Here is a 114174-nt window from a genome sequence, read left to right on the forward strand (position 1 = left end):
TACTGCCCCTTTACACTGTCCAGGTACTGCCGCAGAATCGTTTCCCGGCTCATAGCGTTTACCAGCGATACCTCCATGCCAGACAGCTGAATATCCGCTGGCATCAGATCCACGCCCTCCGGGTGGCGAAGAATCCCCTCGCCGGGGCGAACCGGCTGATCGGTCAGGATGCGGCCCATTGCGTCAGAGAGGGTAAAGGGCAGCTTATCCGGCTGGGAATTGCCCAGGCTGATGGTCAGGCTCCCTTGCGGGTCCCCGTCAATGAGCAGCACTTTCTTTCCCGCCTGTGCCAGCCCAATCCCTAAGTTGGCACAGGTTGTGGTCTTGCCCACACCGCCTTTCTGGTTTGCGATGGCGATGATTTGCGTGTTCAAGATAATCACCTCATTTCTTGGTATGAAAAAAGGGAGAATGTGACCGGAATCAACATTCTCCCTTAGAAACGATATGTGATTGTGCAATGATCTGTCTTTTGTGAGGTTAGCTTTTGAGAGCCATCTCGCCGCAAACCCGCATGAATACTGGGTTTTTGCCTGTTTGCTTTCCCTTTCCCCAATAACCTGTGTTCAACGAGGCTTACTGCCGGGATACATCTATCAAAATTCGGAGCCAGCTTGAAATCAAACGCCAGCGCGGGGATTTCATCGGCTCCTTTGCTGTTTTCGGCTACAAAAAGAACCCCAGCGACCACCACAAACTGGTGATTGACGAATATGCCGCCGATGTGGTGCGGGACATTTACAACTGGAAACTGAACGGTATAAGCGCCATCGACATTGCTGCCCGGCTGACCGTCAGCGGAATCCCCACGCCCATGGATTATAAACTGTCCCAGGGTATGCGCTACACCACCGCTTTCCGTGTCAAGGAGCGTTCCGAGTGGAGCGCCGGGATGGTGCTGCGGATTCTCAAAAACCCGGTCTATACCGGCGTGTTGGAACAGGGCAGAGTAACGACCCCCAGCTACCGGGTCAAGCGCCTGGTGCATAAACCTCGCAATCAGTGGGCCGTGGTGGAGGACTGTCACACCCCTATTATTGATAAGTTCGATTTTGAAACGGCCCAGCGCGTCCTCGCCATGGACACCCGCACAGCCGAGGCAGGCCAGCCGGTGGAATTGTTCTCCGGCATGGTCTACTGCGGCGAGTGCGGCGGGCCAATGATTCGCAAAACTGTACCATCCGGCAAGAAAAAGTATGTCTACTTCGTCTGTGCCGCGCACAAGGACAGAAAGGAGTGCCACCCTCATGCTCTACGGGTGGAGGCTCTGGACGATATTGTTTTAGAGGCTTTGCAAGGGCATATCCGGGAGGTGATCGACCTCTCTGAGCTGATGGAACTGACTGATATTGCCAAGCTCCAGCAGGCAAATGTTGAGAAAATCCAGGCACGGCTTACTCAAAAGCAGGAGGAAATTGAGCGCTGCCAGAAACTTTTGCGCTCCCTCTATGAAAATTTAGCTGACGGTATCATTGACAAGAGCGAGTACCAGGAGCTGAAAAGCACCTACCAGGACCGGCGCTCCCAGGCTGAGGAGCAGGCCGAATTTCTGCGGGATGAAATGGGCCGGGAGTTGGACAACTCGGCCAACAATCATTGGATAGAACAGTTCATCAAGCACAGAAATATCACTTCCCTCGACCGGCGAATAGTAGTCAGCCTGATAGAGCGGGTACTGATTTTCCGCGACCGGCGGGTGGAGATCGTCTACCGCTGGTACAATGAGTTTGAGTGGCAGGCAGAGTTAGTGGCACAGGCCCAAAAGCTGCTCCCTGAAAAGGAGGCGGTTTGAGTGGCGAGGACAAAGCGCAAGGTGAACCCGCTGGTTTCCGTGCCCAATGAGTTCACGATTCCGCAGAGGATTTACAAAACCGGAGCCTATATCCGGCTCTCCGTGGAGGACAGCGGCAAGCCGGGGGCAGATACCATCAAGGCCCAAAAAGAGCTGGTGTTGGACTACATTGACGCTCAAACGGATATGCAGTTTTGCGGTCTCTACTGTGACAACGGACGGACCGGCACGAACTTCCAGCGCCCGGAGTTCGACCGGCTGATGGACGACGTGCGCGCCGGGAAAATCGACTGCATTGTGGTAAAAGACCTGTCCCGGTTTGGCCGGAACTACAAAGAAACCGGCAACTATTTAGAGCGGATTTTCCCGTATCTGGACGTGCGCTTTGTGGCGGTCAACGACAATTTTGACACCCTGACCGCCGAGCGCACCAACGACGGGTACATCGTCCCGCTAAAGAATCTCATAAACGAAATTTACAGCCGGGATATTTCCAAAAAATCAAGCTCCGCACTGGCAATCAAGCAGCAGCGCGGGGAGTTTATCGGCTCCTGGGCTCCCTACGGCTACCAAAAAAGTGAGGCAGACCGGCATAAGCTGGAAATCAACGAAGAAACCGCGCCGGTAGTGAGAGATATTTTCGCTTGGCGGCGTTCTGGCATCAGTTTTGTACAAATCACGCGCCGCCTTAACAACATGGGAATCCCCGCACCGGCAAAATATCACTATATGCGCGGAGAAATCAAAGCGGAACGGTTTGCCAATTCTATCTGGCACGTTCCTACTATCAAGGCTATCCTTTTCAGCCCCATGTACTTAGGCCATATGGTACAAGGGAAACGCCGCAACGATATCGCCGCAGGCAAAAAAGACTGCCGCGTTCCTCAGTCTGAGTGGGTCATTGTTCCCAATACCCATGAGGCTATTGTTGACGAGGAAACCTTTCGTATCGTCCAGGAAATGCGAGAGAATTGCCGCACAGAGTATCAGAAAAAAAGCGGTAAATATGCCAGTTTGGGCACTACCCCGAACATTCTGAAAGGGCTCATTTTTTGCGCCGATTGCAGGAAACCGATGATCCGCTACAAAAATGTTTCTGCTAACTGCGGACACAGATACTATGCTTATATATGCCGGAGCCACTATGAGAATCCAGAATCATGTCCCCCAAAATATCTCCTTGAGGATAAACTGTTCAAAATCCTGTGGGACTGCCTGCAGCAGCAAATCATTCTAGCAGGGGATTTGTCCAAGCAGGCAAAAAAATATGTCCGTTCCCCTGCGGTTATTGACCGAAAAAGTGAATTGGAGCGCAGTCTTTTATCTGCAAAACAGGCCCTCTCCCGCTATAAGCGGCTTCACGACAGCCTCTACCAGAACTATGTGGACGGCCTCATGGATGAGCTGGAATACGCCGAAATGAAACGGCAGTATCAGGCCGAGGCAGAGCGGGCGCAGGCCCAGGTGGAACAGTTAGAGCGACAGATAGCCGACATATCAGCACATACTTCTTCCAATCCTTGGCTGCAAAATTTCACTCAGTTTTTCGGGGAGACTGAACTGTCGGAGGAAATGGCCCATGCGCTGATCCAGCGGATAGAGGTGGACAAAAATGAGAATATTACGATTCACCTGAAATACCGGGATGAGTACTCTGAACTCGCCGCTCTGCTCGATACTGAGGCCGCAGTATGACGGTGGCAAAGTACCTGCGGCTGTCATCTGAGGACAGCGATTTGCGGCAGTCTGGCAGAGAGGAATCCAACAGCATTGTTAATCAACGGAACCTTTTGGACGCTTTTATCGACCGTACTCCCGACCTGTCCGGCTCAAAAGTTTTAGAGTTTTGTGACGATGGATGGAGTGGAAAAAGCTTTGAGCGCCCTGCCATCAAGGAACTGCTGGAACAGACAAGGCAGGGGATGATCCACTGCATCATTGTGAAAGATATGTCCCGTTTTGGCCGGGATTATCTCACAGTCGGCAACTACATATCCAAGGTGTTCCCCTTCTTGGGAGTACGCTTTATTGCCGTGAATGATGGCATTGACAGCATCCGGCCCAGGGACATTGACAGCCTGGATACCTCGTTCAAGGCGCTGCTTTATGACCTCTACAGCCGCGACCTCTCCCGCAAGACGCGCAGTGCCAGACGGTTCCGGGCGCAGAAAGGCGAGTACCTGGGGGCGCGTCCTCTGTACGGATATGTGAAAGACTCGGAGCGGAAGAATCACTTGATTATTGACCCGCCCGCCGCTGAAATCGTTCGACATATCTTCTCCATGGTAGGCGGCGGGATGTCCATAGCGCAAACTGCAAAGACGCTAAATCAGCAGCAAATTCCCACCCCTATGCAATACAAAATCTCCGCAGGGGCTTTCGTTAATTGGCACTGCGTTTCAAAAGAGAATTTCTGGACGGAGGCGGCGGTTCTGCGGGTTATCCGCGATGAGCAGTATACCGGTTCAACTGTGTACGGCAGGCGGTACTATGACATTATAGGCCAAAGTCACAGTGTGAAGGTCAGCAAAAAGGACTGGATTATTGTGCCGGATGTCCATGAACCTATCGTTTCCCGAGAAGAATTTGACCAGGCGCAGGCCGCTTTGAAAGAGTATAAGGAGCGGGATGTAGCAACCGGGACGAAAACAAAAATCCGGTGTGGGGTTTGCGGTCATGCCATGGAGCGGCACAACACAAAACAGCCCTACTATGACTGCCGGACCCTGCGGGTAACAGATAGGTTTCCGTGCCCACCGGAGAAAATACCGGAGCAGGAAATCCATGCGGCCTTGCTCGACAGTTTGCGCTCAATGGCGCAGATGGCGGTTGATATGGACAAGCTACTTAGAGAACAGCAGAAAGAGAAAGTGCATGACGTTGCCGCTATGCGCCGGACGCTCACAGCTTTGCAGGAGCAAGTTGCCCAGCTCAAACAACAGACGAAAAGCCAATATGAGGCGTTTGCGCTGGGAGAAATCGGCAAGGAGGCGTATTTGGCAGTTAAAGCGATGGCACGGCAGAAAGAGGAAATTTTGTCCGAGCAGATTTCAAAGCTGGAACTGTCTATGGAGCAGGCCCAGCTCACGGACAGTAATGAGGACGGGCTTGCAGGCAAACTTCGGCCTTATCTGGATGTGGAACAGCTCACTGAGGATATTCTTGATGATCTGCTGGAGCAAGTGCTGGTGTTTTCTGGCGGTAGGATTGAAATTCAATGGAAGTTTCGAGATGAACTTGAGAAATTGCGGCAGATGGTAAATTCTGAACGATAGGAAAACTTCAAAAAAGTTCAGCTTTTTGTTAGTCTGGGCTTGACATTAGCAAATGAACGGTATATGGGCGATGCGCTCCTGCAAAAGAAGTTTACCACGGACACCCTGCCCTTCAAAAAGAAAAAGAATCGTGGCGAGAAACCGCAATATTATGTTGAGAATAGCAATCCGCCCATTGTCAGCAAAGAGGTGTATCAGGCGGCGCAGGAACTCCAAAAAGCCCGGAATGTTAGCCATAAGCATGAAGGTGACTACCCTTTGACAGGTGTCCTCCACTGCCCAGAATGCGGCAGGACGTTCCGCAGACTGCTCCTGAACGGCACCGCCTACTGGCTATGCAGCGGCAAGGCTGCAGGGGCTACAGATTGTCAGAGCAGACGTGTGCGAGAAAATGCCATCTTCGACACCTTCTGCTTGATGGTGGACAAGTTGGCCTCCCACCGGCAAGACCTGCTGGGCACACTCATCCACCAGCTGGAGATGATGCAGAATCATGGTAGCGAGAGCCAGGAAAAGATACGGCAGATAGATAAGCAGATAGCTGACTTGAGCGCGCAAAATCTTGTGGTCGCCCGGCTCCACACTAACGGCGTTCTGAACGCTACCGACTTCGCCGCTCAGTCCTCGGTTATCAGCAATAAGATCAACGGATTACGACTGGATCGTAAAAAGTCGCTGGAAGAGGATGAGAACGACGAACTGATATACACGCTGAAATCGCTGGATGACACCCTGGCGGGATATGTGTTAGGGGTACCATTCAGCCAAGCATTATTCGAGGAAATCGTCCAGAGTATCACGGTCGTGGATAACTCCCGGCTGACCTTTCATCTCATTGGCGGGCTGGCCTTTACGGAGCAAATCCCCGAGAATGTGAGGTGTCGCACAGCATGAAAAAGAGAAATATCCCCTTCGGGTATCAGTATCAGAACGGCGTAATAACTATCCATCCGCAAGAGGCGGCTGTGCTGAATCGCATTTTTAGCGAGTATCAAAAAGGTATGTCCTTGTTGGAAATCGCCAGCCGCCTGAACGATGAAAATATCGAGTATCAGACTGGTGTTACCGGCTGGAATAAATCCCGCATTATGCGGCTGATAGAAGATGAGCGATACACCGGCAAAGGTGGCTTTCCAGTGATTAGTGATGAAAGAACGCACCAGGCCATGGTCGAGATAAAAGCCCAAAAGAACACCCAGCACGGTACCGACCGCCGCTCTGAAATTTTCAATATAGATGTGCCAGTAATCTGCCCCACTTGTGGCGGCGAAATGGTTCGACGGCATGACAGCCGATTCAAGAAGTGCCAGCAACGATGGATATGTTCCAATGCGGAGTGCCACACGGTGATTCACAAGGCCGACAGCGACCTGCTCCACGATATAACTGTACTGCTAAACCGGGCGATTGTCAATCCTGGGTTGGTGCAAATCCCTGCCAAAGATGAATCCGCTCCAACTGTGCGAGTCCTTAAAACTGAAAATGAGATTGCCAGGACATTGGACACCCTCGATTATGATAAAAACACCTTGAGAAAAAAGATGTTGGAGTGTGCCTCCCTTAGATATGCGGACATCGGTTCCGCTCCATATATAGCCCACAGGTTGAAAGCGACTCTCGCAGATGCGGAACCGCTTTCAACTTTTTCACTGACGCTTTTTAAGAGAGTGGTACAAGAAATCCAGCTTACTAAAGACAGCACAGTAAGTATCAATTTATTAAATGGACAGACAGTCAGGAAGGATGATGAAAATGCAACAGACCATGGAAATGCCGAAAAAAGTGGTGCGGAAAATTCCTGCCAAGATTGACATCGCTGAAGAAATCAAGCAGGCACACCGGCAGCTCCGGGTAGCCGCCTACTGCCGCGTTTCTACGGCCCAGGAGGAGCAATTAAACAGTTATGACGTGCAAGTAAGGTACTACACCGAAAAAATTAGAAGCGAGCCAAAATGGGCCTTTGTGGGCATCTTTGCGGATCGGGGACTCTCCGGCACCAGCACTAAAAAGCGCGATGAGTTTAACAAGATGATCAAGCAGTGCAGGCGCGGCAAAATCGACATGATTATTACGAAATCAATCAGCCGGTTTGCCCGGAATACGGCTGACGTGTTAAAGTATGTGCGTATGCTCAAAGATATCGGCGTGGACATTTTCTTTGAGGAACAGAACATTCACAGCACCCAGCCTGGGGCGGAGTTTTATATCACGATTTACGGCAGCATCGCTCAAAGCGAATCCGAAAATATCAGTGCCAATGTTATCTGGGGTAAAAACCAGAGTGCCAAAGAGGGCAAAGTGCCGTTCCACTATAAAAACTTCCTCGGCTATCGGCGCGGTGAAGATGGAAAACCTGAAATCGACCCGGAAGAAGCTGAAATCGTCAAAATGATTTATGCGCGGTTTTTGGCCGGGGACAGTATGAGGGGGATTGTAGAAATGTTGGACAATATAGGCGCTCCTACCCCCGGCGGTCAAGGAAAATGGCACCGCTCTACGGTATGCTCGATCTTGCAAAATGAACGATACAAAGGCGATGCAATTATCAATAAAACCTACGTTGTGGATTGCTTGAGCAAGAAAGTCAAAGCAGCATGAGCAGGGACGAGGGAAACAGGTCTGCCCCAATTGCGGGGTAGAATTTGAACTGGACTGGAACTGTCTGTTCATAGCGTCCAGCCGCATTTTGTAGGCAAAAGCCTTTTCGCTGGGCAGGATTTGTGAACGCTGGAAGTTGCTCTCCACCATGAGGATCGTGGCTTCATCTCTCGTAAGCTCAACGACCTCACAGCGCAGGGTATCCATACCAGCAAGCTCACACGCCCTTTTTCGCCGGTGTCCTGAGACAAGCTCATAGCGTCCATCGTCCTTTGGTCTGACCGTAGCGGGAGTAATCACCCCTCGCTCCTTGATGCTCTCCACAAGCTGGGTCATGTCCTCATCGTCCCGCACCTTGAAGGGGTGGTCGGGGAAGCTGTCGATCAGCTCGATGGGAATGTCCCGTATTCTGGCGAGCTTCTGCTCGTCCCGCATTTCCTGCGTGGAAAACAGGTCATCGAGCGTCGGCAGAACGAAGTCGCTCTTTCTGCCTGCCACTGGCTAACACCTCCCTTGTGAAGTCGGTATAAGCCTTTGACGCTGGGCTGCTGGGTTCATAGGCAAAAATGCTTTTGCCCTTAGAACTCACCTCGGCGGCTTTTACGGCGCTGGGAATGGATGCCTTATAAATCCGCATGATGCTCCCAAAGTTCGCTCTAAGGGCTTCTACGGTGCTTCTGGCGAGATTTGTTCGCCCGTCCACCAGTGTCAGCAGGATTCCGTCTATCTTCAGGCTGGGGTTGATGTGCTTCTTGACCTTTGAAACGGTCTGTAAAAGCTGGGTCATTCCCTTTGCCGGAAGATACTGTGCCTGAACAGGGATAATTACGCTGTCCGCTGCTGCAAGGGCGTTAAGCGTTATCATACCAAGCGAGGGCATACAGTCGATCAGGATATAGTCGTAATGGTCTTTTACCTGTTCGAGATATGTCCGTAGGGTGGTCTCTCTGCTCATTACCGTCACAAGGCTCATTTCCAGCGCTGACAGCTCCAGATTGGCGGGCAGGACATCGACCTTTTCTTCATGGTGCAAAATGCCGCTCATGGGGTCGCTGGGTTCCTCCCGCATTACCTCTGCCAGCTTTGTCGCCAGCGTGATGGAGAGTGCGTCCGTATCCTGCCAGCCAAGACATTTTGGAGTGTTTTTAACCCCTTCACTTGTTCCCGCTGGGAAACGCCTTTTGGGGACTCAGATTTGAAACTTTTTCAAAAATTTTTTAAAAACGCAAAAAAGCCCCTGCTTCTCAAATGAGAAACAAGCGGCTTGACTTGCCCTATTCAAATGTAATGCAAAATAAAAATAGGATTCCAACCATAATGGCTGAAATCCTATCAGGCTTTATTCAATTTACCTCCAAACCGGTTGCAACAACTTCATCTGTTGCAAAATGCTTTTGCTTGCAGCGTGTTGCAAAAGTGTTGCAAAATCGGTTTGGCAATTTAGGTGATGTCCGCAGACCCGCATAAATACTGGTTTTTTCGGCACATCACAACCCGTATAATCTACTCCCACTCGACAACTACTAATCAATTTTGTTTAGAGATTATTATTTGTTGTGTATACAGTTCTTTCGATTATTTGATGTATCCATATTATCCTGCCTATACGGGCTAATGTTATCATTTTGTTATCGGCATTGATAACACTCGCTCTGCAACTGCGGATAATACTTTTGAAATTCTGCACATTTATTATAATCGATGAGATCTCTAATTGCAATAGTAAATCTTTATTTTTACGCACAAATTCGAAAATTTGTGCGTATTTTGGCTTGTAAAAACAAAATTGATATGTTATAATAAATACGCACACAGAAATGGTAATGCTGTGCTTGAATTATTTGATTAAAGCAGGTGAACGAATGGACAATCAAAAACTTGCCAAAGAAGTGATTACAACAAAAGGCGGAATCGCAAAATCGGCTGATTTTGTTGCTGCCGGTATGCGGTCTGCGCATGTTGTAAATTTGTGTAATAGCGGTTTTCTTGAACGTGTACGACACGGTTATTACCGTCTTGCAGATATACAGGAAATATCAGAAGCCCGGCTCATCTCTACACTCATTCCAAAAGGAATTGTCTGTGTAGAGTCAGCTTTGTTTCACTATGGATATAGTGACTTTACCCCAAGAAAATGGTCGATAGCCGTTCCACGTTCCATGTCAAGAACGAAACTTGAAGTAGATGATCTATCGCTTCAAGCCTATTATGTGCCGCCGGAGCTTTATGAGTTGGGTAAAACAACAGATGATTTTGACGGTGTTACTCTATCTGTTTACGACCGTGAACGCACAATTTGCGATTGCTTTAAATACCGTTCCAGACTTGATAATGAAATGTTCAGCAAGGCGCTTAATGCCTATACGAATGATACAAATAAAAATCTGCAAAATCTTTCTGCGTATGCTAAAAAACTCAGGGTTTATAAAAAAGTTACAGAACTGATGGAGGTACTGCTCAATGGCTGATATTGCTGCATCCGTGCTCGCAAGATTGAAAAATAAAGCAAAAGAAAGCGGACGAAGCTATCAGCTTTGCCTGCAACTCTTCTGCCAAGAAGAATTCTTGCGTCGATTGGAAAAATCACAATATGCGGAAAATCTTGTACTGAAAGGCGGATTGTTCATCTATTCTATTACCGATTTTGATAGCCGTGTGACGGTAGATGTTGACTTTCTTCTTCGGAAAGTTCCCAATACTCCTGAGCAGTTGCGGGCAGTAATAGAAACAATCATTTCCACGCCTACAGATAACGATTTTGTATCCTTTGAAATTAAAGACATTGCTCCTATTGCCGTTGCAAAAAAGTACGCCGGCATCGGAGTTTCTCTTGTGGCTCGAATTAAAAATACAAAAACGCCGTTCAGTATTGATTTTGGCGTGGGTGATGTCATAGTACCAAAGCAGGAAAAACGAAAAATCCCCACTCAGCTTGATGATTTTACATCACCGACAGTAAATACCTATTCTCTTGAAACGACGATAGCCGAAAAGATTGACGCTATCCTAAGTCTCATGGAATTTTCGAGCAGAATGAAAGACTATTACGATATTTATTATCTTGCTAATAAATTTAATTTTGACGGCACAGTGCTGACCGAAGCACTGAGAAAAACATTTGAAAACCGTGGACATACCTTTACGACAGATCAGTTCGAGCAGGTTATGGCCTTTGACAGCGATGACGCCATGCAGAAGAAGTGGAAAGCATTTTGCCGAAAGATTGATACAAAGACCGATGATTACGGTACTGTATTAAAAACCATAAAGACATTTTTAACAAAGCCGTTTACATCGGCAGTAGAAGGCAAAAAATTCATTAAACAATGGTCTGCTGCCAATAGCGAGTGGATGTAATTCAGGAGGATATTATGAACAGGTTTGAAATTATAAATAGAATCGGTGACAGATACCATATCGGTAATACTGAAAGTGGCGAATTTAGTTATGCTCAAGCTTTAAAATCTGTTGGGAAAGATATTAAGGATTATCAAAAAGGAACCTCTGGAACACAACATCAGTATCTTGATCTTCGTTTTGAAAATGAGCGTTTAGCTGTTTTAATAGAAACAAAAAACAGGTTTAGCAAATGGGATAAAGCAAAAATACAGACTCAATTACAAGATTATGTGCGCTTTGAGAAGGCATATTCAGACAAAAAGATTGTAGCTATTCTTGCCGAAATCGATGGTGACGAAGTATGGGTTTGGTATGGCCAATCAGTTATTATTGATGATGAACACCGAATGGAAGAAGAAACTGTACTTCGATCGTTTGAAGAATATGAGAATCTATGCTTTGGTAGAGTAAATGACAAAATTAAGGTTGTTGACTCTATCAAGACGCTTAATGAAAAACTTCATTCTGATGGTATTAACGAGAAATTACGTAGCCAATTTGTTGGCACTTGCCTTCTCGCACTAAAAAATGGACTCGTATACCAAGATGTTAAAGAAACGCTTAATCCTAAAACTGGAAAGAAAATATCACCAGAAAAGGTTATTCTAAAAAATATCAAAGATGTCTTAGAGGGGTTGCTTACTCGTGGCGGTGACTTAAATAAGGCAGGTAAACTTGCGGTTTTAAACAATAAAGTTCTTGGGGATCAAGATGTTACAAGTCTTACTTATGCAGAACTTAAGGATATTTTAAAATTTATTGACGATAATGTTGTGCCATATATAAATGACAAAAGTACTGCGGGACAAGATTTGCTGAACTTGTTCTTTACTACATTTAATAAATATGTTGGAAAGTCTGATAAAAATCAAGCATTTACACCTGACCACATTTGCGATTTTATGAGCAAGGCCGTTGGCGTTAATAAGAATTCTCGTGTTTTGGATCCTTGTTGCGGAAGTGGTGCATTTCTTGTTAGGGCAATGACCGACGCTATGGATGATTGCGATACTGAGGAAGAACGTGAAGAAGTAAAGAAGAATCAAATTTTCGGCATAGAATATGAAGAGGGTGCATATGGCCTCTCCTCTACCAATATGCTAATTCACGGAGACGGAAACTCAAATGTCGTTCAAGACTCAATGTTTAAGCGTGCGAAATGGATTGCCGATAACAACATAAACATTGTTTTGATGAATCCTCCTTATAACGCCACCAAGAAATGTTGTGATCCTGATTACACAAAGAATTGGGATGCCAAGAAAAAGGAAGATCCCTCCAAAGGTTTGCATTTTGTAGAGTGGGTAGCTCGCCATGTTCCGTCCACCTGCCAAATGGCAGTATTACTCCCTATGCAAGCTGCTATTGGTAATAGTGGTGATGTGAAAACATTCAAAAAGAAAATGCCTGACAACTATACTCTTGATGCTGTTTTTTCGCTTCCGACAGAGATGTTTTATCCTGGTGCTGCAGCAGTTGCTTGTTGTATGATTTTTGATCTTTCTCAAAAACACGAAAAAGCAAACAAAGATACTTTTTTCGGTTATTTTAAAGATGATAAATTCATCAAGCGTAAAGGGTTAGGCCGCATTGAAAGAACAGATATAGACGGCAATAGTTTATGGGCAAAAACGAAAGAACAATGGTTGACATTATATAAAAACAAGCGGGAGGTTCCCGGTCTTTCAGTAATGCATAAAGTGACTTGGCAAGATGAATGGCTTGCGGAAGCCTATATGGAAACAGATTACAGTACATTGTCATCAAATGATTTCCAAAAGGTTCTAAATGATTATTTATCCTATCTTGTCAAGGAGGGAGAAGTATATGAATCTTGATACTGCTAAATGGAAATTGTTTAATTTTGTAAAGATTTTTGACATAAAAAAAGGGTTCTATAATAAGAAACCCGAATCGTCCGGCGTTGGAACAATTCCTTTTTTAGGTGCAACAGATAGCAACAATGGCGTTACCGAACATTATACATACGAAGAAATAGAATCATCATCAAAAACAGGAGATGGTTCTAATGAATCAATAGAACGCAAAATATTTCCTGCCAACGCAGTATGTGTTACAAATAATGGTTCTGTTGCGTATGCATATTATCAAAATAAGCCATTTACCTGTAGTCACGATGTAAATCCTTTATATTTGTTAAACGGAGAATTTAATGAATATACAGGAATGTTTGTTGCTGCTGTTATTATGTACGATAGATATCGCTGGGGATATGGAAGGAAATGGCGTCCTGAAAGAATGATAAATTCTCAGTCGCGATTGCCGATTGTGTGTGACGAGCAGGGGCTTCCGATAATTGACGCTACATATAAATATTCAAGAGAAGGATTTACACCCGATTGGGAGTGGATGGAAAATTATATAAAAACATTACACCACAAACCGCTAACGACACAAGTAATCACTCAATCAGATGTTAATTTGAATACAACTGATTGGAAAGAATTTCTATTGCATCGTATTATGAAAGCAGGTATGGGAAATGGCATAGATGCTGTTTTAACTACGAGCGATAATCCTAAATATAACTATGTATCTCGTGACAGCAATGGTAATGGTGTTGTTGGTTTTGTTGATGAAATAGAGGGAGAAGAACCATTTCCTGCAGGGACAATGTCATTAGCATTAGGTGGCAGTTTCTTGGGTTCTTGTTTTATTTAAAAGAAACCTTTCTATACCGCACAAAATGTTGCTGTTTTACAAGAAAAAGTCCCACTATCGAACCACACCAAACTATTCATCGCCACTTTAATTAGAAACGAATGTAAAATAAAATACCAAGCTTTTGGGAGAGAACTTAATGCTCATTTTCGCAAGGATTTTACCATCAAATTACCCGTTAAACACGATGCGAATGGTGTTGTATATGATGAAACACACGAGTTTTCTGATGAAGGATTCATCCCCGATTGGGAGTGGATGGATAACTATATGAAATCCTTGCCGTATAGTGATAGAATATAAAAAGAGGTATCGTATGTGGAAAAAATTCAAATGGGATATGTTTGTTACTTCTTTTATTCCCCTATGGATATCAATCGTTATTGTTGATGTTTGGACTATTGTCTGTTTTATCTTAGAGAACTGGAATAGGAAGGGAGCGCTTTCTGACAATTTGATAAACGTATTGTATGGTAATTGTATTCAACTCGTGAGCATTGCTGTAATATCCATTTTGGTTCTCGTCAGTATTATTGGGATAAACTCTTTCCTGACAAGAAATTGGTTAAGAATAAAAAGCATCTTCCTGAAGGCAAGATTGAAAAAGCAACGAAAGCTAACAAACTGTCCTCTGAGTTTTTACTTGCATATATTTTGCCGATGATAGCTTTTGACTTTGGCAATCCGCAAAACTTAGTATTATTTATAATCTATTTTTCGGTATTGGCTTATCTTTGTATCAGAAACAACAATATCTATACGAATATTCTCTTGGAATTCAAAGGATATCGTATATATACCTGCGATTTGACTTGCAAAGTTTTAGATGATCACACCTACCACGACAGTATTGTCATCAGCAAAAGCGACCTAACGCAAGAAGAAGGTAACGATGTGCCTTACTGGGATTTTGAAAACTATATTTATATCACAGCAAATAGGGGTGGAAAATAATGAGCAAGGAAGTATTAAAAAGTATTTGCACATCAGCACAGAAAGATAGCTATAGCTGGGCTCTATATTTTTTCAAAATCGACAAAAGGGCAAAGCAACCGTTCAAGGTAAATAAAGTTAGGTTCAAAAACGATACCTATCTTTTGCAGTATGCAAAAAATCTTTTAAGTACCACTGAAACTTTTCAGATTGACCAGATCAGCGAGGTACAGGATTATGACGGCGAAAACAGTAAAGTATCTTGTGATAAGCTGCTATTAACGAACGAGCTTATTTCGGAACAATGGGAACTATTTTCGCAAGCAGTTGCAGCATCATCTGATCAGAAAATTGACGGTAAAATAAACGGTTACATATTGTGTGGACAACCTTCGGGACACGGAGACAAAGCTGTAACTTTCGTTAAAGTAGCAAATCCGATTACAAAATTAACAAATAAAAAGTCGGTCGTTTTTTCATCGACTGCTAACGATGAATTGGATTTAATAACTGATGATGTTTGCAGACTATATTTGACAGTTGATTTTATTGCCTACAATGATGTTATGTACATTTTTAACCATACGTTTGAGACGGTTTTTAATCTTGAAAAAACAATGGCAAAAGTTAAGCAGCATGCAATAGAAGAAATAGCTGGTACAAATGTGTTTAGCGATATTGGTATTTTCAAGTCTTTGGCCTCGAAATATAAATCATCTCGCACATTTATTACGCTCAAACCGGAAAGAATTAACCGAGTCAAGAACAAGCGAAGCAGAAAAGCAGTTGCTGATATGCTACATTTACCTCTTGATGCCAACGGTAACTTTGCTATTACAACGGCAGAAGAAGCGTCCATTCTGATACGCTACCTATGTTTCAAGATATTCCAAGACAACGAAACAAAAGATGTATTGGAAGCCAATACTGTGACAAAACTTAGCATTGAGCATTCTTCTCCCCAATAAACTCATTAAAAATGAGCTTGACTTGAAATGTACAGTTTTTTCTGTGAACGTTATTAACGAACTTTTAGCTAATCAAACCGAAAACGGCGGCAGAGAGTTTTATATCTCCCTGCCGCCGTTTTCGATTAGTTATAAATCAAATCAGTATTTACAATCTCCATTGCCATGCTACGGATATTATTCATTCTCTGCACCCATTCAAACTGATTATCTGCCTTTAGCTGTTCCGTCACACCCTCACGCTCTGTCATCTGCTTTACCAACCGAGAGAACATTTCCTCTGCCTGCTTGTCAATGTCAGCAAGGTAACTATTCAGCTTACCGCTTGTGAGCAGAGTTAGCTCTACTAATCAATCTGCCCAGCGGCAGAAAAGAAAAAAACCGCTGCTGGGCAGGCCGATTTTCTATGCCTGTTTGCTCCATGTGGCGGTTTTAAGAGATTAAAGCCGCCGTTCTTTTTTCTCCATAGAGAGCGACGCGGTAACGCTGACAGATACGGCGGCTGATAGGAGGCAGCCGCCATGAGGCGCATACCCATTCGACAAAATCTGACGAGGCTTGACCCGTCAAAAAAAGCCCGTCCTCCGCCTGGGGACATTCTGGCTTCGAGAATGAACTATACACAGCTACAAAGTGCAATTTTGTTCTGATTTTTCGCCCGGTAGGTCTGCGACCTGCCGGGCGATTTTTGTCGTTTCCTACGGTCTGCGCCGATCAGGAAAAATTATTTTCGCAAAGGGGGCTTTTAGCGGGTAGCAGACGGCGTTGCCGGTGTCATGTTAGCGGAAAGGGAGAGAACCACCACCATCCCCAACGAAAGGGGGTGAGAAGATGGAAGCTATCCCCCGCAGCTATGACGAGTGCCGGTTTGATGCCTTTTGCAAGTCGGTACTGCGGAACGAGGCCCATAACTATCGGCGCGGCTTAAAGCGCCAGCGTGACCGGCAGGTGTCGATCAGCGCTTTGTCGCAGGCAGATATGGACAAGCTCTCTACGGTAGATCACTACCCCAGCGAGCTATGAACTATGGCAGTTTTCAGAGTGGAACGGAACAAGGGCTACACCGTAATGAGCAACCACCACCTACGCAACAAGGAGCTTTCCCTAAAGGCAAAGGGGCTGTTGTCGCAAATGCTGTCACTCCCCGAAGATTGGGACTACACCTTGAAAGGCTTATCCCTTATCAACCGGGAGAAGATAGACGCTATCCGCGAAGCCATTAAGGAGCTTGAACGCGCCGGGTATATCGTCCGTTCAAGGGAACGCGACGAGAAAGGACGCTTGCGGGGCGCGGACTATGTGATATTCGAGCAGCCGCAGCCGCCGGATTTACCTACATTGGAAAATCCAACATTCTCTGCCTGTTCTTCCTGTTGGTTAATTTCCTCATTCAGTTGCAACAGCTTTTCCCGCAGTTCTTCCTGCTCCTGTTCGTAATCGTCAGAGAGCATTTGAAATCTGCTGTCAGAAAGTTTACCATTTGCGTTATCTTCAGAGAGCTTTTGTCAAGGGTAAATTATCACAAGAAATACTTGAAAATTTTGCAAAATAAGCACGGAAAAATCCAAGTACTTTTACGCTATATTTCAAGAGGCGTACTGTCTTTTTAGGGCTGAAATTTTATATAGCTACTGTAATTACAATAAAAATTAGGGCAGCCATAACAGTGTGCTGTTTCCAAGTTAGGCTCAAATACCCAATAAACTCACGAATCAAAGCGTTCAATGTGAAATACCATTTTGTCTTTGCCCCAAACCCCACACATTTCAGTCCCTGTTGTTTTGCCAGGAGCAGCGCCCGAAACACATGATACGATGTTGTTACGACTACGACCTTGGGCCGGTCTTTTTCCATTAGCCCACTCGAAAACAGCAAATTTTCCTCGGTTGATTTTGATCTACCTTCTACGATAATCTTCTCTATACCCACTCCCTTTTCTTCTGCATACCTCGCCATAGCCTCACCCTCGGCAATGTCCTCACCCGGGCCTTGTCCGCCGGACATAATCAGTACCGCGCCAGGATTGCTGTGCAGCAATTCAATTCCTCTTTCAATCCGGGCGGCAAGCAGCGGCGTGACCCTGGTGCCGATCACTCCGGCTCCCAAGACAACAATATAGTCCGCTTCCCGACGCTTTTTCCAATGGATTAGATTTAATGCCGCGGAGAGCAAATAAATGGCCATCAGGGACAGCATATAAGCCGCGGAGAGACTGATAAACAGATAGAGATTGGTACCAGGCCGCCCCTTCTCCAGACCGCCGGCCACAGGCCAGACGGTCAGATACAGGTACAGCAAAACAGAAAACAACATGGTCAAAAAATTGGCCGGTCTTAGACCCTCATGCCGGATCACCTTGATCCCCTCAACAAAAAGTGTGACAATCAAAATGACCGGAAACATGAAAACACAGCCTGCCGTCAGTAACAGCAGGGCCACCAGAATATTCATCAGAATTTCGTGTTCCGCCAACCAATTTGCGTACTCCGACAGAAGAAAAAACATCGTAACCGCCGAACAGAGCAGCATCCCCAGCATTGAAACGCCGCTCCATAATGTCCTTGGGTCATGTATCATAATCCAGGCAAAAACGCAGATCGAAATGCTCAGCAGAAAAAATGCGATTTGCAGCATATCAGCGTTCTCCCTCCTTTTGTCACATCTCTGGCTCTGTGCAGCATTTACCGCAACCCACGGGGACAGTAAAACCGTGCTGTACGGCGGCTTGGTTACACCGCCGCACAGCCGGTATTTTTTCAAAGCCGGTGGTCATAGCTCGTTTATGGTCTCCGTCACCGCCATATTCCGCATCCGTTTTGCTGGGGCATGAATCGCGACAATCGCGGCAACGCTGGAAAATGCAATAATAATGGCAAGCAGCTTTATTGGCAAATTCCACAGGGTTCCAAAATACCGCGTAAGCAGCTTGATATACAGGAAACGACTGAGAGCAACTCCTATGCCTCCACCGATTACAAGACCGGAAACAGAATAAATGAAGGCTTCTGCGGCAATCATCTGTGTAAGCTGATCGCCGTCCATACCAACCGCCCGCATAGCACCATACTGTTTTGTCCGGGCTGTTACGCTCATGGAAATGCAGTTCACAATGTTGAACAGGGTAATCATGGCAATAATCGCCAGGAAACTATATACAATAAAAACGGATGCCAAATAGGTTGCACGGTCTTGCCGGTTGCTTTCACGTTGATCCGTAAAAATAACATTGCTTTCAGCAAGGTCACTGATTTGCTTTACAGTATCATCCGCAGCATCTTTGCCCAACTGCACTCCGATCATGCTGTAATTCTGTTCTCCTGTAAGCCGGGAGAGGGTTTCCTGTGAACAAATAACGCTATATTCGCTGGGATACAATCCACCAGATAAGGCACAGACAATTTCAACCTCCTGCCCCGCGATCTGAATGGTATCTCCAACCTTGAGCGGATTATCCTTATTTGAAACCGTCATGACTTTATTGCTATCTCCGTAAATTCCTGATAAATCCCCTTGCACAAGGCTATCCTTTGCATTGTCCAACAAATAGTCACTGTATGATGTTATATTCACATGGTCAATTCCCTGCCGTGAAGAAGAAGCAGAAACATTCCCTATATATGTGCTGCCAAAGATATGGTCTACACCAGAAACAGAGCGAACGGTATCGCTTAAACTTTGACTTAACACAGGTTCGTTTGCATAGCCTGTCAGAGTAATATCTGGCTGCCATGACCGCAGCGACGGCATCAGCGCGTGTCCAAAATCCAGCCCTACCGTGAAGCAAAGGAACAGGATTATACTAAGAGAAAAGCTGGCTGTCATCAAAAACCAGTTTTTCTTGGATGCGATTGCGTGGTGAACCCCTAAAGCCTTTTCAACCCTGCCAAAATTCAGCCGCATCGTATGCCGTATAGAGGGTGTCGTATCTGAGCTGCCGGAAACTGCCGCCATGGGAGAAACTTTAGCCGCGCGTTTCGCCGGAGATTGCGCCGCCAGAAGGACCGTAACAATTCCAACCAATGCTCCGCTCATCAAGCCCACCGGACTCAGGGCAAGCACAGACATTGTTTGAAATTCACCGCCGATTCCATAGCGCAGTACCGCGCAAATACTCCAACTGATTGCCGTACCTAAGAGCAATCCAACAGGCACAGCCGTTTTGCACCAGTTTAATGCCTCCAGACGCACATAGCGGATGATCTGCCTACGGCTTGCACCAATGCAGCGCATCATACCAAAAAATTTTGTCCGTTGGGCCACATTGCTGCTCATGCTTCCGGAAATCATCAACACACCGGCCAGCAGCACCAAAACAAACAAAATTGCTGCCAGACCATAAATGTTGCTTACAGAATCATTATTGCTTTGCCCTGCCATACCCATGATTGCGGTATTTTCAGAAACGCTTCCCTCTGGCAGATCATATTGTTCTTTTATTTCCGTAATTGCTCTGGAAGCCTTTGACGCATTTTGAAACTGAATATAACAGGTTGGGTTAAGCGAAATACCGTTTTGTTCCATGAGCGAAGCGAACGCTGTCCGCGTCATATACACAGCAACCAGATACGTCTGTCCCTGATAATATTCCCGGTCATCCGACCCAAAACCCGCTATGGTAAAGCCGGCAGTCCCCGCAGGGGTCTTGATTGTTACGCTGTCCCCGATCTGCACATCCAAAGCGAGCTTTGCGTTGGAGCTAATGATGCTGGTTTCCGTATCGGAGGCGGTAAGGAAAATAATGGGGACCTGGGAGGTCTGCCGGACCTTTTTGCAGAACTCGAACCCGGAACCGTCCGGGAGGGAAACATCCAGGACCAGCAGATCATATTTTCCCTCTTGCCAGAGGGCTTCGGCCTCCCGGAGTGTGCGGGCGATGTCCAGCTCGTGGCCCGCCTTTTGAAAGGCAAAGGAAAGCCCATTGATTAGGCTCAAATCATCTTCTAACAGCAGTAGCTTGCTCATATGAAACCTTCTTTTTATTCAACGCTTGGTATTTCTGTCAGCCATAGTATAATTCAAGCAGCTTTATAATGCAAGTCCGGTTTAATGAAAGCTGAGGCTGCCCAGCAGTGGCCAGCAATGTTTTAGGAATATCCTTTTGGATATTCCTAAAACGCTGGTTGGGGTTCCCCCAAGCCCCTGACTGGCCGCTCTGCGTCCAGTCGAACACGCCTGACGGCGTGGCTTTTCCGCTCCCTTCGGTCGCTCATTCCTGCACATCCGCGCAGGAAGATCGGGGCACAGTTGCGCCCCATCAGGAGTGTGTCGGTTCCGGCACAGGATTACTATGGGAAATCAACCGGGTAGCGGGGTCAATCGTAATGATCTCCCGGCCCATCTTCTGCGCATAACGCATGGTCGCCGCCGTTCCGCCGCGCCGTTCTCCGTTGTAGACGGCCAGCAGAGCGGCGGCGTGATCGACAAGAAATCGGTTGCGCTCCAGCATACAATTTTTGTGGTAGGCTCTGCTGACGTAGACGATGGAATCCGCTCTGTCCAGAATAGAATAATAGAGGTTGATAATGTCATTAAACAGGTTATCCAGCATGGCCTCCGGTGTGTCAAGCTGTTCCGCTCCCGCCGCGCCGGGTTCGTCAACCACGATCCAGACGTAGCCGATTTTCTTAGAGTAAACAATGTCAAAATAGTTCTGGTCATCAATATAATTCTCAAAGGCTTTGAGAATGGCATCCAGTTTTTTCTTCTGCTCAGTTGTGTAAATCATAATTCATCGTCCTTTCTTTTGGCCCTCCGCACAGAGCAAGTATAACGCCGAAAGTCAAATATTACAATACTGGTATTTTTATAATCTGCCCGTTTGCCCCATAATCTTATTTTGAGAGGGGGCGAGGGCGATTATGTTTGCAATCCGCTTGAAAAATCTGCGTCAGTCAAGGGAGTTGAATCAAGTTCAGCTTGCGGAGAAGCTGGGGGTTAAAAAGCAGAGCATCAGTAATTGGGAAAACGACAATATCATGCCGTCCATAGATATGCTGATAAGAATTGCGGATTTCTTCCACGTCAGCACCGACTATCTGCTGGGCCGGGAAGTGCAGGAGGCAAGCGCCCCGCAGATGTTGGATATAACCGGTCTCACTCCCCGTCAGATAGAACACATCCAATTCATTGTACCGTAAAGATACGGTCTTTCTTTTTTAAGCCATAGAGCATACCGAGATATTCCTGCATTTCCTCACAGAGAAAATGTGGCATTTTAATCGTGCGGTTGCTTTTCTTTGTTTTCGGTGTTGTAATCACATCTTCGCCGTGTAAACGCTGATAGGATTTGTTAATCGTTACTGTTTCCTTATCAAAATTAAAATCGGCGGCGGTTAAGGCTAATAATTCGCCCTCACGGATACCGCACCAGTAGAGCATTTCAAAAGCGTAAAAGGAAACAGGTTTGTCCATCATTTCATAAGAAAATTTCTTGTATTCCTCTTTTGTCCAGAACAGCATTTCCTTGTGTTCCTCACTTCCCATATTTCCGACCTTTGCGGCGGGATTGGAGCGTAGCTCATAATAGCGCACAGCGTGATTGAATATAGCTGATAATTGATTATGCAGCGTTTTCAGATAGGTCTGTGAATACGGCTTTTTCTTTTCGTCACGGTAGGCAAGCATTTCATTCTGCCAAGTGATAATTATTTACTCTCCTTTCCTGCTCCGTAGAGCCTTTCATAAAAATACTGGCGGTTTACACGCCCTGCAATCGTAATAAATCCCTGTGCTTTCAGTTCCTCGTTCAGCTTTCTGATGAGCTTATAGGCATAGGGCTTTGATACGCTTAGCTCCTGTGCCACATCATCGGCACGGATAAATTTGTTTTCCATATCGTCAGTCCTTTCATAAAATTATTAAGTTGCCGTTTTTCCCGAATGTCATTTTTCTATGCCTGCCCCTTTCTCAGCGGCGTTGCTTTGCTCGCTCTCCAAAGGAGAGAGGTTATCGCAAAGTCATATCCCATTCGGACGGTCATTCAGTTGTAAGTATTAAGCGTATTTGCTTAATACTCTTTAATTATACTAAGCATATTTGCTTTTGTCAAGCGGTTTTCGAGAAAATATTAAACTTTTTTGTTTTATTTCCTCTTGACAATCCCTAAACATATATGCTATACTGGGTGCATAATGAGATTGCACCCAGTACAAGGTTCTGTCAAGCAGGAAAGGGTGGAGATTTTCACAGAAAATACTACCCGTGGCTTGACAGGTTCTTATACTGATTACACATACATAGACAAGGAGTGAAAAACACTATGGCAATCGGTGAAAGAATACATTTTTTTAGACTTCTGCGTGGAATGACGCAGAAATATCTCGGTACGGCTGTCGGCTTTCCCGAACGGAGCGCCGATGTACGATTGGCTCAATACGAAACAGGCTCACGCAAGCCGAAAGCGGACTTAACCGCCGCATTGGCGCAGGTACTTGATGTTGCGCCACAGGCTCTTGATGTTCCCGACATTGACAGCTATATCGGTCTTATGCACACCTTATTTACCCTTGAAGATGTTTACGGTCTGACCGTCAGTGAAGCAGACGGAGAAATCTGTCTGAAAGTCAACAAGGACAATAGTAAGGACGCTGCCGAACTCTCAAAAATGCTTTGTGCTTGGAAAGAACAGGCGGACAAGCTATCTTCCGAGGAAATCAGCAGGGAAGATTACAATAACTGGCGTTATCACTATCCGAAGTTCGATACCACGCAAATCTGGGCGCAAGTTCCCTCGCAGGAATTAAGCGATGCATTGGTCGAGCAATTCAAGGACAAGCTGAAAGATATGTAAAAACAGTGAGGAACAATACTATGACTATTTTTAAAATATTAACTTCTATCATATTGCTTGTTTTCTATGCTTGCTACTATGCAAAGAAAATAGAGCAAACGAAAAAAGGAATCCGTACCACACAGATCGGAAAAGGAAAGCAAGGCGTTCCTCTATATATTGAAATTACAATGGGTATTGCAACATTCTGCGTTGTGGTTGTAGAGGTCATAAGTATTGTGTTAGACTGGTCTATTTCTCCTGTGTGGGTTAGAATTGCAGGACTAATTATCTCTGCATTTGGAGTCGCACTTTTTATAACAGCTATGCTTACAATGCGTGATAGTTGGCGTGCAGGCGTATCGAAAGATAAAACAGAGCTTGTCACATCAGGAGTATTCAAGATAAGCCGTAACCCAGCCTTTCTTGGCTTTGATCTTATGTATTTAGGCGTTTTAATGGTATTTTTTAATTGGGTGCTTCTCATATTTTCAGCCTTTGCAGCTCTTACGCTCCATTTGCAGATTGTAAACAACGAAGAAGACGCAATGTTATTGGCGTTCGGTGATGAATATCTGAATTACAAGAAAAAGGTAAACAGATATTTAGGAAGGAAATAAATAGGCGAACGACAAAAGCCCTTAGCTATGAGTTACTACCCACAGCTAAGGGCTTTATAATATGGATTGTTATATCAGAAAACCATTCTCTTTCATTCTCTAACCCTAAAACCACTGAATTACAAGAATAATCGCTCTGATATAACTGTTATCAATTTGTTATCAAAAGACCTCTTGAAGTATCGCAAACCCGCATAAACACTGGGTTTTTGCGACCTCTCAGTTTATTCCCACTCAAGTCTTGGGCTTTGATTTAGGGTTATAAAATGCACTCTCGATACGCATTTTGTCCAAATAATCCACGTATTTCGGGCTGTGCATAGGTTTCTTACGAATTTTGTAGCCGTTTTGTAGCCAGCTATTTTATACGTACTAACCGTTCGCAACGACTTATTTTGAATGATTTGCAGCGGGTTTCGGTATGATTCCTGCCAATAATCACCCGGAATTGACCGCCTGATTCACCTCAAAAAACATCTTGGAGGTATGACCATGAGCAAACTTATATCCTATCAATTCAACATCGACACAGCCTGCGTAGAATTGGTTTTTGACGATAGAAGCCAGATTTCCATTGACTTCACCGCCGTTGAAAACGAAGTTGCCGATAACCGCTTCCAGCGGTCAGAGCTGGATTATCTGATCTACAACGCCCCGCTTGCTTATGCCGATCTGATTCTGAACAGCAAGCTGAACGTCCTGTTTGAACAAACCGACATACATGGTGTATCCCTCCTTTCTGAGAAGATAAATTCGTTTGTCAGCCCATATCGGCGGCAAGAGCCTGGTCGATGAGCTTTTGCAGCGTCTCCGCCTGCTTCTTTTCCGTGATGGCGCCTACGATGGGGTCACCCACGATATTGCCGTTGCGGTCAACCACATAGGTGGTGGGGTAGGCAAAAATGTTTGTAGTGAACTTTCCCGCCTCGCCGTCGGAAGCGAAATACACATTCTGGTAGGTCACGCCCTTCTTGGCCAGTACATCTTTTGCTTCGGAAATTGCCGCTTCATCGCCATCCAATGTGAAGGTGTTGACACCGATGAGTGCGCCGCCCTTCTTCGCAAGCTCCTTGTTCAGTGCGTCCAGCTCGGAAAGCTCGCCCACGCAGGGATTGCAGGTGGTGAACCAGAAATTCACCACGGTGACGGCGTTGGCGGAGAACAGCTCGTCGCTCTTCACCGTGTTGCCATCCAGGTCCTTGCCCTCAAAGGCGGGGAATTTCTGCATGCTGCCGTCATCAGGCGGCGTGGTCATGTCGCTGCCCGCGGGCACGCTCATAGCGCCATCCGTAGATTGCTGTGCCGCCTCGGGGTACTTTTTCTCTATCATGGTCAGCTTGTTTTCAATCTCGCGGATCTTCTCCGCCGCCTCCTTGAGCAGCTTCAGCTCATCCTCCGTAAACTGATCTTTGGAACCTTCGATGGTGTCCAACAAGAACTCACCATAGTTTTTGCCGTCCTCCTGCATGGTCATGCCCTTGTCGGCCGCCATGAAAACCTTTTCCCAAAGCGCTGTGTCCTCCGAGAGAATGGCATTTTCCTGCGCCATCAGCTCCTTGTGCATGGCAACCGCTTCCTCGGCATTCTTCGGTTCGCTGCTCATTTCGTCCATTTTGTCTCCGCCCTTTGTGCCGCAGGCTGCCAGAGAGAGCACCATCAGTGCAGTAAGCAGCAGCGCCAGAATTCTGCCGGCAGTATTCGTCCTATTCATCTTCATTCGTTTTATTCCTCCCTGTTATTGTTGTTTGTCTGTAGCGTTTCCGCTGCTTTTGCCTTATCTTTACCGTCTCCGAAGCCGTAGCGGAAGCACACGGCTTTCGTCGGACAGGCGCGGATGCACATTCCGCAGCGGATGCACTCGGTATGGTTGGGCGTTTTCGTCACATCCACATCCATCTTGCAGGCTCTGGCGCATTTCCCGCAGGAGACGCACTTATTCTTATCCACCTTCATCTGGAAGAGGGACACCCGGTTGAACAGTGCGTAGAACGCGCCAAGCGGGCAGAACCACTTGCAGAACGGTCGGTAGAACAGTACGCTCAGCGCAATCACCGACAGCAGGATGCTGAATTTCCATGTAAACAGCTTGCCCAGCGCCGCCCGGATGCCGGAATTTGCAAGGGACAGCGGGATGGCTCCCTCCAGCACGCCTTGGGGGCAGAGGTATTTGCAGAAGAACGGGTCTCCCATGCCAACATCGTTCACAAGGAACGCCGGTAGCAGGAAAACCATCACCAGCAGGACAGCGTATTTCAGGTATGTCAGCGGCTTCAGCCTCTTTGTGGAAAGCTTCTTAGTGGGGATTTTGTGCAGCAGCTCCTGAAACCAGCCGAAGGGGCATAGAAAGCCGCAGATAAAGCGCCCCAGCAGCACGCCCAGCAGAATGAGGAAGCCTGTGATATAGTAGGAGAAGCTGAACTTGGAAGACCCCACCACCGCCTGAAACGCCCCGATGGGGCAGGCCCCGGACGCCGCCGGACAGGAGTAGCAGTTCAGCCCCGGCACGCAGACGGTCTTCCCCGTCCCCTGATACAGTCCGCCCTTGAGAAAGTTCGGCAGATGCAGGTTGGTCAGCAGCGTCGCCCCCGCCTGAATCCAGCCCCGGAAGCGGGACATGGTCTGTGAAACGCCTGAAAACTTTTTACCCAATGCCCACACACTCCAGACATAATTTGATTGCTTTGCTCAGCACTGTCGCCGCCTCGCCCCGCCAGACACCAAAGCACAGCATGGCGGCTCCGGCCATCAGCAGCACGATCTGCGCCGCGGCCTTTTTCCCGCAGCTCATTTTTCATCACCCTTTCCGATTTTCTGCCCCCATCATAGCGCGGGAGAGTTAAAGTCTCTGTTAAGAACGAAAACTTAACGCAAACTTTATCTGTTTTTGCTATAATGAAAGCAACACAAATACGAAGAAATAAAAAGGAGGGCTCTCATGCACCTTTTAGTAATTGAAGATGAACGCGCCCTGTGCGAGACCATCGTTCGCAGCCTGCGGCGGCTGGCCTACAGTGTGGACTACTGCTATGACGGCGAAAAGGCGCTGGCGTTTCTGGGCGTGGAACGATACGATCTGGTGCTTCTTGATCTGAATCTGCCGAAAAAGGACGGCATGACGGTGCTGCGCACCCTGCGGCAGACCGACCGGGAGACGCGGGTGCTGATCCTCTCCGCCCGCAGCGAAGTGGAGGACAAGGTGCAGGGGCTGGATGCCGGGGCGAACGACTATCTGGCGAAGCCCTTCCACTTGGCGGAGCTGGAGGCCCGCATCCGCAGCCTGACATTGCGGCAGTTCACCCAGCAGGATGTGCTGCTAAGCTGCGGAGGCCTGACCTTTGACACCCGCTCCCGTACCGCCACCGTCAACGGGCAGACGCTGACGCTCACCCGGAAGGAAACGGGAATCCTGGAATACCTGATGGTGCATCAAGGAAGGCCAGTAAGTCAGGAGGAGCTGATGGATCACGTTTGGGACAATAGCGTGGACAGCTTCAGCAATTCCATTCGCGTCCACATCTCCGCCCTGCGCAAAAAGCTCCGCGCCGTGCTGGGCTATGACCCCATCCGCAACCGCATCGGCGAGGGCTATCTGATGGGAGGCGAGGAGGAATGAAGCGGCTTTCCCTGCAGTGGCGCATCACGCTGATGTCCGTCCTGCTCATCGGCATCACCTGCGTGGCCATGAATTTGCTGCTGTGCTCCTCCGGTGTGTACTATATGGACACCATTGCGGACAGTTTACAAGGCGGCGGCACGGTGATCCTGAATGATGGCGGAGCGGCGAGCTTTGACCCGCAGCTCATAGCGCCCAACGAGGAGTTGACCATCGTCGTCGATGGGGTGCAGGGGCACTTCCGCACCACCAACTGGTACATCACGGCGGCGGTAACGCTGCTCAGCGGCATCCTCGCCTATTTCGTCAGCGGACGCGCTCTCAAGCCCCTGCGCAGCTTTACCTCGCAGGTGGAGCAGGTGCAGCTGAACAATCTTGCCGATATGAGGATCGATGAAGATGCTATTTCGGAGTTCCGGCAGCTGAGCCGCTCGTTCAACCAGATGCTGGAGCGGCTGAACAACGCCTTTTCCGCCCAGCGGCAGTTCACCGGCAACGCCGCCCACGAGCTGCGCACGCCACTGGCACTAATGCAGGCGCAGTTGGAGCTGTTTTCCGCGGAGCATCCTGATGTGCGACCGGAGACGGCGGAGTTCCTCACGCTTTTGCGTGAGCAGACGGAACGGCTGATACAGATGACCAGGACACTGCTGGAGATGAGCAATCTGCGGCAGGTGGCGCGGAACGAGCGGATCCAGCTCGCTCCCATGATCGAGGAGATCTTCACAGATCTTGCGCCGCTCTCAGATAAGCTCGGCGTCACGCTGACGGCGGAGGGCGACGGCATTATGACCGGCAGCGATGCACTAATCTACCGGCTGATCTTCAACCTGACGGAGAATGCTGTCAAGTACAACCGGCCGGGCGGCTCGGTACGGGTTTCTGTCACTCAGGAGTTGGAAAAGCTCCTGCTCCGCGTCTCCGACACTGGCTGCGGCATCCCGGAGGTGTATCAGCGCAGTATCTTCCAGCCCTTCTTCCGGGTGGACAAGTCTCGCAGCCGGGAATACGGTGGCGCAGGACTGGGGCTCTCACTGGTATGGGAGATCGCCGACCTCCACGGCGGCTCCGTTTGGGTAGAGAAAAGTTCGGAGAAGGGCACTACCATTGTGGTGGGGTTGCCAACGCAACAATCAACGAAGCCCTAAAACCCTTTTGGCTCTTCGGTAGAATGTGTGGGTGGCAGATTTGCTGAAAATCAGCCATAGCAATGGTTTTCAGGCATTTGGAGTGGTACACAAAAAAGGGCTGAAAATAGCACCGTGTCACAAGCCAGTCAAGGCACCGGCTTTGCCTCGCCTGCGGCGGCCTTGACAGCCTTGCGCCACAGTGCTTGCAGGTAGTCAAGAGGGGCTTGCGCCCCTCTCTGGCAGATGCTGCCCATATCCGATTTTCCTACCCACACATTCTACCGAAGCCTCACCCTTTTATTCGTTTTTCGCCGCTTCGCTTGCCGCCCTGCGGCGTTCCTCTCTGTATGGGGCGGTCAGCCGGAAAGAGAAGCGTCCCTTTTCAATCTCAAATTCCTTGCAGCCCGTGTCCGGGTCTACGTCCGTCAGCTTGCAGACGGCAGGGTGTTTGCGGCTGTATGCGGTCAGCCTGTTTTTGAGGTCGGTGTTGTGGGTGCGGATGAAGATGGTGGGGTCTTTCTCGTCAAAATAGATTTCGGTGGTCTTTTCCTGTTTGGTAAGTCCTGTTCTCATAGGCTTATCCTTTCTGCGGCTCTGTCACGCAATAGGGGTGTTTTTCGGGGATTTTCTTCGGCTCTTGACTTGGGAAAAATGGCAATTTTCAAACAGGAGCGCGCCGGACGATGTCTGCCCTGTCCGACGCGCTCCCATTCGATAAAATGCGTTTTTTCCGGCTCTACATAGGAATCAGCGAGCTTCGTCCCTCGTGACCGCTTTTTCTCTGAGCGGATGGAAGAATCGCCACAGATTATTACGCTGAATTACATCCTCATAGCTGCGGACTTTCCCGCGCAGCTCCGTATTTTCACGCTCCAATTCTGCCGCACGGAGCTTGCTGTGGACAGACTTATAATCAGAAATTTCCTGTTTCAAACTGTCAATCTCAGCCTTGAGCTTTGCAATCAGTTTGTTTGCCGCATCCACCGCCTTTTGCAGTTTGGATTCCTTTTTCTCTGCTGTAACATACTTCTTTGCCAGAGTGGAAAGTCGGTCAAAGTCCTCACGCTCCACGGCAACTTTGGATGAGAAGGGAATGGACGTTGCCACGATTTTTTCGATAGACCGCACATCGACCCGCTGATTCTGGATTTTTTCAATTTTGCTCCTAAGCGTTGCTGGTTAGTTGAATCGTGAGGCGGCTGCCCTCCATCTGCGCCAACAGATGGGATGAGGGCGGTCGTTTTCTCATTTCCCGTCATTTCGCTCACCTCCGGGAATCTGGAAGCCGTAGAACTTCTGCTTGAAATACTGGGCAGGGCATTTTCCGGCAACGGTCAGATAGCCTTGGGCTTTCAGCTCCCTGTTCATTTCCCGGACGATCTGATACGCCTTGCTGCGGCTGATGCCCATGATCTCCGCCACCTCTGACGCTGTGATAAACTGTGCTCTCATAGTACCTCCTGTTTCAAAGTATTTTTCTCGGATTACGCATCTTCCATTCATTCTCGCTCTGCCAGTTCTGTTGAAAAGCGTATCCTAAGTGCATATTTATTATACGCATACAAGGCGCATCTGTCAAGCCTTTACGAAATAAAAATATGTACTTGCAATTCGCTTTATTCTGTGGTATGATATGGACGAGGTGAATCAGATATGGACAATTTCGATTATCCCGCCATCGGGCAGAGAATTAAGCAACTCCGAAAACGGAAGGGGCTGAACCAGACCGAGCTGGCACAAATGCTTAAAAAATCCCTCCGCACCGTACAGAAGTACGAAACCGGAGAGATTGAAGTGTCGATTGCCGTTGTCAATCAGATCGCAGACCTGCTGGACACGACCTCAACCTATATTCTTGGGTATGAATCCAGCACGACACAGATCAGGACGCTTGCCGACGTAATGGACTTCCTCTTTAAGCTGGAAACGGTAGAGGGCATCGACTTCAAGATCAATGTGCAGAAGCCGCCCCGCAGCAAACAATGGGAGTGCTCGGTTTCCTTTGATGGAAAGAGCACGGCAGAGTTCAACGCAGATATGTGCCTGTTCCTTGAACAATGGGAGGATGAGCGCAGCGAGCTTCGCGCCCATAACTCCACGCAGGCAGCATATAAGCGCTGGAAGGAGCAGACGCTTGCATACTATGCCGCGAACGCAGTCAAATGCACAGAACCAGAAGAACTTGACCGTGACGAACTGATTGCAAGACGGACGGAGCTTTTGGAAAAGGAATATGGTAAAAACGAGAGTAATGAGTAAATAACCCTATCAAAGCCTGATTCTTGAGGGAAGGAGGTAAAAATGTCAGTAACAAAAGACGGCGACACCGGTCGCTGGATGTCGCAGATCCGGGTAACGGATTGGACAGGCAAGACCATCCACAAAAAGAAGCGCGGCTTCGCCACCAAAAAGGAAGCCCTTCAATGGGAACGTGACTTCATCAGCCAATCCACAGGCAGCCTCGGTATGACCTTCGGCGACTTCATCGCTTTGTATGTCAAGGATATGGAGCACCGCCTCAAGCCCTCCACCGTTGCCAGCAAGAAATGGCTGATCGACCTGAAGGTAACGCCCTTCTTCAAGAAAATCCCGCTGAACGAGATCAAGCCCACTCATGTGCGCCAGTGGCAGAACTCTCTGACCAGCTACCGCGATGAAAGCGGCAAGCCCTACTCCCAAACCTATCTCAAGTGCATCAACAACCAGCTCACAGCAATTTTCAACTACGCAGTCAAGTACTATGGACTGAAAGAGAATCCATGCCACAAGGCAGGGAGCATGGGTAAGAAACACGCCGATGAGATGCTGTTCTGGACAAGGCAGGAGTTTCAGACATTCATTGAGGTCATGAAAGACCGGCCTGCCAGCTACGCGGTATTTATGACCTTGTACTTCACCGGAATCCGTGAAGGAGAGCTATTGGCGCTTACGCCGTCGGACATCGACTTTGAAAAGAAAACCCTGACGGTAAACAAGAGCTATCAGCGTCTCGGCAGAGAGGACATCGTCACCACGCCGAAAACGCCTAAGAGCAACCGCACCATCCCTATCCCTGATGGACTCTGCACCTGTTTACAGGAGTATATGTCCCATTGCTACGGGCTGCAAAAGGACGACCGGCTCTTTCCCTACACCAAGAGCTTTCTGTATCACGAAATGGAGTATGGCTGCAAGGCATCGGGGGTAAAGCGCATCCGGGTGCATGACATTCGCCACAGCCACGCCAGCCTGTTGGTGGAGATGGGTTTCTCCCCGCTGCTGATCGCGGAGCGGCTCGGACACGAGAAGGTGCAGACCACGATGGACACATACAGCCACCTGTACCCCAACAAGCAGGTGGAGGTAGCCAGACAGCTTGACGGCATTATGCCGTGAGCCTCTGGCTACAAAAAACGCCGCAAATGTAGCCAATTTGTAGCCAGCAAAAAAGAAAAATCCTGAAAAACGCTGTATTACCAACGCTTTTCAGGATTCAGAAAACACTAAATATTTATTCCCACTCGTTGCTGGGTATCCTATTCTAACGGATTTTGCTTTAGAAATATGATACCCTGTTCTTTTGAATATTTGATATATCCATATTATCCAGCCTATACGATGGGCTGTTATCATTTTGTTATCAACGATGATAACAGAAGTAAAAGTCTCACTCTATCATTTTCATAGCATATACTCCGTATGATACACATGATATAAAAAGGGTGTTGGGGATATCCCAGCGCTCACTAATTATTCACTCAACTTCTTGCGCTACCTAGAAGCATTCTTTTCTTCCGTTATTCTGTTCGCAATTGCTAGGACAAGTGCTTTCCGTTATATCCTCTCCACGTTCAAAAGGCATCATTTCACTCTCCTGTGTTACATGATGAGTTACAATAATTTCACCTTTTCCGCATTTGCATTTGCGCCTGCTAGTTTTATAAGAATAATCTACAAATTTCCATCCCATACCCATATTATAGTCCTTCTTTGATGATGCATTAGTCAGTTTTGCTTATGGAATTTAGTTCGGATTGTTTCCATTATCCAGATAGTACGGGCTATCTGATTTTCTGTTGCCAGTACTAAAATTATGGATTGAGCCAATCACGGTCAGGACGAGCTAACAAGCGAGCGTTGTTCATTGCCTGATCAAGAGTTAAGCAAGTTGATGCACGATACATTGTTCCATAATCTTCCACAATTATTGCCAAGTCAGCTGTATCTTGTGCAGCTAAACATAATGGAATCAATAATTGAATAGTTCCAGAAGTTATAAAATACTGTGGAACTGCAATTTTATAGTTACGGCGCAGCCTTTCTCTAGCAGCCTTTACACTACCATCAATAATTAATTGCAATTGATAATCCGGCATTGTTGAAAAGGGATTTGGAAATCGTGCCTTATTATCTTGGATAATATGTTCGACATTTACAATCAACTCTTTTCTCGGATCAAAAATAAGCTTTGTTGGGTCTTCCCAATAAAACGCCATTTCGGGTAACTTAGGGTAGCGGCGAACTTCATTATCACCTCTTCGGAAAAATTTTGAAAAGTACCAATAGCAATCTATATTTGGATTTGTATTTTCGCAAAACTGCATATATATAGGTTCATGTTGCACCTTAGAGAGTAGACCTGTATCAAAACAACAGAACCCAAAATCGCTAGAATATGCGACTTTTTTCTCGCGAGCCAATCGAATGTATGTGTTCCGAATATAATTTTCTAATATTGGAAAATCAGTCGTTGTTCCGAGTGTATTATGATAATTCCAATCTTCGTCTTCTACTAAATTTGCTAAGTCTTCAATCACGCCATAAAAATCAGCGATTTGTGCAAATTCATAAAGAGACTCTGGGAGATCAAAAACATCACGTTTCATGTTCGGGCTCCTTTCTCACATGTGGCCTATAACTCGTTGGCTACACATCTCTACAATGTAGTCATTAACCTTTTGCCGAAATTCCAATTCGTAGCTTTTTAGGATAATCATATTAGAAGGTACATTTTTCAACTCATTTGTACCTGTTGCTTTTTGTAAAATAAGCACCAAAAAACTACAATTTCTTTTTGCCCCTGCGTCGCTAAGTAGCCTTATTGCCTGTTCTGGTGTTTCATTTACCTTCTGTATTTTAATTGCAACTGGAGCATCTAAATAATGCTTTTTCAAAAACGCATCTATTCCTTTGTTACGTTGAACGATATCACATTCAAACTGGCTCAGAATTGCAAGTTCAGCTGTTGTTTTTGTTTGATATGGGATTACTCCAACCTTTAACAATGTGGATTCTGTTTTGATTGGATTAGAAAGTCTCTCTTGGCACAACTTAATTGCATCTGTATTTACATCAATTCCGATAAAATTACGCAACATCAGCTTTGCGGCAACTAAAGTAGTACCACTGCCACAAAAAGGGTCTAAAATCAAATCACCTTCATCTGTGCTTATGCGAAGGATTCTTTGGAGAAGTTCAACAGGTTTTTGGGTTGGATACCCGACACGCTCTCTCGCTTTTGGATTTAGGAAAGGAATATCCCATACATCGGACATGGGAACCCCTCGTTTCTCCTTAGCCATAACGATATTTCCACTTTTATCTCTCTTATAACTGGCCTTGCCCACTGCATTTCGCTCTCTTTCCTGTAGTATCTGATCCAGATTCGTGGTGGGTGAATATTCTCCATAAATAACATTAAACTTAAAATTTGGAGACTTTGAATAGAAAAAAATTGTTTGATGTCCTGCTAATAGTCCCTTTTTCGAATTTGACCAGCGTTTGTATGTCCAAATGATTTCACTTCTAAAATTATCTTCTCCAAATATCTCGTCTAGTAATATCCTAATATAATGGGAAGAAGAAGTATCGCAGTGCAAAAAGATAGAACCTGTATCTTTCAAAACTCGGTGCATTTCTGAAAGTCGCTCTTTAAGAAATAATAAATAAGATTGACGTGAATCCCAGACGTCAGAAAAACCGTAAACATTTCCATTGGAACCCCGAGACATTTGGTGTTTCTGCGTAAAGAAAGGTGGATCTAAGTAAATCATATCCACAGTTTCTTTTGCCAAGGTTTTTATACCATTCAAACAATCATCATGGATTAGCATAGTATTATCATTGCTCCCTAGAAATCGCAATCTTTTCAAGGATTTCAAGCAGGTCAATACCAGTTAGTTCATGGATATACTGCCATGCACTATCCCCATAAAAATACTTTCCACCTATCCCTTGATACAATGTTTCAAGTGTTTCTTGAATCCTTATTGCTTGAGTACGTTGTGGATAGTAAAACATTACTCTCACTGGGGTATAACCCTTTTCTCGAATAACCTTCACCCGTGTATGTTCTTTTGTTATATGATCGCCATCTGTAGTTGCATCTCTCCATTTGATTTCGTGAGCAGCATTTCCAACTAAGCAATCAATTTCAAATGTTTTGGGGCGATTTCCTAATGTATTGGGTATTTTCACTTTTGCAGAATCAGGAAACTTATGCTTGATGCAGGTAATAGCCGCTTCTTCTAAAAATGCACCAGCGTATTTATATAAAAACCGCCCCTTGTTTTGATAAAGGTCAATTAAATGCCCCTCATCATTTGTAACACCAAGTACACGATATAAAAGATAATGAGAAGTGTCGTCATCTTCCATTTCTTTTTCCCTTATATCAACTTGCTTTTTTAGTTCTGTAGCATACTTATCTGCAAGCCTTTTAATGGCCATAAAAACATCCTGATCCATACAATTCCCCTATCCTGTCTATTAATGTTTATAGTATACCATACTTTCCAGGGCATATCAAGCTACAAAAGAAATAGCGATAGAGACTATATAGAGTAACTTGTGCTAAAACTTTTATAGAGGATGGTAGCAGACCTACCATTCTCTATAAAGAAATCATTTCTCCGCCTGTATTCCTCGCGCCTTCGCCCAAGCGCTGGCCTTGCTACGCCGTTCCTCGCTGTACGGAGCAGTTAGTCGGAAACTAAGCCGTCCCTTCTCAATCTCGAACGTCAGCCCTCCCTTCCCATCATCATCGGTCTGTCTGCACAGATCGGGGTACTGCTGGGCGTATGTTCCCAGGCGCTTCTTCAAGTCCGTGTTATGGGTCTGTACCTCAATGATGCTGCTCTGCTCATCAAAAAAGATACCTGTTGTCTTTTGCCGCTTTGTAAGCCCTGTTCGCATAAAACCTCCTTATTTTTGAAATATTTCCTCGCTTCTTGAGTTGAAAAAGTAATGTGATTTTTTGATGGGAAGCGTTCCAACGAAGCTGTGTTCACTTGAAACGCTCCCATCAGTTTTTTCAAAATTTCCCGGCTCTTGACTGATTACCGTTCTACGGCATTTTTCCGTTGCCGCTGCACCTTGGGCGACTCCACCTGTTCTGCTTGGAGAACCTTGGAGATGAACGACATCACCCGCTCTGGTGCTTTCTTGACGGCAACGAGGAAGTCGTTTACCTGCTCTTTCAATTCCTCATACCGCCGTTTCCATATCTGAGCATCCCGTCGGGCGGATTTCAGGTCGCGCTGCAAGTCTCTAATGGTGGTATCCGCAGCTACCCCCTTTTGGGCAAGCTGTTTCAAATCCTCTGCTTCCTGCTGGGAAAACTCCACCTTGCCCATCAGCGTCCTACGGCCCATATTGTCGATCTCTGCAAAGGTTGCTGCTGTTCCTTTTTGGACTTCGATTTTCTGCTCGACTTTCTGGAGAGCCTTCTCTTTTTTCTCAACCTGACGCTTCAAAACTGCCAATCTTTCCTGCTCACGTTCCGTCTTAAACTGCGCCACAGTCAGATGTTCCTCGGAACTGCCACGCTCACCCCGCTTCACATCGGTATAGCCAGCGGCCCGCATAGCGTTGAAAAAATCATCCTGGAGAACGCTGTATGATTTTCGTAACACCGGCTTGCCGTTCTTTTGCAGGATAGGTTTTCCTTGATCGTCCATTGCCGGGAGGGACTTCCACTTTTTACTGCTGCTCACCTGAGTGATTGTCTCCTTAACTGTGCCGACCAGAGATTTGTCTTTACACCGCTTTGACCACAGCACCTGTTTCTCCACCACAGGGATATAAACAACATGGAGGTGGTAGTGGTATACATCCCGTTCCAGTGCCTCCGACATGGCCCGGTTGCGCTCGTCGGCGTGCATGACTGCCGATAAGATAAACTGCTCCCCGCCCACAATTTCTATTGCACTTTTGTAGGCATCGGTGTAGAATTGTCTTGCAAAATCGTAGCCACCGTGGTTATCGAAATAAGCTGAGTTCACGTCGAAAATCAATTCACCATAGAGGCAAGCGTCATCTTTCAGTCCCCTGGTGGAGATCACCTTCTCAGCCTTCATCTGAGCAAACATTTCCGCATAGCTACCAGTTGGCCTCTTAAAATGAATGTTCAAAGCGGTTCGCTCCGGCACAATATCTGGATTGATATAGGACTCCTTTTCCCTCTCGTTGTGTCGCTGCGTATTGCTGATTTGTGTTCTTGTCAGATTTGCGTTTCTGACACTGGTACGGTCAATCCCGTCGTTTCTTGCCATTGTACTCCTTTCCAGAATTTGCGGATTTGGTACCCTTCGGGGGACGGGGAGGCACTTCTGCGGAAGTGTAATAACCCACTATGACACTTTCATCCCTGCGGGCTGCAAAGTGTCGTGGGCTCTCCGAGGGGGTATGGGGGCTTTGCCCCCGGCAACTGCGGTTGCCTCCCCCAGCAGGGCCGCCCTTTGAAAAGGGCACCCTGCACCCCGCCTAAACTTTGCCCGTGACGGTCGTGACGATGGTGACGATACTTTCGATACCAGCCCCACTGTCTAAACTATCGTCACAACCGTCACAATCGTCACGCCGCTCCAACGTGAGTGCCATTTTGTCGCCCACGTTGGAGCCTGCAAAAACCACCGACTAACTTACTGTCCTGCTTTTTCAACAAGCATCAGTTGAATGAATCGTCCGTCATGGTTACGACTACTCTCATATTTGATGCTGTTCTCATTAAGTAGCCTTCCAGCGTTTACATTCAGCCGCATGGTAAGCTTGTTAGGCTTTATATCCACTCCCAGCGCGGTCACCAATTCAGTCGCGGTGCCGCTCCATGACTTATCTCTCACCACCAATGCTTCCACCGCTTCAAGCACCGGATCGGGCGGCTCTATCCACTGTTCCGCCTCCATCCGCTCAAGCGTCCAGGTTAGCCGCTCCCTATCCTTGGTGAGATAGAACCGTTGGTCTTGCTGATCGCGTCCCACCACATCCAGGGTAGCAGTGCCAGCCGTCCGTTTTTCCTTCTGAAGAAGAAAGGCCCCGTCCGCTGCCCCCGACAGGCCGTTGGTGCCGGAGATCATATCAAACTTATCATCGGCCTGCTGTTTCCGGGTATGATGTACCAGCAGGAGGCAGACACCGCAATCGTCAGCGAGGCGTTTCAGCTTTCCCACTACCTCATAGTCGTTGGCATAGCTGTACTTATCCCCGCCAGCCTCTCGGATTTTCTGAAGGGTATCAATGATAATCAGCTTGGTATCAGGGTGTTCCTGCACGAATCGCTTTAGCTGCTCTTCAAGCCCGATGCCGACCTGCTTGGCATGAATCGCAAAGAGAAGGTCATTGGCGCCCTCCGTGCCGAACATCCGGTAAAGGCGTTCCTGCAAGCGGCGGTGATCGTCCTCCAGAGCCAGATAGAGGACAGTTCCCTTGTGAGCAGGATAGTCCCATAGAGGGAGGCCAGTGCTGACGTGGTAGGCAAGCTGAGCCATCAGGAAGGATTTGCCCACTTTGGGCGCACCTGCAAAGAGGTAGGTCCCAGGGTAGAGCAGACCGTCAATGACGGGCGATCTGCTCTGGTAGACATTCTGGTAAAGCTCATTCATGGAAACGGTAGGGAGATAGGCAGGGTCGCTCATACGCTGCATTTGCCGCAACATTTCTCGGTAATTTTTCTCAGGGGGATTGTTTTCAGCCCCTTCCTCTGGTATACTTGCGATAGGTGTTTGAGAACTGGGCTGTTCCCCGTCTGCGCCAACAGACGGAAGCGGAACAGTCCTTTTCGTCTCTTTGGAATCCATCAATCTATCAAACCTCCTTCATGCCGTTCATGATGGCAGCGATCATCCGAATGGTGTCCAGCAGTTCGCCGTCCACGCCAGCCCCGTCCCCAATTCGCCGCAGTTCTCCCAGGACGGCGGCAAGCTGGTCACGCAGGGCCTTGTAAACCCTGGGATTGCCCTGCACCACAATGTCCTGGTTCAGTAGCCGCCGGGTGATGTACTCCTGCTTGGTTAGCCCGGACAAGCGGACGGCAATCTCAAGCTGTTCGTCCTCCTCCGGCGACACCCGGAATGCCACGGTCTTGTTTCTCCAGCGGTTGTGATTGTCCAAATTCTTAGCCGACATTATGCTCCCGTCCTTTCAAAGTCCAGCTTGTCCGCCATCTCCGTCTGCTTCGACGGAAACAGGTGGGCGTAGCGGTAAGTGATTTCGATACTCTCATGGCCTACCCGGTCGGCAATCGCCACAGCGGAGAAGCCCATGCTTGAAATGTTCTCCAGGTGGGCCAATGAAGCCAAGAAGCTGGAAGCTGGGGAAATCACCAGGGAGGAGTACGACCATTGGCGTTACACATATCCCGCAGTTGAGGCCCAGCGCACAAGGGATGAGCTTGACGCACTCCGGGCAAAGCGCAAGGCGGCGGAGACAGAGGAATAGACAGCAAAAAGCCCTTACCGACGTTGCCATCGGTAAGGGCTTTCTAATATGGATTTTGTCACCCACAAGCCGCAAAGGAACACTTTTCACCTGCAATCCACCGGGGATACAGAATGATACGGCCTATGGGGAGCGTTATCAAATCGTTATCAAAAGAGGAGCGCAAAACCGTCTATTCGTTGTGCCGCAACGGGTTCAGGACTTCAAAAACTCATTCCCACTCAATCGTAGCAGGCGGCTTGCTTGTCACGTCATACACCACCCGGTTGACGCCCTCTACCTCATTGATAATCCGGTTGGACACCTTTCCCAGCAGCTCATAAGGAAGGTGCGCCCAGTCGGCAGTCATGAAATCCGTGGTGGTGACAGCCCGCAGGGCCACAGTCACCCCGTAAGTACGGCCATCACCCATAACGCCTACGCTTCGGTTAGCGGTGAGCACCGCAAAATACTGGTTGATGTCCCGCTCCAAGCCGAAATTCGTCACTTCCTCCCGGAAGATGGCATCCGCGTCCTGCAAGAGCGCCACTTTTTCCTGGGTGATTTCCCCCATAATGCGCACAGCCAGCCCCGGCCCGGGGAAAGGCTGCCGCCATACCAGTGCCTCCGGGATGCCCAGCTCTATCCCCACCCGGCGCACTTCATCCTTAAAGAGATCCCGCAGCGGCTCCACCAATCCTTCAAACTCCATGTCCTCTGGCAGGCCGCCCACATTGTGGTGGCTTTTGATAACCGCCGCTTCCCCGGTGCCGCTCTCCACCACGTCGGGGTAGATAGTGCCCTGGCAGAGGAAGTCCATTTTGCCCAGCTTCCGGGATTCTTCCTCAAACACCCGGATAAATTCCTCCCCAATAATCTTCCGCTTTTTCTCCGGATCGCTGACGCCCTGCAGCTTCTGGAGGAACCGCTCCCCGGCGTTGACGCGGATAATGTTCATGTCAAATTCCTTTTGGAAAACCTTCTCTACCAGGTCGCCCTCACCCTTGCGCAGCAGGCCATGATCCACGAAAATGCAGGTGAGGTTTTTCCCGATAGCCTTGTGTACCAGCATAGCCGCCACAGAAGAGTCCACGCCGCCGGAAAGGCCGCACAGCACCTTCTTGTCCCCAATCTGCTTTTTCAGGGCTTCCACTGTTTCTTGGGCAAAGGAGGCCATTTCCCAGTCTCCCTTGCAGCCGCAAATGGAATACAGGAAGTTTTCAAAAATTTTATTGCCAAACTGGGTGTGCTCCACCTCCGGGTGGAACTGCACCGCAAACAGCTTCTCCCCCAGGCTTTCCATGGCCGCAGCAGGACAGTGGGCACTGTGAGCCGAAGAGGCAAACCCAGCCGGAACCTCTGCGATATAGTCATTGTGGCTCATCCAGCACACGCTCTCCGGCACCCCTGCAAAGAGGGGGGATTCAGGGGCAAAGGAGGTCTGGGTTTTGCCGAACTCATGCACCCCGCTTGCTTCCACCTTGCCGCCCAGCACCTGGGCCATCACCTGGGCACCATAGCAGATGCCCAGCACCGGCACCCCCAGTTTAAACACTTCCGGGCTGCACAGGGGCGCACCCTCAGCATACACGCTGTTGGGGCCTCCGGTAAACAGAATGCCTTTATAACCCCGCAGCTCCTCCGGGTCTGTCTTATAGGAACGTATCTCGCAATACACCCGCAGATCCCGCACCCGCCGGGCGATAAGCTGGGCATACTGCCCGCCAAAATCCAGCACCACTACCTTCTCATGCGCCTTGCTCATGCTTTTCCCATCCTTCCTTTTTGGCAGGACTCTGTCCTGCATCCTGCTTAGAGAAACTTTTTTGAGGAAAGAAACGTTGCCTTCGGCAAGTTTCCCTAAGAACCCTTCAAAAACCTTCACTTTTTCCTGCCCACAATCCAGACCAGAACCGCCTGCGCCGCCAGCGCCAAGGTAATCAGCCCGCCTACAGCCGAAAAATACTCTGTGCCAAACATCAGCAGCGGCAGCAGGGAAAGGGCCGCTGACCCCATGGAAAGGGCGGCAATGCTCCATCTCCCCTTGCCTTTAAACCAGTACACGCAGGAAACCGCCAGCAATAAAACCGTTGCCCATGCCGTGATGAGCGGCCCGAAATTCGCATAGCCAATGGGGCCGGGGGCAAAGTAGGAATACGTGCTCCGTTCCATTTCCACCGCCCCATTCTGGAGGTTGCCGAACCACAGCACTACCCCGCAGGGCAGCAGTTCCAAAACCAGAGCCAGCAGGGGAAAAAGCACCATAACGGCCCGCTTTTTCCTGTTTTTCATTTCTCTCTTCTGTCCCGCCGGCCTATTAGAGTATGCCTGCTGACCCCGCGCCATGCCCCTCATCCGGGCGGGGCTTGTGCCAACTGTGTTTTCGTATGGCTTTTTCATAGCCTTTTCCTTCCCGCGCCGCTATTCCACCGTCACTGACTTCGCCAGATTCCGGGGCTTGTCGATATCGCAGCCCTTCATGGAAGCCACATAATAGGCGAAAAGCTGCAGGGGGATGATGGACAGGGAGGGCAGCATGAAGTCCGTAATCTTCGGGATGCAGAACTGGTAGTCCGTCTGCTGGGAAAGGCTTTCCTCCTTGTCCCTGGTGGTAATGCCCAGCACCACCGCGCCTCTGGCCTTCACCTCCCGGACATTGGACATCATCTTGTCAAACAGCCTGCCGTAGGTGCAGATGGCAATCACCAGCGTGCCGTCCTCCAGCAGGGAAATGGGGCCGTGCTTCAGCTCTCCCCCTGTGTAGGCTTCCGAGTGGATATAGGAAATTTCCTTTAATTTCAGGGACGCTTCCAGGGAAGCGGCATAATCCACGTTGCGCCCGATAAAGTACATATCCCGGGCGTTAAAATATTTGGAGGCAAAATACTGGATGGTCTTTTTATCGGCAAGGCAGGCCGCCGCCAAGTCCGGCAGGCGCTGCAAGTCCTCCAGGTAGGCCTCCATCTCCGCTTGGGGGGTATGACCCAGTTCCTGGGCCATATACAGCACGATAAGGTAAATCACCGCAAGCTGGGTGCTGTAAGCCTTGGTGGAGGCCACAGCGATTTCCGGCCCGGCCCAGGTGTACAGCACGTCATCTGATTCATTGGCGATGGTGCTGCCCACCACGTTCACAATGGAAAGCACCCTGGCCCCCCGCTTCTTCGCTTCCCGCAAAGCGGCAAGGGTGTCCGCCGTCTCCCCGGACTGGCTGATGATAATCACCAGCGTATTCTCGTCCAAAATGGGGTCGCGGTAGCGGAACTCAGAAGCCACATCCACCTCCATGGGCACCTTCAAAAGCTTCTCAAAGGCATACTTTGCCACCACGCCCACATGGTAGGAGGTGCCGCAGGCCACGATAAACACCTTGTTTATCTTTTCGATCTGCCCCCTTGTCAGCCTCATGTCGTCCAGCACAATTTTCCCTTCCCGTATCCGAGGGGAGATGGTTTTGCGCAAGGCCTCTGGCTGCTCGCAGATCTCTTTCATCATAAAGTGCTCATAGCCGCCCTTTTCAGCGGCAGCCACGTCCCACTGCACCCTTTCTACAGGCTTCTCCACAAGCTCCATGTCCGAGTTGAAAAACTGCACCCCGTCCTTTTCCAGCACTGCGATTTCCCTGTCGTACAGGCGGCAGATGTCCCTGGTTTTGGACAGGATGGCGGGGATATCGGAAGCGATGAAGTTTTCCCCCTGGCCCAGGCCCACGATCAGGGGGCTGTCCTTGCGCACAGCGAACACCTTTTCCGGGCAGTCGGCGCAGATGATGCCCAGAGCATAGCTGCCCTCCACCCGGGCTGTCACCCGGCTGATAGCCTCCAGCACATCTCCCCTGTAGTAATATTCCAGAAGCTGGGCCACCACCTCTGTATCTGTGTCGGAGACAAATTCAATGCCCCGGCGCAGCAGATGGTTTTTCAGTTCCAGGTAATTTTCGATGATGCCGTTGTGCACCACAGCGAACTTTCCCCCATCACTTACCTGGGGATGGGAATTCACATCTGAAGGGGCGCCATGGGTGGCCCACCTTGTGTGCCCAATGCCTACCACGCCGGGAAGCTTTTCCCCGCCCTGGAGTATGCCGTCCAGCACGCTGAGCCTGCCCTTGGATTTCACGACGTGAAGCCCTGTGCCGTTATACACAGCCACCCCGGCTGAGTCATACCCCCGGTATTCCAGCTTTTGCAGGCCGCTGAGCAAAAAAGGCGCCGCCTGTTCCCCTCCGATATAGCCCACTATGCCGCACATATGCATCGCTCTCCTTTCATCGCCTGAGTTGAAAGGAATGTGGGGCCTCTACGCCCCACATCCTGTTTCCGGCCCTAAGGGCCGGTACTGCTTGTTAGATTTTACCTGTCTATATTACGGCTTCCGGTAAATCATGTCATCCCGGGAAGGCCCGTTTGACACCATGGTGATAGGCACCCCGATGTGCTTCTCCGCAAACTCTACATACCGCCGGGCATTCTCCGGCAGATCCTCATACTTCTTAATGCCCCCGATGTCGCAGTGCCAGCCGGGCAGCACTTCTAAGATGGGCTTGCATTTTTTAAGCTGGGCTGTAGGCGGGAAGGTGTCAATGCGCTTGCCGTCCATCTCATAGCCCACGCACACCGGGATTTCCTTCAGGTATCCCAACGCGTCCAGTACGGTAAAGGCCACGTCTGTAGCCCCCTGCACCATGCAGCCATAGCGGGCGGCCACCAGGTCAAGCCAGCCCACCTGCCGGGGCCGCCCGGTGGTGGCGCCATATTCGCCCTTATCTCCGCCATGGCGGCGCAGTTCCTCGGCTTCGTCCCCGAAAATCTCCGCCACAAATTCCCCCGCGCCCACAGCACTGGAATATGCCTTCACAACGGTATAGATTTTCTCAATGGCATAGGGCGGGATACCGCCTGCGCCCACAGCGCCATAGCCTGCCAAAGGCGAGGAGGAGGTGGTCATGGGATAGATGCCCATATCCGGGTCGCGCAAAGAGCCAAGCTGGCCCTCCAGAAGAATAGTCTTGCCCGCCTTCACCGCGTCATGCAGCAGGGCAGTGGTATCCACCACATAAGGCGTGAGAATTTCCTTATACTCCATGAGCTTTTCATAGATTTCGTCCCGGTTCAAAGGCTGCTGATGGTAAAGCTGGGTGTACAGCACGTTTTTCAAATCCAGCACGTGGTCAATGCGCTCATACAAAGCGTCCTTGTCATCATACAGATCGCTTATCTGGAAGCCGATTTTCGCATATTTGTCGGAATAGAAGGGCGCAATGCCAGACTTGGTGGAACCGAACGCCTTATCCGCCAGCCTTGCCTCCTCCAGGCTGTCCAGCTCCCGGTGGTAAGGCATCAGCACCTGGCAGCGGTTGGAAATGGCGATTTTAGGCTCTGGCACGCCTCCGTCCCGGATATACTGCAGCTCGTTTACCAGATTTTCCACGCAAAGGGCCACGCCGTTGCCGATAATATTTAAAATGTTCTGCCGGAACACCCCGGAAGGAAGCTGGTGCAGGGCAAACCTGCCGTATTCGTTGATAATGGTGTGCCCAGCGTTGGATCCACCCTGGAAGCGCACCACAATGTCAGAATTTTCCGCCAGCACGTCCGTAATCTTGCCCTTGCCCTCGTCGCCCCAGCAGGCGCCCACAATTGCCTTAACCATAGTTGTCTCTTTCCTTTCTCCCCCGGCCCGGGAAGTCCAAGGCCAGGGGCAGGCAGGGAACTGCCCCGCCTTTTGTATTCAATATCTATGCCATGGGTTCTGCCCCCATGCAGGCGTCTATACGTTGATTTCCGCCGTTTCGCCCTTTATGCCGCTGTATTTTTCCAGCACCGGGGCCACTGTCTCCTGCAGGAATTCCTCTGTCTGCCTTGGCGCCCGGCCCACATATTTTGCGGGCTGCAAAATATCCTGGAGTTCGGAAAGGGTCACGCCGAAAACAGGGTCTGCGGCAATGCGTGCCAGCAAATCGTTTTCGCCCCCCTGTTCCTTCACCACCTTGGCCGCCTCCATAGAGTGTATCCGGATGCGCTCGTGCAGCTCCTGCCGGTTGCCGCCCCGCTTTACCGCGTCCATCATAATATTCTCCGTAGCCATAAAGGGCAGCTCCCGCAGCATGTGCTGCTCAATCACCTTGGGATACACCACCAGGCCGTCCGCCACGTTGCCATACAGGTTCAGGATCCCGTCCACAGCCAGGAAAGCTTCGGGCACGCTGATGCGCTTGTTGGCGGAATCGTCCAAAGTGCGCTCAAACCACTGGGCCGCCATGGTCATGGCCGGGTTCACCGCGTCGGCTATCACATACCGGGCCAGGGACGCAATGCGCTCGCTGCGCATGGGGTTGCGCTTATAGGCCATGGCGCTGGAGCCTATCTGTCCTTTTTCAAAGGGTTCCTCCACTTCCTTCAGGTGCTGCAAAAGCCGGATGTCGTTGGAGAATTTCGCCGCGCTCTGGGCAATGCCGGAGAGAACGGCGAGCATCTGGCTGTCCAGCTTTCGGGAGTAGGTCTGCCCGGAAACCGGGAAGCAGGCCTGATATCCCAGCTTCTCCGCAATTTTCCTGTCAAGCTCCTTTACCTTTTCATGATCCCCCTCAAAAAGTTCTAAAAAGCTTGCCTGGGTGCCTGTGGTGCCCTTGCTGCCCAGCAGCTTTGCCTTAGAAAGCTGATACTCCACATCCTCCAGATCCATCAGCAGATCCTGCATCCACAAAGTGGCCCGCTTGCCCACAGTGGTGGGCTGGGCAGGCTGGAAGTGGGTGAAAGCCAAGGTGGGCAAATCTTTATATTCCGCCGCAAATTTCCCCAGCACCCGCAGCACGCCCACCAGCTTGTCCCGCACCAGCTCCAGGGCCTGCGTCATCACAATGATGTCGGTGTTGTCTCCCACATAGCAGGAGGTTGCCCCCAGATGGATAATGCCCGCCGCTTTCGGGCACTGCTGCCCATAGGCGTACACATGGCTCATCACGTCATGGCGCACCTCTTTTTCCCGGGCCTGTGCCACCTCGTAGTTGATGTCCTCCGCATGGCTTTTCAGCTCATCCACCTGCTCCTGGGTAACGGGCAGGCCCAGCTCCATTTCCGCCTCCGCCAGGGCAATCCACAGCCTGCGCCAGGTGCGGAATTTCATGTCTGGCGAAAACAGGTATTTCATTTCCTTCCCCGCATATCTTGCGGATAAAGGCGATTCATATACGTCCCTCGACATAGCTTTTCCCCTTTATAACGCTGTTTTGTTATTCCTCTTTTTTCCCTTGCTGGTTATCAATAAGCTTTTGCACCTTTTGTTTTGCTTCCTCCAAATCCTTGCAGCCGTCCAGAATCATATCTACCATCTCTAAAATGGTCTTGAATTGCTTGTCTGTCATAGCGTCCACCATTTCCTTTCCTCCATTCTAGAAATCCGGGATTCTAAGGCTGTGGGGCGCTGCCCCACCCCCGCAACTTTCTTAGAAAGAAAGTCGATTAAGAACTTCACGGTAATTCCGGCGGGCGGGCCAAAGGCCCGCTGCCCGGAATTACAATGGAATTTTTGGTCAACCTTTTTTTAAAAGGTTGCAGAGGTGTGGAGACAGAGTCTCCACGGCCTTACAGCCCCAGGCGCTTCATCATTTCGGCGTAAGCCTCTTCCACGCCGCCCATATCCCGGCGGAACCTATCCTTGTCCAGCTTTTCGCCGGTATTCACGTCCCAGAAGCGGCAGGTATCGGGGGAAATCTCATCAGCCAGGATAATGGTGCCGTCAGAGGTTTTGCCAAACTCCAGCTTGAAGTCGATGAGATCCACATTGACAGACCGAAAGAATTCTATCATCAAATCGTTTATTTTCAGGCTCATGCTGGTAATCTGGTCGATTTCCTCCCGGGTGGCAAGGCCCATAGCCAGAATGTGGTAATCGTTTACCATGGGATCGCCCAGGTCGTCATTTTTATAGCTGAACTCCAGCACAGCGGTTTTCATCTGGGTGCCTTCGGCAAGCCCCAGGCGCTTGGAAAGGCTGCCGGCGGCCTTGTTGCGGACAATAACCTCTAAAGGCACAATATCTACCCGCTTTACCGCAGTCTCCCTTTCGTCCAGCTCTTCCACATAGTGGGTGGGAATTCCCTGCTTTTCCAGCAGACGGAACATAAAGTTGGACATCTGGTTGTTCACAACGCCCTTGCCCACAATTGTGCCCTTTTTCAAACCGTTAAAGGCGGTGGCGTCATCCTTATAGGATACGATGTAAACCTCCGGATCCTCTGTTTTATAGACCTTTTTTGCCTTGCCTTCGTACAGCAGTTCTTTTTTCTGCATGATTCTGCCCCTTTCCTTGCGCCGCTGGTTTCCTATTTTAAAAATTCCTGGCAGGCCTCCTTCCGGCAAGCCTTACCAGCCTTATTTTATAATACCACCCGCCGCCTGTCAATCATTTCCCCCACTTTTCTGCTCTTTTTGTGTCCTGTACAATCCCATCTGCCTGCAAATGGGTGTAATCGGGGCATCCTCTGAGCTGATTGCCATTTCCTCGCATCTTTTCTGTACGTCAATCAATATGCGAATCCCCTTCTCCGTCTCACGAACCATCGTAAGATACATCTCTTTATAATCCGGCATTTCCATCACCTCTGTTTCATTATAGGTCAAATTATCCCTAATGTAAATAGGTCAATTCGCCATAATAAACAAGAGGTGATACCCTATGAACAGGCTTAAAGAACTCCGGCAGAAGCGGGGTTACACGCAAATCAAAATGCAGATGCTGACAGGCATCGACCAAAGCGACTATTCCAAAATTGAAAGCGGCAAACGCTATTATACCTTCGAGCAATGCCGCCGCATTGCCTTGGCCTTAGACACCAGCATGGATTATCTTGCAGGCCTTACCGATGAAGAGAAGCCCTATCCCCGGGACGGGCAGGGTTAAGAGTATTCTCACCCATGCTCTAAAATTGGGGAAAATTGTTCTAAAGCAGCACAAAGGGCCTGCCATCTGTTTTTCCCAGACGGCAGGCCCTTTTGCTGCTTATTCGCTTTTCATCTCATTCATCTCAAGCTTTGGACGCTTTTTCCCGTTACTGCCTCTCGTCCAGCAGCTTTTCTGCGGCCGCCAGTTTTACACAGATGCACAGCAGGTGCATGGCCTGGGACAGTTCCTCCTCTGGCGGGAAGGAAGGGGCAATGCGGATATTGCTGTCATTGGGATCGGCCCCGTAAGGGAAGGTGGCCCCAGCGCTGGTAAGGGCTACGCCGCCCTCCTTGCACAGCTCTACCACCCGCTTCGCGCAGCCGTTCATCACATCCAGATTCACAAAGTATCCCCCCTGGGGATTGCTCCACTTGGCTATACCCAAATCCCCCAGTTCCTTTTGCAGGGTTTCCCGCACAATGCAAAACTTCGGGGCCAGGATGTCCCTGTGGCCTTTCATTAGGGTGTGTACCCCGTTGATGTCGTGGAGGAACAGGATGTGCCTGAGCTGGTTAAGCTTATCCGGGCCAATGGTCTGGGTGGTGATGCGCTTCTGGAACTCTGCAATATTTTTAGAGCTGCCTGCCAGGGCCGCCACTCCCGCGCCGGGGAAGGAAATTTTGGAGGTGGAGGCAAAGAACAGAACCTGGTTTTCTGTCCCCTGTTTCACGCACTCGTCATAGAGGTTCAGAAGGGTGTCGGGAGTGTCGGTCAGGTCGTGGACACAGTAGGCATTGTCCCACATAATGCGGAAATCCTTGGCAGCAGGACGCAGGGCTGCAAAACGCCGGACAGTTTCATCAGAATAGGTAACGCCTGTGGGGTTAGAGTATTTGGGCACGCACCAGCAGCCCTTTATGCTCTCGTCATTCTTCACCAGCCGTTCAATAATATCCATGTCCGGGCCGGTTTTCAGCATGGGGACAGGAATCATCTCAATGCCGAAATATTCCGTCACCGCGAAATGCCTGTCATATCCAGGGGAAGGGCACAAAAACTTCACCTTTCCCTGCCTGCCCCAAGGCTCATAGCCGCCGAAGCCCTTCACATACCCCTGGCACACAGCGTCGAACATCATCTGCAGGCTGGAGTTGTTGCCCAGGATAATCTGCCCGGCAGGCACCCCCAGCATTTCGCTGAAAATGGCCCGCATTTCCGGCAGGCCGTTCCACACGCCGTAGTTGCGGCAGTCGTCACCGTCAGAATTTGCAAACTCGCTTCTGGCATGGAGTGCTTCCAGCACGCCCAGGGCCAAATCAAGCTGTTTCGCGCTGGGCACCCCCCGCGCCATGTTCAGGCTCATACCCAAAGACTTGAAATCTTCATACTGCTTTGCGGCTTCCCGGCAGACACGCCGCAGCTCGCCAATTTCCATCGCTGCCAGTTTCATTCCGAACATCTCCTAATCAAAAATGAAATTATGAATCATGTACCGCAATGCTTTTTCATTTTCACAGGTCAAACTTTAAATAGTTTAATATATCCCGGCGGAAAATGCAAGTGGATTTTGTCTTTCCTGCATTTTTTATGTTTTGCACCATTACAAGGCCCCTTTTCGGCCTTTTCTGTGCAACCTTATGAAACTCCCGCAAAATCCCTTGTTTCCCTGTATTTTTCACCCGCAGAACATTGTAGTTTTCCCGAAGGTATGATAAACTTATAAAAGGAAAGCCCGCAGCAGGGCAAGGAACGGCTTCTGATAAAGGAACCACTGATTAAATCGCGCCTAGGGGCTTGGCACGCACCTCGCTAGCATATTTTCCGTCATGATGCACATCTTTCGCTTGACAAGCGCCAGCTTGCCTGCGCTCAATCTATACACCCTGACGAAAAATCTGTCGGTACGATTTGCGCACCAGATTTAATCAGCGCTTCCTAAAGAAAGGAACATATCATTTATGGGTGGATTTTTTGGCGTAGCTTCTAAGGACGACTGCATGTTCGACCTGTTTTTCGGAACAGACTATCACTCCCATCTGGGCACCCGCCGGGCAGGCATGGCTGTGTACGACAGGGAAAAAGGCTTTGACCGGGCTATACACAACATCGAAAATTCCCCGTTCCGCACGAAGTTCGACAAGGACGTGTCGGAAATGCGGGGCCGCTGGGGCATTGGCTCCATCTCCGACTATGAACCGCAGCCCCTCATTGTGCGCTCCCACCATGGCACCTATGCCATTGTGACTGTGGGCAAAATCAACAACATCCAGGCCATTGTAGACAGGCTTTTCGCAAATGGCCACTCCCATTTTCTGGAGATGAGCGGCGGCGAGGTCAATGCCACAGAACTGGTGGCAGCGGTTATCAACCAGAAGGAAAACCTGATTGAGGGCGTGCGCTATGCCCAGGAAACCATTGAAGGCTCCATGACCATGCTGATTTTAACACCCCAGGGCATTGTGGCGGCCCGGGACAGGCTGGGGCGCACCCCTGTGTCCGTGGGCATAAAAGACGGGGCCTGCTGCGTCTCCTTTGAAGGCTTCGCCTATTTGAACCTGGGCTATACCCAGGAGAGGGAGTTAGGCCCCGGGGAAATCGCCATGATAACCCCTGAAGGCGCCAGAACCCTGCTGGCCCCTGGGAAGGAAATGCGCATCTGCACCTTCTTGTGGGTGTATTACGGCTACCCCTCCTCCTCTTACGAGGGGATCAGCGTGGAGGAAATGCGCTACCGCTGCGGGGCCATGCTGGCTAAAAGGGATGATGCCAAGCCGGACACCGTAGCCGGCGTGCCCGATTCCGGCACCGCCCACGCCATTGGCTATGCCAATGCCTCGGGCATCCCCTTCTCCCGGCCTTTTATCAAGTATACGCCCACCTGGCCCCGTTCTTTCATGCCCACCATACAGAGCCAGCGGAATCTTATTGCCAAGATGAAGCTGATCCCTGTCCATGACCTGATTAAAAACCGCAGCCTGCTGCTGATTGACGACTCCATTGTGCGGGGCACCCAGCTTCGGGAAACCACAGAGTTTTTATACCAGAGCGGCGCCCGGGAGGTACATGTGCGCCCGGCCTGTCCCCCGCCGCTGTATAGCTGCAAATACCTGAACTTCTCCCGCTCCACCTCCCAGGACGATTTGATAACCCGCCGAGTTATCCGGGAACTGGAGGGCACCAGCACCCCAGATAACATCGACCTGTACGCGGATCCGGAAACCCCCCAGCATCAGGCCATGGTGGACTATATCGGCAGGAAGCTGAGCTTCACCTCCCTGCGCTATCACCGCCTGGATGATATGGTGGCTTCTGTGGGCTTAGAAAAGTGCCGCCTGTGTACCTATTGTTGGGACGGCAAGGAATAAGCAGCCCGCCCTAGGGCAGACACAGCTTCTAAAGTCTGGCCCTGCCGTCATATAGTCACTTGCAGGCAGTATTTTTCAGCGGCAAGCCATAGGAAATTTCGGGGATTTTTGATAAAACCTTTCTTATTCCCGGTTTTTATAGTATAATAGGTAAAAGTATGTCTTTTTGTCCGGGAGGGAAGTGTGGAAACCATGGAAAAAGAGAAAAAGGATCCCAGAGGCGACGGCGCCAGCCTGCTCTCTCAAAACGTGTATTGCGTGTGCTTCCCCCAGCGGGACAGCCTGGAGGTTTTGCAGGGGGAGCTGGCAGCGGCTCGGAAGCGCTTTTTCGCCGGCGGCCGCAGGGCTGTGAAAATGGGCCGCCACGAGGTTGTAAAGGGCTTTGACGGAGACTTGCGCGGGAAGCTTTCCCGGTGGGGCTTCTATTGGAAAAAGACCGCCTTAGGCGTTTCCGAGCAAAAGGGCGTTGCCCTGGAGGAGGCCTTTGACCAGAAAAACGGTTATGTGCTGGTAAACCGGGACTTCCGGGGGAGCATCGTCAGCCGGGTGTTTTTCAACAAGGAACATGCCTGGCAAAAATCAGAATATTATGAACCATGGGATCCGGGTACCGCCAAGGTGATGTTCAAGCCCGATCCCATGGAAAACACTGTGGAGCGCTATGATTGGGATTCCGGCAAAAAGCTGTACCGCTCCGTCATCCTGCACCCTGCGCCCTATCAGGCCGGTTCCGCGGAGCAGGCCCTCATTAACGCCCGTTTTGGAGAGCCACCGCTGATTGCGGCCCTGGAAAGTGGGCAGGTGTGCTACTGCCCCCAGAAGGAGGCGGAGGAGCGCACCCTGGCCCTGGAGGAAATCAGCAGCGGCACCATGGTGCTGATGCCTGCCTGGGAGATAAAAGAGGGTGCTTTCCCTGTGGAGGAGGGCGAGGAGGACACAGCAGTAACCTTCACCAGCCTGGAGGAATATGCCAGGATTGAAGCGCCGGAAAAACCCGTCTCTCCCCCGCCCCCTGCGCAGGCCCTGGCCCAGGATATCCCTCACGAAGAGCCGCCTGCCCCCCTGCCGGAAGAGCCTGTGCAGACAGACGAGCTTGACCTGGAATTTATCCTGGCGGACGCCCGGCAGGCAGACGCCGGGGAAGCCCCCATGCCCGCGCAGGAAGAACCCATACCGGAGGAGCCTGCCCCCCCGGTATGGGAAGAAGCTGTCCAGGCGGTTTTTGCCGAACCCCAGCCTGCGGAAGATCCCCTGCCGCCAGAGCCGGATTCTGCTATCTTACCGGTGGTGCGGGAAGCTATGGAGCAGCGGGCGGAAATTTCCAGGGCGGAAGAGCCAGCCTGTCCTGCCTTCCATGGGGAACCCCCGGCGCCTGTTGCTCAGCACCTGCCTAAGCGGGCTGCCGCAAACGGCAGTTCTTCCGGTGTGCCTGTTTCCAGCACACCTGCTTCCAGCGTCTGGCAGGAAGAACAGCCCTCCATGAGCCTGGAGGACACCTCCATTCTTTCCGCCGCCAGACAGGCAGGCGGCGGGAGTCCACCCAAACGGGCGCAGCAGCCGGAACGCTCCCAGCCTGCCATGAGCCTGGAGGACACCTCTATCCTGTCCGCCGCAAGGCAGGCAGGCGGCGGAAGCCCGCCTAAACGGGCACAGCAGCCAGCGCGTTCCCAGCCCTCCATGAGCCTGGAGGATACGGCCATCCTGTCCGCCGCCAGGCAGGCAAACAGCGGGGAGCCGCCCAGGCGCACAGCCCTAGGGGAAAGTCCCAGCTTTTCCGGCGTCCGCCAGCCCCAGAACCACGCCCACAAAAGCGGTCCTGCCATTCCCCGGCACGCCGGGCCAACTTCCCAGCCTCCTGCCCCTCCTGCAGCCCGCCAGAACGCGCCTGCCCCTGTAAGCCCTTCCGGCTCTGATCGGATGCGGACGGGAAAGCTTACAGGCAAAGGCCGGGCCGAGCAGCCCGGCGGCCTGACCGCCTATGAAGGGGAATATAAAGACGGCAAGCGCCAGGGCTTTGGCAGTCACTATTATAAAAGCGGCGATTTAAGCTATGCGGGCTTCTGGCGGAATGACAAAAAGGATGGCCTGGGTGTTTCCTTCCGGGAAGGGGATCATGCCCTGCACATTTCCCGCTGGATGCAGGGAAAGCCCGGACAGCAGGTGTCCCTCTTTGACCGGGAGGGCAGCCTGCGCTATGGTGGCCGCATTGTAGGCGGCAAAAAGGAAGGCGCCGGGGTGAGCATCAGCAGTGCAGACGGATCTGTGCTGGTGACAAAGTGGCGGGGCGGACAGAACACTGGCCTTGCCTCTGCCTTTGATCCGGATGGCAACCTGCTTTATTACGGCAGTTGGAAAAACGGCAAGCGCCATGGCCACGGCACGGAATTTGACAAAAACGGCGGCATCGTTTTTGACGGCGAATGGCGCGACGACCAATATTACAACGGCATCCTGTATCAGAAGCCAGCGGAGGAGTTCCAGCTTACCAGCCCGGAGTATGCGGAGCCTGACTGGGAACTATAAAGAAGCGGGGGCGCTAACGGCCCCCGCTTCCCCTTTATTTCAGCATTTTCTCCACATCGCCAATCAGGTTTCCCACGGTATGGATGGCCCGCCCCGCGCTTTTCTTCATGTGTGCCGCCTTGCGGTGGTTCCCTTCCATGGCCTTTGCGCCAATAGCCGCAACCACCGTACCCGCCAACACGCCCATGCCTATGCCCTTTGCCACGTTCATGGTCTGCTTGTACATAGCGTCAATCCTCCATAGTATCAAATAAATTCTCAGCAGCCGCAAGGCTGTCCTACCATTCAGCATACCCGCTGCCCCTCCCTTTATGCGGGGGCAGCCGCCCCCAGATTTTGTGAATTTTTAAGAAGCCGCGCCAGTCCCATAGTACGGCTTCTGAAAGGCGGTGGCCTTTTATGGCTTCCTTGAACATTGTGCTTGTAGAGCCGGAAATCCCCCAGAACACAGGGAATATCGCACGCACCTGTGCTGTCACCGGCGCTGCCCTGCACCTTATCGGCCCCATGGGCTTTACCCCGGATGACAAAAAACTGCGCCATGCAGGCCTTGACTACTGGCAATATCTGACCCTCCGCTATTACCATAGCCTGGACGATTTTTTTGCAAAAAACCAAGGGAATTTTTTCTTCTTTTCCACCAAATCCCAAAACCGCCACAGTGATATCGCCTATCCCGACGGCTGCTACCTGTTTTTCGGCAAGGAATCTGCCGGGCTGCCGGAAAGCCTGTTGTTTGCCCATCCGGAAAGCTGCGTGCGCATCCCCATGATGGACGGCGCCCGGAGCCTGAACCTGTCTAATTCCGTAGCGGTGGGCGCTTTCGAGGTGCTGCGGCAGTGGGGGTATCCCTCCCTTGCCTGCAAAGGGGAGCTTCGGGATTTCGACTGGGCCGCCGCCAAAGCCCAGCGGCCTGATTCCGAATACTTATAAACATCATAAAATTTTATTTGTTTAGGAATCATAATTTGTTCATACTTTTTTGAAACTGCCTTCACACATCCTGTTTATACTTCAAGTATACAAATAAGCGGTCAGGAGGGTATTCTCATGTCGCATTTTATTGAGTTTGAAAACGTGTGCAAATTTTACACGATGGGCGGCAACACCATTGCCGCCGCTGACCACATCAGCTTCTTTGTGGAAAAGGGAGAGTTCTGCGTAATTGTAGGGCCTTCAGGGGCAGGCAAAACCACTGTGCTGAACATGCTGGGAGGCATGGACACCTGTGACGAGGGAACCATCACCCTGGACGGCAATGTGATAAGCGGCTACAATCCCCGGCAGCTCACAGCCTACCGCCGCCATGAAGTGGGCTTTGTGTTCCAGTTTTATAACTTGGTGCAGAATCTGACAGCTTTGGAGAATGTGGAACTGGCAAGCGAAATCTGCCGGGAGCCACTGGATGCCGCCCAAACCCTGCGAGACGTGGGCCTGGGGGACAGGCTGAAAAATTTCCCGGCCCAGCTTTCCGGAGGCGAACAGCAGCGGGTTGCCATTGCCCGGGCCTTGGCCAAAAATCCTAAGCTTCTTTTGTGCGACGAGCCCACAGGCGCTTTAGACTACAACACCGGCAAGGCAGTGCTGGGGCTTTTGCAGGACACCTGCCGCCGCACCGGGCGCACAGTGCTGATTATCACCCACAACGGGGCCTTGACAGCTATGGCAGACCGGGTTATCCGTATAAAGAGCGGCAAGGCCCTCTCCAATGAAGTGAACCCTCATCCCACTCCCGTAGAGGAAATCGAGTGGTAGCAGGAACAAAAGGAGGGCGGGGAATGCTATGAAAAAGACATATTGCAAGTCCATCCTGCGCACTGTGCGCAGCTCCCTCTCCCGGTTCCTGGCGATTTTCGCCATTGTGGCCCTGGGGGTAGGGTTCCTGGCTGGGCTGCTCTCCTCTCCAGGAGACATGCGGGCCTCGGCTGAGCAATATTACGACGACACAGATTTTTACGATTTGCGGGCCGTCTCCACCCTGGGGATGACGGAGGAGGACATCCGCCTGCTGGAGGAAATGGACGGCATAGAGGGCGTAATGCCTGTTCGCGACATGGATTTTGTGGTGGAATCCCAGGAAGGGGATGCCCTCACCCTTCGGATGCACACCTTGCCGGAGGAAGGCGCGCCCAGCATCAACACGCCGGTGCTGATGTCGGGCCGCCTGCCGGAACAGGCCGGGGAATGTGCCGTTATCCTCACAAAGACCCTGATAGAAAAGCGGGACTGGATAGGAGAAACCCTTGCCCTGCAGGACGGGCAGGATCTGGAGGACACAGTGCCTGCCTTCTTCACAGTAGTGGGCACGGTGCAAAGCTCTACCTATCTCTCCATGGAGCAGGAGCACACCTCTGCCGGCAGCGGCACCATTGACATGTTCGCCCTCACTGTGCCGGAAAGCTTCCACACAGACTATTACACTGGCGCCTATCTTACCGCCGAAGGGGTTAAAAACTGGAATTCCTTTGGCGGCGCCTATGAAAAAACGGTGGACGGGCTGCAGGAACGCCTGGAAGCGCTGGGGGAAGATCGGGCCAAAGCGCGGTATGAAGAGATAAAAGGCGAGGCGGAGGCCGAACTGGCTGACGCCAAAGAGGAATATGAAAAGGGCAAGGCCGACGCAGAGCAGGGACTGGCGGAAGCTCTGGACAAGCTTACAGACGGGCAGAAGGAAATTGAGGAAAACCAGCAGAAACTGCTGGACGCGAAGCAGGAGATTGAGGACGGCAAAACCGCCCTTTCGGATAACCGGGCCGCGCTCCAGTCCCAAACCGCCTCTGCCCAGCAGCAGATAGACAGCGGCTATGCCCAGATAAACCAGTATCAGCAGCAGATAGACAGCGGGCGGCGGCAGCTAGACGCCGCCCAGAAAAAGCTGGATGAAGGCAAGGCCCAGGTGGAAGCCGCTGAAAGCCAGCTTCTAAAGGCCAAAGAGCAGCTTGACCAGCAGGAAGCAAACCTCGCTTCCCTGGAAAACAGCAAGGCCCTTTTGTGGGAAGCCGCCAAAGGCCTGGGGCTGGAGGTAAACGACACCTCTGACGCGGCAGCTTTGGCGCTCATCGCGCAGCTAAGCGCTGTTTCCCCGGAAGCGGCAGAGCAGTTTGCCCCCCTGCAAGGAAGCCTGCTGGCCCTGCAGGCCCAGGGCACCGATACCGCCGGGTCCAGGCAGGCTTTGGAAGCGGGAAAAGCGGCGTATGCGCAGAATGCCCAGCAGGTGCAGGCCAGCCGGGCAGAGGTTGACAAGGGCCAAAAGGAACTTTCTGCCCAGCGCGCGAACCTACAAACCCAGCAGGCGGCCCTTTCCGGGCAGAAAGCCCAACTGGATCAAAACGCCGCCCTGCTGCGGCAGTCAAAGCAGGAAGGGGAAAACCAGCTTGCAGAAGCGGAAGCCCAGCTTGCAGACGCCCAGGCCCAGTATGACGATGGCATACAGCAGTTGGAGGATGCCAAAAAGGAACTGGCAGAGGGCCAGAAGGAATATGACGAGGGCAAGGCTAAGGCCGACAAGGAGCTGGCAGATGCCTGGGAGCAGATACTGGACGGAGAAGCCCAGATACGGGATATTGAAGAAGGCCAGTGGTATGTATTTGACCGGATGGACAACACCAGCTACGCAAGCTACGCAGGCAACGCGGACAAAATAGCCGCCATTGCCGCTGTGTTCCCCCTGTTCTTCTTCCTGGTGGCGGCGCTGGTGGCCCTCACCACCATGACCCGCATGGTGGAAGAAGATAGGCAGCAAATCGGCACCTTGAAGGCCCTGGGGTACAGCTCCGGACAGATAGCGGCGAAATACCTGCTGTATGCCGCGGCAGCCAGCCTGGCCGGGTGCGCCATAGGCCTGGCCGTAGGCTCCTGGCTGTTCCCCTCCATTATCATCACAGCCTACAACATTATGTATGACATCCCCTATGTGCTCACACCCTTTAACTGGCTGTATGCCGCCATCGCTTCCATTGCGGCAGTGGTGTGTACCATGGGCGCTACCCTCAACGCCTGCTGGCACGAACTTCGGGAGGTTCCCGCCCGGCTGATGCTGCCCAAAGCTCCCAAAGCGGGAAAACGCATTCTGCTGGAGTATATTACACCCCTGTGGAGCCGCCTGAAATTTACCCAGAAGGTGACCGCCCGAAACCTTATCCGCTATAAGAAGCGGTTTTTCATGACTATAACCGGCATCGCCGGCTGCACAGCTCTGCTGCTGACAGGTTTTGGGGTGAAAGACTCTATCTCTGACATCACTGCCAAGCAGTTTACAGAGCTGAACCACTACCAGCTTACAATAGGCCTGTCAGAGGAAAGCGCTTTAGAAGGCCGTGACCTGCAGGCCATTTTAGAGGATGAAAGCCGGGTGGCAGGCTTCCTGCCCGCCATGCAGGAAGCAGGCACGGTGGTGCCTGCTGGGGACTATCCCGCCGACAGTGTGACCATTTTCGCCCCCTCCGACGTTTCCCTGCTGCCGGAATATTACACCTTCCGCCACAGGACAGACGGCGGGGAAGTTATCTTCGACGAAAACGCGGTTATTATTACGGAAAAGCTGGCAGAGCGCCAGCGCCTGCGAATCGGGGACACAATCATCCTGCAAAATCACAACGAGCAGGAAGCCTCCCTCACCATCACCGATATCTGCGAAAACTATGTCCATCACACTCTGTACCTCTCCCCTGCCGCCTATGAGGAGGCTTTCGGAGAGGCGGCAGAGATGAATTCCATTCTGTGCCGCCTGCCGGAAGGGGAATCGCCCCAGAGCGAGACAGCCTTAACCACTGCCCTGCTCCAGTGCCGGGATGTAGCCATGACCACCTTCAACACAGAGATTTCCCGCAGCTTTGACAACACCATCCAAAGCCTGAACCTGATTGTGGTGGTGCTGATTATCTCCGCCGGGGCCTTGGCCTTTGTGGTGCTGTATAATCTGACCAATATCAACATCACCGAGCGGGAAAAAGAGCTTGCCACTATCAAGGTGCTGGGCTTTTTTGACCGGGAGGTGGCGGCCTATGTATACCGGGAAACAGCCATCCTTACGGTAATCGGCTGTCTTGCAGGGCTGGGCCTGGGCGTGGCCCTGCACCAGTTTGTCATCCGCACAGCAGAAGTGGATATCGTCATGTTTGGCAGAAGCGTGTACCCTTTAAGCTACCTGTGGTCTGCCCTGCTGACCCTGCTGTTCAGCGTGTTAGTGAACCTGGTGATGGGCAGGAAGCTGAAAAATATCAGCATGGTGGAAAGCATGAAAGCCCCGGAATAATCCCTTTCCCAAGCTGAAAAGCCTGCTTTACAGCAAACAAAAAAGGATCCCCTCTGCGGGATCCTTTTTCTTATACAAATGTATTTTACTTTGTTTCTGAAAGCACTCTGCGCAGGGCTTTCTGGCTGCGCTCTTCGCTGACAGCCACCAGCTCGTCCCCAGGGTTCAGCACTGTTGCGCCGTTAGGGATAGTCAGTTCCCCCTGGCGGATGACGGAAATCACCAAAGCGCCTTTTGGCAGCTTCATATCCATCAGGCGCACCCCGGCCCAGGCTGTATCAGGACTTAACGTGATGGAGCTTATCTCCCCCTTGCCCTTGTTCAGGCTGGCAATCAGGTGCATGTGGGCCATATCCGCCTCCTGCTCAATCATCTTTGTCAGGATGTCCGTACTGCTCACAATATTGTGGATGCCCAGCGCCCGGAATGTGCTGGCGTTGCGGGGATCGTTCACCCGCACAATTACCTTTTTCGCCCCAAAATGGTTCTGGGCCAGTTGGGCACACACCAGGTTATCCTGATCCACCCCTGTCACTGCCATCACGCAATCTGCGCCATAGGTGCCTGCCGCCTCTAATACAGGCACATGGGTGCCGTCTCCAGGGTAAATGGCAGCATCCAAAGCGTCCGCCAGTTCCCGGCAGCGTGCTCTGTCTTTCTCCACCAGCGTCACAGAATGCCTGCGCTCCAGCAGCGCCCGGGCCAGATTCCACCCAGCCTTGCCGCCGCCCACAATTACCATCTGCATGAGGGCTTCCTCCCTTTCGCCTAATCAATCACCCTGCTGTACACCACCAGATCCCCGGCCTCCAGCGCCAGCGGTTCCCCCTGGAAAAGCAGGAACCGCCCGCCTTTCTTAATCAGACCAAACAGGCCCTCCTCTGGGGCAGGCTCCAGGTGCGCTGTGGTGTGGCCTGCCATTTTCCGCTCCACCAAACGGGACTGCAAGGAGATAGTTGCCTCCCCAAAGGTGACCTGCCGGGCCTGGAAAGGGCTTATCAGCGCTGCCGCCAGCTTGTCCGCCGCCATGTTGGTAGGGCAGGCCGTAAGCAGGCCGGCCTTCTGGAAAATGCTCTCCCTGTCCGGATCGGAAATCCGCGCCACAACCTTGGGCACGCCAAAAACATCCTTGGCCATCTGCCCCACAGCAATATTCAGGTTGTCATCTGAGGTCACAGCCGCCACCGCGTCGCAGCCTTCAATGCCAGCCTGCCGCAGGGCATTCATGTCCATGGGAAAGCCCTGGGCTGTCACCCCCTGAAAACTATCGCTGAGCTGGGCCAGATTGTCCTCGCTCTCGTCCACAATGGACACGCTGTGGCCCAGTTCATCCAGCATCTGGGCAATCCGCCTGCCCAGCAGACCGCCTCCAACAATCAAAATATTCATAGCAAAAGCTTTACTCCCCGTCCTCGTCATCGCCGCCGGAAGATGCCAGAGAACTGTCCTCCTCCTTGGAAGAGGCAGAGTTATCCTTATCCTCGTCCTTGCCGCTGGTTTTGCTATCCTTGCCGGCTTCTTCTTTCAGCTTGTTATATTCGTCCAGGGTTACTTCCACCACCTCTACATATTCGGCAGAAACATAGGCCGCTTTGCCGTTATAGGAAACCTGGTACCAGCCGTCTTTTTCGTCCTCTACCAGCAATGCCAGCTTGGATCCGTTTTTAGCAAGGCCCAGTTTGTCCCCGTCAGTAGATCCCTTGGAGCGGACATTCAACCCGTCATCCGCTTTTACCTTTACAGCCTTTGCCATCTGCTCCGGCGTGGGGGAAGGTGACACAGCAATTGGCGTAACTGTGCTGCTGCCTGTCCCGGAACTGCTGGGCAAGCTGCTGTCATTCTTCTTGTCATCCTCCCCGCAGGCGGACAGCAGCGCCGCCGTCATGCATAAACCTAAAACCAGGCACATCCATCTTTTCATAAAACGCACTCCTCCCTTTGCCCGCGGCCAAGCTCCTGCCCTGCCGCGTGTTGCTATGCTTATTGTACCATAATTAGAAGAAAAGTCCAATGGTTTTTTTCTTTTTTTCATAAATCCCCATTCCTTCCCGCTAAAAAAGTTACCACCCCCATATAGGCAGGGCAGGAAAAAGCCCTTAAATTCTTTCCTGTTTATAGTTAACGCAGTTCAAAAGAGACAGAAACCCTCTTTTGAACCAGGTGGCTCAGCCGCTCAACTTGAAAATCGGGATGTACCGATTTTCAAGTGCGTTTACTATATTAGACGGCGGATGGGAAGCTTTGGCAACATGCCTTGAAAAAATTTTTCCCGGCAAAAAGCAGAGGGGCCTGCCCGGCGAACCAGACAAGCCCCTCTTTCAGGAGACATATAGATTTAAAAGGAAATTTTTCCCATTATTCCGCCATCTTCTTCAGCTTCGCATACTTCTCTGCTGCATACTTCTCAGCGTTTGCGAACAGCGTCTCGGCGCGCTCCGGGAAGGAACGGGTCAGGCTGTTATAGCGCACTTCGCCCATGATAAAGTCGCGGTAGGAAGCGGAAGGCTCCTTGCTGTCGAGCTGGAAGGGGTTCTCCCCTGCGTCAGCCCGGCGGGGGTCGAAGCGGAAGTTGTGCCAGTAGCCAGCGGCCACGGCCTTCTTCTCTTCTACCATGGAAACGCCCATGCCGCCTTTGATGCCATGGTTGATGCAGGGCGCGTAAGCCAGGATGATGGAGGGGCCATTGTAGCTCTCAGCCTCGGAGAAGGCTTTGATGCACTGGTTCATGTCGGCGCCCATGGCAACCTGGGCCACGTACACATAGCCATAGCTCATGGCGATAGCCGCCAGATCCTTCTTCTTCTGGGCCTTGCCAGTAGCGGCAAACTGGGCTACAGAGCCGCAGGGAGTGGACTTGCTGGCCTGTCCGCCGGTGTTGGAGTACACCTCGGTGTCGAACACCAGGATGTTGATGTTCTCGCCGGAAGCCAGGGCATGGTCAACGCCGCCGAAGCCGATATCATAGGCCCAGCCGTCGCCGCCCAGAATCCACATGGACTTCTTGGCAAGGTAATCCTTGTCCTTCAAAATCTCCAGAGCCAGGGTGCAGGCTTCGCAGTCGCAATACTTCTCGCCTGCGGCCTTGCGGGCCTGGGCATGTGCCAGGAACTCGGGAGCCTTGTCACCAAAGACTTCCTGAGCCTTGGGAGAGCTGGCAAAAGCGATGTTCTCGTCCACAGTCATCACGCCGTTCTCCAGGGCCGCGATATAAGCCTCGGCAGCGGGGCCGTTGGACTTGCTGTCCCACATGGTGTCCATCCAGGCTTTGGCGGCTTCCTTGATTTCGGGCACGCAATATTCAATGGCGCACAGCTTCTCGGTCAGCTCCTTGAGGCGGCCGCGCACGGCGTTCTGGGCCAGGGTCATGCCCAGGCCGAACTCGGCGTTGTCCTCAAACAGGGAGTTTTCCCAAGCGGGGCCGTGGCCCTTCTTGTTGACAGTGTAGGGAGTGGCAGGTGCGGAACCGCCCCAGATGGAAGAGCAGCCGGTAGCGTTGGCGATAAACATCTTGTCGCCAAAGAGCTGTGTGGCCAGCTTCGCATAGGGAGTCTCGCCGCAGCCGCCGCAGGCGCCGGAGAACTCCAGCAGGGGCTGCTTGAACTGGCTGCCCTTGACGGAAGTCTCTTTGAACTTCTCGGAAACAGCTTCCTTAACAGGCAGGTCGATAGCATAGTTGAACACAGCCTGCTGGGGCCGCTGGGAGTCGATGGGGGCCATCTGCAGGGCCTTGGTCTTGGCGGGGCAGGTGGTCACGCAGGAGCCGCAGCCTGTGCAGTCCAAGGTGGAGATAACCATGGCAAAGTTCATGCCGGGCACGCCTGTCATGGGCTTGCTCTTAATGGCCTCAGGCGCGTTCTTCACTTCCTCATCGGTCATGGCGATGGGACGGATAACGGCATGGGGGCACACATAGGAGCACTGGTTGCACTGGATGCAGTTTTCCGGAATCCACTGGGGCACGTCCACAGCCACGCCGCGCTTCTCGTAAGCGGCGGTGCCCTGGGGGCTGGTGCCGTCGGCATACTTCTCGAAGGTGGAGACGGGCAGATCCTTGCCGTGGAAGGAGTTCACGGGGAACACCACGTTGTTGACATAATCCACCAGCTCCTGACGGCTGCCTGTGGCAACCTTCTTCTGGCTGTCGTCTACAGCGTCCTTCCAGGCGGCGGGCACGTCTACCTTCACATAGCCGGTAGCGCCACGGTCGATAGCGTCGTGGTTCATCTTGACCACGGCCTCGCCCTTGCGTCCATAGGACTTCTGGGCCGCGTCCTTCATATACTGGATGGCATCCTCAGCGGGGATGATCTTGGCGATGGAGAAGAAAGCGGACTGGAGCACGGTGTTGGTGCGGGTGCCCAGGCCCAGCTCCTTGCCGATGGCAAAGGCGTCGATGGTGTAGAAGTTGATGTCATTGTCGGCAATGAACTTCTTCACCTTGCCGGGCAGGCGGTCGTTGAGCTCCTCGGCGTTCCAGGCGCAGTTGAGCAGGAAGCTGCCGCCCTTCTTCAGATCCTGCACCATGTCATAAGTCTCCAGGTAAGCAGGGTTGGAGCAGGCCACGAAGTCCGCCTTGGAGATATAGTAGGTGGACTTGATGGGGGTGTGGCCGAAGCGCAGGTGGCTGATGGTAAGTCCCCCGGACTTCTTGGAGTCATAGTCGAAGTAGCCCTGGGCATACATGTCGGTGTGGTCGCCGATGATCTTGATGGAGTTCTTGTTGGCGCCCACAGTGCCGTCGGAACCCAGGCCCCAGAACTTGCAGGAGGTGGTGCCCGCGGGAGCGGTATCCGGGTCTTCCTTCACTTCCAGAGACAGATGGGTCACATCGTCCACAATGCCGATGGTGAAGCGCTTCTTGGGTTCGGCGCTCTCCATGTTGCGGTATACGGCGATGATGTCGCTGGGCTTGGTGTCCTTGCTGCCCAGGCCGTAGCGGCCGGAGTATACGGGGCACACGCCGAACTGGGTGCCGTTGATGGCGGCCAGCACGTCCAGGTACAGAGGCTCGCCGATGGAGCCGGGCTCCTTGGTGCGGTCCAGCACGGAGATGGTCTTCACCGTCTCAGGCAGCACGTCCAGCAGGTACTTTGCCACGAAGGGGCGGTACAGGTGGACTTTCACCAGGCCAACCTTCTCCCCGGCGGCCATCAGGTAGTCGATGACTTCCTCGATAGTCTCGCAGGCGGAACCCATGGCGATGATGACCTTGTCGGCATCGGGAGCGCCGTAATAGTTGAAGGGCTTGTAATCTGTGCCGATCTTCTCGTTGACCCTGTTCATGTAGTCAACCACAACCTGGGGCACAGCGTCATAATACTTGTTGCAGGCTTCACGGGCCTGGAAGAAGATGTCGCCGTTCTGGGCCTGGCCCCGGAGCACGGGGTGCTCAGGATTCAGGGCATTACGGCGGAACTCGTTTACAGCGTCCCAGTCCAGCATCTCGCCCAGATCCTCATAGTCCCAGGTCTCGATCTTCTGCACTTCGTGGGAGGTGCGGAAACCGTCAAAGAAATGGAGGAAAGGCACCTTGCCCTTAATGGCGGACAGGTGGGCCACAGCGCCCAGATCCATAACCTCCTGGGGGGAGTTGGCGCACAGCATGGCATAGCCGGTCTGGCGGCAGGCATACACGTCGGAGTGGTCGCCGAAGATGTTCAGGGCATGGGTGGCCACGGTACGGGCGGAGACGTGGATGACGCTGGGTAGCAGCTCGCCGGCGATCTTGTACATGTTGGGGATCATCAGCAGCAGGCCCTGGCTGGCTGTGTAGGTGGTGGTCAGCGCGCCGGCGGCAAGGGAGCCGTGGACAGCGCCGGCGGCGCCGGCCTCAGACTGCATCTCGGTGACGCGCACCTCACGGCCGAACAGGTTCTTCCGCCCGGCGGCGGCATACTTGTCGGTTTCGTCAGCCATCACGGAAGAGGGCGTGATGGGGTAGATGGCGGCAACGTCTGTAAAGGCATAAGAGACATGCGCGGCGGCGTTGTTGCCATCCATGGTTTTCATTTTTCTTGCCATAATAACGATTTCCTCCTTTTAGGATGATCGGAACTGCTCCATCGGGCATTTGGGCGCGACAAAACGCCGGGACATGCCCGTGTTGTTTTATTCTACCATTTTTTTCGAGTGCTGTAAAGGCAAAAATCAGCCTTTTGCAAAATTTTTACGGAAGGCTGCGGGGCTCATCCTGCCTGCCGCGCTTTTCCTCATTATTGCAGAAACAGGACGGCTTCCCCGCCCCCTCCCGCTTTGTTTACGGTTTCTTTTCCAAACTTTTCAAAATCCTCCGGCCTGCCTCCTGGGAAACGAGATCCGGCAAAGCCGCCACATAGACGCACCCACAGAACCCGCACACCGCGCACAGCACCAAGCCGATGGCGCGAACCCTCCCGCGGCCATAGCCTTTGTCCTCCATAGCCTGGTTCATAGCTATGACAATCGTAATGTGGACTGCCAGCGCCAGTATCACCAGCGCAATTATAAAACCTGTGCTCATGTTCCTGTCCCCTTTCTGGAATAAAAATCTCCCAATTATCATAAACCATTTTGGTATCTATTGTCAATATGCCATTTTGTCATGTCTATACTTTCTGGTAAAGACCCAATACAAAAATGGGAGATGGACTATGCTTCAGAGGATAAAAGACTTACGGGAAGATCATGATTTATTCCAAAAGGACGTGGCGGCATACCTGCAATGCTCGCAGGTATGCTATTCCCGCTACGAACGCGGTGACCGTGAGATTCCTTTAAATGTGCTCATCAAATTGAGCCAGTTTTATAACACCAGCACAGACTATTTGTTGGGCCTCACCGATGAGCCAAAGCCTTACCCAAGAAGGCCCCCTAAAAAGACCTATCTGCCGTAAGACAGTTAAGGAGGGAGGGCGTATTTATGTACCAGAAGATTCGGGATTTGCGTGAAGATATGGACTTGAAGCAGCAGGCTTTAGCAACCTACCTCCACTGTACACAAGCTTGCTACTCAAATTATGAACTGGGCTATCGGGACATTCCTACAGAAGTGCTCATCAAACTCAGCGAATTTTACAACACCAGCGTGGATTACCTGCTGGAACTAACTGACGAGCCAAAGCCTTATCCCCGGAAAAAGCGCAGACGCTAAAAAGGGTGGCAGCTATGCTGCCACCCTTTTTATTTTCAACAAGTTTTAAGGTTAAGCCCATTTAAAAAAGGGCTTACAGGGTGTGGGACGCTCTCCCACGACTTTACGCAAAATCCTGTGATAACCTGGCTCATCCTTCTCCGGCTGGGTGACAGCCTCCAAAAGGCCCGCCCGGATAAAGGCTTCTATGCGCCTTGCCACCCAGCCGTCGCCTATCCCCAGCCGGTATCTGCCCAGCACGCGCCCCACCACCACAGCCTCCTGGAATTCCCTGCCCTGAACCGCGATTTCCCGGGCAATAAAGGGGTCGTAAAACTCCTCCGGCACGCTTACCAGCCGGCCGTTCACCACCGCCCGCAGCGGCGCGTTTTCCTCCTGCAGCTCCCCCCAGCGGTTTTGGAGCATCCTGGCCCAGGCCGTGGAAAGCTTCCTCCCCTCCCCCGCCAGCCGCCCCCACTGATGCGGCTCCGCCTCCGCCCAGGACTGGTACGCCGTCAGCGTCCCCGCTTCCCACTCCCTGCATGGCGGCAGGGGCACGCAGGTGCATGAGAGGCTTTCCAGCCCCAAAGGCCGGAGCTGTTCCAAGAGCCAGCAGAGGCCGCAGGCTTCGTCCGGGCTTCCGCTGGCCCACACCCGGAAAGGCTCTCCCAGGGCAGCCCCCTCTAAAAGCCGCTTCAGGCTCTGCCGCCCGGTTTCCGCCATTGCCTGTGCCGCTTCCGCCCCTTCCGGGCAGGTTCCCAGAAGCTCTTTCAGCACCTGCTCCCGCTGGGGGCCTATGTCCTCTCCAGAAATGTCCCCCACGCTTTCGCACAGGGGGAAGCACAGCACGTCTCCAGGGCTTCCCTCCAGAGGCACAGCCTGTTCCCAGGCCCTGCGCTCTTGCTCCCGGGCCTGCTGTATTAGCGCACGCTGTTCCGCTTTTGTCAGGCCGTCTCCCCCGATAATGCCTATAACGTGGCTTTCTGTCACGTCTTTGCGGGCCAGGGCGCATTTCAGGCTTCCGGCGGCGCTATCGCTGAACACAACCTCCATCATGGCTGTTTCCCTCCTCTTAGCTCCGTTTATTAATTATTAGTATAGCATTTTTAACGGGCACAGGCAAGGAAAGCCGCGCTTTTTAAGCTTTTTAAACAGTATATCATGCCCTTTTGCGGAGAACATTTGACAAACCCTGGCCTTTCCTGTAAAATAAACGCAAAGCAACTAAATTTCACCCCGAAAGGAGTTTCCTTTTCATGCCTCCCGAACCTGACGGTACGCTTGCCGTTTCCACTGTGCTCACAGTCTTATGCCTGCTGCTTGCCGCGCTGTACGCGGCGGGGGAATCTGCTGTGGGGTGCTTATCCCCCTCCCAGGTGAAAAAAGACGCTGAGTCCGGCGACAAAAAGGCTCAAACCCTCCTAAAGGTTTTGCAGGCCCAAAATGGCGCCGTTACCCCCTTGCAGCTAGGGCTTTTCTTTTGCGGGCTTTTAGGGCTGAGCTTGTGCATCAGCGGCTTCTGGCCCCCGGCCCAAGAGGGCCTGCAGCCTTTGAAGCTGGCCCCTGTCCTCTCCTGCCTGCTGGTATCCCTGTGTTACATGCTGGTGTTTTTCCTCTTTGCCGATCTGCTCCCTAAAAAGAGCGCCCGCCACGGGGCTGAAAGCTTTTGTAAGCGCTGGGCCAGCCTTATCTGGGTGCTTTCCTGTCTGGCGCGGCCCCTGCTCCTGCTTTCCACCTGGATTGCAAACGGCCTTTTGCGCCTGTTCCACATCGATCCCCATGCCCTGGAGGACGCTATGACCGAGGAGGAAATCCTCCAGATGGTGGGCAAGGGCGAGGAGCGGGGCGTTATTGAGGAGACAGAAAAGGATATGATAGCCAATATACTGGACTTTAATGACACCACCGCCGGGGAAACCATGACACACCGCACAGACATTATCGCTGTGGAGGACACCGCCCCTATCCGGGAGCTGGTGGAAGCTGCCGTAGAGCATGGGTGTTCCCGCCTGCCGGTATACCATGAGGATATCGACTCTGTGGTGGGCATCTGCTATGCCAAGGATTTGCTGCCCTATGTAGGGGCGGACATCCCCCAGGGCCTCTCCCTTACAGACTTTATGCGCCCTGCCTACTTTATCCCGGAAACAAAGAAGTGCAGTTCCCTTTTTACGGAAATGACGGAGCGCAAGGTGCAGATAGCCATTGTGGTGGATGAATACGGCGGCACGGCAGGGCTTATTACCCTGGAAGATCTGATGGAATCCATTGTGGGGAACATACAGGACGAGTATGACAACGAGGAGGACGAATTTTTCCGACTCTCCGAGAGGGCCTTTACAGTGGACGGTTCTGCCGCCATTGACGAGGTGTCGGATTTGGCCGGGGTGGAGCTGCCCGAAGGAGACTATGACACCATCGCCGGGCTTGTAACAGAGTTGCTGGGCCGCATCCCCAAGGAAGGGGAGCGCCCCCAGGTGCAGGTGGCGGGGCTGACGGTTACCGTACTGAAAATTGAGGATCAGCGCCTTTCCCGGCTGCTGCTGGTAAAGGATCTTCCTGTCCCCCAGGAGAAATAGATGTCCGCTTAAAAGCTTAAAGGCAAGACAGACCCTGGCGGTTTGTCTTGCCTTTTTAGTGCTGTGCAGCCTGCTATTAAAGTTATCAATAAAAGAACCGTTCAAAAGAAGCCTACTGCTGCTGACGAAGAAAAGCGCTTTAAAAAATACGGTTATGCGGTCTTTTGAAAACGCCGGGAAAGAAGCAGGCACAGGATAAGCACCATGGGGAACAGGGCTGCCCCCAGCATACCGGCCTTCAATCCCCACTGCTCCCCGCGTCCCAGCCCCAGGGCGATGTCGCTTACAGCGCCTGTAAGGGCAGGGCCTAAGGAGCAGCCGATGTCCCCGCACACTGCCAGCACGCCAAACATGGCCGTGCCCCCTTTGGGATAGGCGGCGGCAGTGGCGCTGAGAACCCCGGGCCACATCAGGCTGATGGAAAACCCACACAGGGAACAGCACAGCAGGGAAACCAGGGGTATGGAAAACAGGGCTGCTCCCAGATAGCACCCTGCGCAGAGGCAGGCGGTACACAGCAAGGCCCGGTTTAAATCCAGCTTTTCCCCCCAGATTCCGTAAATAGTACGCCCAATCCCCATGAATACGGCGAAAAGGCAGGGGCCAAGCAGATCGCCCATGACCTTGGGCACCCCCAGGGCCTTTTCCGCGAAAAGGGAACTCCACTGGCTCATGGCCAGCTCGGAGGCCCCGGCGCACAGCATAAGCATCATGGCGGTTATAAAAACGCCGGATCGGAACAGGGTTTTTAAGGGGGACTTTTCCTCCTCCGGCACAGTAGGCCGCAGGGGCACTGTGGCAAAGGCCACGCAGTTATAGGCAGGCAGCAAGGCCCAGAAAAGGGGCAGCACCCACCACAGCCCCTCTCCCAGCAGGCGCACTGCCAGGGTGGTCAGCAGCACCACTGCCACCTGGCCCCAGCAGTAGAAGGAGTGGAGCAGGCTCATTTTGGCGTCCTTGGCGTCTGAGGGCAGGGAGTCGATAATGGGGCTAATAATCACCTCTACCATGCCGCCGCCAATGGCGCTGACCGCCGTGGCGATGGCAAGGCCCGCAAAGGGAGAAGGCAGCACCCGGGGCAGAAGCCCCAGCAGCGTAAGCCCTAAAGCGCTGCACACATGGGCCATGACAGCGGCGGCCCGGTAGCCCATTTTGTCGACAAAGCGCACGCACAGCAGGTCTACCAGGATTTGGGTGACAAAGTTAAAGAGGATCAGGGAGGAAATCATGGCGTAGGAAACGCCGAATTCCTTTTGGAAAATGACGAAAAGCAGGGGGCTTATGTTGTTGACAATCCCTTGGACAATGTATCCCCGGTAACAGGCCATCCGGGTGCTTTTATAGGAGATGGTTTCAGGCATAAAGGCAGTCCTTTCCCGGTCATTTTGAAGCATACTATTCTATTATAGTCAAAAACCGGAAATTTGGGAACTGCCTGGAGCCAGAAAATCAGGGGGCAAGCGCGGAGAAATCCACAAGGAAATCTTCAAAATTTTGTATATAATACCGGATATTCTTCCTCCCCCGCTGCAGAACCCTGTGGCCCTCTGCCTCCAGCTTTTCCTTCTGGGCCAACACGCCGCCAGGATATTTGGGGTTCAGCTCCCCATCGGCTTTCAAGGTGCGCCAGTAGGGCGTTTCGTCCCCCTGCCGCTGGAAGCTGGCCCAGGCCGCGATGGAGACAAAAATACCCGCTGTAATAGGCTCGGTAAAGTCTGCACTGTTTATCCGGGCCAGGTGTTCCCGCAAAGCCCCCACTGTAGTGAGCCTGCCAAAGGGCACCAGCCGCATCAGGCGGTCATACTCCAGGGGCGGAGCGAAAAACATGTTGTCCCCGCCATACTTCTCAATGCTTTTCCGGTCTGTAAGCTTCTGGAATTTGGGCATGTCCTTGCTGTCCTGCAGCATGGCGTTAAAATCTTTTTTATCCTCGTTTGCCAATTTGCATCGCCTCCATCACCAGTATACCCCTCTTTTAGCAGCAGTGCAATGAGGCTGTTTTCTTTTTTGCATCTGCTGCAGCCTGAGAGATGAAAATATTTGTGCGGGCTGGAAGGTTTTTTCAAAAATGGGATTGCTTTTTTTGGTGGGAATCTATATAATAAAACTAAATAGGACAGAGAAAGCTTTCTGCCCCATCATAAAACAATAAGGAGTGTACCGCGTTATGAAATTAGGCGTACTCACGAACGTCATCGGCTCCACCCCCCTTAAAGAGGCCCTGGCCTACCTGAAGGGCCTGGGCGCCCAGATGGTAGAGATCGGCTGCGGCGGTTATCCCGGCAAGCAGCACTGCGATCCCGGCGTGCTGCTGCACGATGAAGCCAAGTTCAATGAATTTGTAGAAACTATCAAGGAGTCTGGCTTGGAGATCAGCGCTTTAAGCTGCCATGGCAACCCTGTGCATCCTAACAAGGAAATTGCCAAGCAGTTTGACGACGATCTGCACAACGCCATTCTCATGGCCGAGAAGCTGGGCATCCACCAGATCAACACCTTCTCTGGCTGCCCTGGCGACTGCCCCGAGTCCAAGAACCCCAACTGGATCGTGTGCAACTGGCCCACCGAGTATCCCGAAACCCTGGAGTGGCAGTGGAACGAAGTCCTCATTCCCTATTGGAAAGATTTCATAGCCTTCGCAAAAGAGCATGGCGTGAACAAAATTGCTTTGGAAATGCACCAGGGCTTCTGCGTCCACAACACCCGCACCCTGCTCCGCCTTCGTGAGGCTGTCGGCCCCGAAATCGGCGCCAACCTGGATCCCAGCCACCTGTTCTGGCAGGGCATGGATCCCCTGAAGGTTATCCGCGCCCTGGGCGGCGAAGCCATCTTCCATGTACATGCCAAGGACGCTATTATCGACAACATCAATAGCCCTGTAAACGGCAACTTGGATACTTTGTCCTACGCCGACATGAGCAAGCGCTCCTGGATCTTCCGCAGCATTGGCTATGGCCACGACGAGCTGTTCTGGAAGGAGTTCTGCAGTCAGCTCCGCCTGGTGGGCTATGATTATGTGCTGTCCATTGAGCACGAAGATGCCATGCTGAGCACCAACGAGGGCTTGGTAAAGGCCTGCGATGTGTTGAAGCGCGCTATCCCCTTTGAGGATACAGCGGACATGAGCAAGCTGCACTGGGTTTAATGTTCTAAAATAACCGGACAGGCTATAGGCCCCGCCCGGCGGATCTTTTGGATGAGTTGCGAAAAGTCGCATAGAGCGAGTGGGGCGGCACGGCATTTAGGCTGTGCCGCCCTTTACCTGTGGTATGTAAGCCGCAGGTTATAAAATATACTTATCCTATACTTTGCTGCGGATGCCCTATGATATTTGCAATTCCACTTCGTAATGCGCAAGCATAACCTCCTGGCACTAGCTTTTGCTGTCCTCCATCTGGCCATCCCTCTTTCAGTGTTTTGCCAGGCTGCAACGTAATCTACTACCAAAAGGCGTTTTTCTTTCTACACCATCGCCAGAAGCCTTCCCTTGAACCACTCGCCTAGCGAGTGGTTTGTTATAGACAAAAAGGCTGCGCTCCTCTTAGTGGGGCGCGGCCTTTTCCTTTGTTTAAGACACCTTCCGGCTGGTTAACAGGTTCAGCGCAGATTCCACCTCTGCGGCAGCGCTTTGCTGTTCCTTTTTGTAAGCCTCCCGTTGGCGGAACGTTTCCCGGACTTTGCCTGTCATCTCATACAGCTTGTCCAGCGTGGGGCACCGGGAAATATTGGCGTGGGTAAAGAATTCGTTCCATCTGGAGATAGCCGGATCAAGCCCTATAGGCTCGGCCATAACCGGAACAATCTCCTTTAGACTGACAATGCTTATATTAAACTCGTTTACCCCAATCGTTTCCCGCATTTCCTCCTCTGTAATCATCCCCATCTCCCGCATTGTGTCCAGAGCATAGATCCTGTCCATGACAGAAAGCTGTCCGGAGAAATTCCGGCGCAGGAACGCGCGGTTTTCCTCTGTATCTCCTTTGCTTTCCGGCAGGTAGCGCTGGGACTGCACAGCCTTCCAGGCATAATAGTCCTGCATTAGCTGCTCTTTTGGGTTTGACGCCGCATATTTAACCGTACCGTCCACGTTGCGCATCAAATCCATGAAGGTGACACCGGACAGGTTTTCCCAATCCCTCATGCGGTTAAAGCCCGCCTTGGCAACGCCGGAACACAAGGAATATACATCCCACATCCGCTGGGAAAGGAAGCTGAGGTCTATCATACTAAAAACTCCTTTTGGCGCGATCCTCGCAAGTTATTGTATCCTTATCTACTCTATCGGCACCAAAGCTGGAAAAATAAGAGAACCCGGGAAACCGTTGGATCCCGGGTTTACGCTTGGAATAGCACTGCAAAAGCCTGCCTGGCCCCTCAGGCATTCAGGCGCAGGGCCATAGCCACCCAGCCCTTTTCCTCCCGGCGCTCCAGCACGGTGAAGCGGCCGGAAAGTGCGTCCAGCACATCCTGCTCCCGGGTGTCGATAATGCCGCTGACAATATACACGCTGTCCAGGGTGAGGAACCGGGGGGCATCCTGGCTTAGCAGGATGACAATATCCGCCACAATATTTGCCGCCGCTACCTGGAATTTCCCTGTCACCTTCTCCCCCAGGTTGCCGCAAATCCCGGTAAAGCGTTCTCCCACGCCGTTTACCCTGGCATTCTCCACAGCAGTTTTCACAGCCAGGGGGTCAATATCTACACCCACCGCAGACTCTGCCCCCAAAAGCAGGGCTGCCACAGATAATATGCCGCTGCCACAGCCCATGTCCAGGAAGCCTGTGCCGGGGGACACATACTTCTCCAGCAGCTCCAGGCACAGGCGGGTGGTTTCATGGGTGCCGGTGCCAAAGGCCAGGCCCGGCTCCAGATGCAGCACAGTGCGGCCCTGGGGATCGTATTCCTCTTCCCACAGGGGACGGATCAGCAGCTTTTCCCCCACAGGCATGGGCTTGAAATATTTTTTCCAATTATTAAGCCAGTCCTCCTCCCGGCAGGCCCCCTGGCTTATCTCGCAGGGGATGCCCACCGCTTCATAGCGCTCCCGCAAAAAGGACACTGCCTCCGCCGGGTTTTCCTCTGGGCTGATATAGACGTGGATAATGGCTGTGTCCCTGTCCTTTTGCAGCAGCTCTTCGTCTATTAAATCTATGTGGGCAATCTCCATGGCTTCCTCTTCTAAATGGGAGTAGTCCTCCATATAAATGCCATAGGGCACCACCATGTTGGCAATGTCCCCGGCCCTCTCCGCCTCTGGGGCCGGGATTTTTATCTGTATCTCTGTCCAGTTGCTGTCCATGCGCATTCCTGCCTTTCTTTTTTTCTCATTATACACGATTTTCCTGTTTTTTCAACTGCCTGCCGAAAGGAGCGCTGCTGTCCTATGACCAAAGCTGCCAAACGGAAATTTTTTATACAGGGCGCTGTGCTCACGGCTGTGTCCCTGTTCCTGCGGGTTACCAATATGGGCTACCGGGCCTATCTGTCCCAAAAAATCGGTTCGGCAGGCATGGGGCTTTACCAGCTTATCCTCTCTGTGTTCCTGCTGGCAGTCACCCTGTCCACCTCCGGCATCAGCCTGGCTGTGACCCGCATGGTGTCTGCCGCTATTGCCACAGAAAGGCGGGAAACCCTCCGCTCCCTGGTGGCCCGGTGCTTTGCCTTCTGCCTTTCTCTGAGCCTGGGCATTGCCCTGCTGCTCTTTTTCACCGCCGATTTTGCTGCCGCCGCGTTTCTGGGGAACCCCCAGGCCGCCCCCTGCCTCCGGATTTTAGGAATTGGCCTGCCTTTTATGTCCCTGTGCACCTGCATGAAGGGGTATTTTCTGGCAGTGGACGAATCCCTTTCCACTGCTGCCTCCGACACGCTGGAGCAAATCCTCACCATCTGTGCTACGATACTGCTGTTCTGGAAGTTTACCCCCCAGGGCATTGAGGCGGCCTGCATGGCGGCTATGGCTGCTTCCACCCTGGGGGAGGCTGTGTCGTTCCTTACAAGCTGGTGGGCTTACCGCCGGAGCCTCAGGCGGCACACCCCGGCCAGACGGGAAAAAAGCCGCGGCGTGCTTCATGGCCTAGCCCACATCGCCCTGCCCTGCACCCTCAGTTCCGCTGCCCGCAGCTTACTCAATACCGGGGAAAACCTGCTTATCCCCCGGCAGCTACAGGCATACGGGATGGGGTATCAGGCGTCCCTTTCCCAATATGGCCTGCTCCAGGGCATGGCAATGCCTATGCTCTATTTCCCCTCTTCCTTCCTGGCTTCCTTCGCTTCCCTGCTTATCCCGCAAATTGCCAGGGAACGGGAGCTTGACCACAAGCGCGCTGTAGCATACATATCCGGCAAGGCAGTGCGCAGCGCCTTAGCCTACGGGATGTTCTTTGCGGTGCTGTTCGCAGTTTTCGGGGATGACTGGGGCCGCGCCTTCTATCACAGCGAAAGCGCCGGGGCTTATCTACAGGTGCTCTCCCCCATTGTGCCCCTCATCTATCTGGATGTGGTGGTGGACAGCCTTTTGAAAGGGCTTGACGAGCAGCTTAACTCCATGAAATATAATTTTGCCGACTCCTTCCTGCGGGTGACGCTGGTGCTTCTTCTTTTAAGCCGCCTGGGCATGGAAAGCTATGTGGGCATCCTCTTTTTCAGCACGATATTCAACGCTGCCTTGAGCCTGCGCCGGCTGATGAAAGTCAGCGCCCTGCGGCTCTCCCTGTGGACGCATGTAGCCCTGCCCCTTGCCTGGGCCGTAGCCTGCGTGCTTCTGGGAGAATGGGCCATGGCACGGCTGGCCCTGGAAAGCCCCTTCCTTCTTATCGGCCTGGAAACCTTTTTCTGCGGCGGGCTGTTTGCGGCAGGATATGGGTTCATCTGCCGCTGGGAGAAAAAAAGGATGGAAGGGAAAGGGTAATGGCGGGGGTGTGCCTCTGCCACTTGCAGCGGAAAGGAATTCGGGGTATAATAAGAATGGGTTCACACCAAGCAATCATACGCATCTTTTCGGGTTATTCTTGAAGCACACAAAATCCCCCGATAATCTGCATATGCAGCTTGTGTGAACGCGCTTTGGAAAAAAGCTAAATTTCTTTTTAGGAGGATGTATTATGGCGCTGATTCAATGCAATTTCTTTTCAAGCTGCCTGAACCGCACTGTGCCCATTCAGGTTGTACTGCCTACAGACAAGCGTGTGTTCGGCCCGGAGGGCAGGCCGGCCCTGCAGGAGGAACGCCCCCTTAAAACCCTTTACCTGCTCCACGGGCTTTTCGGGAACTATACCGACTGGGTCAGCGGCACCCGGGTGCAGGCTTGGGCGCAGGATCACGATTTGGCGGTGGTCTGCCCTAGTGGGGACAACAGCTTCTATGTGGACAACACAAAGTCCGGGAACCTGTACAGCACCTTTATCGGGCAGGAGCTGGTAGAGTTCACCCGGCGCTCCTTCCCCCTCTCCCGCAGGCGGGAGGATACCTTTATCGGCGGGCTTTCCATGGGCGGCTATGGCGCCACTATAAATGGCCTGCGGTTTGCGGACACCTTCAGCCATGTGGTGGCCCTGTCCTCCGCCTATATCATTGACACAAATTTTGCCCAGGCCACAGAATATACGGACAATATTTTCACCAACAAAGGCTATGGGGAATCTATTTTCAACGACATGAGCACAGTGAAGGGCGGCGAATATGATTATGACGCCCTGGCAAAAAGAGTGGCGAACAATCCCAACAAGCCCAAGTTCTACATGGCCTGCGGCACAGAGGACGAGCTTATCGGTTCCAACCGGGAATACCGGGATTTGCTGCTCTCCCTGGGCTACCAGGTATCCTGGCACGAAGGCCCCGGCGGCCACGACTGGGTTTTCTGGGACAAGCATATTGGGGAATGTATGGAATGGCTGCCCTTAGGCAACGCTGTGGAAGGCCTTAGCTCCGGACACATTGGGGAATAGGCCGGAAAAGCATCTGCACATGTTTGAAGGCGCACAAATAATCTGCATATATTATAAGGAGGGTATTTGGGAATATGGCACTGGTGCATATAAACTTTGAAAGCGAATTCCTCGCCACCAACACAGACGTAAACATTATCCTGCCGGACAAGCCTCGGGAAAAAACGCCGGCCCAGTTTTACGGCAGCGGCGCGAAATACAAGGTATTGTGGCTGCTTCACGGCACCTTTGGAGATTATACCGACTGGATTCGCAAGAGCAACATTGAGCTGTATGCCTGCGAAAAAGATCTGATTGTGGTGATGCCCAGCGGGAACAACGCAAACTATGTAAACTGGCCCACCTTCTGCACAGGATACAACGCCTGGGACTATCTTTTTGAAGAACTGATGCCTTTAATATACAACTGGTTCCCGGCTTCCTCCAAGCGGGAAGATAACTTCATCGCCGGGCTTTCCATGGGCGGCAGCGGGGCCATGCAGTATGCTGCCGGGCATCCGGAAAAGTTTGCCGGGGCTGCCAGCCTGTCCAATGCCCCTGTGGATTTAAAGCAGATGCAGGAGCTAAAGTATGATGGCGGCGGTGACGGCAACCAGTCTGCCTTTAACCGGCGTGTGCAGAATGTGGTTGCTGCCTTTGGCGGTTTAGACGCTTATAAAAACTCTGTGGTGAATGTCTGGGATCGCCTGCCCAAGCTGATGGAGGAGGGCATCCTGCCCAAGCTTTACTTCTGCTGCGGCACAGAGGACACGCTCATTTGGAAAAGATACTGCGAATTCAAGGCGTATGCAGAAAAGATTGGCCTGCCCGCCACCTTTGAGGAGAGCGAGGGCTTTACTCATGAGTGGCGTTTCTGGGATTTGTTCATTCAAAAGGCGCTGGCTTTCTTTGGGCTGGATGAGGAAGGCCAGGGAAATCCCTTCTAGGGCTTGTTTGAAAATAGAGGAAATACCGGAATTTTTGTTCCAAAGGGAGCGGTTTCAAGGCGGAAACCGCAAGAAATACTGTCGCATTTCGAGGATTTCCAACACAGAGAACCGCAGGCGCATACATGCGTCCCGTTTGGGGCAAAAAGAGGGTGTTTACGGTTTTTCAAACAAGCCCTAGTTTTGTGACATCTGTACAGAAAAGCGGCGCGGAGGTTTTCGCGCCGCTTTTTGCATATCTTTTTCCGTCTGGCTATAAGCCTTTTGCAAAATATGTGCAGATAGGCCTTGCTTTCTGCCGTTGCAGGAGGTATACTATATGTAGTGTAAAAGAGCGGTTTCCTCCTCCATTTTCAGGAAAGGCGGCTGGCAGCATGATGGATCTGCATATGTTTGACTATTCCTTTCTTCAGGATACTCCTCCCCAGGGTGTTTCCCTGCTGCTGCGGGAAACTTCCCGCCTGCAGGCCCGGCTGCTGGATCAAAAGCGGGCCTATCCTGCCATATACAGCGCCCTGGAAAGCGCCGGGCGGGTGCGTTCCCTGCTGTCTGCCTGTCGGGCTGGGAACATGGAGAGCCGCGCGGCTGAGATTTGCGCCCGCAATTCCCCTCCCATCACCCAGGCAGAAAGGGACATGGCAGACTATCGTGACGCCCTCTTCGAGGTGGAAATGGGCCATCCTGCTGTGGAGCCATGCCGCCGGGATCTGCTGCGCCTGCACACTCTGCTGCTGGCCCGGACGCCGGGGTGTGCTGGAGGCCGGTATCGGGAAAGTCCTGGCTTTTCCCCTGTTCCTTCACAAGAGATTCCCGAGGCCATGGAGCTGTGGGAGCAGGCTCTGGTTACTGCTTACGGAGAAAAAAACTATCCCCCGCTGCTGCTTATTCCCTGCCTTGTGGCAGACTTTACCTGCATATGCCCCTTCTCCCCTGGCGGGCGGCGGACGGCTTATCTGCTCACCCGGCTTCTGCTCCAACGGGCTGGATATGTCCTTCCTGTCTCCTGGGAGGAGCAGGTATGCCGCTATAATGCCTTTTATGTACATGCCCTCCGGCAGGTACAGGAGCGGCAGGATTATTGGCCCTTTATTGAAGTTTTCCTCACCCTGCTCTATCTGTGCGCCTGTCAGGCGGAAAAGGCCTTTGCCCTGCTTCCCGGCCGGAAAATGACAAAAAAATCCCGGGTGGAGGCTGTAATAGCAGGCAGCCCTGTGCCCATTTCCAAAGGGGAAATCTGTAAACTGCTGCCAGATGTAAGCCCTACTACTGTGGAGGCCGCTTTGGGGGAACTGGTGAAAAGCGGGCAGGCCCTGCGCCGGGGATCTGCCAGGACAGCGCGGTATGAGCTGGCATAGCTTGGGGACAAGCTCTAGGGCAACACCGCACAATTCCCCGCTACCGCCTTAAGCGGCATCTCGCGGGATCTTTTTTCGCGATATACCACTTAAAATCATGCGGTATTGCCTTAGGTTTTCGTTCATCCGGACAGAAAAACAGAAGGCGCCGCATATTTGAATCCTGCCGGCGGAAAAATAGGCCTATACTACATTTTTCTATCCGGAAAGGAAGTTTTGCCATGAAACAGGAAAAAAACGGCAGGATAGGCAATCTGCCCGCCAACATCAACATTATGAATCCGGTGCCTAACAAGGACGCAAAATCTATTGTGAAGCTGGTGCGCAAGGACGGCAAGGTGTCCGGCTATGAGCTTTCAGACGGCCAGGTGCTCTCCAAGCGAGAGGGCGTGCAGCTTGCCAAGCAGGGAGGCATCCGGGGCGTAGCCATTGCCAGCCGCAATGGCAACGAATACCTCCGCTCCCTGCCGGACGGGGACGAAAGCAACAATCTGGGAGATCTGCCCAGCACGCCGCAAGGGCCTCAGGTTCTCTCATAAGGCTTTAAGCCTGCTTTACAAGCCTGCAAAAGGGCCGCTTTTTACAGCGGCCCTTTCCTTGTGCTTATTCAAGCATCCTGTATCCAGGACTTCTCTACAGGCAGGAACGGAAGGGAATATTCTGGGGCGCTTCAAAGCAGTCCTCAAAGCCCCGGCGGTGATGGTAGGCCCGTTTATCCTTGTCTGTAGGATAGACGTATCTGCCGCCCACCTCCCAGAAGAAGGGATGAAACTGATAATCCAGCCTGTCTTTCTTCATATCATACAGCACCCAGATTTCATTGATGTCTGCCATGAAGTTTGTCCACACGTCATAATGGATGGGGATAACCACCTTGCACCGCAGGGCCTCTGCCATGCGCAGGATGTCGCAGGAGGTCATTTTGTCCGCCATGCCTACAGGATTCTCGCCATAAGATCCAAAGGCCACGTCCACATCATAGTCTTTGCCATGCTTGGCAAAATAGATGGAATAGTGGGAATCGCCGCTGTGGTAGATGTTGCCGCCTGGGGTTTTCAGCAGGTAGTTTACCGCCTTTTCGTCCATGTCCGTAGGGCATATACCAGTAAGCTCTTCCCGGTTTTCCGTGGTGTCGTCTGTAGTGACAAGGCAGGTGCGGTCGAAGGAATCCAGCACCACAATCTCTATATCCTTGATTTTAATGGTATCCCCTGGCTTTACGATAATGCAGCGCTCTGCGGGCACCCCCCATTTCTGCCATAAGGCCACGCTCTTTTCCGGGCCGATGAACGGTACGGGGATTTCCCTGCCGCTTTCGTCTGTGGTGGTCATGCCGCTTTGTATCACATGGGCGGCAAACTCGGCGCTCATGTGATCCTGGTGGTAGTGGGTGGCCAGCACCGCATCCACCTGCTTTACGGCAAAGGGATCCAGCACAAAGGGCACAGCCCGTAGGTTGGGCTGCATGGCCCTGGCCCCGCACATGTTGGCCATCTGGTGTCCTGGGGCCATTTTGCCGTTTCCATGGGTGCGCTTGCCGTTGCCGCACCACAGGTCTACCGTAACATTAGCGCCTCCGGGGGTTTTAAACCAGATGCCTGTACAGCCCAACCACCACATGGCAACTGTGCCCGGCTCTACCTTTGTCTCCTCAATTTCCTCGTTAAGCCACGTCCCCCACTCCGGGAAGGTGCTCATAATCCAGCTTTCCCTGCTTATTTCGTCAATTTTGCTCATCCAAACCATCCTTTCTGCTGTTCTCTGCAAGCGGGGCTTGCCGCCCCGCACCCCGCCCAAAGGGACTTTTTTATAAAAAAGTCCCTTTGGAATCCTCAAAAAATTTCCACTCTTTATCCACAAACCATCAGTTCAAGCGGGCGAACATGGATGCAGCGTCACGTTGCCTGCCCGTAATAGGCATTGGCTCCATGCTTACGGTAATAGTGCTTGTCCTGCATGGCCTGGGGGGCGGGCTGTATCTGGGGGTTCAGCGTTTCCGCCCGGGCCGCCATTTTGGCGACCTCCTCCAGCACCACAGCGTTATGCACAGCCTCTGCCCCATCCTTGCCCCAGGTGAAGGGTCCATGGTTTTTGCACAGCACAGCAGGCATGGACTCATAATCCTTCCCGGCAAAGTATTCCACAATGGAAAGCCCTGTGTTTTTCTCATAGGCCTCCTGGATTTCCGCCTCTGTCAGGTTGCGCACGCAGGGGATCTCCCCATACATATAGTCAGCGTGAGTGGTGCCGTAGCAGGGGATGCCCCGGCCCGCCTGGGCCCAGCTTGTGGCCCAGCTTGAATGGGTGTGGACAACCCCCCCGATTTTCGGGAAAGCCTTATAAAGCTCGATGTGGGTGGCGGTGTCGGAAGATGGATTGTAGCGCCCCTCCACTTTATGGCCCTGCAAGTCCATCAGCACCATGTCCTCCGGGCGCAGCTTGTCATAGTCCACCCCGCTGGGCTTGATGGCGAAAATCCCTGCCCCCCGGTCAATTTCGCTTACATTCCCCCAGGTGAAGGTGACAAGGCCATGTGCAGGCAGCAGCATGTTGGCCCTGTATACCCGTTCTTTCAACTCTTCCAGCATAGTTTCATCCTTCCGCTAAAAATTTCTTTATGTACCCAATCTGCGTGGGCATGATATTGTCCGGCAGCCTGTCAAGGGGAAACCACTTTAATTCCGTGCTCTCCCTGTCAGGCTCCGGCGTCCCGGTATATTTTTCCACGATGTACACCACATCCGTATAATATACCTCATCCCCGTTGGGGTATACCATATGCACCCCTGCCTGCACATCAAAGAGCACAGGATCCGCTATCTCCAAGGAAGTTTCTTCCCTCACCTCCCGGCGGAGGGCCTGCTCTAAAGTTTCCCCCAGTTCCAGCCCCCCGCCGGGCACACACCATGTACCGTCATCGGAACGCTTCTCCAGCAAAAGCCCCTTCTCCCTGTCGTACAAGATGCACATGGCGGCTGTCATCATAATGGGGCTGTGGCCTATAAGCTTCCGTATGTCCGAAATATATCCCATAACGCGCCTCCTCAAAAATCATAGTACATGGCAACCTCGTCTGTCTCTCGGTTGCAGGCAATGAGGATGTCCTGCCCCTCTATCCGGCAGCCGTAGACGTTTGCAGGGCCGCAGTCCTCGTCCAGGGTTTTGAAGCGGTAAGCCCCGTCCTCAAAGGTAAAAGCCAAAAGCCGCCTGGCTCCCTGCCTGTGGCCGATAACGGCGGCGGACCTGCCCGCAAGGCTGCCTCCCCATATGGCGTGGAGGAACAGAAGCTTCTCCGGATATGCATACACAGCTTCCCAGGCCTTGCCCTCCTGCCGGTAGATAGTCAGGGTATCCCCATGGAAGGGGGACATAACGATAAGCTCTTTTTTGCCGTCCCCGTCCAAATCTATCAGCAGGGCGTCGCTGGCAGGGGTTTCGAGAAGCTGCTCCTCCTGCCAGGACTCTCCCGACCCGCTGGGCGGCGTAAAGCGGAAAACCCCGTTTTCCCCGCACACCAAAGCCGCGTCCCCTCCGGTTTCCGAAAACCGACAGTAGCCATGGTTTTTCAGCACACACTCTTTGATGGGGACAAGAGGAAGCTGGTTTTCCGGGCCATAGGGGGATAAATCCTCCGGCAGCTCTGCGGCATACACCTTGCCGGGGCTGCTCCAGTCGTCCTTATGGGCGTGGGCGGATTTTAGAGTGCATGCAATGAGATACCGCCTGCCATCCCTTTGCAGGATATCAAACCTGTGGACAAAGGGCAAGTCCGCTATGGTACGCACAGACCACTCTTCCCCTTCCGGCTGGGCCAACACAATGCGGGCCTTAGCGGAATCGTTGGGGGAATAGAACTCGTGGGTGGCTAAAAACTGCCCGTCCGTTCCCGGCACCTGCACCATGCTCATCACGCCGCCGGGTCCTTCCCATATGGTGGCCTGCTCCCTGCCCTCCCTGTCAAAGAGGATGCACCTGTCGTGCTTTTCCGCCGCCACCAGGAAGTGGGGCCTGCCCTGATACAGCAGGGGGGCCACTGAATAGCATTTGGAAAGCTTTGCCAAAACTTTTTTCTGCATTTGCCACACTCCTTTTAGAGGGCCATGCCGCCCTGCTTCATTTTCTCTGTCACATAGCTTCTGGCTTTGGCGATATGGGCCGCCGCTTCCTCCACAGTCTGGCTGCGGGAATTGTCCGCCCACATCTCCAAGAGGAACATGCCCTGGTAGCCTAAACTGTGAAGGGCCTGGAAGATGCCTGCAAAATCCACGGCCCCTTCCCCGAATTCCAAGTCCCGGAACACCCCGGGCTTTGTTTCCTTGACATGCAGGGCCACAATCTCCCCCAGCCCCAGGGCCAGCTCCCCGGGCACATTCTCTGTGAAATTGCTCAGGTTGCCGATGTCCGGGTAAATTTTAAAATAAGGCGAAGGGATTTTTTTCAGATATTCCATGGCCCTGGTGATGGTGCCCATATAGGGGGTGTCCATAATCTCCATGGCAAGCACCACCCCGGCCCGGGCCGCCATCTGCACGGCCTTCCTCATGCCCGCAATAAACAAAGCGTCGGTTTCCTCGTCGGAAGGCTCGTAATACACGTCATAGGCCGCAAGCTGGATGCACCGTACCCCCAGCTTTACTGCCAGCAGGATAGCTTTCTCCATAATTTCCATGGCCTTCTGGCGGGTTTCCGGATTTTTGCTGCCAAAAGGGTATTTCCTGTGCCCGCTCAAGCACATAGTGGGGAAAACTATCCCTTCTTTTGCCATAAGCCTTCGCAAATCTTCGATTTCCCTGTCCGTCCAGTCCAGCCGTTTAAGCCGTTCGTCAGACTCATCCACAGAGATTTCCATGTAATCAAAGCCAGCAAGGCGCGCCGCCCGGAATTTTTCCTCCCAGGCAAAGGCGTTAGGCAGGGCCTTTTCGTATATGCCTATGGGGTTTTTGCGTATACTATACATTGTTTTCCTCCTCACTGAACAGGGGGCCACAGCAGGCGGTACAGCCTGTCAGACTGCTCCCGCAGCAGGCGGTAGGCCTCCCTGTTTTCCTTTTGGGGCGTATAAGCCTGTGCCGGATCATTCCGGCTGACAGCGGCACAAGCCTCCCCTATACTGCCATACGCTCCCAAAGCGCAAGCCGCCACCATCAGCGCCCCTCTGGCGGCAGCGTCTGCCCTGCCCCGGCGCAGGAGAGGCAGGCCGCAGGCATCGCTTAACATCTGGTTAAAAGGCCTGCTGTTGGTAAGGCCCCCATTGATGGTGATTTCCCCTATGGGCGCATAGCCCTCCATCACCTCCACGCCTCTGGCAAGCTCCAGGGCAATGCCTTCCAGCAAGGCCCGCAGCATATCCTGCCGCCGGGTGGAGAGGGTTACGTTCTGGAACAGGGCGGTGGCGGCGGTGTTCCAGTCCGGGGTGGAACGACCCTGGAAATAGGGCAGGCAGATACAGCCCCCCGCCCCTGCAGGGGACTCCTCCGCTTCCTTATCCAGTTGGGCGGGGGTGGCATCCGGGCCATAAAACTCCCTGCGGAACCAGTCGAAAGCCGAACAGCAGGTAAGGACGCTGGATTCTAAAATATACTGCCCGGGGATAGCGGCGCAGTTGCACAGCACATCGTCCCGGAGGCTTTCCGGAATTTTTTCCGCCCCGGCGACAAGGTATCCCCCGGTGCCCGCTGTGATGGAAACAGCCCCAGCCTTTGCCACCCCCTGGCCAATGGCCCCGCACTGCTGGTCGCCCCCGGCCGTAACAACAGGCAGGCCCTGAGAAAGCCCGGTTCGGGCGGCGGCCTCTTTCGTCAGGACGCCGCAGACAGATCCAGGCTCTATAAGGGGGCACAGCTTTTCCTCCCCAACCCCGAAAAGGGCCAGCAAATCCCTGTCCCATTGGCGGGTGCGCAGGTTCATCAACAGGGAACGGCTGCCGTATGTATGGTCTGTGGCAAGCCGCCCGGTAAGCAGCCAGAGCAGGTAATCGGGCACTGCCAGAAGCTTATAGGCCTTTTTATAGAGATCCGGGCGCTCCCGCCGCAGCCAAGCCATTTTCGTGCCGGAAAACACCGGGTTTACCCGGGAACCACAGCGTGTAAACACCCAGTTATTTTCCCTCTCCAACTCCCGGCACAGAGGCTCTACCCGCTTGTCCTGCCACATGATGGCATTGCACAAGGGGCGCATATCCTTATCCACCGGAATAATAGAGGATCGCTGGGAGGTGAGGGCAATGGCGTCAAGGCCCCAGCCGCCTGCCCCAGCCGCCTCCGCCGCCTGGGACAGCAGCGCGAAAAGGGCGGATTCCCAGTCTGCCGGCTCCTGCTCTACCCAGCCGTTTTGCAGGAATAAAGGCTGATATGCCCTCTGCCCGGAAAAAAGCGCCCTCCCCTCCTGGGTGAACACAATTCCCCGCATACTGGAGGTGCCCACATCCACCGTCAAAATATGCACGCCCTGCCCTCCCCATCTTTTTCTTTTAGAAATATTTTATCATGCCAGGGGATTGATTGCAAGATTTTTGTGCAGGATTCCTTTTTCCAGCAAAGCAAACCTAGGGCTTGTTTGAAAATAGAGGAGTGCCGGAATTTTTGTTCCAAAGGGAGCGGTTTCAAGGCGGAAACCGCAAGAAATACTGTCGTATTTCGAGGATTCCCAACACAGAGAACCGCAGGCGCATACATGCGTCCCGTTTGGGGCAAAAAGACAGTGTTTACGATTTTTCAAACAAGCCCTAGAATCCGCACAAAACACAGCCACACCTACCATTATTCTCCGAACAGCGCTGTGGAAAGGTACCGGTCGCCTGTGTCGGGCAGCAGCACCGCCAGCGTCTTTCCCTGATAGGCGCTTTCCCCTGCAAGGGTTTTCGCGGCGCTGAGGGCCGCGCCGGAAGATATCCCCACCAGGATACCCTCCCTGGTAGCAAAAGCCCGGCTGGCGCCATAGGCCTCTTCCTCGGTGACAGCCAGCACCCGGTCATAGACGCCTGTGTCCAGCAAATCCGGCACAAAGCCTGCCCCAATCCCCTGAAGGCCGTGGGGGCCTGCCTTTCCCTCGGAGAGCACCGGGGATCCTGCCGGCTCCACTGCCACCACCTCAATTTGCGGGTTCTGCTCTTTCAGATACCGCCCGATGCCTGTGATGGTGCCGCCTGTGCCCACCCCGGCAATAAACACGTCTATTTTCTCTCCAGCCTGCCTCCAAAGCTCCGGGCCGGTGGTTTCATAATGGGCCTGGGCATTGGCGGGATTTACAAACTGGCCGGCCAGGATGCTGCCTGGATTTTCCCTTTGCAGCTCCTCTGCCCTTTCAATGGCCCCTGCCATGCCCTTTTCCCCAGGAGTCAGCACAATTTGCGCCCCATAAGCCTTCAATAAGGCCCGGCGCTCCATGCTCATGGTTTCCGGCATGGTGAGCAGCACCCTGTAGCCCCAGGCTGCCGCCACTGCCGCCAGGCCAATGCCTGTGTTGCCGGAGGTTGGCTCAATGATAAGCCCGCCGGGGCGGAGCCTTCCTGTACGCTTTGCATCCTCTATCATGTACAGGGCCGCGCGATCCTTCACACTGCCTGCCGGATTCAGATATTCCAGCTTGGCTAAAAGCCTGCATCCGCCATGCCCCGCCAAAAAACGGCTGGCCTCCAGCAGGGGGGTATTGCCTATCAGGTCTGTCATACTGCGGGTTGTCTGTTCCATTCACGCTCATTCCTTTCCTGGGCGGTTCTGCTCGCCGCCGCGTTATACCGCTTCCATCATACTCTTCCCCGCCCTGTTTTGTCAATGGAGGCTTCCTGTGCCAGCACCCCTGCTTGTGGCTTCCTCTGGTGCTTATCCAAGGGTTTGTGCCTGTTCATATATTTCTAAATTCTTAACAATGCGTGAATGACGCAAAAAAACATTGCCATAGCGGCCTTTGGGGGGTATAATATAAAAGTATGCAGAAATGCTGTTTGTGGTTTTGCCCTTGCTTTAAAACGGGCGACCTGTGAAAATACGAAAGGAAGGAGCGGTACCAGCGGGCAGAACTGTCTGGCTTTGCGTACCGCGCGGCGTTTGCTATGAAAAACAAGAAAAAGCCCCTCATTATCGTGTTCAGTACCCTGGCAGTCCTGGCGGTATTCTCCGTGTGCTTCTGGTTCCTGTGGCTGAGGGATTTCCTTACCGCCCAGAACGCCACCCCCGCTTATGTAAACTCTGTCTCCTCTATTGCCGGCATGAACAGCGGCGCTGTGCCCCGGTATTCCGGCATCGTGGAGCCGCAGAAGATTACCAAGGTCAATAAGGATGAAAACAAGACTGTGGCCCAGGTGCTGGTGGAGGAGGGGGACGAGGTACATATCGGCGACCCCTTGTTTGCCTATGACACCGATGAAATGCAGCTTTCCTTAAAGCAGGCAGAACTGGAGCTGGAGGGCATCTCCAACCAGATCAGCACCCTGCAAAAGCAGAAAACCGATTTGGAGGCTTTGAAGAAGAAGGCCGGCAAGGACGAGGAGTATTCCTATACGGTGCAGATACAGTCTGTGGAGCTGCAGATTAAAAATGAGGAGTACAGCAGCTCGGTGAAGAAGAGCGAGATTGACAAGCTCAACCATTCCCTGCAGAACGCCCAGGTGCTTTCCGAGGTAGAGGGGACTGTCCAGGAAATCAACACCACCCCCAAGACGGACGCTACCGGGCAGCCCGCCCCCTTTATGAGCATCCTCTCCTCCGGAGAGTTCCGCATTAAGGGGACGGTTTCCGAGCTGAACATCAGCGCCCTCTATGAAGGGCAGGCCGTGGTGGTGCATTCCCGGGTGGACGAGGATCAGACATGGCCGGGCACAGTGGAAACCATCGACCGAGAGCCTACCAAGGATCAGAATAACAGCATGATGTATTATGGGAGCGACTCCGGGCAGCAAAGCTCCAAGTATGATTTCTACGTGCTGCTTTCCGATCTGGACGGCCTGCTTTTAGGCCAGCATGTGTATATCGAGCCGGACATGGGCGACAGCGCCTCTAAGGCCGGGCTGTGGCTCCCCGCTTCCTATGTGGCCCACGATGACACCGGCAGCTTTGTTTGGGCCAGAGATGAAAATGAAAAGCTGGAGCGGCGCATGGTCACCCTGGGGGAATACGATTCGGAAAACGATCTGTATGAAATAACCGGCGGGCTTTCCACCCTGGACTATATCGCCTATCCCAGCGACAATCTGGTGCCTGGCGGACCGACCACCATGGACGCCTCCCAGCAGACTGAGGGGGAGGATCCCACTATGCCGGGGACAGACTTTGACAACGGCGGGATGCTTGACCCTGGCATGGACGTGACGCCTGAAGGCGTGGTTCCTGAAGGAGAAATCCTTCCTGAAGGCGGGGAAGAAGAAGGCGGCGCCGCTGAGGATGACAGCGCTGTTGTATCGGAAGATGGCGCTTTGTATGAAAGCGCGGACGCCCCCGCCGATGGCGGCGGGGTGCAGGCGGCTTCCCCTGGAAATCTGTCCCTGCTGCGGTGAGCCTGCTGGACGGAGACTGTTTGAATCTTTTGAAAGGAACGGTGCGGGGAAGCCCGCGCCCCGGTTTGACAGCTTATGATGCTGGAACTGCGGAATATCTGCAAAACCTATTTGCAGGGGCGCATGGAGGTGCCTGTGCTCAAGGACATTTCCCTCTCTGTGGAGGAAGGGGAATATCTGGCGATTATGGGGCCTTCCGGCTCCGGCAAAACAACCCTGATGAACATTATTGGATGCCTGGACGCTCCCACCTCCGGAGCCTACTTGCTGGAGGGGGAGGACATTGCCGGGCTGGGAGACTCAAAAATGTCGGATGTGCGCCTGCACAGCATTGGCTTTGTGTTCCAAAGCTTTTACCTGCTGTCCAGGCAGTCTGCCCAGGACAACGTGGCCCTGCCCCTGCTGTATGCCGGGGTGCGCCGCCGGGAGCGCCAGGAAATGGCGCGGCAGGCCCTGGAGCGGGTTGGGCTGGGGGATCGCACTAGCTTCAAGCCCACCCAGCTTTCCGGCGGGCAGTGCCAGCGGGTAGCCATCGCCAGGGCCATTGTAAACAGCCCTAAAATTTTGCTGGCAGACGAGCCTACCGGCGCTTTGGACACGAAATCCGGCGAGCAGATTATGGAAATATTCCAGCGCCTCAACGAAGAGGGCGTGACCATTGTAATGATTACCCACGAACCGGAAATTGCCGCCCATGCCAAGCGCACCCTGCACATCCGGGACGGCAGGCTGGTGGACGCGCAGGGAAAGCCTTTGACGGATTCTCCCCCGGAAGGGGATGTTTCAGAGGGCAGCTTTGGCAGCCCCATCCCCACGGAGGTTACAACCCCCGTCCCCCTGCTGGGACAGGATACGGCTCTGTAAGGCCGGGCAACAGAAAGGAGTCCTGCACACCCTATGAGCAAGCATTTGAAAGCGCAAGGGCAGAATAAAAAGCTGCGGAACAGGATACTCATCATTTCCATCACGCTGGTGGTGGTTACTGCCGCCCTGCTGGGGACATGGTTTTTTATACAGTATCGCAATGATCAGAAAACCGTGGAGGTTATGCCGGTCAGCTATCTCTCCACTTCCTATTGGGGGGATCAGGCAACCTCCTCGGGCACCATCCTCAGCGACTATATGCAGGAGATTTTCCCCACCTCCGACAAGGTTATTTCAGAGGTCTTTGTGTCCGAGGGGCAGGAGGTCCACATTGGAGATCCCCTGCTGCAATACGACAAGGCCAAGCTGGAGCTGGACGTGGAGGCCAAGGAGCTGGCTGTGAAACAGACGGAGCTGAAAATTGACGAGGCGCAGAAGCAGTTGAAAAAGCTGCAGAATACAAAGCCTTCCTCCACTGCAAAGCCGGTAGTCACACCCAGGCCCACCCAACGGCCCACAAACCGGCCGACCCCTACTCCCACTCCCACCCCGGGGCCTACCGCCATCCCGCCGGCCGATGTAACCCTTTACAGCCGTTTGGATGAAACCTCCCTCCCCTACTCGGGCAGCGGCACCTCCAGCGACCCTTATGTGTTTCTCTGCACAGACGGGTGCGTGATGACAAAGGAATTTTTAATGCTGCTGCTGGGAGCAGGGCAGGAGGATATGCCGGATCCAACGCCGGGGCCTGGTTCCAGCCCGGAGCCGGACGGGGATGAACCCTCCAGCGAAGCGCCGGATGCTACGCCTTCCCAGGCGGAGCCTGCCGGGAATGAACTGGCTTCCCCTTTCGCGGCCATTTTCGAGGTGCGCGAAGGGAACTCCAATTACGGGAGCCTTATCTCCTCCTTCAAGCTGGACGGCACCCAGCTTTCCGCCATTATTCAGACAATGGCCCCCTTAGAGGACAGCACCATGGAGGACATCCAGGATGTGCTTCTGGACGCTACCCCCACCCCCACGCCGAACCCCAACAATTACGATGACATGGGATATACCTCCTCCCAGCTAAAGGAAGAGATAGAAAAGAAAAAGACGGAAATCCGGGATTTGCAGTATGCCTTGAAGCAGGCTAAGCTGAACCTGGAAATCGCCCAGCGCGCCCTGGACAATTCCACTGTTCTCAGCAATGTGGATGGGCGGGTGCGCACTTTGATAGACCTGGAGCTGGCTGTGGCAGAAAGCAAGCCCTTTATGGTGGTGTCCGGGGATGACAAGTTCTATATTTCCGGCTCTTTGAGCGAGGGCCTGCTGGGCAGCATAGCTGTAGGGGACACAGTGAGCGCTATGTCCTGGATGAACGGCATGAGCTACTCTGCCCAGATTGTCAGCATCTCCGACTTCCCTATGGACAATTCCTCGGGATACGGCTATTACGGCGCGGGAAATCCCAACAGCTCCAGCTATGAGTTTACCGCTGTGGTAGAGGACGGGGACGACAGCCTGGAAAATGGCATGGGAGTGGAAATTACCATGAACGTGCAGGACACAGCGGATGGCGGCGCCCTCTATCTGGATAAGCCCTACCTGCGGGAAGACGACGCGGGCTTCTATGTTATGAAGGCAGGCCGCGACAACCGCCTGCACAAGCAGTATGTGCAGACAGGCAAAACCATCTACAGCGGCAGCTATCTGGAGATAAAGTCCGGCCTGACTGCTGAGGATTTCATTGCTTTCCCTTATGGCGTTGACACCAAGGAGGGCGTGCGGGTCATCCTGCAGGACAGCGAAGATCCCCCCTACCCTGAGGAAGGGGAGCAGGGCGAAGGCAGCAGCCTGCTGGAAAGCGGAGCTGGCGAAAGCCTTCCCTCTGCTACAGAAGGAGACGCCAGCACCCTGGAGGAAGAAAGCAGCGGGGACGGGACGGAGACCCCCGGCATTGTGGAGCCTAACCTGCCGGATGGGGCTGTTATTACAGGCCGGGATGAAAACGGCACCTATTTTGAAACAGAAAACGGAGGGGGAGTCATCCTTGATTGAGAATATACGCCTGTCCTTTCAGGGCATCTGGTCCCACAAGATGCGCTCCTTTTTAACCATGCTGGGTATCATTATCGGCATTGCCGCCATTATTTCCATCGTGTCCACCATCAAGGGCACCAACGAGCAGATTAAGCAGAACCTGATAGGTTCTGGCAATAACGTAACCCGGGTGCAGCTTTACCAACAGGAATATGACAGCCCCTACCAGATGGAGTTTGAGGGTATCCCCGAGGGGGTGCTCCCTGTAAGCAGCGACGTGTATAACGCCATTCTGGATCTGCCTGACGTGGTGTCTGCCGCTGCTTACAACCGCCGCACCAGCTACGACAGCTCCTTCTATTATAGCAATACGGAAATATCCGGCTGCGAGATATACGGCATTGACAACGCCTATTTTTCCACCTGCAGCTATTCTGTGAAAAAAGGCCGGGCCTTTGTGCCCAGGGATTTTACCGACTTCCGGCATGTGGCCATTCTGGACACCAGCGCCGCCCAGATGTTCTTCCAGGGCGCCGACCCCATTGGCAAGACCATTGAGTTCAAGTCCACCGCGCTGGTGGTGGTGGGCGTGGTGGAGCCTGACAGGAAATTCGAGCCGATTATCAATACCATTGAAGATTACTACACCTATGCCGGCGCCCAGACCGGCGGGTCTGTGTTTGTGCCGGAAAATATCTGGCCCTCCTTTTTCGCCTATGACGAGCCTCAGGAAATAGCCGTACAGGTGTCCCACACAGAGGCCATGTCCACTGTGGGCGAGGCTGTAGCGGCCCTGCTGAACAGCCAGGTTACCAGCGAAAGGGTGCTTTATAAGTCGGAGGACACATTAAAGCAGGCCCAGGAGCTGCAGGATTTAAACAACGCCACTAACCAGCAGCTTATCTGGATAGCCAGTATCTCCCTTTTGGTGGGCGGTATTGGCGTTATGAACATCATGCTGGTATCTGTTACAGAACGTACCAGGGAAATCGGCCTGAAAAAGGCCATCGGCGCAAAAAAAGGACGGATTTTGTGGCAGTTTTTGACGGAAGCCGCTGTGCTCACAGGCTTGGGCGGGCTTTTGGGTGTAGGCGCGGGTATTGGCATGGCAGAGCTTATCTCCCATCTGACCTCTGCCCCGGTGTCTATCAGCATCCCCTTCATCATCCTGGCAGTGATTTTCTCCATGGCTATCGGCATCCTTTTCGGGCTGCTGCCTTCTGTAAAGGCTTCCAACTTAAACCCCATTGACGCTCTGCGCCACGAATAAAGCCTTTCCTTTGTCCCAAAAGGAGGTTTTTATGAAAAAGCTTTGCCCCCACCTGCTTTTTGTTCTGGCCGCTGCTGCCTGTGTCTACCTGCCCCTTCTGGCTATGCTGATAGTCCGGGAAGGGCCTGTAAGCTTTGTCCTGTTCTGTTTCCCTCCCATCACCTCCATCCCCCTTTTCGCGTTGGGGCTGGGGGCCGGGGCGGGAAAGAACGTCAGGCGGTACTGGTATGTGCCGGCCCTCGTGTCCCTCTGCTTTTTCCTCAGCCTATACGGACGGGTCTTGCTGACGGAAATGCTTCTGAAGCTGCTGGCACTGTACCTTCTGCTGGGAGCAGGCGGCATGCTCCTCTGCTATTTCATCCGAAAATTTATTGGCTTAAAGCCAGGAGAAGCCCCTCATGAAAAAGACATGGTATAAGCACCTGAAAATAGTCCTGCCCTGCGCGGGGGCCATGCTCCTGCCGCCATGGCTGGTTTCCTTTCTGCCCTCTGACGCGTTCCTGGGGGCTGTTGTGCTCCTGTTCCTGCTTATCAATCCCCTTTTCGCGCTGGGGATTGGCATTGCCGCCGGGTGGGACATGAGGCGCTTCTGGTATGCGCCTTTGCTGGCGGCGCTACTCTACTGGCCGGGGGCGTGCCTGTTTATAACGGGCTGGGATGCCTCCATCCTGATCTATGTGTTCATTTACCTGCTGATTGGCGGGGCGGCTATGGTTATCACGCACCTTGTGCGGCAGTACCGTAAGAGAAGCTGAAAGCGTATGCTTCGGCTTCTTTTTTTGATTTAAAAGCCTTTTGCCTGGAAATTTATGAAAGATTTGTTAAAAGTCAAAAAATATGGGGAAAGGGTATTGACTTTTCCTGACCATGTGGCTAGAATATGTGTTAGCACTTGAGATTCACGAGTGCTAAAACAAATTTCTGTGTTGATTTTTTCGCGGGTTCCCGCGGTTTTCACGCCTTTCCCCGGCAGGCGCGAAAACGATAGCGCCGGGGAGAAAGGATTGGCCCGTTTAAAACAGGGCCTGAAGGTGACGAATTATGAAAGTGAAACCTCTTCTGGACAGAGTGCTCATCAAAACCGAGGAAGCCGAGGAGACTACCAAGAGCGGCATTGTGCTGGCTGCCAAAAGCCAGGAGAAGCCCCAGATTGCCCGGGTGGTGGCAGTTGGCCCCGGCGGCGAGGTAGACGGCAAGGAAATCAAGATGTATCTCAAGGAAGGCGACCGGGTAATTTCCGCCAAGTATACCGGCACAGAAGTGAAGGTAGACGGCGAGGAGTACACCATTGTCAAGCAGTCTGACATCCTGGCAGTGGTGGAGGACTAAGGCTCCGTTCTCAAATCGTTTGAAAAATACATTTTGATACAGGAAAGGGACGATATACTATGGCTAAGAAAATCATCTATGGGGAGGACGCCCGCAAGGCCCTTCTCAGCGGCGTGAACCAGCTTGCTGACACTGTGAAAATCACCCTGGGGCCTAAGGGCCGCAATGTGGTACTGGACAAAAAGTTCGGCTCTCCTCTTATCACCAACGACGGCGTAACCATCGCCAAGGAAGTGGAGCTGGAGGACGCTTTTGAGAACATGGGCGCACAGCTTGTAAAAGAGGTTGCCACCAAGACCAACGACATTGCCGGCGATGGCACTACCACCGCCACCCTGCTGGCCCAGGCCCTGGTGCGGGAAGGCATGAAGAACGTCACCGCAGGGGCAAACCCCATGGTGCTGCGGGGCGGCGTACAGAAGGCCACAAACATTGCTGTTGACGCTATTGTGAAGAATTCCGTGAAGGTTTCCGGCACAAAGGACATTGCCCGCGTGGCAGCGGTTTCCTCCAGCAGCGATGAAATTGGCCAGCTCATTGCCGACGCTATGGAGAAGGTGACTTCCGACGGTGTTATCACTGTGGAAGAGGGCAAAACCGCTGAAACCCAGTGCGAAGTGGTTGAAGGCATGATGTTCGACCGGGGCTACATTTCCCCCTATATGGCTACCGATACTGACAAGATGGTGGCAGAGCTGGACGATCCTGCTATCCTCATCACAGACAAGAAGATTTCCAACATCCAGGAGATCCTCCCCTTGCTGGAGCAGGTGGTACAGTCTGGCAAGAAGCTGCTGATCATCGCTGAGGATATTGAAGGCGAAGCCCTCACCACCCTTATTCTCAACCGCCTGCGGGGTACCTTCACCTGCGTAGCCGTTAAGGCTCCCGGCTTTGGCGACCGCCGCAAGGAGATGCTGGTAGACATCGCCACCCTTACCGGCGGCCAGGTTATCTCTGAGGAACTGGGCCTGGAGCTGAAGGACGCGCAGCTCAGCCAGCTTGGTTCTGCCCATCAGGTAAAGGTGGACAAGGAAAACACCATCATCGTCAACGGCGCTGGCTCCTCTGAGGATATCAAGGCCCGCGTAGGCCAGATCCGTTCCCAGATTGAAACCACTACCTCCGAGTTTGACAAGGAAAAGCTGCAGGAGCGCTTGGCTAAGCTGGCTGGCGGCGTGGCTGTTATCAAGGTTGGCGCTGCTACCGATGTTGAGATGAAAGAAAAGAAGCTGCGCATTGAGGACGCACTGGCCGCAACCAAGGCTGCTGTGGAGGAAGGCATTGTTTCCGGCGGCGGCACCGCCCTTATCGACGCTATCCCTGCTGTACAGAAGTATGTAGAGGAAGCCCAGGGCGACGAAAAGACTGGCGCTGCTATCGTGCTGAAGGCTCTGGAGGAGCCTGTGCGCCAGATTGCCATGAACGCTGGCATCGAAGGCTCTGTCATTGTAGAGGCCATTAAGAAGGAGCAGAAGGTAGGCTATGGCTACAATGCTCTGACTGGCGAGTTCCAGGACATGATTGAGGCTGGCATTGTGGATCCCACCAAGGTGACCCGTTCCGCTCTGCAGAACGCTTCCTCTGTGGCTTCCACCATCCTCACCACCGAGTCCTTGGTGGCAGATATTAAGGAGCCTGCTCCGGCAGCTCCTGCCGCACCCGACATGGGCGGGATGTACTAATAATATAGGATAAGCAGCATAGAAAAGAGGGCAGGTTTGGAGGAATCCACGCCTGCCCTTGTTTTCTTACAGGAATGCTCCCTTATGCTGCTGCAGGAGACAATATGGCAGACCCGGCTTTATTGGTTTTAGGATCAAAACATTCCCAAAGGGAATGTTTCCCCTTCTTTTAAAAGGGGTTGTGGGGTTTGGGACAAAACCCCATAGGTGTGCACCGTAGATATAAACTGCGTGTTCGGACACTCCCCCCTCCCTGCCAGGGCTTGCACAAAACAGAAAATTGTATTACAATAAAAACATCATGAGAATGGGAAAGGAAGTTTTCAGCACATGGCTTTAAAGGAATTTCAGGCAGAATCAAAACGGCTGATGGACTTGATGATAAACTCCATCTACACCCACAAGGAAATCTTTTTGCGGGAGCTTATCTCCAATGCCAGCGACGCCATAGACAAGCTTTATTACCGCACCCTGGAGGATGGGGCCACAGGCCTTTCCCGGGAGGACTTCTTCATCCGCATTGATGCGGACAAGGAGGCGCGCACCATCACCATCTCTGACAACGGCGTGGGTATGACCCAGGAGGAGCTGGACGCAAACCTGGGGGTTATTGCCAAAAGCGGATCTTTGCAGTTTAAGACTGAAAAGGAACAGAAAGAGGACGTGGATATTATCGGCCAGTTCGGCGTGGGGTTCTATTCCGCCTTTATGGTAAGCAGCCGGGTGCGGGTGGAAAGCCGGGCCTTTGGGGCGGACAGCGCCTACTGCTGGGAATCCGCGGGCCTGGAAGGGTATGAAATTGCCCCCTGCGATAAAGCCGAGCATGGCACCACCGTCACCCTTTGGCTGAAGGAGGACACAGAGGACGAAAAGTATACCGAGTTTGCCGACCAATACCGGGTGCGCCAGCTCGTAAAGCGCTATTCCGACTATATCCGCTACCCCATCCGCATGGAGATGCAGAAAAGCCGCCTGAAAGAGGGCACAGGTACAGAGGGGAAGGAGCCGGAGTATGAGACATACTTTGAAACGGACACCTTAAACAGCATGGTGCCCATTTGGAAGAAGGCCAAGAGCGAGGTATCCGATGAGGAGATGCACGCTTTCTACAAAGAAAAGTTTTACGACTGGCAGGATCCCCTGCGGATAATCCGCACCTCCACTGAGGGTGCCGCCACATACAGCGCTTTGCTGTTCATCCCCAAAACCCCGCCTATGGATTACTACACCCGGGAGTTTGAAAAGGGCCTGCAGCTCTACGCCAGCGGCGTGCTGATTATGGAGAAATGCGGGGATCTGCTGCCGGACTGCTTCAGCTTCGTAAAGGGCCTGGTGGATTCCCAGGATTTGTCCCTGAACATCTCCCGGGAAATGCTCCAGCACGACAGGCAGCTCAAGCTGATTGCCGGGCGGCTGGAGAAAAAAATTGCCAGCGAACTGAAATCCATGCTCACGAATGACCGGGAAAAGTATGAAGAATTTTGGAAAAGCTTTGGCCTGCAGCTAAAGTTTGGCATGTATAACGATTACGGCGCCAAAAAGGACGAGCTGAAGGATCTGGTGCTGTTCACCACCTCCAAGGAGAAAAAGCTTGCCACCCTCCAGGAATACACCGACAGGATACCAGCGGATCAGCCTGTTATTTATTATGGCTGCGGCGAAACCCCAGAACGGATCTTAAGCCTGCCCCAGGCCGAGGCCATTTTGGAAAAAGGCTATGAAATCCTGTGCCTGACAGACAACGTGGACGAATTTGCCCTGCGGGTGCTGGAAAAATATAACGAGAAAGAATTTAAAAATATCGCTTCTGATGACCTGGATCTGGAAAACCCTGAAGAAAAGGAAAAGACCCAGAAGCTTTCAGAGGATCACAAGGACATGCTGGCAGCAATGAAAGAGGCTTTGGGGGACAAGGTGAAGGAAGTGAAGGTTTCCGCCAAGCTGAAAAGCCATCCAGTATGCATCTCTACAGACGGGATGATTTCCACTGAAATGGAAAAGGTGCTCAACGCTATGCCTGCCCAGGAGAAAATCAAGGCCCAACGGGTGCTGGAACTGAACCCGGAACATCCCCTGTTCACAAAGCTGCAGGGCCTTTATGAGGCGGACAAGGACAAACTAAAGCTGTACGCGGAGATATTATACGATCAGGCCCTGCTCATTGAGGGCATTGCCTTGGACAACCCGGCGGACTATGTGCAAAAGGTCTGCGGTATCCTGTAAAACTGGGAGGAAAAGCCTATGACTAACCCCTATCCATCTCCTGCACCTCAGGGGTACTATCCCCCGCAGAGCGCTGTGCCCGGGGCTACGCCCCAGGGGTACTATCCTCCGCAGGGCGCTGTGCCCGGGGCTGCGCCCCAGGGGTACTATCCCCAACAGGGCGCTGTGCCCGGGGCTGCGCCTCAGGGGTACTATCCCCCACAGGGCGCTGTGCCCGGGGCCGCGTCTCAGGGATACTATCCCCAGCAGGGCGCTGTGCCCGGGGCCGCGCCCCAGGGATACTATCCCCAGCAGGGCACTGCGCCCGGGGCTGCGCCCCAGGGGTACTATCCCCTACAGAGCGCTGTGCCCGGGGCTGCGCCCCAGGGGTATTCCGTCCCCCCTGCACAGGGCTGGATCCAGCCCTGCTATTACCCGCAGCCTGCCCAACCTGCCCCCCCTGTCTTTACGGGGCCTGGGCCGGTAAAGGATCCGCTGGGGAAAGCCGCCAGCAGGGATATGAACCGCATGTCCCTGCTGGCCCTGGCCCAGATGGCCCTTTCAGCTGGATGGGGGTATATCTTAGGCATCCTGTGCGTTGTTCTGGGGATAAACCTTTTCGCCTCTGACAGCTATGGCATGTCTATGATTACCGGCCTTATTGTGGTGCTTTCCACCGGCCTTGTCCCCTTCCTGTTCTTCGTGGCAGGACGCAAAAACACGGCAGATTACCTGAAATTCCAAAAGACCGGCTTTTTCCCCAGCCTTCTATGCGTGCTGGCAGGTTCAGCCCTGATGATTCTGGGCAATATCCTTGCAAATATCCTTTACACAGTGCTGGAAGGTGCAGACTACCAGCCAACGGTGCTGGAAACCAGCGAGGATATAGGCACTTGGCTGGGATTCCTCATAGACTTTGCCACCATCGCTGTTTTAGGCCCTATGCTGGAGGAGGTCATGGACAGGGGGATTTTCATCGGCACCCTGCGCAAATATGGCATTGGGTTTTCCGTTGCCGCCTCTGCCCTGCTTTTCGGGCTGGCCCATCTGGAACTTGGCACAGTGGTATTTGCTATAAACGCCGGGCTGGTGCTGGGCTTTCTCTATGCCCGCACGAACAACCTGTGGCTGACTATCTGGATACACATGATAAATAACGGGGCTGTCATCCTCACCCGTTACAGCGGGCTTATTTGCCCTCAAAATCCGGATCTGTTCTCTGCCGTACTGGAGCTTTCCCTGCTGGGGCTGGGGGGACTCAGCCTGCTTCTGCTGCTGATTTTCTACCGCAGAATCTTCATCACCCGCCGTTCCCCCCAGTATGACGGTCCACAACAGCCCCTAAGCTTTGGGCGCGCCGCAGCGGCTATTGCAAAAGCCCCCCTGTTCTGGGCGCTTGCGGCTATTGTGGCAGTGTACTTTATCGTACTTCTGGTGTAAATCCATGGAACTGGCCTTTATCCCCAAAAGAGAATATATGCTGGAGGCCCTTGCCCTTGCCATGGAGGCAGGCTTGGCAGGGGAAGTGCCTGTGGGGGCGGTAGTGGTAAAGGAAGGCCAGGTGATAGGCCGGGGCCGGAACCGCCGGGAATCCGCCCAAACGGCCCTGGCTCATGCGGAGCTGGAGGCCATACACCAGGCTTGCTCCGCTTTGAAAAGCTGGAGGCTCCAGGGGTGCCAGCTTTATGTAACCCTGGAGCCTTGCCCTATGTGTACAGGGGCCATTATCAACGCCCATATAGACACAGTGGTATATGGCCCGGACGATCCCAGAGCTGGATGCACTGGCACAGCCTGTGATCTCTTTTCCCTGCCCATCAGCCACCGCCCGGAGCTTTACCGGGGTTTTCTGGAAGAAGAATGCCGCGCCCTGCTGCAGGATTTTTTCCAGGAGCTGCGGAAGAAGGGCGGCAGGCATATATCGTAAACGCACTTGAAAATCGGTACATCCCCGTTTTCAGGTTGAGCGGCTGAGCCGCCTGGTTCAAAAGAAGGTTTCTACCTCTTTTGAATTGCGTTAACTATAAAAGCAGGCGCGTCCCTTTTTAATGAGGTTCCGTAACGATGGTTTCAAAAAATGTAGTAAAGACAGTCGATACGATGTATTGCAGAAAATCTGAACAAACGGAGGAATCTGCAATGAAGTCATTATTTGAAGAACTGGGCGGCACCTATCATCAGGAAGGCAATTATTTCCTGCCCGATTTGTCTCTACCTGAAACCGCTCCCGTTGGTATCTGGGGGCAACGGCGGAGACACTACCTGACAACACAACACAGGCCACTCTACAATGCCCTGCTTCTCGGCGGCAAGCTGAATGACCATTTGATTGCGGTTGATACCCAGGCAGAAGCTATGTTTTTTCAGCTGGTTAAACAACTGGCAGAACAGGAGGGTATCACAGAACAGTTTAAAGCCGAAAATCAGATGGAGTGGGTTGGTAGGATGAATAATATCCGAAATCAGGTAGAGGGAATTATTTACAATGGGTTTATTTACACCTCACCGTAAAAAGCCTGGGAGCATGATTTTAACCATGCTCCCAGACTTCTTATATAGGAAAGGTAGGCTGCTGCTGTCACTTTTCTTCAAATAACTCAGAATATTTATTGTAAAATGAAGTTGAAAACCAATTTCTATTCAATTCCTTCAAGCTGAGCGGGAGTTTCTGCCTGATTTTGAACATTCAAAGATACGTTGATTAGCCCTTGGATTACTTTAATAGCCCTATTTGATGCCAAGATATTAGTTACAGTACTTTCCAATTCGTTTTTTGTTTGTATTTCAAAAATATAATTCGCATCTTCCTGCTTAAATATCTCATCTGCAAGTCCTTGTTCCAGAACAATTTTCACCGGATAACCACCTAACCCATATTCAAAAAACATTACCCTGAATTTATAGTTAGGAAGTTTAGATGATGCAAGGTAGAACTCAAATTTGAACAACTCATAGCCAATTTCCCCAAGGTCATTCTGAATGTTGTACTTTTGCGATGTTCCAAGGGCTGCAACTATAGATGCCATTCCACTTAAAGTATTATATGACTCTATTGGCCCATCGTACTCATTTACAACTCCTTTTACAAGCCCATTTGTAACATCCTCAAGTTGAGTTCCAATCTCGGCAATAGCTTTGTCAGGACATATTAATTCGGTCGCATCAAATCTAAGTTTATCGCCTATATCCAATTTCTCACTCATGATTAGCCCTCCTGTATTTCAAAGACTATTGGTAGATGATCGCTATATTCTTTGTTTGGTTGCCCTTTTTCATTTAATAATGTTCTTTCACCAACTTTTACTATAATTTCCAGGCTATCTTTTATAAATTCACTTTTCAAACAGGAACGAATCATTACTTGATCAAAGATATGCCAATATGAGCATTTGGGGTCGCTTCCAGCATAGTAATAAGTTCCAGGTGGTGAATTGAAATCGCCAAACAAGCTCCACATGGGATTATAAAACATTTCAAACTGCTTGCCTTCTATTGTTCTATAATTCTTTAGAGTATCATTCAAACAAGGTAACCCATGAAAGTTTGTTGCGGATAAGCAGCCATCTTCATAAGGATCTTCATTAAAATCTCCGAGTATAATACTGCGCTTTGTTCCCAGCTTTTCTTCAACATCTTGAATATCTTTTAAAATTGTCCGAATAACTATATTCCTTCTTTCCTGATGTCCACTACTCATTTGGCTCGGAAGGTGTATGGCACATAAAATATACTTATTCTCAATAATTTGAATGGAATACCGAATTCCTTGTATCCCAGGTTCAACGCCTTTTTTTCTGCCTATTATTTTAATTCGGTCACAACCAAGAGTAACATAAGGCTGCATATTTAGGGCACCAATTAAATTCTGAATATCATCTTGATACTCAGCTAAAACAATAATATCAACATCTTTTTCTCTTGCAATTTCACATATTACCTGATTTATCGACGTGTTTTTGTATGTATTCCAAAACATTATTTTCATTATGAAGTACACGCTTCCCTTTTGAACGTTATCTCTAAAATCATCGTGCTTAGTTTCTTATTCTACTAACGCCTGGTACATCCTCATCAACTCCGCCACACAGCTTGTCTCTGTGGTAGTCGCCACGTCAAACCCATACGCCTGCATGACGGCCCGGTCATTTTGCTGGTGGGCCTTCCGCAGCTCCGGGGGCATGGCGACCTCATCGTAGAGGTCGGCAAGGGAGCAGTCCGGGTAGAGGGCGCGGGCGTCCAGGATGGCCTGGGCGGTCTGCTCGATTTTGTCCTGCTGTGCGTCGGTGGGGGTGGGCCAGGGGAAGTTGTTGTAGACAACATCCTTGGAGTAGCGGTAATCGCTTTTCAGCCGTCCGCATACTGCCCGCATCCAGGCCATGTGGACATTGGAAGTCAGCACACCAAAATGGTAAAGCTGTGCGTCTGGAATCGTTATCACAAGATTTGTTGCTATTGTATTTTTGTCAAGAAACCCAATCGGCACATACCGCCTTCGTTCAGAAGAAACGGCAGGAACAACCACAAATGTATCTGGATTGTTGATTTCTCGGAACTGTGTAGGGCGCTCTGCCAGCTTTCGGCGTCCAGCATCGGGCGCATTTTCACGGTCTGCTTTACACGCTTCCACCCGTTGAAGCACCAGCGGCATTTTTCGTAATTCTGCTGGGCTAATTCCGACAAGCCATAGGCACCAGCGTTTCTTGTTATTGATAAACTCTGCGGCACCAACCAGTCTTTTGATATATGGCAGCGCATTAGGCTCTTTTGCAATAAATTCATCATACTCGTCAGCTTCAATAATCAAATGTCCCCCATCGGCAGGTCGATTTCCTGTTGTCATCAGTGGAACATCACAAATTGGTTTGTTTCGGCTATCAACAAACGCATTGGGGGCATCAAGCAAATAAGGATTGATATTCTCGGCTTCCTGGTACCGCTCCATTGTATAAATGCGTTTAGGGGCTTGATTAGGGGCAGAACTGAATCCCACGATCACACAATGGACATGGGCTTTGATACTGGCCTCGCTGTCCCAGCGGAATGTCCGATGGGCAAAATCAATATGAATCCCAAATCGGTCATAGAGCGGCTTCCAAACGCCCGCCACCTGTTCCCCCTGAGTGATGGAGTTCGTGGACACAAACGCCGTCCGAATATCTGTCCCCTGCATCAACTGAGCGGCTTTGAAATACCAGCCGGAAACATAGTCGATCTTTCCCGCTGTCTTATAGGACTTGCCCTTTTCATCCACATAAACGGAAAGAATATCTTCCTTTTGCCCCTTGTTTTGCAAGGAATAGCCCACAAACGGCGGATTTCCCATGATATAGTTCAACTTGTCCTTGGGCACCACACTCTCCCAATCCAGCCGCAGGGCGTTGCCCTCGGTGATATTGGCGTAGGATTTCAGCGGCAGGAAGTCCAGGGACATATGCACCACGTCCTCGGTCTCCTTCATCATCTGGCTCTCCGCGATCCACAGGGCGGTCTTTGCCACGGTCACGGCGAAGTCGTTGATCTCAATGCCGTAGAACTGACCGATGGACACCTGGATGATGCCCTCCATATCCATGCTGATTTGGTCGGTGGAGCACCGCAAGACCTCGTTTTCCAGCTTCCGCAGGGACAGGTAGGTCTCCGTCAGGAAATTGCCGGAGCCGCAGGCCGGATCGGTTACCATCCCATAAATGATACAATGTAACGAAGCTAGCCGTGAACCCTCTTAACGATGCACCTATGCAGGGTGCAAAATGCACCACCCTCATAACGATTTGGGTGCAATCGTTATGGGGGTATTGAAAAAATGTGTTGAACTCTCATCAAGGGCGTGAATGACTCGGCGAACTATTTAACCTTCCGAGTCTCTTTTGAACCCGATGCAGCCTTTGATAGCACAATCTTTAAGAACGCCATAATGGAGCAACATCGACTAAATCAGATATTTCTAGTTGAGGCATATTTTTACTCCTTACCAGAGATATCTGATTTATTATTCGTTGTCATACTTCTTTAACGCTTCTCTGTATAAAGATATGAACCTTTCCCGCAGGCGCTTTGGCTGCACTATTTCCACATCGCGCCCAAACTTAAAAAAATAAAACTCCGCTTGAGCCTCTGTGCAAGAAAACACTAAATCAGTATCGACCTTAATTTCTTCTTTGGGGGTTTCAAGCTTAGGTCTCAAATGTATTTGACGGCGGTATTTTTGGACTCCTTCCTCTGTCAGTTTAACTGTAATCTTTTCTTCCACACAAGAGAGAAATTGCACACCACGCAAGGAGATATCATCACGTAACTGCTTCCACTTCTCTTTTTTGAGAAAGGCACTCTTACCCGTCTCTCCAGCAATCGACTTTAGTGCAGATATTCTAAAAGAACAAGGTCGTTCAGTATCGTCAAGACAATTATTTCGTTTTGAATAGCCAACCAGATAATTTGCTGTAGCAAGAGGATCGCAAAGAATTTTATATGGATAGATACTGTATTTTCTATCATACCCTGTTGTTATCTTTAGTTGATATTCGCCTTTAATTGCTTGCTCAATTTCTTGTACATAGGGCGTAAAATATATAAGTTCTCGCTGCACATAGTGTAATCTTGCATATTCCTCAAACACGGCCTTGATATAGCGGCTTCGGTGGTTCTTATAATATTTATCCTCACCACACTCTGATTGAGGATCAGATAAGTACATGAAATTGTCTTTATTTAGATTAAAATAGAAGCCCTCACCTTTTTCGTCAACATTTGCTGCTTCTTTAAGGTGATTCCCTTTTTTATCTGACAGACGGGTGATAACTCGTCTTTTAATTTCTTTATCTTTGATAATATCAGAAAGCAACTCATTAAGATCATTTTCATATGTGTTTAGAGAAAGTGAAATTGACGCATCCGCTTTAGGGTAATAGTATCTGAAAATTCGATTTAGAAAACCGTCCCGGGTTTCTGCTCCAAAGGCAAGCATATCACCTTGAATAACCTCATTCGCAAGTATACTGAGATTTAACCGCTGTTTTGGGATTGCTGCACGAATACCGTTTCTATCGTAAAATGCCATTCTATCACCTCGGGGCTATTATACCATGAATTTTCTGGATATTCCATAGGCTGGAATAAAAAAATCCCAAAAAGGTTCAAAAAGTGCCCATAATTGGAATAAATGACTTGTACGTCCATCACGTTACAACCTGAGCTAAAAATGGTACAATAGGCACTGTTGAAGGCAGTAAACCACTTGGGCGGGCCATAAGGCCAGAAAGGAGTACGTTATGGGAGACTTCATCATGACCATCGCTGAGTGCGCAGGTTTAGGTGGCACCCTGGGAGGAGCCATCGGAACTCTATCAGGAGGCGGCGTTGTTTCCGGAGGTATCGGGGCCGCGATAGGTACCCTGGTAGGGGCTGGAGTAGGCGTAGCAACCAGCGTGGCCGAGAGCATCGAGGAGTGGGTGGAGAGTTAGCCGCTCCCACATGGGCCATCGTTTGCGTAGTTTTTGCAAACACATCCGGCACACACTGTGGTACTACAGATGCCACAGAGAGGGAAGAACACCTAAACCACTTGGACAGGCTATAAGGCCGGGAAGGAGTACGTTATGGGAGACTTTATCATGACCATCGCTGAGTGCGCAGGATTGGGCGGTGCCCTGGGAGGCGCCATCGGAACAGTTGCAGGAGCCAACCCGATTTCAATCGGGGTTGACGCTGCCGTGGGCACTCTGTTGGGTGCTGGGCTCGGTGTAATTGTCAGTGTGGCGGAGGGAATCGAGGACATGGTTGACGGTTGAGGCAGCCTGTAAGCACATTTGGTATAAGAGGGCAACCCATGAATCAGGCCATAGGGCCGGAAAGGAAGGTTCATATGAGTTACATGACATCCGCACAGCAGGCCAAATGCCACGCCATCATCCACACAGCCAGCGCTGCGGCCGGTGCAGTAGGAGGCGGCCTGGCCCAGATCCCGGCCAGCGACAGTATCGTCATTACGCCTATTCAGCTTGCCATGGTCTTAAGTCTTGGCAAGGTGTTCGACCTGGAGCTGAGCGATAGCGCGGGAATGGCGTCACTGGCTTCAGCATCTGGCGCGGCAGTTGGCAGGGGCATTTCACAAGTCCTTGTTGGATGGATCCCGGGAATCGGGAATATCATCAACGCGGGAACTGCCGCTTCTCTGACTGAGGCAATAGGATGGCTGCTGGCAAATGACTTTGCCAAGGCTTGCTGTTCCCGATGAGATGTTCCACGATCCATTACTACACTTTTTGAAAGGGTGATTTCAATGTTCATTTTGTCTCTGATCGCTACAGGTGCAGGTGCTGGGGCATTGATTGGCGAGGCCATTGCAGTTATCGCAGGTACTTCTGTTTCCACAGGTGCGGCTATAGGGACCCTCACGGGAGGAGGCCTGAGTTTAGCTGCGGGCCTTGTAGAAATGGCCGATGACGATGAATCCTACGACTGATCCTTCCGAAATGGCCGCAACAGCACACTCATTTGCCAGACCTTAAGGTCTGAGATACGAAAGGAGCTTACTTATGGGTTTTTACAAAAATCCCGGCGATATGTTTTCCGCAAGAGCCAATCGGTTCAAGCGCGATGGGGACCGGCATTGGGCGATGGCCAAGGGCGGGGAAGGAAACTTCCACTATGGGAAGGCGCGCTTCTGCTATGAGCAGGCAAAGGTTAATCGCGCCAAAGCTGATAACGCACGGGCTGCGGGAGCAACTTTCCGAAATGGCCGTGCTAAGTGAAACTAAGGAGGGATTGTAATGTCGACATATAAACCTGGCCGCCCCACTAAGTACAACCCATCCACCGGAACGGGAACTAAACCGCCTGCAGCTCCGGGTGAATACCGCATCCGTAATAATGATGGCCGCATTACCTACATAGGTGAAACCTGCGACCTCTCCCGGCGCACCCGGGAACATCAACGGAACGGAAGACTGGCGCCCGGTAGTGGCGGCAGTACTATCGAGTTCAAGGTGGCGGATGGTCGGTCTTCCTCGCGGACCCGTAGGGAGCATGAGCGGCAGAAGATTGCCCAGCACAAGCCGATGTAGAATCGATCGAAAGGTGGGGAGGGGAGAAAGGCAGGGAGGTGACTCCCTGCCTTTCTTTTAGCTTTCTTCATATCTTTTTAAGGGCTTGTTTGAAAATACAGAAAACGATGAATTTCTAACAAAAAAGTGGTCCATTTCAAGGAGATAAATTCTTGAACTGTTATCGCTTCAGCAATATGTCGCTCAAGAACGGTCATCGTAAGATAATTGCGGGTCATAGCCCCTCTGGGGGTATCCAGCATATTGGTCTACATCATATGCCAGGATGCGGAAGAAAGGACCGCCCGGCAGCGGAGGTTCGTCACACTCTATTTCATCGCAGTCGTTCCACATTGCCCATTTTGCCGGCCAGTCCCACAGAATATGGTACAGATTGGTACTCTCCAGGCCCGACCCGTCAGCTGAAAGCCACCGTTGATACCAATTTCTCTCTGGGTCTTTCTCATACAGCCCTCTCAACCATAAGGTAGTCTGAGTTCGAAGGGAAGTACCGGAATGGCATTTGGGCTTGACTCCGCCGTTTTCGAGATACCATTGGTAGAGTGCAGACATGGTATGCAGAAGGTAGTTGGGGTTTCTCTGGTAGGAGTCGGCAATCTGCTTGATCCAAAATTTTGTGGCATTATTACGCTTGTGGGCATCGGTTGAATGAATAAGTACGTTCAGTGCGCTTTCTAAATCATCTGCAAAGCTGTTTGCCGATATCGTTAGCGCCTGCAGCAACGCTTTCCAGTGCGTAGGTCCCAGGTCTTGTAGCGGGAGATCCACATATATGTGGGAGAGGACATATGCTTCAGCATTGGAATAGTACTCTTCATTGAGTTGCAGTTTCCTGGAACAGTTATGACAAAAGATACTGCGGAACGCACTGGAGTCAGCCAGCAGTTGATAATAACCATCGCACACATTTTGCGTATGCCAGTCTTCCTTGAGGTCGTTCAAAACAGCGCCTAAAAAGGGGCCACAGTCTTTCAGCAAGCCGTACAGATTGATCACAGCGGTACAAAACCGGGCATGCCAACTCTCATCCTCTCGGTAAGGCTTTGGCTCATAATAAGCGAAGAGAAAAATTCTTCGGTCAATCTGGAACGCGAGATCGTTCAAGCGATTAACAATATCTGGAGAAAAGCAAATACCCGATTGTAAACTAGACTCCATGGTGGCATCTCCCCTCCTCATGGCGCTTGATGGCGCTGACATTAAAGCCACGGAATGAGGTTCCTACGCATAAATCGGGAGCATCGCCACTAGTAGAGGATTTGTTGATGGCCTGCAAGCTCCGATATAGCACATTCATGCGCATCTCGCGGACATAGATGCGCCGTTCCGTGAGTCTGGGATAATTGAAGGTGCCGTTGAATACAAGCGGGTTCCCGTCCGGGTCACTAAGGATATGCCAAGTCTTCTGACGCCAGGACGCATAAATGTCCGTCTCTTCCACTTGGTTCCAAAAACGGACGGCACCTTGGTAATCGCCCATCTGCGCACAAGACAGAGCCGCGATATAGCAGGCTGTCGCCATATACAGGCTATTCATCTGCGTCTCATAGAAATTATTAATAAACCCATCGCAAATCCTTTTCAACAGTTTCCAGGAATCATTGCTCATGCGTGTGGTTTGCCGCTCCTGGGCGAAAATTGGTTTAGTGTTGTAGATAAGCCATATGAGGTGCAGGCGCACATACTGGCTAGCAGCATGATTTTCAACAATGGATGCATATTGGGGATCCTCCAGAATGGCAAGCGCCTCCTTGCACGCTACCTTTGCCTTTGATCCTGTGAGCTCTTGGGTATAGTCCACGCCTGCCGACCGAAGAATCGCCCGGGCTTTCATATAGATACCCACCGGAGATCCTTTTTTAAGCAAATCCTGGAAATACTCTTCTGCTCTATTTGTCTGGCTAAACACCCGGTCAAAGACCTTGAAGAACCTGTACCTCCGATTCTGGTAATACTCATTTTCCTCCACAGCTGGAACGGCAAATTCCGCAGAATCTACCACAGGCAGTACATCAGCAAGGCAGGTGAGCATCTGGTCATCGACTGCAACGTTTTCATTCTCATAGGGATACAAGAAGACATCCAGAAACGCGGTGTAGGGATAGCTGTTCTCTGGCTGAGCGTTAATGATCTCCAACAACTTATCCCGCCGCTCCTCAAAGGAAAGCAGTTGAACTGAACGTTTGATCTTCAACCCCTGCTCCTCGGCTGATTCATAAAACTTTTCCAGTCGGAGCTCGGAGAAAATACTCTCCACCGCAATGGCATCGATTAGGTTTTCCTGCCAACCGATAGACCGCTCATCGTTATAGTTGACCATCTCCAAAACTTCTCGGGCAATCTGAATCGCATACTCCAGCCAATGAATCTTGTCACGAAGCGCTCCGTTCTGATTTTTAAGGAAGTCATTGGAGTCGGAAAGAATATCTCTGGTGGCAAAACACTCCCGGATATAGGTGATTTCCTGGGCGATAAGCTGGGGCTCAACGATACCCTTTTTTCGTAATCTGTCCAAAGCCTCGATGATCTTTGGAGCGCCAGGACTGTAGCGGGGAGACCAGTCGCTAGAGATACCAAGGGCTTGATTGTCAGGGTCAATGGAACAACAACGGCGAACCCATCCGTCCGAGACATCCGGATCTTCGCTGTTGGGGCCAACGACTCGAACCAGCCTCTCTAAAAACCGAATCTCTTCCATGTAATAAGTCCCCTGATATTCCCCAATAGCACCAATGATCCTGGCGACCACCTCCAGTTGATCACTCTGTGCGTCCAGTCTGATACTGTTAAGATAAATGCGCGCATCGGTAGGGCTACGGAAAGACACATAATATTCTCCGGGAGACAGCCTCTCATCATCCATAACACTGTACATCCACGGAGCATCGAAAATCGCGTTGACATAAGCGGTGCAGTTGACCCCGTCCGGAATATTGAGCAATTTCATAGCCAAGGTCATTGGCATCCGAAGCTTATGCAGGGAAGCTATGGCGAGGTCCTCTGCAAAGGTCTGAAGACTTTTAATAACCTCTTCCTTTTGCGCTTCATGCCATTCATTAAGGCTTTCTGGGTTGTCCTCCGCTGGGGGGGCCACAAAGCCTGCCTTGATTAACTGGCGCGCTATTTCCGTCAGGGGATGTGTCAGTTTCTCCTCTTGCGCGGAGCACTTGATACCCCTCACACGTTCTCCGGTCTCTTTTAGCGCGTTAGTAATTTCTTTTCTGAGACCATGCTCCAGTTGCGGACGAAGTTCGTAAATAAGTTGATACAGCATAGAGAGTAGGCCAGGTTCTTCTGAATGGTCTTGCATCCAGTGCTCCACACGGTTCCGCCGGAGAGAGCCCTTTTCTATTATAATTTCCTTGAAGTTCCTTTTTTCATTTTCGGAAAGTTTCTCCGGTGCTTCAATGACTCGATACCGTTTCCCACAGTTCTCGGCCCGCATTGCACTAACCACAAATAATGCATTATGCCCGCGGTTAACGCAACTGTCTGAGATACGCCGGATAAGGTCTGTGCGCTGAATGTTATAGACGGACCAATCCAAAATGACCAGGGCGCGACCACCGAGATCCCGAATCTGCTTTAATATGTTGTCCAGAGCCCGACCCACGTCCTCATCAAGGCTGCCAAACTTTACGCCGTACTTGTCGTTGTTCGAAAAAAGAACAGGGTATTTTCGCTCCTGGAAGAAACGGTACGCCAGTGCGGTCAAAGCAATGCTTTTTCCCGTGCTGGTCTGCCCGGCTAGGACGATCGGAGTTTCAAAGTTCTCCTCCAGGCCGTTCTTTGCCACCTTGTAAAGCTCGTCCTCAAACGCGCGCTGGACGGCAAACCCGTTTCGTCTGACGTACCCGTACCACTGAGGGACATTGGGACTGTTTCGTAGGAACTTATAGAAATAGTCGGGTTGCATCATGCGGGGGATAGGGCTATAACTCATTTCCTTTGCTGTAAGCACCATTGCGTACCGAGCAAAATCATTGCAGATTTGCCGCGAGAGGATCTTTGGCTCCCCGTTGACATAGACGGTATATTTTAAGTCCTCCGCTTCCGGGATGACATCTCCTGGGGCATCCTCGTTGAGAGCCGGCAGGGAAAGCTTTTCCCAGGCTGCGCCCAAATCCTGGGAAAAGACGGTTATCATGCCTGCCGCCTCCATTTCCCTGATATACTTGTGGTTTTCCTGCTCCGGATCGACACCATAGAAACTTGCGTGGGGGCCATCTCCCCCCACGTCAGCCAAAATGACAGCCAGATCCTCAGGAGAGATTTCATCTCGGTTGTACGGGTCATAGCCCACGACTACCAATTCAACCATCAGGTTGGCTTTCAAAATCTTTGCCAGCGTTTCTTGGAGCTCCCTGCGATTCTTATTCCGTATGAGCGCCGCCTTGAAATCTTCCGTGCCGTCACAAGCATCTTGGGTGCCGTTAAATTGAATGATCATAGGATTACCGTGATCCAGCACTGAAACGGCAACCGCAGCGTCGTAGGCATCCTTTGTGGTGATCTGCCGCACCTGTCGGTCTTCTAAGCTGAACGCATCAGGAAAATTCACTGAGCGGCTGGCTGTATAGATACACCGCCAGCTCTTGGAACACAAGGTCGGTGCTTTCAACATGTCGCAATTCGTGCCAACATACAAAATACGCTGCATACCGCGCATGGTTCGATCTAATTCTTTGACGTGATTATAGAAATTGATTTTAGTTGCCATATCGTCTCCCACGCTATTTTGAAGATATGCTTTCGCAATATAATTCTCTGCGGAATATTCGATGCAGTATTACAGAAGCATTTTTTGTATTGTACCACATTAGTTTTAAGAAAACAAGCACTTCTTGAACCTCCTTATAGTTGTGCCCCAAGCGGTCGATGCTGAGTATGTAGAGCAGATCGCCGGGCTTTATACTTTTTACGAGCCGCTGATACTGTGGCCTCTCGAAGTCCTTGCCGGACTGCTTGTCCATATATGTTGCGTGGCGGCACTTCCTTGGTGTTTAGCGTGATCCGCTGACGGTCCTCATTCTGGTCGGTGCTGGAAACACGGATATATCCATAAACTTTCATAATAACTAACTCCCTTTTTTGATGATAATGACTTTAGCCTTTTGTCGCAAGGAAATCAATTTTTTCAAGCCACAAAAGGCACAAAACTATTACCCGTTGATTTCTAGGCCATATAAGCAGAGAGCGCAGAGCCTGTATTTCAATCGAAACTCAAGCTCTGTGTTCTCTGTTTGGGGCTTTCCATACTCTATTTATACTTCTATCTCACTTCCATCCCGAAATGTAATCACAAGTTTCCTACCCCGTCCAACCGTAACGAACTCCACCATACTGCACCAAAGCCGCTCATCAAACTCGGCCAGGACACCTTCCTGCTCCTGCATAGTCCGGATGAACTCCAACAGCCGCTCACTCTGAGCAGCCTTTGCGGCGATGGTCTCAACCACCTCATCATACTGCGCTTTGGCGGCATTGTAGCGCCCCACCAGAGCGGCATACCGCTCTTGGTACTCAATCTGGTTCTGCGCGATTCTGGCGTTCTCAGCAATAAGTCCCTGCGCCCTTGCTGCCGCTACAGACATCTCCTCTTCCAGTACACGCTTTTCTGCCTCCAAATTATCCGTCCGGCAGAGCGTTTTGCGGATAATCTCTGCGTTGGCGATGATCTCCTTTTTCTCAGTAGCAAGCAGATTAAATGCCGTTACGAACGCCGCCTTGACCTCATCCTCGGTAACATGTGGAGTTTGGCATTTCTCACCGGTATACTTGCGGTTGCAGCGGTAGATAACCTTCCGGTACTGGTCAGTAGAATGCCAGACCTTGGAGCCGAACCAGCCACCGCAATCCACGCATTTAATCTTGTTGGAAAAGACGCTCACGCCGCTGTAGCGGGAACTACCACTCCTGCGTTTCTTCAATTCCGCCTGCACCATATCGAACACTGCAGGTGAAATGATGGCTTCATGGTTCCCTTCTACATAATACTGCGGCACCTGGCCCTCGTTCTTCTTCATCTTCTTGGTAAGGAAGTCCACAGTAAACTCCTTCTGTAAAAGCGCATCGCCCTTGTACTTCTCGTTCGAAAGCATCCGGCGCACCGTCTGCTGGTTCCACACATCCTTGCCGCCAGGGGTCTTGATGCCCCTTCTGGTGAGTTCCACAGCAATAGAATGAGGACTCATGCCTTCAAGGAACAGGGAGAAGATAAGCCGCACGATCTCTGCCTGCTCGGCATTTACCACGATGGTGCCGTCAGGCCCCTTGTCCAATCCAAGGACCCGGCTATAGGCAAAGCTGACTTTGCCATCGGCGAACCGCTTGCGCTGTCCCCAAGTGACGTTCTCTGAAATGGAGCGGCTTTCCTCCTGAGCCAGCGAGGACATGATGGTGATGAGCAGTTCGCCCTTGGAATCCAAGGTCCAGATATTCTCTTTTTCAAAATAAATCTCGATTCCTGCATCCTTCAGCTGGCGCACCGTGGTAAGACTGTCCACGGTATTCCGAGCAAAACGGCTCACGCTCTTGGTGATAATGAGGTCAATTTTACCGGCAAGGGCGTCAGCTATCATGGCCTTAAATCCTTCACGCTTCTTGGTATTCGTAGCTGAAATGCCCTCGTCCGTGTATATGGAAACGAACTCCCAGTCATCACGGCTCTTGATGTAGTTGGTGTAATAATCCATCTGCGCCTCATAGCTGGTGGCCTGGTCCTCATGGTCTGTGGAGACACGGGCATAACCTGCAACCCGGCGCTTCTTCATACTGGTGATAGGCGCGGCAGTAAACCTGCTGATTGTTGCCGGAATCGCCGTTACTTTTCTTGCCATTTGCCGCCACGCTCCTTCCAC

General features: G+C 51.9%; 109 protein-coding genes and 8 pseudogenes (1 of these 117 only partly in view). 57 read left to right on the forward strand and 60 right to left on the reverse strand.

The window, feature by feature from the left end; translation table 11 throughout:
* A partial coding sequence (locus D1841_RS03035; protein ID WP_166554224.1) for a ParA family protein occupies positions 1-374 on the reverse strand: 374 nt, incomplete at its 3' end.
* Positions 375-562: 188 nt separating this feature from the next.
* Here D1841_RS03035 and D1841_RS03040 point away from each other — a divergent pair.
* Genes D1841_RS03040 through D1841_RS03065 form a run of 6 tightly spaced genes read left to right on the forward strand, consistent with a single transcriptional unit; the run spans position 563 to position 7665 of the window.
* Entirely contained in the window at positions 563-1792 is a 1230-nt protein-coding gene (locus D1841_RS03040; protein WP_160641934.1) for a recombinase family protein, read from the forward strand.
* Positions 1793-3487 carry a recombinase family protein gene (locus D1841_RS03045; protein WP_160641935.1) on the forward strand — a complete coding sequence of 565 codons (1695 nt, stop codon included), beginning with the start codon at positions 1793-1795 and terminating at the stop codon, positions 3485-3487.
* Positions 3484-5067, forward strand: coding sequence for a recombinase family protein (locus D1841_RS03050; protein WP_160641936.1), 1584 nt, complete (start codon positions 3484-3486; stop codon positions 5065-5067). Before D1841_RS03045 ends, D1841_RS03050 begins: the two co-directional genes overlap by 4 nt.
* A gap of 39 nt (positions 5068-5106) precedes the next feature.
* Positions 5107-5961 (forward strand): recombinase zinc beta ribbon domain-containing protein, encoded by an 855-nt coding sequence (locus tag D1841_RS03055; RefSeq protein ID WP_161879878.1) that lies wholly within the window; start codon positions 5107-5109, stop codon positions 5959-5961.
* Entirely contained in the window at positions 5958-6878 is a 921-nt protein-coding gene (locus tag D1841_RS03060; RefSeq protein ID WP_160641938.1) for a recombinase family protein, read from the forward strand. The genes D1841_RS03055 and D1841_RS03060 overlap by 4 nt, the downstream gene beginning before the upstream one ends.
* Complete coding sequence (locus D1841_RS03065) at positions 6832-7665, forward strand: recombinase family protein (protein ID WP_160641939.1); 834 nt, start codon at positions 6832-6834, stop codon at positions 7663-7665. The genes D1841_RS03060 and D1841_RS03065 overlap by 47 nt, the downstream gene beginning before the upstream one ends.
* A 33-nt stretch (positions 7666-7698) precedes the next feature.
* Here the strand turns inward: D1841_RS03065 and D1841_RS03070 are convergent.
* Both D1841_RS03070 and D1841_RS03075 read right to left on the reverse strand, forming a co-directional pair.
* Positions 7699-8163, reverse strand: a pseudogene (locus D1841_RS03070) (ParB/RepB/Spo0J family partition protein); the annotation flags it as partial.
* Positions 8120-8764, reverse strand: a complete 645-nt coding sequence (locus D1841_RS03075) for an AAA family ATPase (RefSeq protein ID WP_347563934.1) — start codon at positions 8762-8764, stop codon at positions 8120-8122. The pseudogene D1841_RS03070 and the gene D1841_RS03075, both read right to left, overlap by 44 nt.
* A gap of 218 nt (positions 8765-8982) precedes the next feature.
* Between D1841_RS03075 and D1841_RS03080 the strand changes: the two genes are divergently transcribed.
* The 7 genes from D1841_RS03080 (at position 8983) to D1841_RS03110 (ending at position 15647) form a co-directional block, all read left to right on the forward strand.
* Positions 8983-9132 carry a hypothetical protein gene (locus D1841_RS03080; RefSeq protein ID WP_161879880.1) on the forward strand — a complete coding sequence of 50 codons (150 nt, stop codon included), beginning with the start codon at positions 8983-8985 and terminating at the stop codon, positions 9130-9132.
* Positions 9133-9527: 395 nt separating this feature from the next.
* A complete protein-coding gene (locus D1841_RS03085; protein ID WP_160641942.1) occupies positions 9528-10133 on the forward strand; it encodes a type IV toxin-antitoxin system AbiEi family antitoxin domain-containing protein in 606 nt (201 codons plus the stop codon).
* Positions 10126-11022, forward strand: a complete 897-nt coding sequence (locus D1841_RS03090; protein ID WP_160641943.1) for a nucleotidyl transferase AbiEii/AbiGii toxin family protein — start codon at positions 10126-10128, stop codon at positions 11020-11022. The genes D1841_RS03085 and D1841_RS03090 overlap by 8 nt, the downstream gene beginning before the upstream one ends.
* Positions 11023-11036: 14 nt before the next feature.
* Entirely contained in the window at positions 11037-12902 is a 1866-nt protein-coding gene (locus tag D1841_RS03095; RefSeq protein WP_160641944.1) for a class I SAM-dependent DNA methyltransferase, read from the forward strand.
* Entirely contained in the window at positions 12892-13746 is an 855-nt protein-coding gene (locus tag D1841_RS03100) for a restriction endonuclease subunit S (protein ID WP_201751203.1), read from the forward strand. Before D1841_RS03095 ends, D1841_RS03100 begins: the two co-directional genes overlap by 11 nt.
* 561 nt (positions 13747-14307) lie before the next feature.
* Complete coding sequence (locus D1841_RS18940; protein WP_237076179.1) at positions 14308-14700, forward strand: hypothetical protein; 393 nt, start codon at positions 14308-14310, stop codon at positions 14698-14700.
* Positions 14700-15647, forward strand: a complete 948-nt coding sequence (locus D1841_RS03110) for a Kiwa anti-phage protein KwaB-like domain-containing protein (RefSeq protein ID WP_160641945.1) — start codon at positions 14700-14702, stop codon at positions 15645-15647. Before D1841_RS18940 ends, D1841_RS03110 begins: the two co-directional genes overlap by 1 nt.
* 125 nt (positions 15648-15772) lie before the next feature.
* On the opposite strand, the pseudogene D1841_RS03115 reads toward D1841_RS03110, so the two are convergent.
* A pseudogene (locus D1841_RS03115) lies at positions 15773-15985 on the reverse strand (TnpV protein); the annotation flags it as partial.
* Between the two features lie 493 nt (positions 15986-16478).
* On the opposite strand from D1841_RS03115, the gene D1841_RS03120 reads away from it, so the two are divergent.
* Together D1841_RS03120 and D1841_RS03125 are read left to right on the forward strand one after the other, a co-directional pair.
* Complete coding sequence (locus tag D1841_RS03120) at positions 16479-16670, forward strand: hypothetical protein (RefSeq protein WP_201751204.1); 192 nt, start codon at positions 16479-16481, stop codon at positions 16668-16670.
* A gap of 3 nt (positions 16671-16673) precedes the next feature.
* A pseudogene (locus D1841_RS03125) lies at positions 16674-17000 on the forward strand (helix-turn-helix domain-containing protein); the annotation flags it as partial.
* Between the two features lie 267 nt (positions 17001-17267).
* Here D1841_RS03125 and D1841_RS03135 read toward each other — a convergent pair.
* From D1841_RS03135 to D1841_RS03145, 4 genes and pseudogenes are all read right to left on the reverse strand, one after another.
* The gene (locus D1841_RS03135; RefSeq protein ID WP_160641946.1) at positions 17268-18281 is read right to left on the reverse strand and encodes a YdcF family protein; all 1014 of its coding nucleotides are present in this window, start codon (positions 18279-18281) and stop codon (positions 17268-17270) included.
* Positions 18282-18416: 135 nt separating this feature from the next.
* The gene (locus tag D1841_RS03140; protein WP_347563935.1) at positions 18417-20195 is read right to left on the reverse strand and encodes an FtsX-like permease family protein; all 1779 of its coding nucleotides are present in this window, start codon (positions 20193-20195) and stop codon (positions 18417-18419) included.
* A 99-nt stretch (positions 20196-20294) separates the two neighbouring features.
* A pseudogene (locus D1841_RS19705) lies at positions 20295-20609 on the reverse strand (response regulator); the annotation flags it as partial.
* A 292-nt stretch (positions 20610-20901) separates the two neighbouring features.
* On the reverse strand, positions 20902-21372 hold the full coding sequence (locus D1841_RS03145) for a DUF1273 domain-containing protein (protein ID WP_160641948.1): 471 nt from the start codon (positions 21370-21372) through the stop codon (positions 20902-20904).
* A 133-nt stretch (positions 21373-21505) separates the two neighbouring features.
* Here D1841_RS03145 and D1841_RS03150 point away from each other — a divergent pair, with 133 nt between their 5' ends.
* Complete coding sequence (locus tag D1841_RS03150) at positions 21506-21784, forward strand: helix-turn-helix domain-containing protein (protein WP_160641949.1); 279 nt, start codon at positions 21506-21508, stop codon at positions 21782-21784.
* Here D1841_RS03150 and D1841_RS03155 read toward each other — a convergent pair.
* Together D1841_RS03155 and D1841_RS03160 are read right to left on the reverse strand one after the other, a co-directional pair.
* Positions 21777-22292 (reverse strand): annotated as a pseudogene (locus D1841_RS03155) (site-specific integrase); the annotation flags it as partial. The gene D1841_RS03150 and the pseudogene D1841_RS03155 overlap by 8 nt on opposite strands.
* Entirely contained in the window at positions 22292-22480 is a 189-nt protein-coding gene (locus tag D1841_RS03160) for a LysR family transcriptional regulator (protein ID WP_118099518.1), read from the reverse strand. The pseudogene D1841_RS03155 and the gene D1841_RS03160, both read right to left, overlap by 1 nt.
* 425 nt (positions 22481-22905) lie before the next feature.
* Here D1841_RS03160 and D1841_RS03165 point away from each other — a divergent pair, with 425 nt between their 5' ends.
* The 3 genes from D1841_RS03165 (at position 22906) to D1841_RS18945 (ending at position 24830) form a co-directional block, all read left to right on the forward strand.
* A complete protein-coding gene (locus D1841_RS03165) occupies positions 22906-23436 on the forward strand; it encodes a helix-turn-helix domain-containing protein (protein ID WP_160641950.1) in 531 nt (176 codons plus the stop codon).
* A 20-nt stretch (positions 23437-23456) separates the two neighbouring features.
* Entirely contained in the window at positions 23457-24035 is a 579-nt protein-coding gene (locus tag D1841_RS03170) for an isoprenylcysteine carboxylmethyltransferase family protein (protein ID WP_160641951.1), read from the forward strand.
* Positions 24036-24527: 492 nt separating this feature from the next.
* The gene (locus tag D1841_RS18945) at positions 24528-24830 is read left to right on the forward strand and encodes a DUF6061 family protein (RefSeq protein ID WP_237076180.1); all 303 of its coding nucleotides are present in this window, start codon (positions 24528-24530) and stop codon (positions 24828-24830) included.
* On the opposite strand, the gene D1841_RS03180 is transcribed toward D1841_RS18945, so the two are convergent.
* From D1841_RS03180 to D1841_RS03190, 3 genes are read right to left on the reverse strand one after another with little or no spacing between them, the layout of a single operon-like run.
* Positions 24796-25746, reverse strand: a complete 951-nt coding sequence (locus tag D1841_RS03180; RefSeq protein WP_160642093.1) for a TlpA disulfide reductase family protein — start codon at positions 25744-25746, stop codon at positions 24796-24798. The two genes, D1841_RS18945 and D1841_RS03180, sit on opposite strands and share 35 nt — an antisense overlap.
* Positions 25747-25757: 11 nt before the next feature.
* Positions 25758-26651, reverse strand: a complete 894-nt coding sequence (locus D1841_RS03185) for a 4Fe-4S binding protein (RefSeq protein ID WP_201751214.1) — start codon at positions 26649-26651, stop codon at positions 25758-25760.
* Between the two features lie 25 nt (positions 26652-26676).
* Positions 26677-26823 (reverse strand): CD1871A family CXXC motif-containing protein, encoded by a 147-nt coding sequence (locus D1841_RS03190; protein WP_165643166.1) that lies wholly within the window; start codon positions 26821-26823, stop codon positions 26677-26679.
* Between the two features lie 147 nt (positions 26824-26970).
* Here D1841_RS03190 and D1841_RS03195 point away from each other — a divergent pair, with 147 nt between their 5' ends.
* Both D1841_RS03195 and D1841_RS03200 read left to right on the forward strand, forming a co-directional pair.
* On the forward strand, positions 26971-27648 hold the full coding sequence (locus D1841_RS03195) for a response regulator transcription factor (RefSeq protein ID WP_160641953.1): 678 nt from the start codon (positions 26971-26973) through the stop codon (positions 27646-27648).
* Entirely contained in the window at positions 27645-28796 is a 1152-nt protein-coding gene (locus tag D1841_RS03200; protein WP_160641954.1) for a cell wall metabolism sensor histidine kinase WalK, read from the forward strand. The genes D1841_RS03195 and D1841_RS03200 overlap by 4 nt, the downstream gene beginning before the upstream one ends.
* A 279-nt stretch (positions 28797-29075) precedes the next feature.
* On the opposite strand, the gene D1841_RS03205 is transcribed toward D1841_RS03200, so the two are convergent.
* The 3 genes from D1841_RS03205 to D1841_RS03215 form a co-directional block, all read right to left on the reverse strand.
* Entirely contained in the window at positions 29076-29351 is a 276-nt protein-coding gene (locus D1841_RS03205; RefSeq protein WP_106612753.1) for a hypothetical protein, read from the reverse strand.
* Positions 29352-29525: 174 nt separating this feature from the next.
* On the reverse strand, positions 29526-29906 hold the full coding sequence (locus D1841_RS03210; protein WP_201751205.1) for a hypothetical protein: 381 nt from the start codon (positions 29904-29906) through the stop codon (positions 29526-29528).
* Positions 29907-30023: 117 nt separating this feature from the next.
* Positions 30024-30230, reverse strand: coding sequence for a hypothetical protein (locus D1841_RS03215; protein WP_021632637.1), 207 nt, complete (start codon positions 30228-30230; stop codon positions 30024-30026).
* 201 nt (positions 30231-30431) lie between these two features.
* On the opposite strand from D1841_RS03215, the gene D1841_RS03220 reads away from it, so the two are divergent.
* The gene (locus D1841_RS03220; RefSeq protein WP_160641955.1) at positions 30432-31037 is read left to right on the forward strand and encodes a helix-turn-helix domain-containing protein; all 606 of its coding nucleotides are present in this window, start codon (positions 30432-30434) and stop codon (positions 31035-31037) included.
* Positions 31038-31079: 42 nt separating this feature from the next.
* Entirely contained in the window at positions 31080-32153 is a 1074-nt protein-coding gene (locus tag D1841_RS03225) for a site-specific integrase (RefSeq protein WP_160641956.1), read from the forward strand.
* Between the two features lie 379 nt (positions 32154-32532).
* On the opposite strand, the gene D1841_RS03230 is transcribed toward D1841_RS03225, so the two are convergent.
* The 9 genes and pseudogenes from D1841_RS03230 to D1841_RS03270 all read right to left on the reverse strand — a co-directional run.
* Positions 32533-32733, reverse strand: a complete 201-nt coding sequence (locus D1841_RS03230; RefSeq protein WP_160641957.1) for a hypothetical protein — start codon at positions 32731-32733, stop codon at positions 32533-32535.
* A gap of 115 nt (positions 32734-32848) precedes the next feature.
* Entirely contained in the window at positions 32849-33643 is a 795-nt protein-coding gene (locus tag D1841_RS03235) for a DUF3825 domain-containing protein (protein ID WP_160641958.1), read from the reverse strand.
* A 15-nt stretch (positions 33644-33658) separates the two neighbouring features.
* On the reverse strand, positions 33659-34870 hold the full coding sequence (locus tag D1841_RS03240) for a site-specific DNA-methyltransferase (RefSeq protein ID WP_160641959.1): 1212 nt from the start codon (positions 34868-34870) through the stop codon (positions 33659-33661).
* A gap of 7 nt (positions 34871-34877) precedes the next feature.
* Positions 34878-35504 (reverse strand): ApaLI family restriction endonuclease, encoded by a 627-nt coding sequence (locus D1841_RS03245; RefSeq protein ID WP_160641960.1) that lies wholly within the window; start codon positions 35502-35504, stop codon positions 34878-34880.
* A gap of 156 nt (positions 35505-35660) precedes the next feature.
* Positions 35661-35951 carry a hypothetical protein gene (locus D1841_RS03250; RefSeq protein WP_160641961.1) on the reverse strand — a complete coding sequence of 97 codons (291 nt, stop codon included), beginning with the start codon at positions 35949-35951 and terminating at the stop codon, positions 35661-35663.
* A 143-nt stretch (positions 35952-36094) separates the two neighbouring features.
* Positions 36095-37309, reverse strand: a complete 1215-nt coding sequence (locus tag D1841_RS03255) for a plasmid recombination protein (RefSeq protein WP_160641962.1) — start codon at positions 37307-37309, stop codon at positions 36095-36097.
* A 369-nt stretch (positions 37310-37678) separates the two neighbouring features.
* On the reverse strand, positions 37679-38833 hold the full coding sequence (locus D1841_RS03260) for a helicase RepA family protein (protein WP_160642094.1): 1155 nt from the start codon (positions 38831-38833) through the stop codon (positions 37679-37681).
* 7 nt (positions 38834-38840) lie between these two features.
* On the reverse strand, positions 38841-39161 hold the full coding sequence (locus D1841_RS03265) for a hypothetical protein (RefSeq protein WP_160641963.1): 321 nt from the start codon (positions 39159-39161) through the stop codon (positions 38841-38843).
* Positions 39161-39301, reverse strand: a pseudogene (locus tag D1841_RS03270) (site-specific integrase); the annotation flags it as partial. The gene D1841_RS03265 and the pseudogene D1841_RS03270, both read right to left, overlap by 1 nt.
* Here D1841_RS03270 and D1841_RS18665 point away from each other — a divergent pair.
* A complete protein-coding gene (locus tag D1841_RS18665; protein WP_202622552.1) occupies positions 39297-39473 on the forward strand; it encodes a hypothetical protein in 177 nt (58 codons plus the stop codon). The pseudogene D1841_RS03270 and the gene D1841_RS18665 sit on opposite strands and share 5 nt — an antisense overlap.
* A 211-nt stretch (positions 39474-39684) precedes the next feature.
* On the opposite strand, the gene guaA is transcribed toward D1841_RS18665, so the two are convergent.
* From guaA to purC, 7 genes are all read right to left on the reverse strand, one after another.
* Complete coding sequence (gene guaA / locus D1841_RS03280; protein WP_160641964.1) at positions 39685-41217, reverse strand: glutamine-hydrolyzing GMP synthase; 1533 nt, start codon at positions 41215-41217, stop codon at positions 39685-39687.
* Positions 41218-41333: 116 nt separating this feature from the next.
* Positions 41334-41744 carry a hypothetical protein gene (locus D1841_RS03285; RefSeq protein ID WP_161879881.1) on the reverse strand — a complete coding sequence of 137 codons (411 nt, stop codon included), beginning with the start codon at positions 41742-41744 and terminating at the stop codon, positions 41334-41336.
* Between the two features lie 129 nt (positions 41745-41873).
* Entirely contained in the window at positions 41874-43703 is a 1830-nt protein-coding gene (gene glmS, locus D1841_RS03290; protein WP_160641966.1) for a glutamine--fructose-6-phosphate transaminase (isomerizing), read from the reverse strand.
* A gap of 114 nt (positions 43704-43817) precedes the next feature.
* Positions 43818-45104, reverse strand: coding sequence for an adenylosuccinate synthase (locus tag D1841_RS03295; RefSeq protein ID WP_160641967.1), 1287 nt, complete (start codon positions 45102-45104; stop codon positions 43818-43820).
* A gap of 117 nt (positions 45105-45221) precedes the next feature.
* Positions 45222-46655, reverse strand: coding sequence for an adenylosuccinate lyase (purB, locus tag D1841_RS03300; protein WP_160641968.1), 1434 nt, complete (start codon positions 46653-46655; stop codon positions 45222-45224).
* Positions 46656-46683: 28 nt separating this feature from the next.
* Positions 46684-46827, reverse strand: coding sequence for a hypothetical protein (locus tag D1841_RS03305; protein ID WP_160641969.1), 144 nt, complete (start codon positions 46825-46827; stop codon positions 46684-46686).
* Between the two features lie 208 nt (positions 46828-47035).
* Entirely contained in the window at positions 47036-47743 is a 708-nt protein-coding gene (gene purC / locus D1841_RS03310) for a phosphoribosylaminoimidazolesuccinocarboxamide synthase (protein ID WP_160641970.1), read from the reverse strand.
* Positions 47744-48128: 385 nt separating this feature from the next.
* On the opposite strand from purC, the gene D1841_RS03315 reads away from it, so the two are divergent.
* Positions 48129-48353 (forward strand): helix-turn-helix domain-containing protein, encoded by a 225-nt coding sequence (locus tag D1841_RS03315; RefSeq protein ID WP_160641971.1) that lies wholly within the window; start codon positions 48129-48131, stop codon positions 48351-48353.
* Positions 48354-48501: 148 nt separating this feature from the next.
* Here the strand turns inward: D1841_RS03315 and D1841_RS03320 are convergent, their stop codons facing one another.
* The gene (locus D1841_RS03320; RefSeq protein ID WP_201751207.1) at positions 48502-49785 is read right to left on the reverse strand and encodes an aminotransferase class I/II-fold pyridoxal phosphate-dependent enzyme; all 1284 of its coding nucleotides are present in this window, start codon (positions 49783-49785) and stop codon (positions 48502-48504) included.
* A 508-nt stretch (positions 49786-50293) separates the two neighbouring features.
* Between D1841_RS03320 and D1841_RS03325 the strand changes: the two genes are divergently transcribed.
* Positions 50294-51700 carry an amidophosphoribosyltransferase gene (locus D1841_RS03325; protein ID WP_160641973.1) on the forward strand — a complete coding sequence of 469 codons (1407 nt, stop codon included), beginning with the start codon at positions 50294-50296 and terminating at the stop codon, positions 51698-51700.
* A 192-nt stretch (positions 51701-51892) separates the two neighbouring features.
* On the forward strand, positions 51893-54223 hold the full coding sequence (locus tag D1841_RS03330; protein ID WP_161879882.1) for a hypothetical protein: 2331 nt from the start codon (positions 51893-51895) through the stop codon (positions 54221-54223).
* A gap of 34 nt (positions 54224-54257) precedes the next feature.
* On the opposite strand, the gene D1841_RS03335 is transcribed toward D1841_RS03330, so the two are convergent.
* Entirely contained in the window at positions 54258-54515 is a 258-nt protein-coding gene (locus tag D1841_RS03335; RefSeq protein WP_160641975.1) for a hypothetical protein, read from the reverse strand.
* A gap of 107 nt (positions 54516-54622) precedes the next feature.
* Between D1841_RS03335 and D1841_RS03340 the strand changes: the two genes are divergently transcribed.
* From D1841_RS03340 to D1841_RS03350, 3 genes are all read left to right on the forward strand, one after another.
* Positions 54623-55156, forward strand: a complete 534-nt coding sequence (locus tag D1841_RS03340) for a tRNA (cytidine(34)-2'-O)-methyltransferase (protein ID WP_160641976.1) — start codon at positions 54623-54625, stop codon at positions 55154-55156.
* 117 nt (positions 55157-55273) lie between these two features.
* Positions 55274-55978, forward strand: coding sequence for an ABC transporter ATP-binding protein (locus tag D1841_RS03345; RefSeq protein ID WP_160641977.1), 705 nt, complete (start codon positions 55274-55276; stop codon positions 55976-55978).
* A 28-nt stretch (positions 55979-56006) separates the two neighbouring features.
* Positions 56007-59477 (forward strand): FtsX-like permease family protein, encoded by a 3471-nt coding sequence (locus D1841_RS03350; protein ID WP_160641978.1) that lies wholly within the window; start codon positions 56007-56009, stop codon positions 59475-59477.
* An 85-nt stretch (positions 59478-59562) separates the two neighbouring features.
* On the opposite strand, the gene D1841_RS03355 is transcribed toward D1841_RS03350, so the two are convergent.
* The 5 genes from D1841_RS03355 to D1841_RS03375 form a co-directional block, all read right to left on the reverse strand.
* Positions 59563-60225, reverse strand: coding sequence for a TrkA family potassium uptake protein (locus D1841_RS03355; RefSeq protein WP_160641979.1), 663 nt, complete (start codon positions 60223-60225; stop codon positions 59563-59565).
* A 20-nt stretch (positions 60226-60245) separates the two neighbouring features.
* Positions 60246-60866, reverse strand: a complete 621-nt coding sequence (locus D1841_RS03360) for a TrkA family potassium uptake protein (protein ID WP_160641980.1) — start codon at positions 60864-60866, stop codon at positions 60246-60248.
* Positions 60867-60876: 10 nt separating this feature from the next.
* Positions 60877-61398: an SH3 domain-containing protein gene (locus tag D1841_RS03365; RefSeq protein WP_160641981.1), complete on the reverse strand. Its 522-nt coding sequence runs from the start codon at positions 61396-61398 to the stop codon at positions 60877-60879.
* A 434-nt stretch (positions 61399-61832) separates the two neighbouring features.
* Entirely contained in the window at positions 61833-65498 is a 3666-nt protein-coding gene (gene nifJ / locus D1841_RS03370) for a pyruvate:ferredoxin (flavodoxin) oxidoreductase (RefSeq protein WP_160641982.1), read from the reverse strand.
* A 235-nt stretch (positions 65499-65733) separates the two neighbouring features.
* A complete protein-coding gene (locus tag D1841_RS03375) occupies positions 65734-65976 on the reverse strand; it encodes a hypothetical protein (RefSeq protein WP_160641983.1) in 243 nt (80 codons plus the stop codon).
* A 130-nt stretch (positions 65977-66106) separates the two neighbouring features.
* On the opposite strand from D1841_RS03375, the gene D1841_RS03380 reads away from it, so the two are divergent.
* Together D1841_RS03380 and D1841_RS03385 are read left to right on the forward strand one after the other, a co-directional pair.
* The gene (locus D1841_RS03380; protein WP_160641984.1) at positions 66107-66349 is read left to right on the forward strand and encodes a helix-turn-helix domain-containing protein; all 243 of its coding nucleotides are present in this window, start codon (positions 66107-66109) and stop codon (positions 66347-66349) included.
* A gap of 26 nt (positions 66350-66375) precedes the next feature.
* Entirely contained in the window at positions 66376-66606 is a 231-nt protein-coding gene (locus tag D1841_RS03385; protein WP_160641985.1) for a helix-turn-helix domain-containing protein, read from the forward strand.
* 51 nt (positions 66607-66657) lie between these two features.
* Here D1841_RS03385 and D1841_RS03390 read toward each other — a convergent pair whose 3' ends face one another.
* Complete coding sequence (locus D1841_RS03390) at positions 66658-67641, reverse strand: DUF3658 domain-containing protein (RefSeq protein WP_160641986.1); 984 nt, start codon at positions 67639-67641, stop codon at positions 66658-66660.
* A 200-nt stretch (positions 67642-67841) separates the two neighbouring features.
* On the opposite strand from D1841_RS03390, the gene D1841_RS03395 reads away from it, so the two are divergent.
* Complete coding sequence (locus D1841_RS03395) at positions 67842-69164, forward strand: hemolysin family protein (protein WP_160641987.1); 1323 nt, start codon at positions 67842-67844, stop codon at positions 69162-69164.
* A gap of 152 nt (positions 69165-69316) precedes the next feature.
* Here the strand turns inward: D1841_RS03395 and D1841_RS03400 are convergent, their stop codons facing one another.
* Positions 69317-70525, reverse strand: coding sequence for a sugar MFS transporter (locus tag D1841_RS03400; RefSeq protein ID WP_160641988.1), 1209 nt, complete (start codon positions 70523-70525; stop codon positions 69317-69319).
* Positions 70526-70613: 88 nt separating this feature from the next.
* Positions 70614-71105, reverse strand: coding sequence for an MGMT family protein (locus D1841_RS03405; protein ID WP_160641989.1), 492 nt, complete (start codon positions 71103-71105; stop codon positions 70614-70616).
* Between the two features lie 226 nt (positions 71106-71331).
* Here D1841_RS03405 and D1841_RS03410 point away from each other — a divergent pair, with 226 nt between their 5' ends.
* A complete protein-coding gene (locus D1841_RS03410; protein ID WP_160641990.1) occupies positions 71332-72309 on the forward strand; it encodes a sugar phosphate isomerase/epimerase in 978 nt (325 codons plus the stop codon).
* Between the two features lie 423 nt (positions 72310-72732).
* Here D1841_RS03410 and D1841_RS03415 read toward each other — a convergent pair whose 3' ends face one another.
* Positions 72733-73389 (reverse strand): hypothetical protein, encoded by a 657-nt coding sequence (locus D1841_RS03415; protein WP_160641991.1) that lies wholly within the window; start codon positions 73387-73389, stop codon positions 72733-72735.
* A 149-nt stretch (positions 73390-73538) separates the two neighbouring features.
* Complete coding sequence (gene prmA, locus D1841_RS03420; protein WP_237076181.1) at positions 73539-74465, reverse strand: 50S ribosomal protein L11 methyltransferase; 927 nt, start codon at positions 74463-74465, stop codon at positions 73539-73541.
* An 84-nt stretch (positions 74466-74549) separates the two neighbouring features.
* On the opposite strand from prmA, the gene D1841_RS03425 reads away from it, so the two are divergent.
* The 5 genes from D1841_RS03425 (at position 74550) to D1841_RS03445 (ending at position 79929) form a co-directional block, all read left to right on the forward strand.
* Positions 74550-76073, forward strand: a complete 1524-nt coding sequence (locus D1841_RS03425) for an oligosaccharide flippase family protein (protein ID WP_160641993.1) — start codon at positions 74550-74552, stop codon at positions 76071-76073.
* Between the two features lie 193 nt (positions 76074-76266).
* Entirely contained in the window at positions 76267-77109 is an 843-nt protein-coding gene (locus D1841_RS03430) for an alpha/beta hydrolase family protein (protein WP_160641994.1), read from the forward strand.
* Positions 77110-77183: 74 nt separating this feature from the next.
* Positions 77184-78035: an alpha/beta hydrolase family protein gene (locus D1841_RS03435; protein WP_160641995.1), complete on the forward strand. Its 852-nt coding sequence runs from the start codon at positions 77184-77186 to the stop codon at positions 78033-78035.
* A 374-nt stretch (positions 78036-78409) separates the two neighbouring features.
* The gene (locus D1841_RS03440; protein ID WP_160641996.1) at positions 78410-79390 is read left to right on the forward strand and encodes a Fic family protein; all 981 of its coding nucleotides are present in this window, start codon (positions 78410-78412) and stop codon (positions 79388-79390) included.
* A 221-nt stretch (positions 79391-79611) separates the two neighbouring features.
* Positions 79612-79929, forward strand: coding sequence for a DUF3892 domain-containing protein (locus D1841_RS03445; protein ID WP_160641997.1), 318 nt, complete (start codon positions 79612-79614; stop codon positions 79927-79929).
* Between the two features lie 94 nt (positions 79930-80023).
* On the opposite strand, the gene ulaG is transcribed toward D1841_RS03445, so the two are convergent.
* The 7 genes from ulaG to cysK all read right to left on the reverse strand — a co-directional run bounded on the left by ulaG (position 80024) and on the right by cysK (position 87078).
* On the reverse strand, positions 80024-81127 hold the full coding sequence (gene ulaG / locus D1841_RS03450; protein WP_160641998.1) for an L-ascorbate 6-phosphate lactonase: 1104 nt from the start codon (positions 81125-81127) through the stop codon (positions 80024-80026).
* 158 nt (positions 81128-81285) lie between these two features.
* A complete protein-coding gene (locus D1841_RS03455) occupies positions 81286-81978 on the reverse strand; it encodes an L-ribulose-5-phosphate 4-epimerase (protein WP_160641999.1) in 693 nt (230 codons plus the stop codon).
* Between the two features lie 4 nt (positions 81979-81982).
* A complete protein-coding gene (locus tag D1841_RS03460) occupies positions 81983-82423 on the reverse strand; it encodes an NUDIX hydrolase (protein ID WP_160642000.1) in 441 nt (146 codons plus the stop codon).
* Between the two features lie 11 nt (positions 82424-82434).
* Positions 82435-83466 carry a hypothetical protein gene (locus tag D1841_RS03465; RefSeq protein WP_160642001.1) on the reverse strand — a complete coding sequence of 344 codons (1032 nt, stop codon included), beginning with the start codon at positions 83464-83466 and terminating at the stop codon, positions 82435-82437.
* Between the two features lie 14 nt (positions 83467-83480).
* Positions 83481-84347 (reverse strand): L-ribulose-5-phosphate 3-epimerase, encoded by an 867-nt coding sequence (locus D1841_RS03470; protein WP_201751208.1) that lies wholly within the window; start codon positions 84345-84347, stop codon positions 83481-83483.
* A gap of 11 nt (positions 84348-84358) precedes the next feature.
* Complete coding sequence (locus D1841_RS03475) at positions 84359-85834, reverse strand: FGGY-family carbohydrate kinase (protein WP_160642002.1); 1476 nt, start codon at positions 85832-85834, stop codon at positions 84359-84361.
* Between the two features lie 314 nt (positions 85835-86148).
* Positions 86149-87078, reverse strand: coding sequence for a cysteine synthase A (gene cysK / locus D1841_RS03480; protein ID WP_160642003.1), 930 nt, complete (start codon positions 87076-87078; stop codon positions 86149-86151).
* A 362-nt stretch (positions 87079-87440) separates the two neighbouring features.
* Between cysK and D1841_RS03485 the strand changes: the two genes are divergently transcribed.
* The 13 genes and pseudogenes from D1841_RS03485 to D1841_RS03540 all read left to right on the forward strand — a co-directional run bounded on the left by D1841_RS03485 (position 87441) and on the right by D1841_RS03540 (position 100763).
* Positions 87441-88880, forward strand: coding sequence for an efflux RND transporter periplasmic adaptor subunit (locus D1841_RS03485; RefSeq protein WP_160642004.1), 1440 nt, complete (start codon positions 87441-87443; stop codon positions 88878-88880).
* Between the two features lie 75 nt (positions 88881-88955).
* On the forward strand, positions 88956-89744 hold the full coding sequence (locus tag D1841_RS03490; RefSeq protein ID WP_160642005.1) for an ABC transporter ATP-binding protein: 789 nt from the start codon (positions 88956-88958) through the stop codon (positions 89742-89744).
* Between the two features lie 258 nt (positions 89745-90002).
* Positions 90003-90116 (forward strand): annotated as a pseudogene (locus D1841_RS19710) (biotin/lipoyl-binding protein); the annotation flags it as partial.
* Between the two features lie 980 nt (positions 90117-91096).
* A complete protein-coding gene (locus tag D1841_RS19715; RefSeq protein ID WP_350339955.1) occupies positions 91097-91213 on the forward strand; it encodes a hypothetical protein in 117 nt (38 codons plus the stop codon).
* Between the two features lie 563 nt (positions 91214-91776).
* Complete coding sequence (locus D1841_RS03500; RefSeq protein ID WP_160642006.1) at positions 91777-93036, forward strand: ABC transporter permease; 1260 nt, start codon at positions 91777-91779, stop codon at positions 93034-93036.
* 31 nt (positions 93037-93067) lie between these two features.
* On the forward strand, positions 93068-93454 hold the full coding sequence (locus D1841_RS03505) for a hypothetical protein (RefSeq protein ID WP_160642007.1): 387 nt from the start codon (positions 93068-93070) through the stop codon (positions 93452-93454).
* Complete coding sequence (locus D1841_RS03510) at positions 93435-93791, forward strand: hypothetical protein (protein ID WP_160642008.1); 357 nt, start codon at positions 93435-93437, stop codon at positions 93789-93791. Before D1841_RS03505 ends, D1841_RS03510 begins: the two co-directional genes overlap by 20 nt.
* A 286-nt stretch (positions 93792-94077) precedes the next feature.
* Positions 94078-94365 carry a co-chaperone GroES gene (groES, locus tag D1841_RS03515; protein WP_160642009.1) on the forward strand — a complete coding sequence of 96 codons (288 nt, stop codon included), beginning with the start codon at positions 94078-94080 and terminating at the stop codon, positions 94363-94365.
* A gap of 59 nt (positions 94366-94424) precedes the next feature.
* A complete protein-coding gene (groL, locus tag D1841_RS03520) occupies positions 94425-96050 on the forward strand; it encodes a chaperonin GroEL (RefSeq protein ID WP_160642010.1) in 1626 nt (541 codons plus the stop codon).
* 330 nt (positions 96051-96380) lie between these two features.
* On the forward strand, positions 96381-98273 hold the full coding sequence (gene htpG, locus D1841_RS03525) for a molecular chaperone HtpG (protein ID WP_160642011.1): 1893 nt from the start codon (positions 96381-96383) through the stop codon (positions 98271-98273).
* An 18-nt stretch (positions 98274-98291) separates the two neighbouring features.
* Positions 98292-99692, forward strand: coding sequence for a CPBP family intramembrane glutamic endopeptidase (locus D1841_RS03530; protein WP_160642012.1), 1401 nt, complete (start codon positions 98292-98294; stop codon positions 99690-99692).
* 4 nt (positions 99693-99696) lie between these two features.
* Complete coding sequence (locus D1841_RS03535) at positions 99697-100179, forward strand: nucleoside deaminase (protein ID WP_201751209.1); 483 nt, start codon at positions 99697-99699, stop codon at positions 100177-100179.
* 212 nt (positions 100180-100391) lie between these two features.
* Complete coding sequence (locus tag D1841_RS03540) at positions 100392-100763, forward strand: TnpV protein (protein ID WP_160642013.1); 372 nt, start codon at positions 100392-100394, stop codon at positions 100761-100763.
* 125 nt (positions 100764-100888) lie between these two features.
* On the opposite strand, the gene D1841_RS03545 is transcribed toward D1841_RS03540, so the two are convergent.
* The 4 genes from D1841_RS03545 to D1841_RS03560 form a co-directional block, all read right to left on the reverse strand.
* Positions 100889-101455, reverse strand: coding sequence for a hypothetical protein (locus D1841_RS03545; RefSeq protein WP_160642014.1), 567 nt, complete (start codon positions 101453-101455; stop codon positions 100889-100891).
* A 2-nt stretch (positions 101456-101457) separates the two neighbouring features.
* Positions 101458-102237 carry an endonuclease/exonuclease/phosphatase gene (locus D1841_RS03550; protein ID WP_160642015.1) on the reverse strand — a complete coding sequence of 260 codons (780 nt, stop codon included), beginning with the start codon at positions 102235-102237 and terminating at the stop codon, positions 101458-101460.
* 57 nt (positions 102238-102294) lie between these two features.
* A complete protein-coding gene (locus D1841_RS03555) occupies positions 102295-103932 on the reverse strand; it encodes a DNA methyltransferase (RefSeq protein WP_160642016.1) in 1638 nt (545 codons plus the stop codon).
* A 309-nt stretch (positions 103933-104241) separates the two neighbouring features.
* A complete protein-coding gene (locus tag D1841_RS03560) occupies positions 104242-105309 on the reverse strand; it encodes a WYL domain-containing protein (RefSeq protein WP_160642017.1) in 1068 nt (355 codons plus the stop codon).
* Between the two features lie 211 nt (positions 105310-105520).
* On the opposite strand from D1841_RS03560, the gene D1841_RS03565 reads away from it, so the two are divergent.
* The 5 genes from D1841_RS03565 (at position 105521) to D1841_RS19720 (ending at position 107314) form a co-directional block, all read left to right on the forward strand.
* Complete coding sequence (locus tag D1841_RS03565; protein ID WP_160642018.1) at positions 105521-105712, forward strand: hypothetical protein; 192 nt, start codon at positions 105521-105523, stop codon at positions 105710-105712.
* Positions 105713-105847: 135 nt separating this feature from the next.
* Positions 105848-106039, forward strand: coding sequence for a hypothetical protein (locus D1841_RS03570; protein WP_160642019.1), 192 nt, complete (start codon positions 105848-105850; stop codon positions 106037-106039).
* A gap of 38 nt (positions 106040-106077) precedes the next feature.
* Positions 106078-106485: a hypothetical protein gene (locus D1841_RS03575; protein WP_201751210.1), complete on the forward strand. Its 408-nt coding sequence runs from the start codon at positions 106078-106080 to the stop codon at positions 106483-106485.
* 301 nt (positions 106486-106786) lie between these two features.
* Entirely contained in the window at positions 106787-107002 is a 216-nt protein-coding gene (locus tag D1841_RS03580; protein ID WP_160642021.1) for a hypothetical protein, read from the forward strand.
* Positions 107003-107020: 18 nt separating this feature from the next.
* A complete protein-coding gene (locus D1841_RS19720) occupies positions 107021-107314 on the forward strand; it encodes a GIY-YIG nuclease family protein (protein ID WP_160642022.1) in 294 nt (97 codons plus the stop codon).
* Between the two features lie 183 nt (positions 107315-107497).
* Here D1841_RS19720 and D1841_RS03590 read toward each other — a convergent pair whose 3' ends face one another.
* From D1841_RS03590 to D1841_RS03610, 5 genes and pseudogenes are all read right to left on the reverse strand, one after another.
* On the reverse strand, positions 107498-108472 hold the full coding sequence (locus tag D1841_RS03590; RefSeq protein ID WP_160642023.1) for a hypothetical protein: 975 nt from the start codon (positions 108470-108472) through the stop codon (positions 107498-107500).
* Positions 108462-112034 (reverse strand): hypothetical protein, encoded by a 3573-nt coding sequence (locus D1841_RS03595; protein WP_160642024.1) that lies wholly within the window; start codon positions 112032-112034, stop codon positions 108462-108464. The genes D1841_RS03590 and D1841_RS03595 overlap by 11 nt, the downstream gene beginning before the upstream one ends.
* Before the next feature lie 121 nt (positions 112035-112155).
* A pseudogene (locus D1841_RS03600) lies at positions 112156-112387 on the reverse strand (recombinase family protein); the annotation flags it as partial.
* A 191-nt stretch (positions 112388-112578) separates the two neighbouring features.
* The gene (locus D1841_RS03605) at positions 112579-114153 is read right to left on the reverse strand and encodes a recombinase family protein (RefSeq protein ID WP_160642025.1); all 1575 of its coding nucleotides are present in this window, start codon (positions 114151-114153) and stop codon (positions 112579-112581) included.
* On the reverse strand, positions 114138-114174 hold the 3' portion of the coding sequence (locus tag D1841_RS03610) for a recombinase family protein (protein ID WP_160642026.1). The gene runs 1325 nt beyond the window's last position; the window shows 37 of its 1362 coding nt (coding positions 1326-1362); its start codon lies beyond the right edge, outside the window; the stop codon is at positions 114138-114140. Before D1841_RS03610 ends, D1841_RS03605 begins: the two co-directional genes overlap by 16 nt.

The organism is Neglectibacter sp. X4 (genome assembly GCF_009917365.1).
Taxonomy (GTDB): Bacteria; Bacillota; Clostridia; order Oscillospirales; family Acutalibacteraceae; genus Acutalibacter.

Excerpts from the sequence above, each read along its gene's own strand:
- D1841_RS03530 (WP_160642012.1), top strand. The coding sequence starts at position 98,292 with ATGACTAACCCCTATCCATCTCCTGCACCTCAGGGGTACTATCCCCCG.
- D1841_RS03085 (WP_160641942.1), top strand. The coding sequence starts at position 9,528 with ATGGACAATCAAAAACTTGCCAAAGAAGTGATTACAACAAAAGGCGGA.
- D1841_RS03545 (WP_160642014.1), bottom strand. The coding sequence starts at position 101,455 with ATGAGTGAGAAATTGGATATAGGCGATAAACTTAGATTTGATGCGACC.
- D1841_RS03320 (WP_201751207.1), bottom strand. The coding sequence starts at position 49,785 with ATGAAACTGGCAGCGATGGAAATTGGCGAGCTGCGGCGTGTCTGCCGG.
- ulaG (WP_160641998.1), bottom strand. The coding sequence starts at position 81,127 with ATGAGCAAAATTGACGAAATAAGCAGGGAAAGCTGGATTATGAGCACC.
- D1841_RS03240 (WP_160641959.1), bottom strand. The coding sequence starts at position 34,870 with ATGCTAATCCATGATGATTGTTTGAATGGTATAAAAACCTTGGCAAAA.
- D1841_RS03265 (WP_160641963.1), bottom strand. The coding sequence starts at position 39,161 with ATGTCGGCTAAGAATTTGGACAATCACAACCGCTGGAGAAACAAGACC.
- D1841_RS18945 (WP_237076180.1), top strand. The coding sequence starts at position 24,528 with ATGAGCAAACTTATATCCTATCAATTCAACATCGACACAGCCTGCGTA.
- D1841_RS03485 (WP_160642004.1), top strand. The coding sequence starts at position 87,441 with ATGAAAAACAAGAAAAAGCCCCTCATTATCGTGTTCAGTACCCTGGCA.
- D1841_RS03365 (WP_160641981.1), bottom strand. The coding sequence starts at position 61,398 with ATGAAAAGATGGATGTGCCTGGTTTTAGGTTTATGCATGACGGCGGCG.
- D1841_RS03205 (WP_106612753.1), bottom strand. The coding sequence starts at position 29,351 with ATGAGAACAGGACTTACCAAACAGGAAAAGACCACCGAAATCTATTTT.
- D1841_RS03295 (WP_160641967.1), bottom strand. The coding sequence starts at position 45,104 with ATGGTTAAGGCAATTGTGGGCGCCTGCTGGGGCGACGAGGGCAAGGGC.
- D1841_RS03590 (WP_160642023.1), bottom strand. The coding sequence starts at position 108,472 with ATGGAGTCTAGTTTACAATCGGGTATTTGCTTTTCTCCAGATATTGTT.
- D1841_RS03505 (WP_160642007.1), top strand. The coding sequence starts at position 93,068 with ATGAAAAAGCTTTGCCCCCACCTGCTTTTTGTTCTGGCCGCTGCTGCC.
- D1841_RS03440 (WP_160641996.1), top strand. The coding sequence starts at position 78,410 with ATGATGGATCTGCATATGTTTGACTATTCCTTTCTTCAGGATACTCCT.
- groES (WP_160642009.1), top strand. The coding sequence starts at position 94,078 with ATGAAAGTGAAACCTCTTCTGGACAGAGTGCTCATCAAAACCGAGGAA.
- D1841_RS03250 (WP_160641961.1), bottom strand. The coding sequence starts at position 35,951 with ATGCGAACAGGGCTTACAAAGCGGCAAAAGACAACAGGTATCTTTTTT.
- D1841_RS03605 (WP_160642025.1), bottom strand. The coding sequence starts at position 114,153 with ATGGCAAGAAAAGTAACGGCGATTCCGGCAACAATCAGCAGGTTTACT.
- D1841_RS03195 (WP_160641953.1), top strand. The coding sequence starts at position 26,971 with ATGCACCTTTTAGTAATTGAAGATGAACGCGCCCTGTGCGAGACCATC.
- D1841_RS03110 (WP_160641945.1), top strand. The coding sequence starts at position 14,700 with ATGAGCAAGGAAGTATTAAAAAGTATTTGCACATCAGCACAGAAAGAT.
- D1841_RS03490 (WP_160642005.1), top strand. The coding sequence starts at position 88,956 with ATGATGCTGGAACTGCGGAATATCTGCAAAACCTATTTGCAGGGGCGC.
- D1841_RS03135 (WP_160641946.1), bottom strand. The coding sequence starts at position 18,281 with ATGCTGCAAATCGCATTTTTTCTGCTGAGCATTTCGATCTGCGTTTTT.
- D1841_RS03425 (WP_160641993.1), top strand. The coding sequence starts at position 74,550 with ATGACCAAAGCTGCCAAACGGAAATTTTTTATACAGGGCGCTGTGCTC.
- D1841_RS03380 (WP_160641984.1), top strand. The coding sequence starts at position 66,107 with ATGCTTCAGAGGATAAAAGACTTACGGGAAGATCATGATTTATTCCAA.
- D1841_RS03550 (WP_160642015.1), bottom strand. The coding sequence starts at position 102,237 with ATGAAAATAATGTTTTGGAATACATACAAAAACACGTCGATAAATCAG.
- D1841_RS03080 (WP_161879880.1), top strand. The coding sequence starts at position 8,983 with ATGGCTGAAATCCTATCAGGCTTTATTCAATTTACCTCCAAACCGGTT.
- D1841_RS03395 (WP_160641987.1), top strand. The coding sequence starts at position 67,842 with ATGCCTCCCGAACCTGACGGTACGCTTGCCGTTTCCACTGTGCTCACA.
- D1841_RS03150 (WP_160641949.1), top strand. The coding sequence starts at position 21,506 with ATGTTTGCAATCCGCTTGAAAAATCTGCGTCAGTCAAGGGAGTTGAAT.
- D1841_RS03340 (WP_160641976.1), top strand. The coding sequence starts at position 54,623 with ATGGCTTCCTTGAACATTGTGCTTGTAGAGCCGGAAATCCCCCAGAAC.
- htpG (WP_160642011.1), top strand. The coding sequence starts at position 96,381 with ATGGCTTTAAAGGAATTTCAGGCAGAATCAAAACGGCTGATGGACTTG.
- D1841_RS03140 (WP_347563935.1), bottom strand. The coding sequence starts at position 20,195 with ATGACGCGGACAGCGTTCGCTTCGCTCATGGAACAAAACGGTATTTCG.
- D1841_RS03185 (WP_201751214.1), bottom strand. The coding sequence starts at position 26,651 with ATGTCCCGCTTCCGGGGCTGGATTCAGGCGGGGGCGACGCTGCTGACC.
- D1841_RS03200 (WP_160641954.1), top strand. The coding sequence starts at position 27,645 with ATGAAGCGGCTTTCCCTGCAGTGGCGCATCACGCTGATGTCCGTCCTG.
- D1841_RS19720 (WP_160642022.1), top strand. The coding sequence starts at position 107,021 with ATGTCGACATATAAACCTGGCCGCCCCACTAAGTACAACCCATCCACC.
- D1841_RS03235 (WP_160641958.1), bottom strand. The coding sequence starts at position 33,643 with ATGAAACGTGATGTTTTTGATCTCCCAGAGTCTCTTTATGAATTTGCA.
- D1841_RS03510 (WP_160642008.1), top strand. The coding sequence starts at position 93,435 with ATGAAAAAGACATGGTATAAGCACCTGAAAATAGTCCTGCCCTGCGCG.
- D1841_RS03190 (WP_165643166.1), bottom strand. The coding sequence starts at position 26,823 with ATGAGCTGCGGGAAAAAGGCCGCGGCGCAGATCGTGCTGCTGATGGCC.
- cysK (WP_160642003.1), bottom strand. The coding sequence starts at position 87,078 with ATGGAACAGACAACCCGCAGTATGACAGACCTGATAGGCAATACCCCC.
- D1841_RS03245 (WP_160641960.1), bottom strand. The coding sequence starts at position 35,504 with ATGGATCAGGATGTTTTTATGGCCATTAAAAGGCTTGCAGATAAGTAT.
- D1841_RS03375 (WP_160641983.1), bottom strand. The coding sequence starts at position 65,976 with ATGAGCACAGGTTTTATAATTGCGCTGGTGATACTGGCGCTGGCAGTC.
- D1841_RS03465 (WP_160642001.1), bottom strand. The coding sequence starts at position 83,466 with ATGCAGAAAAAAGTTTTGGCAAAGCTTTCCAAATGCTATTCAGTGGCC.
- D1841_RS03570 (WP_160642019.1), top strand. The coding sequence starts at position 105,848 with ATGGGAGACTTTATCATGACCATCGCTGAGTGCGCAGGATTGGGCGGT.
- D1841_RS03325 (WP_160641973.1), top strand. The coding sequence starts at position 50,294 with ATGGGTGGATTTTTTGGCGTAGCTTCTAAGGACGACTGCATGTTCGAC.
- D1841_RS03225 (WP_160641956.1), top strand. The coding sequence starts at position 31,080 with ATGTCAGTAACAAAAGACGGCGACACCGGTCGCTGGATGTCGCAGATC.
- D1841_RS03220 (WP_160641955.1), top strand. The coding sequence starts at position 30,432 with ATGGACAATTTCGATTATCCCGCCATCGGGCAGAGAATTAAGCAACTC.
- D1841_RS03565 (WP_160642018.1), top strand. The coding sequence starts at position 105,521 with ATGGGAGACTTCATCATGACCATCGCTGAGTGCGCAGGTTTAGGTGGC.
- D1841_RS03390 (WP_160641986.1), bottom strand. The coding sequence starts at position 67,641 with ATGATGGAGGTTGTGTTCAGCGATAGCGCCGCCGGAAGCCTGAAATGC.
- D1841_RS03060 (WP_160641938.1), top strand. The coding sequence starts at position 5,958 with ATGAAAAAGAGAAATATCCCCTTCGGGTATCAGTATCAGAACGGCGTA.
- D1841_RS03360 (WP_160641980.1), bottom strand. The coding sequence starts at position 60,866 with ATGAATATTTTGATTGTTGGAGGCGGTCTGCTGGGCAGGCGGATTGCC.
- prmA (WP_237076181.1), bottom strand. The coding sequence starts at position 74,465 with ATGGACAGCAACTGGACAGAGATACAGATAAAAATCCCGGCCCCAGAG.
- D1841_RS03435 (WP_160641995.1), top strand. The coding sequence starts at position 77,184 with ATGGCACTGGTGCATATAAACTTTGAAAGCGAATTCCTCGCCACCAAC.
- D1841_RS03580 (WP_160642021.1), top strand. The coding sequence starts at position 106,787 with ATGGGTTTTTACAAAAATCCCGGCGATATGTTTTCCGCAAGAGCCAAT.
- D1841_RS03160 (WP_118099518.1), bottom strand. The coding sequence starts at position 22,480 with ATGGAAAACAAATTTATCCGTGCCGATGATGTGGCACAGGAGCTAAGC.
- D1841_RS03120 (WP_201751204.1), top strand. The coding sequence starts at position 16,479 with ATGGAAGCTATCCCCCGCAGCTATGACGAGTGCCGGTTTGATGCCTTT.
- D1841_RS03065 (WP_160641939.1), top strand. The coding sequence starts at position 6,832 with ATGGAAATGCCGAAAAAAGTGGTGCGGAAAATTCCTGCCAAGATTGAC.
- D1841_RS03385 (WP_160641985.1), top strand. The coding sequence starts at position 66,376 with ATGTACCAGAAGATTCGGGATTTGCGTGAAGATATGGACTTGAAGCAG.
- D1841_RS03090 (WP_160641943.1), top strand. The coding sequence starts at position 10,126 with ATGGCTGATATTGCTGCATCCGTGCTCGCAAGATTGAAAAATAAAGCA.
- D1841_RS03100 (WP_201751203.1), top strand. The coding sequence starts at position 12,892 with ATGAATCTTGATACTGCTAAATGGAAATTGTTTAATTTTGTAAAGATT.
- D1841_RS03445 (WP_160641997.1), top strand. The coding sequence starts at position 79,612 with ATGAAACAGGAAAAAAACGGCAGGATAGGCAATCTGCCCGCCAACATC.
- D1841_RS03595 (WP_160642024.1), bottom strand. The coding sequence starts at position 112,034 with ATGGCAACTAAAATCAATTTCTATAATCACGTCAAAGAATTAGATCGA.
- D1841_RS03285 (WP_161879881.1), bottom strand. The coding sequence starts at position 41,744 with ATGAAAAACAGGAAAAAGCGGGCCGTTATGGTGCTTTTTCCCCTGCTG.
- D1841_RS03400 (WP_160641988.1), bottom strand. The coding sequence starts at position 70,525 with ATGCCTGAAACCATCTCCTATAAAAGCACCCGGATGGCCTGTTACCGG.
- D1841_RS03535 (WP_201751209.1), top strand. The coding sequence starts at position 99,697 with ATGGAACTGGCCTTTATCCCCAAAAGAGAATATATGCTGGAGGCCCTT.
- D1841_RS03305 (WP_160641969.1), bottom strand. The coding sequence starts at position 46,827 with ATGGTGGACGCTATGACAGACAAGCAATTCAAGACCATTTTAGAGATG.
- D1841_RS03255 (WP_160641962.1), bottom strand. The coding sequence starts at position 37,309 with ATGGCAAGAAACGACGGGATTGACCGTACCAGTGTCAGAAACGCAAAT.
- D1841_RS03230 (WP_160641957.1), bottom strand. The coding sequence starts at position 32,733 with ATGGGTATGGGATGGAAATTTGTAGATTATTCTTATAAAACTAGCAGG.
- D1841_RS03555 (WP_160642016.1), bottom strand. The coding sequence starts at position 103,932 with ATGGTAACCGATCCGGCCTGCGGCTCCGGCAATTTCCTGACGGAGACC.
- D1841_RS03215 (WP_021632637.1), bottom strand. The coding sequence starts at position 30,230 with ATGAGAGCACAGTTTATCACAGCGTCAGAGGTGGCGGAGATCATGGGC.
- D1841_RS03460 (WP_160642000.1), bottom strand. The coding sequence starts at position 82,423 with ATGGGATATATTTCGGACATACGGAAGCTTATAGGCCACAGCCCCATT.
- glmS (WP_160641966.1), bottom strand. The coding sequence starts at position 43,703 with ATGTGCGGCATAGTGGGCTATATCGGAGGGGAACAGGCGGCGCCTTTT.
- D1841_RS03560 (WP_160642017.1), bottom strand. The coding sequence starts at position 105,309 with ATGGCATTTTACGATAGAAACGGTATTCGTGCAGCAATCCCAAAACAG.
- nifJ (WP_160641982.1), bottom strand. The coding sequence starts at position 65,498 with ATGGCAAGAAAAATGAAAACCATGGATGGCAACAACGCCGCCGCGCAT.
- D1841_RS03330 (WP_161879882.1), top strand. The coding sequence starts at position 51,893 with ATGGAAAAAGAGAAAAAGGATCCCAGAGGCGACGGCGCCAGCCTGCTC.
- purC (WP_160641970.1), bottom strand. The coding sequence starts at position 47,743 with ATGCAGAAAAAAGAACTGCTGTACGAAGGCAAGGCAAAAAAGGTCTAT.
- purB (WP_160641968.1), bottom strand. The coding sequence starts at position 46,655 with ATGTCGAGGGACGTATATGAATCGCCTTTATCCGCAAGATATGCGGGG.
- D1841_RS03260 (WP_160642094.1), bottom strand. The coding sequence starts at position 38,833 with ATGGATTCCAAAGAGACGAAAAGGACTGTTCCGCTTCCGTCTGTTGGC.
- D1841_RS03180 (WP_160642093.1), bottom strand. The coding sequence starts at position 25,746 with ATGAATAGGACGAATACTGCCGGCAGAATTCTGGCGCTGCTGCTTACT.
- D1841_RS03170 (WP_160641951.1), top strand. The coding sequence starts at position 23,457 with ATGACTATTTTTAAAATATTAACTTCTATCATATTGCTTGTTTTCTAT.
- D1841_RS03455 (WP_160641999.1), bottom strand. The coding sequence starts at position 81,978 with ATGCTGGAAGAGTTGAAAGAACGGGTATACAGGGCCAACATGCTGCTG.
- D1841_RS03575 (WP_201751210.1), top strand. The coding sequence starts at position 106,078 with ATGAATCAGGCCATAGGGCCGGAAAGGAAGGTTCATATGAGTTACATG.
- D1841_RS18665 (WP_202622552.1), top strand. The coding sequence starts at position 39,297 with ATGCTTGAAATGTTCTCCAGGTGGGCCAATGAAGCCAAGAAGCTGGAA.
- D1841_RS03345 (WP_160641977.1), top strand. The coding sequence starts at position 55,274 with ATGTCGCATTTTATTGAGTTTGAAAACGTGTGCAAATTTTACACGATG.
- D1841_RS03165 (WP_160641950.1), top strand. The coding sequence starts at position 22,906 with ATGGCAATCGGTGAAAGAATACATTTTTTTAGACTTCTGCGTGGAATG.
- D1841_RS03430 (WP_160641994.1), top strand. The coding sequence starts at position 76,267 with ATGGCGCTGATTCAATGCAATTTCTTTTCAAGCTGCCTGAACCGCACT.
- D1841_RS03415 (WP_160641991.1), bottom strand. The coding sequence starts at position 73,389 with ATGATAGACCTCAGCTTCCTTTCCCAGCGGATGTGGGATGTATATTCC.
- D1841_RS03315 (WP_160641971.1), top strand. The coding sequence starts at position 48,129 with ATGAACAGGCTTAAAGAACTCCGGCAGAAGCGGGGTTACACGCAAATC.
- D1841_RS03335 (WP_160641975.1), bottom strand. The coding sequence starts at position 54,515 with ATGCTGAATGGTAGGACAGCCTTGCGGCTGCTGAGAATTTATTTGATA.
- D1841_RS03095 (WP_160641944.1), top strand. The coding sequence starts at position 11,037 with ATGAACAGGTTTGAAATTATAAATAGAATCGGTGACAGATACCATATC.
- D1841_RS03355 (WP_160641979.1), bottom strand. The coding sequence starts at position 60,225 with ATGCAGATGGTAATTGTGGGCGGCGGCAAGGCTGGGTGGAATCTGGCC.
- D1841_RS03410 (WP_160641990.1), top strand. The coding sequence starts at position 71,332 with ATGAAATTAGGCGTACTCACGAACGTCATCGGCTCCACCCCCCTTAAA.
- guaA (WP_160641964.1), bottom strand. The coding sequence starts at position 41,217 with ATGAGCAAGGCGCATGAGAAGGTAGTGGTGCTGGATTTTGGCGGGCAG.
- groL (WP_160642010.1), top strand. The coding sequence starts at position 94,425 with ATGGCTAAGAAAATCATCTATGGGGAGGACGCCCGCAAGGCCCTTCTC.
- D1841_RS03050 (WP_160641936.1), top strand. The coding sequence starts at position 3,484 with ATGACGGTGGCAAAGTACCTGCGGCTGTCATCTGAGGACAGCGATTTG.
- D1841_RS03540 (WP_160642013.1), top strand. The coding sequence starts at position 100,392 with ATGAAGTCATTATTTGAAGAACTGGGCGGCACCTATCATCAGGAAGGC.
- D1841_RS03470 (WP_201751208.1), bottom strand. The coding sequence starts at position 84,347 with ATGTATAGTATACGCAAAAACCCCATAGGCATATACGAAAAGGCCCTG.
- D1841_RS03350 (WP_160641978.1), top strand. The coding sequence starts at position 56,007 with ATGAAAAAGACATATTGCAAGTCCATCCTGCGCACTGTGCGCAGCTCC.
- D1841_RS03145 (WP_160641948.1), bottom strand. The coding sequence starts at position 21,372 with ATGATTTACACAACTGAGCAGAAGAAAAAACTGGATGCCATTCTCAAA.